This is a genomic window from Saccharothrix isguenensis, from assembly GCF_052936305.1.
On sequence record NZ_CP193626.1, the window covers coordinates 2,800,654 to 2,914,746 of the forward strand.

Genomic DNA, 114,093 nt, shown 5'->3' on the forward strand with positions numbered 1-114,093 from the left:
TGAGCACGCCTTCGGGCAGGCCCGCCTCCAGGGCGATCTCCCCGAACCTGGCCGCGGTCAGGGGGGTCTGCGGTGCGGGCTTGAGCACAGTCGTGTTGCCGAACGCCAGCGCCGGCGCGAGCTTCCACGTCGCCAGCATCAGCGGCGCGTTCCACGGGCTGATCGCGCTCACGACGCCCGCCGGCGGGTGCAGCGTGTAGGACAGCAGTGGCCCGTCCGGGTATGCCGAGTCCGCCGCGAAACTCGCGTAGTCGGCGAAAAAGCGCAGGTTGTGGGCTACGCGCGGCATGTCGGCGCGCCGCGTCACGCGGATGATCTTGCCCGCGTCACGGGTCTCCAGCTCCGCCAGTTCCTCGCTGTGGGCGTCGACCGCGTCCGCGACGGCGTGCAGCACCCGGGCTCGTTCGCGCGGCGTCATCCGGGGCCACGGACCCTCGTCGAACGCCGTGCGGGCCGCCGCCAGGGCCGCCCGCGCGTCCTCCGCCCCACCGCGCGCGACGGTCGCCAGCACCCGGTCGTCGTGCGGGTCGCGGGTCTCGAACGTCTCCCCGCCGGCCGCAGGCACCGAGGCGCCGTTGATCAGGTGTCGCACTTCCGGCGCGACTTGCCCGGTTTGTCCGTCACGTACTGCGGACATAAATCTCCCCAACTCCGTCCGCATTGCGGACACAGGCATCGAGAAATCTTATCGGTGCAGTTCTGGGACTTCGGCCGCGATTGGAGTTCACGGCGTGCGGGAGCATCGCTCCGGGTCGGAGCGATGCTGGTGGGTGAGGGTGGAGGATTAATCCGAAAGGACGCTCCCGTCGGCATCTCCTCGGCCGAACGGCTCAAGGTATGCCACGAAGAACTCGTCCCGCGGTGACCTCGATCCATCTTCCACACAGGACCCCTACCGGTCAAGCAAGTGCGTTCGAAGCCGCACTGTGGAACCCCCTCGGGAGTTGGTTGACCTCGGGTATCCGGCCAGGTAGCGTCGGAGCGGGGGAGGGCGTTCTGGTAACTCGCCAGGCGCCCTTGCAGCCGATCTGGGGACTTTTCTCGGCTGCATTTCACCGCCGGGACATCTCATTCTTCCCATTGACCAGTGGCGCGTTCGCACGCGCCTCCCTTTCGGCTGCCCTCCGAACCCAGGGGGGCAGTCGGTGTGCGCGTGCACGATCCAGGAGGGACTCAGGTGAGCTCGACGCCATGCGTAGCGACAGACGAATAGGGATCGTCGGCGGCGGCGCTTCGACCGTGTGCCTGCTCGACGCACTCGCCCGGTCGGACGTGGGCGGCGGGGCGATCACCGTATTCGACCCCTCACCGCACCTCTGGCGGGGGCGGCCGTACCAACGGGACGTCACCGCGGTCCGGGTGAACATCGCACCCGAGGGCATGACGATTCGCAGCGGGGACAGAGGGCACTTCACGCGGTGGCTCGCGTCCCGGTACCCGAAGGTGCAAGGGGAGGACGACTACACGGATCCGCTGTGCGGCATCAAGTTCATCCCGCGGGGCATGTACGGCGAGTACTTGGAGGACTCAGCCCGCGATGCGCTCGTCAACCTCGCCGAATCCGGTTGGCGGGTGTCCGTCGTGCGCCAGCAGGTCGTGTCAGCGGACACATCGGATGATGGGGTGTTACTCACCACGGCCGACGGTGATGTGTCCGTCGTGGACCGTGTCGTCCTCTGCACGGGCCGCGGCGCACCGCCCGACGACTACGGGCTCAAGGGCACGCCCGGTTACGTGGTCGACCCCTACCCGCTGACGAGGACCCTCGGCCAGGTCGACCCCGACCGGGACGTCGCGGTGCTCGGCAGCGGGCTGACCGGAGTGGACGTCGTGCTCGCGTTGGCCGCCAAGGGACACCGCGGGCGCGTCCACATGCTTTCGCGCAGCGGAGTGCTGCCGACCGTCCGCCAGAAGCCGGTGTCGCACCGGCTGGTCCACTTCCGCCCGGAAGAGCTGCGCGACGCCGCGTTGCGCGGCGAGACCGTGCGGCTCGACCAGCTCGTGGAGACGATGCGAGCCGAGTTGATCTCCGCGGGGGAGGACCCGGCGACCGTCCTCGCGGAACTCGCCTCGCTCGACCGGGAGGACCCGACCACCCGCCTGCGCCGGCACCTGGCCGATGTCGACTCGCCCGACCGGGCACTGCGGATCCTCCAGTACGCGGTGCCGGCGACCGGCCCGGACGTCTGGACGCTCCTTCCCGAGGAGGACAAGTCCGACCTGATCCGGCGCCACTACCGCGCGATGATGAGCATCTGCTGCCCCATGACCGCAGCCGCCGCCCGGAAACTCGTGGGCATGGTCGACAGCGGGCAGCTGGAGATCGTCCCCGGCGTCCGGCACGTCGCCGCCGAGGGGGAGGGCTTCACCTTCACGGCGGCCGACCGGACCACCGCGGTCGACGTCGTCGTCAACGCGGTGAACCCCGCCGTCCGCTCCACCTCGGCGATGGCCAAGCCGCTCGTCGACGGCCTGGTGGCGGCCGGGCTGGCCCAGGCGCACCCGCGCGGCGGGGTGCACGTCGACCGGGCCACCAGCCGGCTGACCGTGGACGGAGTCGCCGACCACCGCTTCCACGCGCTAGGCGATCTCGCCGGGGGCAGCCTCTTCTTCACCTTCGGCATGCCGTCACTGGTGGACCGCGCCAGGGACATCGTCGACGACCTGCTCCTGCTCGAATCCGCGAATGGACTGCCCGCGGCGGGCACCACCCTCCAGACCGCATGACGCCGCGCTTACCCGAGACCGCAGTTCAGGGAAGGAAGCCCATGACCACCGTCGCCCCCAACCCCCAGTCGGCAGGCAGCGCCAACGATGTCCGGCCCATGACCGGAGCGCAGTACCTCGATTCGCTGCGCGACGACCGCGAGGTCTACATCTACGGCGAACGGGTGCGCGACGTCACCGCACACCCCGCGTTCTACAACAGCGCGCGGTCGATCGCCCGCCTCTACGACGCATTGCACGAGCCCGAGGCGGAGGGCGTCCTGCGCGTGCCGACCGAGACGGGCAACGGTGGTTTCACCCACCCCTTCTTCAAGACCGCGCGCACTTCCGAAGACCTGGTGAAGTCGCGCGACGCGATCGTCGCCTGGCAGCGCCTGGTCTACGGGTGGATGGGTCGGACCCCCGATTACAAGGCCGCGTTCCTCGGCACGCTCGGCGTGAACTCTGAGTTCTACGGCGAATACCAGGCGAACGCGCTGCGGTGGTTCAAGGACGCGCAGGAACGGTTGCTGTACTTCAACCACGCGATCGTGCACCCGCCGATCGACCGGCACAAGCCGGCCGACGAGACGGCCGACGTCTGCGTGCACGTGAAGCGGGAGACCGACAGCGGGCTGGTCGTGTCGGGCGCCAAGGTCGTCGCCACGGGATCCGCGCTCACCAACGCGAACTTCATCGCGCACTACGGGCTGCCGTTGCGGGACAAGAAGTTCGGTCTGGTCTTCACCGTTCCGATGGACTCGCCCGGCCTCAAGCTGTTCTGCCGCGCGTCCTACGAGATGGCGGCGAAGGCGATGGGCACGCCGTTCGACTACCCGCTGTCGAGCCGGATGGACGAGAACGACGCCATCATGGTGTTCGACGAGGTCCTCGTGCCGTGGGAGAACGTCTTCATGTACGACGCCGAGTCGGCCAACGCGTTCGCGAACGGCTCCGGCTTCGTCAACCGCTTCACGTTCCACGGCTGCACGCGCCTCGCCGTGAAGCTCGACTTCATCGCCGGCTGCGCGATGAAGGCCGTGGAGATGACCGGCACGTCCGGCTTCCGCGGTGTGCAGGCGCAGATCGGCGAGATCCTCAACTGGCGCGACCTGTTCTGGGGCTTGTCCGACGCGATGGCGAAGTCGCCGGAGGCCTGGGCCGGCGACAGCGTCCAGCCCAACGGCCGCTTCGGCATGGCGTACCGGACGTTCATGGGCGTCGGCTACCCCCGGGTCAAGGAGATCCTCGAGCAGACCCTCGGCAGCAGCCTCATCTACCTCAACTCGCACGCCTCCGACTGGAAGAACGGCGAGATCCGCCCGTACCTGGACCAGTACCTGCGCGGCTCCAACGGGGTCGAGGCCATCGACCGGGTCAAGCTCATGAAGCTGCTGTGGGACTCGGTCGGCACCGAGTTCGGTGGTCGGCACGAGCTCTACGAGCGCAACTACGGCGGCGACCACGAAGCCGTGCGCTTCCAGACCGTGTGGGCTTACGAGGGTTCGGGCATGGCCGACGAGCTGAAGGGTTTCGTCGACAAGTGCATGTCCGAGTACGACCTCGACGGCTGGACCCAGCCGGGTCTCTACGACCCGTCGGACATCTCCGTCGTCGCCCGCGGCTGAACGGGCCGGGCACGTCAAGGGGATGCCGATGACCGAGAGCACGACCGAACGGCTGCTCGACACCGCCGGGGTGGCGCCGGCCGACCTGCGCGGTGCGATGAGCCGCTTCGCCAGCGGAGTGACCGTCATCACCACCGCCACCGGTGGGCCGGCCGGTCCGGAGGCGCACGGGATGACGGCCAACGCCTTCCTGTCCGTGTCCCTGGAGCCGCCGCTGGTGCTGGTGTCGGTGGCGGCGCGGGCGAAGTCGAACCGGCGGATCACCGAAACCGGCCGCTACGGCGTCTCCGTGCTCCACGTGGGGCAGCACGCGGTGTCGCGGCACTTCGCGGGCATCGAGGCGATGGCCGACGCCGTGGACTTCACCTGGACCGACGGCATCCCGCTCATCACCGGGGCGCTCGTCCACCTGGTGTGCACGGTCCGCGCCTCGCACCCGGCCGGCGACCACGTGCTGCACGTGGCCGCCGTCGACCACCTCCGGACGCGTGACGGCGTGCCCCTGCTGCTCTACAACGGAGAACCACGCGCGCTCACACCGGCCTGGCCGGCGGAGGACTGGCGGGCGCACGAGACGAGGAGGGGGAGCGGACAGTGACGACAACACCCGACGCGATCGGGCGACTGCCGTGGGAGCGGATGTTCGCCCGGCACGTCGCCGACGACAGCGGCGACGTGATCACCGCGATCCTGAAGCAGGCGGGCGGGGACGGCACCATCGCGTTCTCCGGCGGGTTCCCGCACCCGGCGACGTTCCCGAAGGACGCCCTGGCGGAGAGCTTCACCCGGATCCTGGGGGACCCGGCGAGCCTCCAGTACGGCCCGACTGCGGGTCTGCCCGGTCTGCGCGACTGGTTCGCGGGCTGGCTGGCCGACCACGACGGCCTGCGTCCCGCCGAGGACGAGCTGATGATCACCAGCGGGGGCATGGAAGGCCTCGGCCTGGTGGTGAAGTGCCTGGTCGACCCCGGTGACCGGGTGGTCGTCGAGGCGCCGACGTTCATGGGCGCGCTGGTCAGCTTCCAGCGTGCTTCGGCCCGCGCCGAAGCCGTGCCGGTGGACTCGGACGGCCTGGACGTCGACGCGCTCGAACGCCTGCTGACCGGTCCGGGGACGCCGCCGAAGCTGATCTACACCATCCCCGACTACCAGAACCCCACCGGCGTGAGCCTGTCGACGGAACGCCGGCACGCCCTCGTCGCGCTCGCCCGGCGGCACGGGGTGCTGATCGTCGAGGACGTCGCCTACCGCGAGCTGGGCTTCGGCGACACCCGCAGGCCCAGCCTGTGGTCCCTCGCCCCGGACGTGGTGGCGCAGGTCGGCACGTTCTCCAAGACGTTCACGCCGGGTATGCGGATCGGGTGGATCTCCGCACCCGCCGACCTGGTGAGCCAGCTCGTCCGGGCCAAGCAGAACACCGACCAGTGCACTTCCGGGCTCGGTCAGCTGCTGCTGGAGGACTACGGCCGCACCGGGCGCTTCGACCAGGGCATCCTCGCGTCCAGGGCGTTCTACCGGGCGCGCTGCCGGATCATGACCGACGCCCTGGCGGAGCACCTGCCCGAAGGGGTCCGCTTCACCCGCGCCGACGGCGGCTTCTTCACCTGGCTGACCGCGCCCGACACGGTCGACCCGGACGCGTTCCAGGAGGCCGCCCGCGCCGCCGGCGTCACCTACGTGCCGGGTGCCGCGTTCTACCCGGACCAGCGCGGCGAGCACGAGCTGCGCCTGTCCTACAGCCGGGTGGACGACGCGACGATCCCGGAGGGCGTGCGGCGGCTGGCCTCGGCGCTGGCCGCTGCGGACCGGCGCTGACCTGGCCTGACGCTGACCTGGCCTGACACCGACCGGACACCCCGGCTGACCTTCCCACGCACGAGAGGCACACCGATGAAAGCCGTCTACAACGATGTGGTCCGCCCGGACAAGGCGCAGGTGGAGGCGTTCAACGACATCCTGCGGCATTACAGCCCCAGCTGCCTGGTCGCCGACGCGTCGCCCGGCGTCGGCGCGATCGGCGGCTGGCAGACGGTCAACCGCGAGCACAAGATCGCCGGGCCCGCGCTCACCGTCGACCTGCCCGCCGACCTGCTGGTCGACATCCTCCCCGTCCTGCCGCGCGCGCAACCGGGCGACGTGGTCGTGCTGGCCTGCCAGGGCCGGGTGGACATGGCGATGTGGGGCGGCCTGATGACCACGTTGTCGCAGATGGCGGGCATCGCGGGCTGCGTGGTCGACGGCGCGGTCCGGGACGTGGACGAGGTGCGGGACCTCGACTTCCCGATGTGGTTCCGGTCCGTCGTGCCGCGCCGCTGCCCGCCCGCGGTGCCCGGTCAGAGCGAGCCCGTCAGGGTGAACGTGCCGATCGAGGTCGGCGGCACCGTGATCAACCCGGGCGACATCGTGGTCGCGGACGAGAACGGCGTCGGCGTGGTGCCCCCGGCGCTGGCCGACACCGTGCTGGCCGAGGTGCACGAGCTCCTGGAGAAGGAGGCCGTGGTGCGCGACCTCATCAACGGCGGCGCGACCCTCGCCGACCTGCTCGCCAGGTTCGGGCACATCTGACCTGGTGGACGGGGTACCGATCAGCCGTACCGCACCCACGCAACGGCACGGCGTGACGGTCGCCGCCAACGCGATAAGCTCGCTGGCGGCGAGACGAGGGCTCGCCCGAGGTGGGGGAACGACGCTCGGCCGGGTGACCAGGACGACCGATTACGCCGTGCACGGCCCTGCCGGAGTTTGTCAGTCAGACGCGACCCGGAGGAGAACTACGTGACGATCCAGCTGACCGCCGACAGTGGGGGCTCGGTGGCCGACTTCAAGGTCGCGGACCTGTCCTTGGCCCCGTTCGGCCGGAAGGAGATCCAGCTCGCCGAGCAGGAGATGCCCGGCCTGATGGCGCTGCGCAGGGAATACGGCCCCCAGCAGCCCCTCGCGGGCAAGAAGATCGCCGGTTCGCTGCACATGACGATCCAGACCGCCGTGCTCATCGAGACGCTCGCCGCCCTCGGCGCCGACGTCCGGTGGGTGAGCTGCAACATCTTCTCGACCCAGGACCACGCCGCCGCGGCGGTCGTCGTCGGCCCCGAGGGCACCGTCGACAACCCCAAGGGCAGCTCCGTGTTCGCCTGGAAGGGCGAGACGCTGGAGGAGTACTGGTGGTGCACCGAGCAGCTGCTGACGTGGCCGGACGGCAGCGGCCCCGACTCGATCGTGGACGACGGCGGTGACGCCACCCTGCTGGTGCACATGGGTGTCGAGTACGAAGCCGCCGGCGTCGTGCCGTCGGCCGCCGAGGACGACCCCGAGGACCACAAGCTGATCCTCGAGTCGCTGCGGCGCTCGCTCGAGACCAGCCCGACCCGGTACACCGACATGGCGAAGTCCATCATCGGTGTGACCGAGGAGACCACGAACGGCGTCAACCGGCTCTACCAGCTGCACAAGGCCGGCAAGCTGCTGTTCGCGGGCATCAACGTCAACGACTCGGTGACGAAGAGCAAGTTCGACAACAAGTACGGCATCCGCCACTCCCTGATCGACGGCATCAACCGCGCCACGGACGTGATGATCGCGGGCAAGCTCGCGGTCGTGTGCGGCTACGGCGACGTCGGCAAGGGCGCGGTCGAGTCCCTGCGCGGTCAGGGCGCCCGCGTCGTGGTCACCGAGATCGACCCGATCTGCGCGCTCCAGGCGGCGATGGACGGCCTCCAGGTCGTCGTGCTGGACGACGTGATCGCCGACGGCGACATCTTCATCACCACCACCGGCAACCGCGACATCATCATGGCCGACGACATGGCCAAGATGAAGCACAACGCGATCGTCGGCAACGTGGGCCACTTCGACAACGAGATCGACATGGCCGGGCTCGCCCGGGTGCCCGGCATCGAGCGCATCGAGATCAAGCCGCAGGTCCACGAGTGGAAGTTCGCGGACGGGCACTCGATCATCGTGCTGTCCGAGGGCCGCCTGCTCAACCTGGGCAACGCCACGGGCCACCCGAGCTTCGTGATGTCCTCGTCGTTCTCGAACCAGACCATCGCGCAGATCGAACTGCACACCAAGCGCGAGGAGTACGGCGTCGGGGTCTACATGCTCCCGAAGCACCTGGACGAGAAGGTCGCGCGGATGCACCTGAGCGCGGTCGGCGCGAAGCTGACGCCGCTCACGAAGGTCCAGGCCGAGTACCTCGGCGTGGACGAGAACGGCCCGTACAAGCCGGACCACTACCGCTACTGAGGCACTGCCGGTGGCGAGCGCTGCCACCGGCGAGCACTGCAACTGACACCACGCCGACCGGCTGTCGCCCCCGTTCTCACCGGGGGCGACAGCCGGTCGTCCTGTGCACCGGAGGAAACGCATGTTCAACCTTTCCGCGGCGGCAGCCACCGGGGACCGGTACCTCCTGGTCCTCGGTGCGGACATCCTGTTACGCGAACGCGCGATCGTCTCCGCGTTGCGCACCTACCCCGGGCCGGTGCTGGGCATGAGCGCGTCGCCGGCGGCCGGCCAGCTGAACCGGTTCTTCGACCACGTCCTCGAAGCCGACTACTACAACGCCGAGCAGGCGCTGGACGCCGTGCGGGAGTTCGAGCAGCGGACCGGCCTGCGGCCCCAGGCCGTCGCGCCGATCATCGAGATGTGCGTGCACGTCTCGGTCGCCATCTCCAAGCACTACGGGCTCCGCAGGCTGTCCGACGAGGCGCTGGCCCGGTCGCGGGACAAGCACACCATGAAGGTGGCGTTCGAGGCCGCCGGCGTGCCGTGCGCGAAGCACCGGTTGTTCTCCACCCTGGACGAGTTGCGGGCCGCCGCGGCCGAACTGACGTTCCCCCTCGTGCTCAAACCGCGTGACTTCGCCGGCAACGTCGGCACGATCAAGGTCGACCACACCGACGAGCTGCCCGCCGCCTTCGACTACTGCCGCGACTCGCTGCTGGAGATCGCGCCGATCTACGACTTCTCCGACGGCCGCTTCCAGGCCGAGGAGTTCGTGGACGCGACCCACGAGGTGTCCGTGGAGGTGGCGAACTGGGACGACCACCGCGCGGTGCTCGCGGTGACCGACAAGTCCAAGGCCGGCCCGCCCTACTTCACCGAGCGGGGCCAGCTCGTGCCCAGCCAGGACAGCGACAACGAAGCGCTGCGGCAGGTCGCCCTGGACGCGTGCGCGGCGCTGGACATCACCCGCGGCCTGGCGCACGTCGAGGTGCTGGTGAACGGCGACCGGCTGAGCGTGGTCGAGGTCGCCGGGCGACCCGGCGGCGACGGGATCATGGACCTGATCGACCGGGTGTACGGGTACAGCCCGTACGACGTGCACTACGCGTCCTACCTGCGGCCGTTCGACGGCTTCCCTGAGTTCCCGCGCACCGCGCGCGGCATCGGCGCCACCGCGTTCCTCAAGGCGCCCGCCGGCACGATCAGCGACGTGCGCCCGGTGGAAGGGCTGACCCGGGACGAGCTGGGCCTCTACCTCACCGCCAAGGTCGGCGACACGTCCCGCCCGGCCACCTCGTACCTCGCGCGCGACGGCGTGCTGGAGGCGTTCAAGGCCGAGCCGACCGAGGACGAGGCCAAGTTGTTCCGGTCGCACGTGGACGACCTGGCGGCGCGGCGCACCGACGAGCTGTTCACGGTGGCTCCCCCGGAGTGACGCCTGCGGAGTGACGCCCGAGGAGTGAGTCCGGGGGTGCGCGGCGGCGGAACCCGCCGCCGCGCACCCGGACGTCAGCGCGGCGAGGTCTCGACCACGAGGGCCCGCCGGACCTCCGCGAGCGCGGCCTCCAGCTCGACCCGGTCGCCGGCGGCCAGCAGCACCTGGCCGACCCGCTGGTTGGAGGAGCGCGCGGGCTCGACCACGGAGTCGACGGCCACGGCGAGGCCCGCCTCCACGACCGCCTTGTGCTCGCGCACCGCTTCCAGACCGCGGATCGCGGTGACGGTGCCGGCGGTGGCCAGCGGCAGGTAGCTCGCCGCGTACCGGATCGGTCCGGTCGGGGCCGCCGGCAGCCCGCGGCCGAGCGCGACGCGCGCCACCAGCTCGAACCAGTCGAGGCCGTAGGTCAGGCCCAGCAGCTCCATCAGGTGGTCGCCGGGGGTGCGCACGGCGACCTCCATCAGCACCGGCCCGACGTCGGTGAGCCGGAACTCCAGGTGCACCAGGCCGCTGCGCATCCCCATCGCGGCCAGCACGTCCGCGCCGAACCGGTCGATCCCGGTCCGCACGTCGTCGGTGACGTCGGCGGCCGACCGGTGGGCGACCTCGATGAAGTTCGGCGGCCCGGTGGTCTCCTTGGCGGTGACGTTGGCGAACCACACCGCGCCGTCGACGACCAGCGCCTCCCAGCTGTACTCGGGGCCCTCGACGGCCCGCTCGACCAGGAGCCGACCTTCGCCCGCCCGGCGCGCGGCCACCTCGGCGAACGCCGCCGCGTCCGGCACCAGTTCGACGCCCATGCTGCCCGCCATGGACAGCGGCTTGACCACCACCGGCAACCGTTCCAGCGCCCACTCGGCGGCGCCGGCCAGGTCGTCGACGACGAGGTGGTCCGGCTGGGCGATGCCCGCCGCCGCGAAACGGCCGCGCTGGAGCGCCTTGTTGCGCGAGATCACGCCCGCGCGCAGCGAAGGTCCCGGAAGGCCCAGTTCCTCCTGCACCATCGACGCGGCCAGGACCTGCGGCTCGCTGAAGGCGATCACGCCGTCCGGCCGTTCGGCGGCGACGGCGGCGAACGCGCCCTCGGCCCACAGTTCGTCGGAACCGCCCCGGGCGACCGTCAGGTGGTCCACGAGCCCCGCGATCGACTCCGCCTTCTGCGCCGTCTCCACGGCCACGACCCTCGCACCCAGCGCACGCCCTGCCGCCAGGTACGGCAGCCCCATGCGCCCGACCCCCACCAACAACAGCGTCTGCACGCCGCCTACCCCCAGTTCTCGGAACGATCCGTCAGTTGTGCGCCATCGCCGGTGCGTCCGCCCGCCGGGAGACCACCGAGACGGCGAAACCCGTCAGCACGAACGCGGCGCCGAGGCCGAGCCAGCCGAACGGCCCGACACCGATCACGGCGAAGGTGATCAGTGCCGGCCCGACCACGCTCGACCCCGTCAGACCCAGGTGGTACACCGACAGGTACGTCGACCGGCGGTGTTCCGGGCTCAGCGCGTACGAGATGCCCCACGCGCCGATGGACTGCCAGATCTCGCCGAGCGTCATGGCGATCACGGCGGCCAGCACGAGCACGACCGCCCACGTCGCGCTGACGTCCGGGGTGAACGCGACGAGCACGCAGCACGCGCCCAGGAGCCACCCGGCCCACAGCTGGCGGCGGGCCGAGGGGCGCAGGCCTTCGACACCGCGGCTCAAGGGCACCTGGAGCAGGATCACCATCACCGTGTTGACCACGACGACCACACCGACCACGGCCAGGGGTGTCGACGTCTGCGTGCTGATCCACAGCGGCAGGCCGACGGTCAGCAGGATCGAGTGCAGGTACAGGATCCCGTTGAGCCCGGTGAGCAGGAGGAACTTCACGTCCCGCACCATGGCGACGGCGGCGGTCGCGGACGTCGTCGCGTCCTCGCCCGCGGGCACCGCGTTGACCGGTGCCACGCCGACGAAGGGCAGTCGCGCGAGCATCACGGCCGCGAGGAGGAACGTCAGCGCGTCGGCCAGGACCAGGGCCGTGTAGAAACGCGGGTCTCCGGCGGCGACGGCTCCGGTGGCCAGGAGCGCGCCGCCGGTGAAGCCGACGTTGCGGACCGAACCGATCACCGCCATCGTCCGCACCCGCCGCTCACCGGTGGAGATCGTGCCGACCAGGGACTGCGTGAGCGGTCCGCTGCTCCACTCGGCGAACCCGACCAGGAACGCGACCCCGTAGAACAACACCGGGGTGTCGGCGAACGGGTAGAGCACGAAGCACGCGCCCCGCCAGCCGTACAGCGCGACCAGGCCCCGCTTGGGTCCGATCCGGTCCGCGAGCCGGCCGATGATCGGCGTGCCGAGCAGGCCCGCGATGCCCGAGATGGTGAGGCCGATGCCGACCTGGCCGGTGCTCAGGCCGAGGACCTTGGTGAAGAACAGCGCCGAACCCGCGATGAACAGCCCGGTGCCGAGCGAGTCGATGAACGACGCGCCGACCAGCCAGCGCGCGCCGCGCCCCTCCGGGAGCAACGCCCGTGCACGGGCACGCAGACCGCGCGCGGGCAAGGGCTCCGCGCCCTTCACGCCCCGTTCTCCGGCATGGCGGGCCCGACCTTGACCGCGGCGAACATCTCGGCCATCAGCCGGGCCATGTCGTCGCTGCCCGCCGGGCCCGTCACACCGGCCAGGGGGACGTGCGCGTCGGCGTAGGTGATCGTCCGCGACACCGGCTCGTCGGCGGCGCGCTGCACCCAGCGCCACACCAGCGGGTGCTCCGCGAACTCCTCGGCGCCGGACACGCGGCAGTGCGTGGTGCCGAGCGTGTGGCCGGGCCAGACGAACCAGCCGTACCGCGCGTCCGGCGCCGGCACGCGGTTCGGGATGTGGGCGCTCGCGCCTTCCACCAGCAGCCGCAACTGGGCCGACGGGAGGCGCACGCCGGTCGCCAACTCGAAGGTGTCCACCACGTCCGCGCCGCCGAACCTCGCGCCGACCTCCAGGAACACCAGGCCGTCCGGGCCTTCGATGGCTTCCAGGTGGAACGGGCCGGTGGCGATGTTCACCGCGGCGAGGCAGCGCAACACCCAGTCCACGACTTCGGGGTCGGTGTCGATCTGCACCGAGCCGAGCGGTTCCCCTTCGGCGTAGGCGAGGCAGGTGTTCACGTACCGGCTCACCACCACGGTGACGGCCGCGCCGTCGGCCACCAGACCGTCCACGTGGATGATCGGGCCCTCGACGAACTCCTCGATCTCGTACTCGTCCGCGTCGACACCCATGCTTCGTGCCGCTTGCAACGCCCCCTTGACACCCGGGTGGCGGGTGACGCCCTCGCTGGACGCGCCGGACAGCGGCTTGAGCACGGTCGCGCCGGACCACGGCACTTCGTCGGGCGCGGCCAGCGCGGTCGTCAGCCCCAGGAAGCGCGGCGTGCGCAGACCCTGCGCGTCGACGGCGGCCTTCATCGCCACCTTGTCCCGGTAGGGCAGCACTTCCGCCTCGGTCGGACCGGGCGCGCCGAGGGCTTCGCGCACCCGGGCGGCGGTCAGCAAGTCGTACTCGGACAGCGCGATCACGACGTCGGGCGCGGGTTCACCGGCGAGCGCGGCGATGATCTCCTCGTGCGCCGGTCCCGTGCCGGGGCGGCTGAGGCGGCGGGCCGGGACGCCGGCCGGCATGGTGTCCGCGCGGTCGGGCACGCCGATGTAGGTGACCTCGTGCGCGTGGTGGTCGATACTCTCCGCATACCGGACCAAGGTGTCCGGAACGCGGTGCAGGACTAAAATTCGCATGGAAATCTTCCGGTCGCCGGTGCAGCACGTGCAATGCCCCGCCGAACCGCGCGGCGAGGCGTGATCGAGGGTAGTCCACAGTCGGATGCGCCACTGTGGGCCAAACGGATCAGCGTGACTCCGAAGCCGTGCGGACTCCCATTGTCTCCTGTTATCCGTGAATTTGTCATCGAATTGCCGGCACTCGCCAAACCATTTCGCCCGGCGCGTCGGCACCCGACGAACGGGAGGTCTCGCGGTAATTCGGCAGCGCGGAGGGGAGGGGGTCGTCCACACTCGACGGCGTGCTGCTCACCTTGACCACGACCCACCGACCGGCCACCGACCTCAGCCACCTCCTGCACAAGCATCCGGAGCGCGCGCAGTCGTTCACCACGTCCTCCGGCACCGCGCACGTCTTCTACCCGCGTGCGGACGAGGAGGAGTGCACGGTCGCGCTGCTGCTGGAGGTCGACCCGATCGCCCTGGTGCGCGGACCCGGCAGCACGCTGACCCAGTACGTCAACGACCGCCCGTACGTCGCCGGCTCGCTGCTGACCGTCGCCCTCGGCTCGGTCTTCCGCACCGCGATGAACGGCCGCAGCAAGACGCACGAGGACGTCGCCGCCACGCCGATCCCGTTGACGGTCCGCGTCCCGGTCCTGCCGCACCGCCTGGTGGAACGCCTGTTCACCCCGCTCGGCTGGACCGCGCACATCACCCCCGTCCCGCTCGGGGAAGGGCTCGGCGACGGCGGCGACTCGCGGTACGCCGACGTGACCCTCACCGGCACGCTGACCCTGTCCGACGCCCTGAAGCACCTCTACGTGCTGCTCCCCGTCCTCGACGGCAACAAGCACTACTGGGTCGCCGAGGACGAGGTGGACAAGCTGCTGCGCGCGGGGGAGGGGTGGCTCGGCGCGCACCCGGACCGGGAGCTGATCACCACCCGCTACCTGATGCGCCGACGTCCGCTGGTGCAGTCCGCGCTGTCCCGCCTGGCCGATGTCGAGGAAATGGACCCGGAGGAGTTGGACAACGCGCTCACCGAACCCGAGGTCTCACTCGCCGCGCAGCGCCGGGAGGCGATCCTCGACCAGCTCCGGCAGTCCGGCGCGCGCAAGGTCCTGGACCTCGGCTGCGGTGACGGCGCGTTGCTGCGCGCCCTCCTCGGGCACCCGGAGTTCGTCGAGATCCAGGGCGTGGACGTGTCCGCACGCGCCCTCGCCACCGCCGCGCGCAAGCTCAAGCTGGACGCGATGTCGGACCGTCAGCGCGCCCGGCTCACGCTGCGCCAGTCGTCGCTGACCTACGCCGACCCGGAGCTGAAGGGCTATGACGCCGCCGTGCTGATGGAGGTCGTGGAACACCTCGACCCGGACCGGCTGCCCGCGTTGGAGCACTCGGTGTTCGTCGTCGCCCGTCCGCGCACGGTCCTGGTCACCACGCCGAACGTCGAGTACAACGCGCTGTTCGAGACGCTGCCGGAAGGTCAGCACCGGCACTCGGATCACCGGTTCGAGTGGACCAGGGCCGAGTTCGAGGAGTGGACGGACGCCGTCGCCGGCAGGCACGGCTACACCGTGCGCCACCTGCCGATCGGGCCGGTGGACGCCGAACGCGGCGCGCCGACGCAGCTCGCGGTCTTCTGCCTGGTCGAGCACAGCAGCTCGGTCGAGCACAGCAGCCTGGGGGACAACTGATGGAGCTCAAGATCCCGGACCTGTGCCTGGTGGTGCTGGTCGGCGCGTCCGGTTCGGGCAAGTCCACGTTCGCGCGCAAGCACTTCCTGCCCACGCAGGTGCTGTCCAGCGACTACTTCCGCGGTCTGGTCGCCGACGACGAGAACGACCAGTCCGCGTCCGCCGCCGCGTTCGAGGTGCTGCACTTCGTGGCGGGCAAGCGCCTGGACGCGGGCCGCACGACCGTCGTCGACGCGACGAACGTGCAGCGGGCCGACCGCGCGCACCTGGTCGAGCTGGCCCGCGAGCACAACGTGCTGCCGGTCGCCATCGTGCTGGACACCCCCGAGGAGGTCTGCCTGGCGCGCAACGCCACCCGACCGGACCGCGACTTCGGCGCCCACGTCGTGCGACGGCACCGGATGGCGTTGCGGAAGTCGCTGAAGTTCCTCGGCAAGGAGGGCTTCAAGCGGGTGCACGTGCTGCGCACCCAGTCCGAGGTGGACGAAGCCGTCATCGTGCCGGAGAAGCTGCTCAACGACCTGCGCCACGAGACCGGTCCGTTCGACGTGATCGGCGACGTGCACGGGTGCCGCGCGGAGCTGGAGGACCTGCTCGTCAAGCTCGGCTACGCGCTGGTGCGCGACGCGGAGGGACGTCCGGTGGACGCCGTCCCGCCCGAGGGCAGGCGCGCGGCGTTCGTCGGCGACCTGGTCGACCGAGGCCCGGACACGCCCGGTGTGCTGCGCCTGGTCATGGGCATGGTCGAGGCCGGCCACGCGTTCGCGGTGTGCGGCAACCACGAGCAGAAGCTGGTGCGCGCGCTGCGCGGCCGCAAGGTGCAGGTCAAGCACGGTCTGGCGGAGTCGCTCGCGCAGCTCGCGGCCGAGTCGGAGGAGTTCCGCGCGAAGGCCGAGCGGTTCTGCGACGGCCTGATCGCGCACTACGTGCTGGACGGCGGCGACCTGGTGATCGCGCACGCGGGACTGCCGGAGCGCTTCCACGGCCGTGCGTCGGCACGGGTCCGCAGCTTCGCGCTCTACGGCGACACCACCGGGGAGACCGACGAGTACGGCCTGCCGGTGCGCTACCCGTGGGCGACCGAGTACCGGGGCAAGGCGACGGTGCTCTACGGGCACACGCCGATGCCGGAGGTGGAGTGGGTCAACAACACCATGTGCCTGGACACGGGCGTGGTGTTCGGCGGCGAGCTGACCGCGTTGCGCTACCCGGAGCGCGAGGTCGTTTCGGTCCACGCGCACCAAATCTGGTACGAGCCGGTGCGCCCGCTGGTCGTGCCGGAGGCGGAACGCGAGCCGGACGTGCTCGCCCTGTCCGACGTCACGGGCAACAGGTTCGTGGAGACGGCCCACCGCGGCCGGGTCGCCGTGCGCCCGGAGCAGGCCGCGTCCGCGTTGGAGGTCATGAGCCGCTTCGCGATCGACCCGCACGCGCTGCTGTACCTGCCGCCGACGATGGCGCCCACGGCGACCTCCCGGCGGCCGGACGTGCTGGAGCACCCGGAGGACGCCTTCGCGGAGTACCGGAACGTGGGCGTGCGCGAGGTGATCTGCGAGGAGAAGCACATGGGCTCGCGGGCCGTGGTCCTGGTGCGGAAGGACTCGGGAGGCGTCGTCCACACGCGCACCGGCCGCGCGTTCTTCGACTCGCCGCTGGGCGACGAGCTGCTGGCGCGCGTCCGCGAGGAGGTGACGAGGGCCGGTCTGTGGGACGAGTTCGACACCGACTGGCTGCTGTTCGACGCCGAGCTGCTGCCGTGGAACGCCAAGGCGGCCGGGCTGATCAAGGAGCAGTACGCCTCGGTCGGCGCGGCGGCGACGGGCGCGCTCGGCGCGGCGGTCGACGTCCTCGCGGTGGCCGCCAAGCGCGGCGTCGACGTCGCGGACCTCTTGCGCCGCACCGAGAGCAGGCTGGTGAACGCCGCCGGCTACCGCGAGGCCTACCGGAGGTACTGCCGGCCGACCGACGGGCTGGAGGGCGTCAGCATCGCGCCGTTCCAGCTTCTCGCCGCACGCGGCCGGACGTTCCACGACCGGGACCACCTGTGGCACCTGGACGTGCTGGGTCGGCTCCGGGGCGACCTGTTCACCCGCACCCGTCACCTGGTGGTCGACACGACCGACGACGAGCGGGTAGCGGCAGGTGTCCGCTGGTGGGAGGACCTGACGGCGGACGGCGGCGAGGGCATGGTCGTCAAGCCGTTGGCGAACCTGGTGCGCGGTGACCGCGGCCTGGTGCAGCCGGGTGTGAAGGTGCGCGGGCGCGAGTACCTGCGGATCATCTACGGCCCGGACTACACCGAGCCGGAGAACCTGGAACGCCTGCGCAGGCGCGGTCTGGGGGCGAAGCGGTCGCTCGCGATCCGCGAGTACGCGCTGGGGCTGGAGGCGTTGGAGCGCGTCGCCCGCGGCGAGCCGCTGTGGCGGGTGCACGAGTGCGTGTTCGCCGTGCTCGCGCTGGAGTCGGAGCCGGTCGACCCCCGGCTCTAGCGGGTGATCAACCGCTCCATCAGCTCGACGGGGAGTGACGGGTTCGCGGCGGCGTGCCCGGCCAGGTCCGGGTCGTCCACGAGGGCGACCAGGACGTCGGTCGGCAGGTTCGGGTGCTCCGCCGCCCACCGTCGCGCGGTGTCGTCCCCGAGGCAGAGCAGCAAGGTCTCCGCGCGGGTGTTCGGGTGTTCGGCGACCGCGCGGTAGGTCCGGCGCGCGGTGGCGTTGCCCGCCATGTGGTGCAGCAGGTCCGGGGTGCAGTGGGGATTCGTCGCGAGCACGCGGAACAGGCCCGGCCCGTGCCGCGCGGCGAGTGCCCGCACCCGGTCCGCCGACAGGGCGGGGTGCGGGGCGATCCCCTTGGCGACGCGGATGTCGTCGTCCGCCACGAGCAGTTCGAAGACGTCCGCCGGCAGCGCGGTGCGCTGGGCCACCAGCATGCGGACCCGTGCGGACGGTGACGCCGCGAGAAGGCGCAGTTCCTCGTCGGTCGCGGTCATCACGCGGGGCACCCGGCTCGGCCCGATCCGGGTCGACTCGGCCAGTCGTGTGAGCACGTCCAGCGGGACGGACGGGTTGTGCGCCACGCCCAGCCGCACGTTCGCGCACTCGTCGTTCGCCAGTTCGCGCAGGATCGACTCCGCCACCACGCAGGGGTTGGCGGCGAGGTCCGCACGGACACCGGGGATGCGATCGACCGCCAGCCGTTCCTGGACGTCGAGGGGCAGGTCCCACCACGCCGGCACGCGGGCCAGGTCGGCGTGTTCGGCCGGTGGCGGGCGGACGCCGGTCAGCACGAGCGCGTCACCGACGAAGCCGAACCCACCACCCCGACCGACCGGACGATCATGAAGGCGCCCAGCGCCCACGTGATCAGGAGCAGCAGCCGACGCGGGATCACCGTACCCCACGGCCGCACGGTGGCCGGCGCGACGACGGCACCGACGACGGCACCGACGACCGCAGCGCCCGCCGGCACCCAGTGGCTCGCCACGAAGAACGGATCGCGGGCGAGCAGCTTGTCGCGCAGGTGTGCGGCAGCGGGTCCTTGTCCGCCAACGCAGTCGCCCCCAACGCCTGGGCAGCTTCATCGACCCGTACGCCGCAGCGCACACAACCGCGCCGCACCCGCCCTGCCGGGGTCCGATCAGGCCGTGACACGTCTCGTCACCACCACGTACGCCCGCACCACCTCCAGGGACAGCGCGCCCACCACGAGCCCGAGGACGCCGTGGTACCACCGCCAGCCCACGCCGAGGCCGATGAACCCGTCCAGCACCATGATCCCCGCGCCGCCGACGGCGGCCACCGTCATCCCGGCCAGCACCACCAGCCCCACCGCCCTCGGCACCTCGCGCCCCAGCGTCGTGACGGTGGCGAGGACGACGCCTGCACCCGCCACGCCGGACGCCGAGGCGAACCACTGCGCGATGGCGGGGTCCAGGAAGTAGCCCTCGGCCTCGGCGGACGACACGGGAGGTCCGCCCGGGAAGCCCAGCCGGGACTGGAGGGCGAAGGCGGCCTTCCCCACGGCATAACCGAGGAACAGCACCGCCAACGCGTACGCCGGCCAGCGGCGCACGCGACCGGGATCAGCCATGGGCGGGACGCTACCCGCCCCGAACTGAGAACCCCTCGGCTTGCCGGAGGCCATCTCCCAGTCCACGAGCGACCCCGCTGGTAGCCGCACCACGTGCGACCACCAGCGGGACGGGGGACTCAGACGCGGCAGGGGCTGCCACCGCGCTCGCCCGGCAACGGCTCCACGTTCGCCTTCGCCTCACCGAGCACCACGTCGGTCAACGGGGTGTCCAAAGCGAACGCCCGCTGCACGATGCTGTTCGGTGTGGTCGTCGTGCTGTTCAACTGCAACGAGCCGATCACCAGCGGGATGGTCAACGGCGCGCTGCCCACGTCCACCGCCAGCCCGTTGATCCGCAGGCTCGCGATCCGCGACTTGCCCGCGAAGTGGGGGTTCATCGCGTCGTCGCACGTGACCGTCGCGCTCGCCTCGATCACACCGACCTCGATGTTCACCAGCAGGCTGGAGATGCGGGTGTACTCGACCCTGGCGGTGGACGACGCGCCGTCGCCCGGTGCCGGCGGCGTGGCGAGCAGGTCGTCCGGTGTCTGGTTCGTCTGCGCGGTCAACGCGTTCGCCCGCACGGTCAGGATGCCCGCGGAGAGGTTGACCGCGGCCACCGCCTTGGCGTCGTCCACGCACGGCACGTCCGGCGGGTTGGCCCGCGCCACGATGATCCCCGCCAGGTTCAGCGCGGTCGCCTGGCACGAGAACACCCCGGTCCGCTCCGACGTCTTGATCCGCAGGTCCGACAGCACCGGTGTGGCGCCGGACGGGCTCGCGGTCAACGTCGCCCGGACCTCGACGTACCGGCCGACCCGGGCGAACCTCACCCCGTTCGAGACCGGCGTGAACGTCTCGCCGGCCAGACCGGCCTCGGTGTCGGACGTGCGCGCCTCCACCGTGATCGACGTGCCCGGCGGCACGCTGCCCTGCGCCTCGGTGTTCCAGGTGACGGTGCCCCAGGTCTGCCCGGCGACACCGCCGTCCTGCACCACCGACCACGTGCCGACCGGCGCGGTGATCTCACCGAGCACCGACCCGGTCATGTCGCTGTAGTTGTACGGGCCGGCGCCCGGACCGAGGTCCACGGTCAGGTCGACCGCGCCGACCGGGAACCCGCCGCCGCCGATCGGGCCGGCGTCCGGGTCGATGCGCTGCGCGTTGTTGGTGTGGATGTTGGTGACCCACACCTTGCCGTTCGAGTCGACCGCGACACCGGTCGGTCCGTTGCCGCCGGGCAGCTCCACGTTGCCGACGTACGTGCCGTCGGTGCGCAGGTGGCCCACGGTGGTCGTGCCGAAGTCGAGCGCGTGGGCGACCCACACGTTGCCCTCTTCGTCGACCGCCACGCCCTGGGACCGCGAGTTGCCGTGCGGGAAGGTGCCCAGGACGGTGCCCGCCGGGTCCATCTTGACCACGACGCCGGCGTTGACCGCCGTGTGCCAGATCTCGCCGGTCCGCGGGTCCATGCCGAGGCCGTAGTCGCCGTGCGACGTGCCGAGGCAGGTGCCCACGCCGGTGTCCGGCTCGTAGCGGAGCAGGTTGTTGCCGTACCGGGCCGACCACAGCGTGCCCGATTTGTCGACCAGGCCGCCGTACCCGCCGCAGCCCAGGCTGAACGGGGCGGTCAGCGCCGTGCCGTCCACGCCGGAGATCAGCTGGTGCTGCATGTTCGCGCCGCCGGTCCACAGGTTGTTGTCGGCGTCCACGGCGACCGTGCGGGTCTGGGTGCCCGCCACCCGGCTGTAGGTGATCAGGCACTCGTCGACCGCGGTGGTGACGCCGCCGTTGCTGTCGGCGCCGCCCGCGTTGGTCCACGCCCGGACGTCGCCCAGGCCGCGCGAGGTGGCGATCAGGCCGTCACCGTCGCGGTCGAGGCAGGTGTTGTAGCCGAACGGCCCCTTCAGGTAGTCGCCGGTCGGGTTGGCCGTGCCGTCGGAGTTCACCCTGGTGCCGCCCCGGATCACGCCGACACGGGTGACCGAGCCCCTGCCACCCGAGGCCTCGTTGCGGTTGGACAGCCAGGTGTTGCCGAGCTTGTCCACGGTCGTGCGGGACGGGTTGCGCCCCTGGCCTTCCGGCGCGGACAGCCACTCGCCGACGATCTCGCCGGTGTCGACGTCGATCCGGATCATCGTGCCGCGCGCGGAGGCGGCGACGTTGACGTACGGGAAGAACACGCTCCGGCGGTTCAGCTGGAGCTGGTCGTTGTTCGGGGCGTCGTGGTTGACGTCCTGGAGCACGCCCTGGTCGAAGTCCTCGTCCGTTGTGTAGAGGACGTTCTCACCGGAGACGGGCGCGGCGGAGGCCGATGGCAGGCCGATGACGAAGGGGAGGAGCAACGCGCCGGCGGTGGCCAGCGCCAGAGATCTTCGTGGGTGACGCATGGATCTGCCCTTCTGGTGGGGTTCGGCGGCATTCGGGGCATTTCCGTCACGTGACAACCCCATGTCGAGGGCGGCTCGGAACGCGTTACCGGCCCCGGAAAGGGGGAGTAGGCCTTCAGGCAGAAATCGGGTCCGCGGTTCATCCTTTTCCGAACGAGGCTCGCCCCATCGGCCCACTCGCGCGATCCGGACGGTGACCGTCGACGGCGCCGCGTGCTGCCGTCGGCCCAGGCTTGTGCGCCGATCCGGCCGATCCGGGCCGAGCCGGTCTGGTCGCCGCCGCCGACCCGCGCGGCGAGCGGGACGACCGAGGTGGAAGCGCGATCCCCGGGCATGACGACGTGGCACCGGCCGATGAGGGGCCGGCGGGCGGACGAGGTCCACCGGTCGGCGACACCGCTGGAGCTGCTGTTCGACCTGTGCTTCGTGGTGGCGGTCGCCTCCGCGGCGGCCCCGTGGCCGCCGCGCTGGTGCTCGCGGTGACGTTCACGCCCGCGCCGGTCCACGCGACGGCCGTGGGTGCTCGCCGCGCTCGTCGCGTTGGCGCTCTCCGGCCGCCGTGGCGCTACGGACGGCGCAGCTTCGCCAGCCTGAGCCGTTCCGACTCGGACAACGCCGAATCCGTCAGCACCCGCACCCCGCGCGCGCCGATCGGCAGGCCGTTCACCGACGTCACCCACCCCGTCGGCACATCGGTGAACAACGTGACCTCCGGCGTGCCCGCGACGTGGCCGTAGCCCAACACCGTCGACCGGCTCACGCTCGGCCCGTTCAGCACCACGTAGTCCTGGTCGGCCAGGGCCGGGTCGGTCACCCACGGCACCTCGTCGCCCAGGGTCCAGCCGCCGACGCCGCCGTAGCGGAGCAGGAACGTGCGCGCGTGCTGGATGGTGACCACGTAGTGGTGGTCGGAGTCCGACTCGACCGGGATCGGCCTCCGGGTGAACGTCAGGCCGTAGGAGACGCCCGTCGTGCGCAGCGTGCGTGAGAACCCCGCCGGGCCACCGCCGCCGGTGCTGATCGCCCGTGACAGCGCGGACCACGCGCCGGTGGCCGTCTGGTTCGGCAGGCGCGCGCCCGGCCACGGATCCCGAATGGTCATACCGCCCCAGATGAGGCGCACGGCCGGAGCCGGCCAGACATTGCCCCGCTCACCCCGGTAGAGGGTCATGTCCGGCATGGAATACTCCTCGCGAGGAATTCGTGAAGAGGAATCGTCCCAGATCCTACGCGGACGGGGTCGTACTGTGGACGAATTCACCGCTAAGGAGTACCGATCCGCGAAAATGCGGTGCCAAAAGGGGGGGATATGCATTGTTCACACATCGCCGTGCGGATGGCGGCGGACGAAGGGGCCCGCCGCTGGTGCGCGGCGGGCCCCTCGTGACGCGTCTGCTCGGCTAGGCCGTGCGGGTCACCTCGGGAACAGGTCCCGGTAGGCGCCCTGGGTCTGCACGTTCAACTCGCCGACGCGGATCGCCTTCGCCGGCGCGGTCCGCGGGTCGCGGATCTCCAGCACGTCGAAGCCCTTGGCCATGTCGGACGAGTAGATGTAGCCGTTGTAGTAGTACGCCGACCACGAGCCGCCGCCCCGACCATCGGGCAGCGGGCCGCGCTCGAACCAGCCGATCTCCTTGGGGTTGCTCGAGTCGGTGAAGTCCCAGATCGAGATGCCGCCCTGGTACCAGGCCTGCACCATGATGTCGCGCCCGTGCACCGGGATCAGCGAACCGTTGTGCGCCACGCAGTTCTCGGTGTCGCCCTGGGTGCGCGAGATCTTGTAGTACGAGCGGAACTCCAGCTCGCGGGCGTCACCTTCGCCGGTGACGTCGTAGATGCCGTCCGCGCCGCGGGTCGGGCCGATCTGCTCGTTGCACGTCGCCGCGCCGCCGCCGCCCAGCTCGTCGGTGAAGACGACCTTGGTGCCGGCGTTGTTGAAGGTCGCCGAGTGCCAGAACGCGAAGTTCACGTCGTCCTGGACGCGGTCGATCTCGCGCGGGTTCTGCCGGTCGGAGATGTCCCACAGCACGCCGTCGCCCATGCAGGCGCCGGCCGCGAGGTCCTTCGCCGGGTACGCGGTGATGTCGTGGCAGCCGGAGGTGGCGCGGACGTAGCCGGTCTCCACCGTGCCGTCACGACCGGGGTTGCCGCCGTCCGGGAACACCACCCGCTCGTCGACCAGCGAGGCCGCCGTCGGGTTGGCCAGCGGCACCTTGACGATCGAGATCAGGTCGTGCGGCGGCTGGCAGTCAGGGAAGGCCGCGTTGGGCCCGTACGACGAGACGTACAGGAAGACGTCCTTGCCCGCCTTGTCCGGCACCAGCGTGTGCGTGTGCGAGCCGCACTTGGTCTCGACCGCGGCGATGTAGCGCGGGTTGACCTTGTCGCTGATGTCGAAGATCTTGATGCCCTCCCACGCGTCCTTGTTCGTCGCGGAGAGCGGCGTGCTGGCGCAGGAGTTGTCCGAGCGGGAGGAGTCGGTCGACAGGAACAGCAGGTTCCCGCTGACCGAGATGTCGTTCTGCGAGCCCGGGCACCACACCGAGGCGGCGATCTTCGGCTTGCGCGGCTTGCTGATGTCGTAGACGACGAACCCGTCGTAGTTGCCGTCGAAGGCGTAGTTGCCCTGGAACGCCAGGTCGGACCACGTCGAGGAGGCGGTGAAGGGTGCCGGCTTCGGCAGGTTCGCCAAGTGCTCGACGTTGCGGCTGTGGCGGATCTCGTCGATGCCGGGGATGCCGGTGGCCGACTGCTCCTGGCTCGACAGTTGGGTCTCGGACAGCCCGGCCAGGTCGGCGTCGTCCGGTGCGGCCGTAGCCTGCGGCCCCCAGGTCAGGACGGACAGGCTGAGCGCGAACGCGCCCAAGGCCGCGACCGACGTTCTGCGCCGTCCGGCCGAATCGCGTGCATCCATTCAGGTTCCCCTTCCAACCCTTGCAGGGACCGCAGTATTACCCGTTCGCAAGGCTAAAGACCAGGGCTGATCGGTGGGAATTTTACGCTTCCGACTCGTCGGGCGGCCGGGTACGTTGGCGGCCGACCGGAGGCACTAGGGGGTAGCGGTATGCGGGTCGTGTTCGTCGCGGTGTTGGTGGCCGTCCTGGCGGGCTGCACGTCCCAGGCGGACGACCAGCCGTCGATCATCGTGCCGCAGGGACCGGGCGAGCAGGCGCAGACGCTGTCGCCCGAGGACTTCGGCACCGACAAGTGGGTCGCGCCGAGCGAGGCGGACCTGACGTACGTGGCCCGCATGATCGTGCACCACAAGCAGGCGTTGGAGATGTCCGCGCTGGCGCCGGAGCGCGCCCAGAACGAGACCGTGCGGGGCCTCGCGTCGCGCATCTACGACACGCAGGGACCGGAGATCGGCGCGATGGAGCAGTGGCAGCGGCAGTACGCCGAGGCCGCGCCGGGGCACGGTCACAACGCCGACCTGCCGGACGTCGACCACGGGTCCATGCCCGGCATGGCGACCCCCGAGCAGATGGCTGCGCTGAAAGCGGCCACCGGTGCGGAGTTCGACCGGCTCTTCCTCCAGCTGATGATCGCCCACCACGAGGGCGCGGTGCGGATGGCGGTCGAGGTGCTGTCCTCGGGCCGGGACGTGCGGGTCGAGGAGATGGCCAACGACGTGGCCGTGTCCCAGACCGACGAGATGGAACGCATGAAGGCGATCACCATCCCCTGACTCGGCGTCGGCCGCTCCCGCCGTTCTCGCTGGTCCCGCCGTCCAGGGCGTCGAACAGGTAGCGGGCTGCCGAGGCGTTCGAGGTCCAGGTCGACGGTCGTCACGGGCGGGCGGCAGTCGGCGGCGAACTCCTCCCAGTTGTCGTAGCCGACGATCGCCACGTCTTCGGGAATCCGCTTGCCCGAGTCGCTGAGGGCGTCCGCGACGCCGGTGGCGATCTGGTCGTTGCCGCAGAAGACCGCGTCCAAGTCGGGATCGGTGGCCGGCCGCGTGCCTGCCCCAGCGCTGCGACCACTCGCCGTACAGCGGGGCGCCGCCGGCCGGCGTCAGGCCGTGCTCCGCCAGCACCCGGTGCAGTGCGGTGACGCGGTCGCGTGCCGCGCGGTAGGTCTGCGGGCCGGTGATGTGGCCGATGCGCTTGCGCTGCAACGACACCAGGTGTTCGACGGCGAGGCGTGCGCCGCCCTCGTCGTCGGCGATCACCGAGAGGTCGGTCGGATCGCTGGACTCGCAGTGGACGTAGACCACCGGCACCGGGATGTCCCGGGTCAGCGACGGCCGGATGTCGTTGTCGTCGCCCAGGGTGATGAACCCGTCGACCTGCCGGGCCGGCAGCGTGCTGATGTGGTGCCGGCGGCGGACGGCGTCACGGCGCGCGTCGCACAGCAGCACCGACATCTGCTCGTTCGCCAACGCGTTCTCCGCGCCCAGCAGGATCGGGATGGCGAAACGGCCGCCGAGTTCGTCGGTGAGCAGCCCGATGGTGCGGGTCCGCCCCGAGATCAGGCCGCGGCCCAGGGCGTTCGGCTGGAACGACAGCTCGTCGGCGGCCCGCGGGGTGCGGCACGCGCTCACGGGTGGCGGGCGCGACGGTCTCGATCGAGGGCGTTACCGGCTACAACAACGCGATCGCGCTGACCCGGCCGATGCACATCGACGACCTCAAGCACCTGCGCGACCCGATCTGCTCGTGCGGGCCGAGGTCCACGGCGGCCAGCCGCCCGTCGCCGGCAACCTGGCCAAGTACGCCGAAGTCGACGCCAAGGGCCAACCCCCCCACCTACGACACGAACAACAACGGCGTCATCGAGTACGACTGGGGCGCCATGACCGGCAACGACGCCGACGCGGTGTCGTCCGACCGGCGGGGCGGGAACCTCGACCGGGCCGAGACCGCGTACGTGTGGAGCGTCGCGGTGGCCGCGCAGCAGGCGTACGCGCTCATCGGCGACACGGCGAAGGCGAACGAGACGCAGGCGCTCGCCGACCGCATCCGCACCGGCGTGGTGACCACGCTGTGGAACCCGTCCCGGCAGCTGCTGGGGAAGTGCGGGTGCCCGCGTCGTGGCGGGTGCAGCAGTGGAACAGCTAGGCCTACGTCGACGTGGTCGGGGCGAGCGGGTACCCGCTGGCGCCCGACCGGTACCACGAGGTGACGTTCACCGGCGTGAGCACGACCCGTCTGCGGGTGGTGCTCCAGAGCGGGGCCGGATCGGTCGGGCTGCTGGAGGTCGAGGCCTTCGCTGAGGCGGATGAGGGGACCGGGTGTGGCGACCGGTCCCCCCACCCCGGCACGACGGCTCAGCAGCCGCCGCAGTTGTAGTAAGTGACGTCCCAGTGGTTGCTCTCCAGGTAGTAGATGTTCCCGGAGCCGGAACGCCACTTGTTGCCGCCGATGTAGGCGAACGTGCCGCGGACGTAGTTGTCGAGGCAGGTGGAGAGCCGGAAGTCGAGCTTGTAGCCGTTCCAGTGGCTGTAGGTGCCGCTGGCGTGGCCGGTCTCGGTGCCGCCGGTGATGTGCAACGCGCAGCCGGTGGCCCGCTTGAGGGTCTCCGCGCCCTGCGCCGAGGTCAGGTTGAGCTGGTCGAACGACGTGCAGGTGGAGTTGTAGCGGTTGCTGCAGTTGCCGCTGGACGACCAGGTGATGCCGGCGGCGTTGAAGCGGGACGCGGCCTGGGCGTGCGTCAACTTCGTGACCAGCGCGGTGATCGGGGTGTCGGCGGCCGGCTGGAAGGCGACGTCCTGGTGGGGCGGGCCGGGCGCGGCGGAGGCGCTGGTGGCGCCCGCGATGGTGAGCAGGGCGGCGGCAGCGGCCACGACGGCGGTGCGGAATCGACCGGTACGCATGGGGACTGTCCTTTCGACGAGCAGCCCTCGTCGACCCGGGGATGACCGGATGTGAGCAAGGGGTGCGGCAGGGGTCGACGGCCAGCTTAAGTCGCGGTCCTGTTAACCACAGCGGCCAAGTGGGAGATTTTCTAACATTGCTATCCGTGGTATGGCCGTCACTCTTCGCGCCTGCTCCTGTCTTCACCTCGGCGGGCGATCCCAGGCGCCTTCCCCGCCGTCGTTGCCGGTGTTCGGCAAGTAACTCGGTGGCAGAGCGGCCGGTGGGCGACGTTGTCCGCAATGCCCGCTGTGGATCATCATTAGTGCAGGTCAGCGAGGGGGTTGGGGAACCGCCCGCAGACCGGAGCAGGTGCGGGGCCGGGGATCGGGGGGCAGGGGGGACAGGGGGAAGAGGGGGAAGGGGTTCCACGTCCGTCGGGGGGCGGGAACTGATTCGGAGCACCGGAGCACGGGCGGCACACCGCCACCGCTCCGGTGCTCCGAGCGTTCGGGGGTTCGTTCGGGGGTTCGGGGTTCCACCGCCGTTCCACGGCGTTCGACCGACCGTCCGGCGAACGTCAGCGGTTCGTAATGGCCCACTTCGCGGTCGCATGGGGGACGATCAAGACCTGTTCCCCTGGAGGTGTGGTCGATGCTGTGGAAGTCCGCGTCCGTTGTCGCCCTGCTGACCCTGGTGGTGAGCTGCGGGTCCGAGCCGATGTCGAGCGGTGGCTCGCCCTCCGAGACCGCGGCGCCGACTACGTCCACCACCGCGACACCCGGTTCGACGGCTCCGACCGACCCGGCTTCGACCGAGCCGGCGTCGAGCGCGCCGGTGGCCGAGGAGCTGAAGTTCACCGCCAAGACGGTGGCCGGCGCCGACTTCTCGGGTGAGAGCCTGGCCGGCAAGCCCGCCGTGCTGTGGTTCTGGGCGCCGTGGTGCCCGAAGTGCCGGCGAGAGGCGCCCGGTGTGGCGGCCACGGCGAAGGACAACGGCGCGGTCACGTTCCTCGGGGTCGCCGCCCTGGACGAGGTCCCGGCCATGGCGACGTTCGTGGACCGGTTCAAGCTCGACGGGTTCACGCACCTCGCCGACGAGGAAGCGGCGGTGTGGAAGCGGTTCGGCGTCACCGCGCAGCCCGCGTACGCGTTCGTCGACCGGGACGGCAAGGTGGACGTCGTGACGACCCAGCTGTCCGAAGAGCAGTTGCGTGAACGGGTCACCGCCCTCGCGGGGTCGTGATGACCGAGATCGTCCTGCTCGCGGCGGTGGCGGGCATGGTGGCGACGGTCAACCCGTGCGGGTTCGCCATGCTGCCCGCCTACCTCGCGCTGGTCGTGCACGGCGACGACGGCCGCGACCGGACGGCGGCGATCGGCCGGGCGTTGGCGGCCGGCGCCGTCATGACGGCCGGGTTCGTGGTGGTGTTCGGGGTCTTCGGCGTGGTGATCGCGCCGGTCGCCGCGTCCGTGCAGCGCTACCTGCCGTTCGTCACGGTCGTGATCGGCGCGGCCCTGATCGTCACCGGCGCCCTGCTGGTGGCCGGGAAGACGCTCGCCCTGCTGCTGCCCAAGCCGACGAAGGGCGCCCCGACCAGGCGGTTGGGATCGATGTTCGGCTACGGCGTCGCCTACGCGATCGCGTCGCTGTCCTGCACGATCGGGCCGTTCCTCGCGGTCGTCGGCACCGCGCTCGGCGGTGCGGACGTGGTCGAGGGCATCGTGGCGTTCCTCGCCTACGCGCTGGGCATGGGGCTGGTGGTCGGCGTGCTCGCCGTCGCCGCGACCATGACCGACAGCACCCTCGCCACCAGGGCCAGGACGTTGCTGCCGCACATCTCGCGGATCGGCGGCGTGCTGCTGGTCCTGGTCGGCGCGTACGTCGCCTACTACGGGGTCTACGAACTCCGGCTGTTCTTCGGCGACGCCGATCCGGCCGACCCGGTGATCGACGCGGCGGCAGCCGTGCAAGGCGCGTTGGTCGAGGCCTTCACCGCTGTCGGCCCGTGGCCGCTGCTCGCGGCGCTGGTGCTGCTGGTCGCGGGTGGCGTCGTGCTCGCCCGCCGCAAGGCGCCGCGCGGCTGAACGAGCGTTGTCCGTGCCCCGCCGGCGAAATTCGCCGGCGGGGTCCTGGCGTTGTCCCTATGGTGGCTCCAGCGATCCCCTGAGGAGGTTCGAGATGCGGCGACTCGTCGGTGTTGTCCGGCCCAGTGCCCCTTCCCACACCTTCGAGGACCGTCATCGCCACTCTCAACCTGGGCGTGCTCGCACACGTCGACGCGGGTAAGACCAGCCTCACCGAACGGCTGCTGTTCGACCACGGCGCCATCCCGAAGCTCGGCAGCGTCGACTCCGGCGACACCCGGACCGACTCCGGGGACCTGGAACGGCGTCGCGGCATCACCATCCGTTCCGCCGTGGCGTCGTTCGCGCTGCCTGATCCGCTGCCTGATCCGCTGCTGCGTGATGCCACGCCGGGTGAGCCCCTTCGGGTGAACCTGGTGGACACGCCGGGGCACCCGGACTTCATCGCCGAGGTGGAACGCGCCCTGTCCGTGCTCGACGGCGCCGTCCTGGTGGTCTCGGCGGTCGAGGGCGTGCAGGCGCAGACCAGGGTGCTGATGAGGTCCCTGCGGCGGCTGCGGCTGCCGACGCTGGTCTTCGTCAACAAGATCGACCGGATGGGCGCCCGGCAGGACGACCTGCTGGCCGAGATCCGGCGGAGGCTGACCCCGGCCGTCGTGCCGGTGGCGCGCGTCGACCGGCTCGGCACACGTGACGCGGGTGTCGTCGCCCGGTCGTTCGACGATCAGGCGTTCTCGCTTGAGGTGGCCGAACTCCTGGCTGACAACGACCTCTCGCTGCTGGCCCGTGTGGTGGACGGTGACGTGCCCGCGGACCTGCTAGCACCGCTCCGGGACCAGACGTCCCGAGGGCTGGTGCACCCGGTCTTCTTCGGCTCGGCGATGTCGGGTGCGGGGATGGCCGAGCTGGCGCACGGGCTGCGGAACTTCCTGGCGCCGCGCCCGGCGTCGTCCGACGACCTCTGCGGCACGGTGTTCGCCGTCGAACGCACCGACAACGGCGAGAAGGTCGCCTACCTGCGCCTCTTCTCCGGGACCTTGCACCGGCGGCAGCAGGTCACCTTCCACCGGCGGAACGCGTCCGGCGCCGCCGAGCAGTACCGGGGCCGCGTCGCCGCGTTCGAGGTCGTGGGCGACGCGTCGTCCCGGCAGCTCACCGCGGGCGACATCGGCAAGCTGCGCGGTCTGCCGCAGGTGCGCGTCGGCGACCGGCTGGGCCCGGACGACGCGACGCCGGAGGCGCAATTCTCGCCGCCGATCCTGGAGTCGGTCGTCCGGCCCGCGTGCCACGGCCGGGAAGTCGAGCTCCACGCCGCGCTCACCCGGTTGGCGGACGAGGACCCGCTGATCCGGACCCGCGCGGCAGGCGGCGGTGCGACGTCGGTGCTGCTCTACGGGGCGGTGCAGCGGGAGGTGATCGCCGAACGGCTCCAGCGCGAGTACGGGATCGACGCGGTGTTCGAGCAGGTCCGGCCGGTGTACTTCGAACGGCCGTCGCATCGGGGCGAGGCCGTCCACGAGTACGACCAGCGCGGCCCGAACGAGTTCTGGCAGACGGTGGGCCTGCGCGTGGAGCCGTTGCCCCCGGGCACCGGCAACACCCTGGCCAGGGAAGCCGAATCGGGCCTGCTGCCGAAGGCGTACCACCGCGCCATCGAGGAAGCCGTGGTGACGACGCTCCAGCAGGGCCTGCACGGCTGGGAGGTGACCGACTGCGCGGTGACCGTCACGCACGTCGGCTACCTGGCCCCGGCGACCGTCGCCGCCGACTTCCGCAACCTGACCCCGGTGGTGCTGATGCGGGCGTTCGAACGGGCGCGCAACGCCGTCTACGAGCCGGGTTGTGCGGTCGAGGTGGAGGCGCCGGACGACGCGCTGAGCGCGGTGACCGGCCTGCTGCTGTCGCTCGGGGCCGACCTCGGGGCGGCGGTGGAGTCCGGCTCGACGTGGCTCGTGCCGGGCGCGATACCGGCCAGGGCGCTGCAGGACCTGGCCGCGGCCCTGCCCGGCCTGACCCACGGCGAGGGCGCGGTCCGGCACGAACCCGGCCCTGCCCGTCGGGTCCGCGGCACCCCGCCGACCCGTGCCAGGACGGACGGCAACCCGCTCGACCACGACCAGTACATGCGGTTCGTCTCCAACCGGAACCTCGGCAGCGGCGCCTCGTCCGCCGGTCGCCGGTGACCCGCCCGGGGTCAGGCCGGTCGTTCGAAGATCAGTTCCAGCCCGTCCTCGTCGTCCCACTGCTCGCCGACCTCCACGAACCCGAAGCCCGCGATCGTGGCGAGGGACGCGGTGTTGTCCGGGCCGATGGTCGCTCGCACGGTCCGGACGTCCGGCTCGGCGGCGGCCCGGCGCAGCAACTCGACCAGCGCCGCCCTGGCGTAGCCGCGACGGCGGAAGGCGGGGTCGACGGCGTAACCGATCTCGACCGTGCCGGACTCGTCGGGCGGCCCGTGGAAGCCGGCGTGCCCGACCACCGCGCCGCTGTCCGCCGTGCCGCCGTCCACGACGGTGTCGTCCACGATGGCGAGCCGCCCCGTCCACCGGGCGTTGCCGGGGTCGGCGGACATCTGGTCCAGCCGGTACCGCCACAGCCACCGCGCCCGGTCGGTGAGGAAGTAGTCGGTCAACGGGACTTCGGCCGCGGTCAGGTCACCGTCGAGCAGGGCGGCCATGACGCGGCCGTCCAGCTCGACGAAACGCACGTCGTCTGCTGTCACCGTGCGCATGGTCGTTGCCCGTCGTCGCGGAGTCCACCGGGTTTCACACCGGCCAGATTGACAGGTACTTGTCAATCTGCCAGATTGCCCCCGTGACCGCTCTTTCCGATCACGGCCTCGAGTTCTCCTCGCTGCTGGTCGAGGTGTTCCGGGTGAACGGCCTGCTCCTCGCCGCCGGTGACCGGCTCGCCGAGCCCGCCGGCCTGACCAGCGCCCGCTGGCAGGTGCTGGGCGTGGTGGACCACGGCCCGTGCACGGTCGCGCAGGTGGCCAGGGCCATGGGTCTGACCCGGCAGGCCGTGCGTCAGACGGCGACCAGCCTGGTCCGTGACGGCATGGTCGTGTTCCAGGACAACCCGCAAGACCTCCGCGCCAAGCTCCTGGTGCTCACCCCACGCGGCCGGTCGGCGTTGCGCCAGGTCGAACGCCGCCAGGCGGACTGGGCGAACGACGTGGCCGCCCGCATCCCCCTCGCCGAACTCCGCGCCGTCACCGGCACGCTGCGCGACGTCGGCGACCTGTTGGAGGACTGATGACCGTCATCCCGCTCCTGCCCTGCGCGTCGATCGACGACGTGGAGGCGTTCTACTCGGCGTTGGGCTTCGAGCGCACGTACCGGCAGACCAAGCCCAACCCGTACCTGGGCATGCGCCGCGAGGCCGTCGAACTGCACTTCAGCGGCATTCCGGCCTTCGACCCGGCCGACTCCTACGGCAGCTGCGTCGTGCTGGTCCCGGACACGGGCGTCCTGCACAGCGCGTTCGCCGAAGGGCTGCGCGCGGCGTACGGCAAGGTCCCGCTGGCGGGGATCCCCCGGATGACCAGGCCGCGTCCCCGCAAGAACGTCGACGGCCTGGCCGGCTTCACCGTGATCGACCCGGGCGGCAACTGGATCCGCATCTTCCCGGCGCCTGGCCCGGACACCGCCACCCCCGTTGCGGCGTCGGGGAAACTCGCCAAGGCGGTGGAGAACGCCGTCGTGCAGTCCGACGGCCGGGGTGACGTGGCGCAGGCCGCCAAGATCCTCGACGGCGCGCTCGCGCGGGCCGAGGACGCCACTGCGGTGGAGCGGGTCGAAGCCCTGGCCTACCGAGCCGAACTGGCGTTCGTCCAGGAGGACCGGACCCGCGCGGAGGAGGTGCTGGCCGAGCTGGGCGCCATCCCGTTGACCGCCGAGGAACGCGAGCGCCTCGCGGAGACGCTGGCGAACGTCGAGGAGTTGCGCCGGTAGCCCAGGGGCAGTGGCTGCTCGTCGGTGCACGCCGTCGAGCAGCCGCTGACCGCGGACAGCACGGTCGGAGCGTCACTTCCGGTCCTTCCCGACGGTGTCGGCGAGCCGCTTGTCCAGCGTCACCCGGACCAGACCGGCCGCCAGCGCCCCCAGTTCGCCGTCCGGCACCAGGCCGGCCAGTGCGCGAGGGTCGTCGGGCAGGCCGATGCGGCGGGCTCCGGTCAAGGCCTTGTCGTCCAGGAACGGTCGCAGTTCCGGCCACGCCCGCTGGGCCTCCCGGCAGAAGATGGCCGACCCCACCGGTCCCAGGCGCGGCGTCTTCTCCAACCCCGCCCGGAGCTTCGACACGTCACCGCCCGCTTCCTCCCGGAGTCGGCGCAGGTCGCCCCGGTAGTCGTCCAGGAGCAGTCGGGCGCCGTCGCCCAGAGCGGTCGAGGTGCTCTCGTCATAGCGGACGTAGTGGGCGCGACCGAGCGCGTCGACGCGTTGCTGCCACGTCGTCTCCAGCGTGCCGCGCGGTGTGGTGCAGCCCGCGTCGGCCAACTCCCGCGCCGCCGCCACCGCGATGTCCGCACGGATGCGAGTGGACAGCAGCACGCTGAGGACGAGCAGCCGGTACAGCGGTGACGGCTTGTCCGCGAGCCGGATGCCGGCCTGCTCGGCGTACGTCTGCCCGGCCTCGTCCAGCAGGCGTCGGGCGATGTCGTCGTGCTCGCTCATGACTCCCGGCTACCCCGCCGCGTCCAAGGCCACGTCATCAACGCCCACACGACCAGCACGGCCGCGCTCTCGGGCACGAGGTACCACGGCCAGTCGCCGAGGAGGTCCAGCACGGACCCGGTCGGCGGCTTCCGGTTGAGGAAGCCGTAGTTGGAGCCGAGCACCAGGTTGAGCGCGAACACCGCCGCCGCCCACACCACCGTGATCAGCACGGCCAGCCGGTAGCCGCGCCAGTCCGGCCGGAGGCCGAGCCCCCACGTCAGGTAGACGGCCGCCCAGACGACGAACAGGTGCGTGGCCCAGAACAGCAGGAACCCGGGGTCGGGGAAGTCCACCTGCAACACCGGTGTGACCAGGGCCTGGACGCTCAGCGTCAGCCCCCAGTAGTAGGTGAGCGAGAACGCCCACCGGCGCTGCGACCACAGCGCGTACGCGGCGACCGGACCGGCCAAGTCGGACAGTTGCAGCGGCAGCGAGTGCTGGACGTCCCAGCGCGGCGGCAGCATCAGGTACGCGTGGATGGCCACTTCGAGGACCAGGACGACCGCCGCGAACCAGCGCGAGAACCGACGTGACCGCCGCGTCCGCCCCGCCGCCACCACGGCCGCGACGCCTACCGCGAACACCGCCAGCACGATCCAGTGCGAGGTGCCGTACGCGGTGAACCCGTGGTCGATCGCTGACGACGCCACACGCCCGGGTTACCCCGGTGCCGCCCGGTTACGCGGTGGGGTCGGCCCAGGCGGTCGTCACCACGTCGTCCAGCGTCGGAACTACTCCGAGCAACCGGTCCACCTCGGTCAGCCGGAGCGGGCGGGCCACCGAACGGCGGTCCGCCACGACCGTGAACGCCACGCCCGCCGCCACCGCGCGGTGGTGGGTGTCGAGGACCGCGATGCCCAGCGACCCCGGCACCGTCACCCCGGACAGGTCCACGGCCGGCCCCGGAGGACGTCGGTCCAGCTGGGCGTCCAGCTCGGCGCGGATCAGGTCGACGCCCACCACGTCGACCTCGCCGGTGACCGGGTGACGGACAGGCCGCGCACCTCGGTCGTCTCGACGGCGAGGTCCTCTCCGGACGTGGGCGGCACGGTCATGGGCAACGCTCCTCCGCGGACCCGGCGGTGTGACGGTGGCGTCGTGCCGGTCGTGTCCCGTGTTACGTCCGGGCCGGGACCGGTTACCCGCCGCGCCCGGCGGGGTACTACTGCGGTTCCCGGCGAACGTGGAGGTGGTGGATGTCGAGCCCCGGGCACGTGGATGCGCGCGGCGCGGTGGTGGTCGGCTTCGACGGTTCGGATCCGTCCCGGCTGGCCGCGTTCTGGGCGGCCCGTGAGGCGGTCAGCCGGCAGCGACGCCTGCTGGTCGTGGACGTGCTGCGCGGGCCGATGCCGGAGCTGACGATGTCACCGATGGCCGTGCCGCTGCCCGACGCGGTGACGGACGAGGCCGTGCGCGGGTACGCCGAGAAGGAACTGGCCGAGGTCGTCGCCGAGTGTGAACGGCTCTGTCCCGGGCTGGACGTGCGCCCCGCGCTGGTGGACGGCTACCCGGGCGAAGCGCTGAGCCGGGTCTCCGAGGGCGCGGAACTGCTCGCCATGGGGTCGTCGGGGCGTTCGGGGCTGTCCCGGGCGCTGCTCGGCTCGACCACCGCCGACCTGGTGCACGCCCACTCCGGCCCGATCGTGGTGGTGCGCGGTGACGGCGCCGAGGACGGTCGGGTGGTCGTCGGGGTCGACGGCTCGGACACCAGCGACCGGGCGGTCGCCTTCGCGTTCGAGTACGCCTCCCGCCGTGGCGGGGACCTGCTCGCCGTGCACGCGTGGGCCGACCTGCCGCTGGAGACGCTGGCGCCGCTGCGCGAGCAGGACGCCAACCGGCAGGAGGTGCAGGAGCAGGCGGAGGCGCTGATCGACCGGAGCCTGGCGCCCCACCGGGAGCGGTTCCCGGAGGTGCGGGTGACCCGGGAGGTGGCGTTCGACGGTCCCGCGCACGCGCTGCTGGAGAACGCCCGGACCGCGGCACTGCTCGTCGTGGGCAGCCACGGCCGTGGTGCGGTGCGACGCGCGCTGCTCGGCTCGGTCAGCCATGCGGTGCTCTACCACGCACCGTGCTCGGTGGCGGTGGTGCACCGCGACCAGGTGACATCAGGAGGGACGTCGTGAACACCCTGACCGAACGCACGCACTCGTCGGGCGCGCACCCGTGGGCCCACGAGCCGGACGCGCCGGACCCGCTGACCCCGTCCGACCCGGTGCCGCGTCGGCCCCAGCCTTCCGGACCCGACCCGGTGCCACCCGAGCCGATGCCCCGGCCGGTGCCCCCGACGCCCGCCCGCTGACGCCGTGCTGACCATCAGCGGACTCACCTGGGCCCTCACGATCGGCCTGGTCCTCCTGCTCCTCGCGGTCGACATGGTGCAGGCCGTCCTGCGCCCGCACCGGGTCGGGATCGGTGAGGCGACGGCCTGGTCGGTGTTCTACGTCGTCGTCGCGCTCCTGTTCGGCGTGTGGTTCACGCTGGAGTACGGCGGGCAGCTGGGCACCGAGTACTTCGTCGGCTACCTGGTGGAGAAGAGCCTCTCGGTCGACAACCTGTTCGTGTTCGTGATCATCATGGCCACGTTCGCGGTGCCCGAGGAGCACCAGCACAAGGTGCTCACGTTCGGCATCGTGATGGCGCTGGTCCTGCGCGCGGTGTTCATCGCGATCGGCGCGACGTTGTTGTCGTTGTTCTCGTTCGTGTTCCTGCTGTTCGGGCTGCTGCTGGTCTACACGGCCGTGCAGCTGTTCCGGCACCGCGACGAGCACCCGGACGTCGAGGACAACGTGGTGGTCAAGACCGCCCGCCGGGTGCTGCCGATCGCCGACGACTACGTGCGCGGGAAGCTGTTCACCCGCATCGACGGCAGGTTCATGGCGACACCGCTGTTCGTGGTGCTGCTGGCGATCGGCAGCATCGACCTGTTGTTCGCGCTGGACTCCATCCCGGCGGTGTTCGGCATCACCCAGGAGCCCTACATCGTGTTCGTGGCCAACGCGTTCGCGCTGCTCGGGTTGCGGGCGTTGTTCTTCCTGGTGAAGGGGCTGCTGGACCGGCTGGTGTACCTGTCGACCGGGTTGTCGCTGATCCTGGCGTTCATCGGGGTCAAGCTGATCCTCCACTGGGCGCACGTCGACATCGACCCGCGCGTGCCCGAGGTGCCGACGGTCGTCAGCCTGATCGTGATCGTCGTGGTGCTGCTGATCGTGACCGTGGCGAGCCTGATCAAGACCCGGCACGACCCGACGGCGAAGGCGCACCCCGGTTCTCTGCGAGCGCACCCCAAGAGCACCAGGACGGGGTCGGGCGACCGCTCGGAATCACCGCCCCAGGACTCCACCTGACCCCGTGAGTCCTACGTCCGGAATGCGTGAGTCCTACGTGCGGGACACCCGAGTTCAACGCGCGCGCACTACCGGGCGAGGAGGTCGCGCAGCGCTTTCACGACGTCGGCGGGCGCTTCTTCGGCCATGAAGTGCCCGCACGACACGGTCCGGTGCTCCAGGTCGGGCGCCCAGGCACGCCACCGGGCGGCGGCGTCGAACCCGAGCGCCGCGCCCCAGTCCTGCTGCAGGACGGCGACCGGCATCCGCAGCCGGTTTCCGGTCGACTGGTCGGCCCGGTCGTGCTCGACGTCCGCGGTGGCCGAGGCCCGGTAGTCCGCGACGATCGACGGGACGGCCTCGCGGGACGCCTTCAGGTACGCGGCACGGACGTCGGCCGGGATCGAGGCCGGGTCGTTCGCCCAACGGTCGAGGAAGTGGCCGAAGAACGCGTCCGCCGAGGCCGCGATCATGGCCTCGGGCAGACCGGGCGGCTGGGCCATGAGGTACAGGTGGAAGCCGACCGCGGCCGTGGTGCCGTGCATGACATCCCACATGTCGAGGGTCGGCAGGACGTCCAACGACGCCAGGTGGGTGACCACGTCCGGGTGGTCGAGGCCTGCGCGGAACGCGACCAGCGCGCCCCGGTCGTGACCGGCCAACGCGAACCGGTCGTGCCCGAGAGCACGGGCGAGCGCGACCACGTCGGCGGCCATGGTCCGCTTCGAGTAGGTCTGACCGTCGTCGGCAGGCTTGTCGCTGTCACCGTAACCGCGCAGGTCAGGGCAGATGACGGTGTGGTCGGCGGCCAGGTCGGCGGCGACGTGCCGCCACATCAGGTGGGTCTGCGGGAAGCCGTGGAGCAGGACGATCGGGCGGCCCGAGCCGCCCACGGCGACGTTCAGCGACACACCGTCGGCGACGGGCACGCGCTGCCGGGTGAACAAGGTGATCTTCGGGGTCATTCTCCGCTCCCTGTGTGAGGTCTGCGGACCACTCTGCGGTGTCCCGATCAGCGCCTGATCAGCGACGGATCAGCGGTGCCCGAACGCCTGAACGCCTGAACGCCTGAACGCCCGAACGGCCGGACGGTCGGACGGTCGGACGGTCGGACGGTCGGACGGAGGGGCAAGTCGGAGGGCAGGTCGGATACGTTGTCGGCGATGGTGAATTTCGGCGTGTTGGGACCGCTGGAGGCCGAGGACGGGCGCGGGTCGGTCGACCTCAAGGGCCTGCGGCACCGCGCCGTGCTGGCACGGCTGCTGGTAGCCAGGGGACGGGTCGTGCCGGTCACCCGGCTGATCGACGACCTCTGGGACGCAGCTCCGGACGGGGCGCTCGGCGCCGTGCAGACGTTCGTCGGCGCCCTGCGGAAGGCCCTGGAACCGGACCGTCCACCCCGTACACCCGCCCGACTGCTGGTCACCGTTCCGCCCGGGTACGCGTTGCGGGCGGAGGAGGTGGACGCGTGGCGGTTCGAGGCCGAGGTGGCGGAGTCGGCCCGGTTGCTCGCCGATGGCCGCCCCGGAGAAGCCCACGCGCTGCTGGACGGGGCACTGGCCCTCTGGCGCGGACCCGCCTACGCCGAGTTCGCCGACCACGACTGGGCACGCGGTGAGGCCGCCCGGTTGGACGAAGTGCGGCTGCTGGCCGTGGAACGGCGGGCCGAGGCGGCGTTGGCGCTCGGGAAGGCAGCCGAGACGGTGCCGGACCTGCGCGCCCACGTGGCGGGGCACCCGCTGCGCGAGGACGGTCGACGGCTGCTCGCGCTCGCGCTGTACCGGACGGGCCGGCAGGGCGACGCGTTGGCGACCCTCCGCCAGGCCCGAGAGGTGCTGCGGACTGAACTGGGCGTGGACCCGGGCGAAGCCTTGCGGCAGCTGGAGGCGGACGTCCTCGCCCAAGCACCGCACCTCGCGGTCCAACCCCCACCGCCACCCCTCGAACACCCGTTCGTCGGGCGCACCGAAGAGCTGGCCGCCTTGGAGCGGACGGCGCGCCTGGCCCTGATCTCGGGAACCGCCGGCGCGGGCAAGACCGCGTTGGCCCGGACCCTGACCGAACGCCTGGCCGCCGCCGGCTGGACCACCGCCTGGGGCACGTGCCCGGAACTCCCCGCACCCGCCGCCTGGCCGTGGACGCAGATGAGCGAGACCCTCGCGGAGCCGGATCACGCCGACCCCGTCGCCGCGAGGTTCCACCGGCACCGGGCGATCGCCGCCCACCTGGCCACGATCGCCGCGAACAACCCGGTCCTGCTGGTCTTCGACGACCTGCACTGGGCCGACGAGGAAACCCTCGCCCTGTTCACCGCGCTGGCCGAGGCCGACACCGGACCCGTGCTGATCGTCGGCACGTACCGCTCGACCGACCTCTCCGCCGGGCTCGCCGAAGCCCTGGGCCGGGCCGCCCGCACCGAACCGACCCGGATCCACCTCGGCGGCCTGACCGAACCCCAAGTCCGGGAACTGGTCGACGCCATCACCGACCACGGCATGACGGCGGCCGACGCACGCGCGGTCCACGCCCGCAGCGCCGGCAACCCGTTCTTCGTCCGCGAACTCACCCGCCTCTGGCAGAGCGAGGGCGACGAAGCCCTCCGCACCGTCCCCGCCGGCGTCCGCGACGTGATCCGCCACCGCCTGGCCAAGCTCACCGGCACGGCCCGGACCCACCTGCGCCAAGCGTCGGTGCTGGGCCAGGACGTCGACCTGGACGTCTTGATCCCGCTCATCGGCGACGAGGACGCGGTGCTGGACTCCGTCGAGTCCGGTCTCCTCGCGGGTTTCCTGGTCGAGCACACCGCCGACCGGCTCGGCTTCGCCCACGCACTCGTGCGGGAAACGCTGTACGAGGACGTCCCGCGCGCCCGCCGCGCCAGGTGGCACGCCGCGACCGCCGACGTCATCGAGCAGACCCGACCGGACGACGTGGAGGCCATCGCCCACCACCTCCTGCGAGCCGGGAACCGCGCCACCGCCGCACGCACCGCGCACTACACCCGTGCGGCGGCCGAACGTGCGGAACGCCGATTCGCACCGCACCAAGCCGCGGCGCTGTGGCGGGAGACGCTGGAGCGCTCGGGCCCGGGGGAGGGCCGCCTGGCAGCGCTGATGGGCTTGGTGCGGGCGCTGGCCGTGACCGGTGACCTGGGGCAGGCACGCCGGTACCGCGCGGAGGCCGTCGCCCAGGCAGGCGCAGACCCGGTGTCGGCGGCCCGCACGATCGGCTCGTTCGACGTGCCCGCGATCTGGACGACCAACGACGACGAGGACCTGTCCGCCGACCTCGTCACGGCCGCCGAACGCACGCTCGCCGTCCTGCCACCCGGACACGAAGACGAACGCGTCCGGCTCCTGATCACCATCGCCATGGAACGACGTGCCGACGCCGGGCAGCGCGGACTGGCGGCGGCCCGGGAAGCGGAGGCGGCAGCCCGCGACCTGGACGACCCGTCGTTGCTCGCGTTGGCGCTCAACGGCCGCTTCCTCCAGACCTTCCACCGAGCCGGTCTGGCGCCCGACCGGGCCCGGATCGGCGAAGAACTGCTCTCCCTGGCCCGCCGCCACGACCTGGTGACGTTCGAGGTGCTGGCACACCTGATCCTCATCCAGTCCCATGCCGCACTGGCCGACTTCCCGTCCGCCGACCACCACGCCACCGCCGCCGACCGGGTGGCCGAACGCCACGACCTGCCGCTGGTAGGCGTGTTCACCGCCTGGTACGCCGCACTCCGCCTGGCCGCGACCGGCCGGCAGCCCGAAGCCCGAACCGCGTACCGCGCCGCCGCGACGAGGCTCACCGGCACCGGGATGTCCGGTCTGGAGCAGGGGATCCTGCCACTGGCGTTGTTCGGCGTGGGCGAGGTCCAGGACACCGGCTGGGGTCCTTACGAGCCGTGGGCGCGCCCGCTGATCCTGCTGGCACAGGGGAAGCGGGACGAAGCCCTCACCGCCGACGTCCCGGACTCCCCGCACGACCTGCTGTTCGAAGCCAGGACCTGCCTGCACGCCATGATCGCCGTCGAAGCCGACGACCGACCCACGATGGAACGCCTCTACACCAGGCTGCTCCCGGCCGCCGGCGAACTGGCCGGGGCCGGGAGCGGCCTGCTCACCCTCGGCCCCACCGCCCACCACCTCGGCAACCTGGCCACCGCGCTAGGACGGCACGCCGAAGCCGCAGAGCACCACCGTCAGGCTGAGGCGATCACCGCGGCCACACGAGTCGCACGACGGTCCACGGGGCAGGGTCGATGACGCCCAGTGCGTCACGGGGTCGGGAAGAAGGAGCGCACGAACTTGTCGAAGAGCCGGTCGCCGATCAGCCACCGCATGTGCGGCAGCATCTGCGCCGGCAACCCGATCCGGTACCGGATGCGCGGGTTGCCGCAGGTCACCGCCCGTTCGATCACCTTCGCCACCGTGTCCGCCCGCACGCCCAGCTTCCCCGTTCCCTTGGGGGAGTCGGTTTCCCGGTACGAGCCGTGCCACTTGACGAAGTTCTCCCAGAACTCGTCGTAGACGCCCGTCCGCTCGTGCAGCGGCATGTTCAGCTCCCCGACCGTCGTCGGGATGAAGCCGCCCAGGATCGGCGAGGGTTCGACCACCACCACGCGGATGCCGAACTTGGAGACCTCGTGGCGCAGGGAGTCCCCGAGCGCCTCCAACCCGTGCTTGGTCGCCTGGTAGTAGCCCCGCCCCGAGGTGCCGAACAGGCCGAAGACCGACGACATGATGACAATTCGGCCGGACTCCTGCGCGCGCATTCCGGGCAGTACGAGCTGGGTCAGGCGCGACAATCCGAAGAAATTCGTCTCGAATTGCTGCCGCACCGCTTCGATCGGCGTTTCCTCGATCGTGCCGATAAGCGTGTAGGCCGCGTTGTTGATGAGCACGCCGACCGCGCCGCACTCTTCGGTGATCTGCTCGACGACGGAAATCATCGACTTCTCGTCGGTCATGTCGAGCGGTAGCACCTTGATGCCCTCGTCGGCCAGGTCGCTCAGCGCGTCGCAATTCCGGCCGGTCGCGTACACCGGCCAGCCTGCCCGGTGCAGGCGCAGGGCCGTGGCCCGCCCGGTGCCGGACGAGAGCCCGGTCGCGGACGAGGCGCCCGTGAGCAGTACTGCACGTGAAGCGGTCATCGGTGTTCCCCCCTGTGGTGGAATTCAGCGGAGCAAGGCGCGCAGGGCGCGGCGCAGGTGGTCGGCCTTCACGTCGCCCAACAGGCTCTGCAACATGAAGCCGAGGACGATGGAGAAGAACGTCCGGCCCACGTCCTCGGGGTCCGCGCCGTCCGGGAGTCGGCCCTCCGCGGCCATGCGCGTGGCCAGTTCGACCCACACTTCGCGGAGTTCGGTGAACACCTCTCGCATGATGGCGTTGACCTCGGCGTCGTAGATCGCGACGCCCCAGGCCTGGGGCGCGATGCCGACCGGGTCCCCGTTCCGCACGCTCGTCTCGAAGAAGACGGCGACCCGGTTCACCACCTCGTCGGCGGGCGGGAGCGTGGTCTCCCGGAGGATCTCCCTGAGCACACCGGACGCCGCGGCCTTGTTCATGGCGCCGAGCGCCCGGAGGATGTCGTTCTTGCCGGCGAAGTGGCTGTGCACCACATCGCCCGGTAGGCCGGATTCCGTGACGATGTCCTCCATGGAGGCCACCGGGACGCCCTGCGCGATAAAACAGGTGACGGCCGCCTGGATGATTTTCTGCCGGTCGAGCTGCGTGTCCTCGCTGATTGTTGGCATGGGCTGAAACTAAGGGATTGTGTGTGGAGTCCTCTACTTCCAGCTTGCTCTAACCGTCGTTCGCGTCATTAGGTCCCGTACTCGCGAATGGTCGAACGTTAATGGCAACCGTTCTGTTGCTTCACGATTTCGGCCTGGTCACCGGCGTGGTCGGGAATTGGGGATGCTCGCGACCGGTCGTCAGGCGATCACATTCAGTGCGAGTGTCGTGGCACGACGTGACAACGGGGGGCGAGGGCGAGCGCCGGCACCAGCAGTAGCGGGACGATCAGCAGCGCCCGCAGGACACCCACCTGGTCGCCGAGCAACCCGACCACCGGCGGTCCGGCCAGGAACGCCGTGTAGCCGATGACCGCCACCACGCTCACCCGCGCGGCCGCGCGACCTTCCTCGTCGGCGGCTGCGCTCATCCCCACCGGGAACCCCAGCGACGTGCCGAGACCCCACAGCGCCACCCCGGCCACCGCCACCACCGGCGACCCGCCGAATACCGCCATCACCACACCGCAGATCGCCAGCAGCATGGTCGTGGTCAGCACCGGCACCCGTCCCCAGCGATCGAGCGCGACCGTGCCCGCCAGGCGACCGAACGTCATCGTGGCCACGAACACGCCGAACACGACCGCGCCCGCCGCCGGCCCGAACGAGTAGCCGTCCACGAACGCCACCGCGACCCAGTCGTTCGCGGTGCCCTCGGTGAACGCCAGCACCAGAACCAGCAAGCCGATCAACAACGTCCGGGGCTCGCGCCACGCCGCCGACACACCGCTCTTCCTACCGACCGCGTTGCCGCCGTACCGGAACGAACGCGCCGCTACCAGCGTGCCGCCCAGCACCACCGCCGCGACGCCCACCAAGTGCACCGTCACCGGCAGCCCCGCCCATGCTGCCAACGCGGTCAGCCCGGCGGCGGCCACCGTGCCGAGGCTCCAGGTCGCGTGGAACCGGGGCATCACCGTCCGACCCATGACCCGCTCGACCGCCGCCGCCTCCACGTTCATCGCCACGTTGCAGGTGCCCGACCCGTAGCCGAGGACGAACAACCCGACCGCCGCCGCGACCGCAGAAGGCCGGACGCCGATCCCGACACCGGCGACCACCAGCCCGAGCGAGACCCCCACCGTGGACGCGAACACCGTCCGCCGCGCGCCGAGCCGGTGCGTCACCTCGCCCGCCGTGAGCATCGCCAGCGTGGCGCCGGCCGACATGGCGAGCAGCAACAGCCCGAGCGCGCCCGCGCCGAGCGCCAACGCGTCCCGGGCGGCGGGGACGCGGGCGAACCACGACGCCACGGCCACACCGTTGAGCCCGAACGTCACCGCCACACCGATCGCGGTCACCCGGACGTCGGGACCGGACGTCACCTCGGTCATGCGCGCTCCTCTTCTCGCGGTGCGTCGACCCCACCCGTGCAAGCGCTTCCACCACAAGGGCCGGCAGACTCGGGGCCGTGGTCGGGAAGCAGTCGACGTTGGCGGACGTGGCCCGCGTCGCGGGAGTGTCGTCGGCGACGGCCTCGCGGGTGCTGAGCGGTCGTGGGCCGGCCTCGGACGCGGCACGTCGGCGGGTCGCCTCGGCGGCCACCGAACTGGGCTACGTCCCGCACGCCGCCGCACGGGCCCTGGCCACCCGCAGCGGCACGCGTGTCGCGGTCGTCGTCGGCGGCGAGACCGCGCACGTGCTGAACGACCCGTACGTCGGACGCGTGCTCACCGCGACCGCCGAAGTGGCCGCCGCCCGCGAGGTCGGCGTGTCCCTGCACTGGCTGCCGCTGCACGACCCGGCCTACCTCGGGCGGCTGGTGGAGAACCAGGGCATCGGCGGCGTCGTGCTGATCAACCCCACCGGACCGGCGCTCGACGCCGTGCCCGTTTCCGTTCGCGGCCGGTCGGTTCGCGGCCGGATCGCCGCCATCGGCATCGGCTCGCGCGCCGTCCCGTCCTTCGACGTGGACAACGCCGCCGGCACCGCCAACGTGGTCGAACACCTCCTCGTCGGCGGCCGGCGCGGAATCGCCATGGTCACCGGCCCGCCGTGGCTGCCCTGCACCGAACGTGCCGTCACCGCCTACCGCCGGGCGGTCGACGCGGCAGGTGCGCCACCCCGACTGGTCCGGGGCGACTTCACCGCCGCACGGGGAGAAGCCGCCGCAGCCGAGATCATGGCCCGCTGGCCGGACACCGACGCGGTCTTCGCGCTGGGCGACCTGGCCGCCCTGGGAGCCCTGGCCGCACTCCGCCGCGCGGGCGTGGACGTGCCGGGCGACGTCGCGGTCGCGGGCTTCGACGACATCGAGTTCGCCGCCCTGGGCCGCCTGACCACGACCACCCACCCGGTCGAGGAGATCGCCGCCGGAGCCGCCACGGCCGTGCTGGACCGCCGCAACACCGGTCCGCTCACCCGCTACCCCTCCACGCTGGTCCTCCGCGAAAGCGCGTGACCCGTGCTGCCGGGCGTCCACGAACGGGTGGGCGAACTCCTCGGTGACCGGTTGGGTCGGCCGGTGGCCGTCCGGTCCACGGCTCCCGTGACGGAGGGGTGGTCCGCCCGCCACGGCGGCTACCCGTGGGTGCTGAGGTGCGCGGTCGACGGAGTCGGCTCGGTCGTCGTGAAGACCGGGCGTCCGGACGACCACTTGCGGGCAGGCCACGCGACCAGCCGCGAGTCGGCGGGGCTGGTGTTCCTGGAGGAGGTCGGGTCCGACGCGGGACCGCGTCTGCTGGCGCACGAGGACGGACTGGTGGTGCTGGAGGACCTGGGCAGCGGCGGCGCGCTGGAGGTCGTGCTCGTCGGCGGTGACCCGGGGGCGGCCACCCGCGCGTTCGTCGCGCCGGCCCGTGCGGTCGGGCGGATGCAGGCAGCGACGCGCGGGCGGCAGGAGCAGTTCTACGCGTGCCTCCCGGACGTGGACCCGCTGCGGGACCGGGTGAGCCTGGCGACCGTGCCGCTGGACCGGCGTTGGGCCACCCTGTGCGCCGTGGTCGCGGAGTGCGGTCTGCCCGCGCCGACTGCGTCCGCCGTGGACGACGTCGCCGAGGTGGTCGAGTGGATGGCCGAGCCGGGTGACCTCCTGGTGTTGACCAACGGTGACCTGGCCCCGCAGAACTGCCGCCTCGACGGCGACCTCGCCCGGTTGCTCGATTTCGAGGGTGCTCAATTCCGGCATGCCCTCATCGACGCGGCCCAGTTGCGCCTGCCGTTCCACGGTGCCCCGTGCTGGTCTCTGATCCCTCCCGAGGCCGGTGACCAGGTCGAATCCGCCTACCGCGAGGAAGTGTGCGCGGCCTTGCTCGACGATGTGGCCTACGGCTCGGGCATGGCCGCGGCGACGGCCGCGTGGACGGTGACGAGGCTCGTGCGGCTGCCCGAGCTGACCCGCACCCGCTGGGTTTCTCCCGCCGGGGCAGCTGCTCGACACCCTCGGGACGGCCCTGGACGCCTCGGCCGCGTCCGGCTCCCTGCCTGGTCTACGCGGCTGGTTCCGGCAGACCGCTACCGACTTCAAGACCGGTGGCCGCACCTGCCGCCGACCCAGGACGTGTACCCGGCCTACCGGTGAGCATCCCCCGCGTTTGTATGGTCATTCATAACCGTGCATAATCAGCGCCGTGTCCAAGGTGCTCACTTCCCTGCCCGCCGGCGAGCGCGTCGGCATTGCCTTCTCCGGTGGACTCGACACCTCGGTGGCGGTCGCGTGGATGCGTGAGAAGGGCGCGGTGCCGTGCACGTACACGGCAGACATCGGCCAGTACGACGAACCCGACATCGCCTCCGTCCCCGAGCGCGCCCACGTCTACGGCGCGGAGATCGCCCGGCTGGTCGACTGCCGGGCGGCGCTGGTCGAGGAAGGGCTCGCGGCGCTGGCCTGCGGCGCGTTCCACATCCGGTCGGGCAGCCGTGCATACTTCAACACCACCCCGCTCGGGCGGGCCGTGACCGGCACCATGCTGGTCCGGGCCATGCTCGAAGACGACGTGCAGATCTGGGGCGACGGCTCCACCTACAAGGGCAACGACATCGAGCGGTTCTACCGCTACGGCCTGCTGGCGAACCCCTCCCTGCGGATCTACAAGCCGTGGCTGGACGCCGACTTCGTGAACGAGCTCGGTGGCCGCACCGAGATGTCCGAGTGGCTGGTCGCCCGCGACCTGCCGTACCGGGCCAGCACCGAGAAGGCGTACTCCACCGACGCCAACATCTGGGGCGCGACGCACGAGGCCAAGGCGCTGGAGAGCCTCGACGTGGGCATCGAGCTGGTCGAACCGATCATGGGCGTGCGGTTCTGGGACCCCGAGGTCGAGATCTCCGCCGAGGACGTCTCGATCGGCTTCGAGCAGGGCCGTCCGGTGACGATCAACGGCAAGGAGTTCGGCTCCTCCGTCGACCTGGTGCTGGAGGCGAACGCCATCGGCGGCCGGCACGGCATGGGGATGTCCGACCAGATCGAGAACCGGATCATCGAGGCCAAGAGCCGGGGCGTCTACGAGGCGCCGGGCATGGCGCTGCTGCACGCCGCCTACGAGCGCCTGGTCAACGCCATCCACAACGAGGACACGCTGGCCGCCTACCACAACGACGGGCGCAAGCTGGGCCGGCTGCTGTACGAGGGCCGCTGGCTGGACCCGCAGGCGCTGATGATCCGCGAGTCGCTCCAGCGCTGGGTCGGCACGGCGGTGACCGGCGAGGTGACGCTGCGCCTGCGTCGCGGTGACGACTACTCCGTCATGGACACCACGGGGCCCGCGTTCAGCTACCACCCGGACAAGCTGTCGATGGAGCGGACCGAGGACTCGGCGTTCGGCCCGGTCGACCGCATCGGCCAGCTGACCATGCGCAACCTCGACATCGCCGACTCCCGCGCCAAGCTGGAGCTCTACGCCGGGTTCGGCATGGTCGGCACCCGCCAGTCGGCGCTGATCAGCGCCGCGCAGGTCACCTCGACCGAGCTGATCGGCGCGATGCCCGAGGGCGGCGCCGAGGTCATCGCCTCGCGCGGTGAGGTCGCGGACGACGAACTGCTCGACCACGTCGCCCTGGAGTCCGGCAACGACTGACCCACCGCGAAGGAGCCCGCCGACCTGGTGCGAACGCCAGGTCAGCGGGCTTCTTCAGGCTGGCGCCCGGCGCGGCGGCGATCCACCGCGACGGACGCCATCAGCACGCACCCGACCATCGGCAGCAGCAGGGGAGGCAGCTGCCAGGTCACGATCAGCAGCACGCCGAAGGACATCACCAGCAGCAGCGACCCGCCCAGGTCCGCGACCGCACGACGCGGCGCCTCCCGCACCAGGTCCGCCCACCGCACGCCCGGCGACCAGGCCGCCGCCGCGCGCAGCACGACCACCGCGAGCCCGATCCCCGCCACCACGCACACGACGGCCACGAACCCGCCGCCGGCGACCCGGGACCGCAGGAACACCACGTCGACCGCCAGCACCGCGAACCCGACGAGCACCCCGATCGACACGGGCCAGCTGCCGGGGAGCGCGGCCCGCACCCGTTCGAAGAACGCCCGGACCGCCGTGGTCTCGCCGTCGACGTGCGCCTTGATGTGCGCGCACCCGGCGGCCAGCGCCGGCAGCAGCGTCACCACCGGCAGCGCCACGAGCAGCACCAGCAGCCCCGCGGTCAGGCATTCCCCGAACAAGGCGAACCGCTTCACCCCGTCACCCCTTCAACCCGGACGTCGACACGCCCTCCACCAGGAAGCGCTGGAAGAACAGGAAGAACAGGATCACCGGCACCAGCGCCAGCATCGACATCGCCATCAACGCGCCGAAGTCCGAGCCGCTCGTCTCGTCGATGAACAGCTGCAACGCCAGCGGCAGCGGGTACTTGTCCGGCGTGCTGAGGTAGATCAGCGGCCCGAAGAAGTCGTTCCAGCTCCAGATGAACGTGAAGATCGCCGTGGTGATGAGCGCCGGGCGGCACAGCGGCAGGATGATGTCCCAGAACACCCGCCAGTGGTTCGCGCCGTCGATCTTCGCCGACTCGTCCAGCTCACGCGGCAGGTTCCGGATGAACTGCACGATCAGGAAGATGAAGAACGCCTCCGACGCCAGGAACTTGCCCGCCAGCAGCGGCACGTAGGTGTCGACCAGGTCGAGGTTCTGGAACACGATGTACTGCGGGATGATCAACACGTGGAACGGCAGCAGCAGCGTGCTGATCATGATGCCGAACATCAGCGTCCGCCCGCGGAACCGCAGCCGGCCGAACGCGTAGGCGGCCAAGGCCGACGACGCGACCGTGCCCACGACGGACAGCACCGCCAGCACGGCCGAGTTCCAGAAGAACTGGCCGATGCCGACGCCCATGACGTCGTCGAACAAGCGGTCGTAGTTCGCCGTCGTCACCTCGCTCGGCAGCAGTTGCAGGCTGCCGACGATGTCCTCGGACGGCTTGAACGTCGCCGCCAGGACCCACACGATCGGGTACAGCACCACCGCGAGCAGCAGCAGGACGCCGACGTGCCACGCCACGCTGCGCGCCTTGCCGGTCCCGCCCGCACTCGTCTTGCCGGTCCCGCCGGCCTTGCCGGGAGCAGCCACTCGTTGCGTCATCGCTTGTCCCCCGAGTCCCCGGAGTAGAAGACCCACCCGCGCGCGGTCCGGAACAGGAACACGGTGACCAGGCCGACGCCGAGCAGCAGCATCCACGCCATCGCCGACGCGTAGCCCATGCGGTAGTCGCCGAAGCCACGGTCGAACAGGTAGATCGTGTAGAACAGCGTGCTCCCGGCCGGCTGCCCGTTCGGCCCACCGACGATGTACGCCGACGTGAACACCTGGAACGAGTTGATCGTCTCCAGCAGCAGGTTGAAGAACACCACCGACGAGATCATCGGCAGGGTGATCGACCGGAACCGCCGCCACCGGCCCGCGCCGTCGACCTCGGCCGCCTCGTACAGCTCGCGCGGAACCTGCTTGAGCCCCGCCAGGAAGATCACCATCGGCGCGCCGAGCTGCCACACGGCCAGCAGCACCAGCATCATCACCGAGTAGTCGGGGTTGCCCGCCCAGCCGCCGGTGTCGATACCGACCCCGAGCAGCAGCTTGTCGACCACCGAGTCGTCGCTGAACATCATCTTCCACACGATCGCGACGCTGACGCTGCCGCCGATCAGCGACGGGCCGTAGAACGCCGCCCGGTAGAAGCCCTGCCCGCGCCGCTTGCTGTTGAGCAGCATCGCCACGGCGAGCGCGGCGGCCAGTTTGATCGGCACCGCGAGCGCCACGTACAGCGCCGTCACCTGCACCGACCTGAGCCAGCGCGGATCGGAGAACATCTTCTCGTAGTTCTCCAGACCGATCCACGTCGGGCTGTTGAACAGGTCGTAGTCGGTGAACGACAGGTACAGCGAGGTCACCATCGGCCCGAGGGTCAGCAGGAGGATCCCGATGAGCCAGGGGGAGAGGAACAGGTAGCCCGCCATGCCGTCGCCGGGCAGACGGGCCCGCTTGCGCGGACCCGTCGACCCCGTCGTGCGGACCTCCGCGTCGAGTTCCGCCGTCATCGTCGCCTTGCTCACGACCCGAGGGTTTCCTCAGCCTCGGTGAAGAACTGGTTGACGGCTTCATCCACCGGGATGCGGCCGTACTGGAGTTCTTCGGCGATCCGGATGAACGCCTGTTCAAGCGTGCCGGCGCCCTTCGGCGGCGCGGGCGGCGTCTTGCCGAACTTGTCCTTCAGGCCTTCCTCGTACGCCGCCACCGCGGCGAGCGGGCCTTCGAGCTGCGCCGCGGCGCGCTGGGCGTTCGTCGGCGGCAGGCCCCGGTTCGCACCGAAGATCTTGCCGACCTCCGGGTCGTTCACCATGAACGAGACCAGCTTGGCCGCCGCCGCCGGGTGCTCGGTCTTCTGCGACACGCTGAGCAGCATGGACGGCTTCAGGTACTGGCCCTGCTCGTCCGGGTGGTCGCTCGGCACCGGACCGAGCTTCAAGTCCGCCTTGGCGCCCTTGTCGTACCGGGCCATGAAGTTGTCCCAGGAGAGGTCGCCGGCGACCAGGTCCATCTCGAGCGGGTGCCCGGGCTTGATCTGCACGCCCTTCTCGACCGGCAGCGCCGACTTCGCGTCGACCAGCTGCTTGCCCTCGGTGAAGAACTTGGCCAGCCGGGCCTTGTCGAAGCCGAGCTTGCCGTCCTCCGTGTAGAGCAGGCCGCCTTCCTGGCGCAGCTGGAGCTCCAGGTTGTAGTAGCTGCCGACGTAGTTGCCGCCGCCGTGCACGCCGGTCTTCTCCGCGATCGTGGCCATGGCCTTGCGGTAGTCGTCCCAGGTCCACCCTTCCTCGGGCTCCGCCACACCCGCCTGCGCGAACAGCGCCGGGTTGTAGATGTAGCCCCAGGTGTTGCCGCCGACCGGCACGCCGTACAGCTTGCCGTCGATCTCGCCCGCGCCCTTGAGGCCCGGCAGCAGGTCCCCGAGGTCGAGGTTCTTGCCTTCCTGCTTCTTCAGGTCGTACAGGGCCTTGCGGTCCGAGTACTCCCGGATGTAGGCGAAGTCCATCTGGAGCACGTCCGGCGCGTTGCCGCCGGCGGTCTCGGTGGCCATCTTCTGCCAGTACGCCTCGAACTCCTGGAAGCTCGGCGTGACCTTGATTTCCGGGTTCTTCTGCTGGAACAGGTCGATCGCCTTCTGCATCAGCTCCGCGCGCTCGGCGTTCCCCCACCACGAGAACCGCAGGGTGGCGGGACCGGCCTGCGTCTCGTCACCGCTGCCACTACCGCCATCTCCGCACGCCGCGGCAGTGGTGACGGCCAGCGCCGCGACCAGGGTGGCCGCCACGCGCTTGAAACGTTTCAGTGAACCCATTCGTGATTCCTCCGGTTATGACCGCTGGGGAACGTGCCGCCCGATGCGAAGGGGAAAGCGCTTTCCGGGAGGCTACGAGCACATTGCGCCAACGTCAATGCCCACTTTGGCAGCCGGATGGGGGCTGAACGGGGGTTCGGGCGTGCCGTCCGCGGTCCGCCGCCGCCGGACCACCGCTGTTCGCGGTGGTCCGGGGCGGGGACCGGGGTCGTCGTCATCGGAGGTAGGGCCAGCCCGCCGAGTCGTAGGAGAGCAGGTTGATGCCGAGCAGTGACGCGCCGTTGTTCGCGTAGTAGTGGTAGACGATGACGTCGCTGTCGCTGTCGCTGAACACGTCCTGGTGGCCGGGGCCGTGAATGCTGCCCTGGCCGGCCAGGATCTCCGTGCCGCCGCCGGACGTCATGGCGGCGCCGTTGCGGTCGTGGTACGGCCCGGTGACGCTGGTGGAGCGGCCGACCATCACCCGGTACGTGCTGGACGCGCCCTGGCAGCACCGGTCGAACGAGACGAACAGGTAGTAGTACGAGCCGCGCTTGACGATGTTCGGCGCCTCGATCGCGCCGCCGTTGCGCCCGGCGATGGACCGGATCGTGCTGTCGGACCTCTTGCCCGTCGACGGGTTGAGGGCGACCATCTTGATGCCGGACCAGAACGAGCCGAAGCTCAGCCACCAGCGGCCCTGGTCGTCCACGACCAGGTCGGGGTCGATGGCGTTGAAGTTGTCCGACGTCCGCGACTCGACGACCAGGCCCTGGTTCGTCCACGTGCCGGAGTTTCCGCTCGAACTGGTGGCGAGGAAGATGGCCGACCGGTTCGAGCCGAACGTCGAGGCGGAGTAGTAGAGGTAGTACTGACCGTTCCGGTAGGACAGGTCCGGTGCCCACAGGTTCCGGCTGCCACCGGTGTAGGTCGTGGTCCAGGGTGCGCCGTTCGGGAACGCCGAGCCCGCGTTGCGGAACGCGGTCCGGTCGGTGGAGGTCTTGAGCGCGACGTTGTCGCCGGTGTGCGCGACCAGGTAGCCGCCGTTGGGGCGTTTGACGACCGTCGGGTCGTGCACGCCGATGTCGCCGGTCACCAGGCCGGGGCCCGGGTAGGCGGACGCCTGCGGCACGACCGTGACGGACACGGCGGTCATGGCGAGCGCGGCGATCAGGGTCAGGGCGCGTTTCCTCAGTGCAGCCACGGTTTCCTCGATGTCTCGGGGGAGCGGGTGCGGCGGCGTGGGGTGTCCGAAGTGGACGGAGGCGGCAGCGGACTCGTGCGTCGCCTCCTTGCGAGCAGGAATCGTGTCGCGCCTCCGGTGCTTCTACCGGGGGTCGCCCTTGACCGGGAGCGCTTCCGGGCACCGTAACGCAGCCCGGCCGGGACGGGCAAGGCTGGCTGTTATCGCTAACACGCCAACCTGCCCGTCCCGGCCCCGTCTTACTGGTCGAATGTGTTGTTAACGCTGCCATCAGTGGTTGAGGACCCGCCCGAGGAAACCCCGGATGTACCCGGCGATGGTGTCCAGGCTGTCCTCCAAGGCGAAGTGGCCGGCGTCCAAGAGGTGGATCTCGGCGTCGGGCAGGTCGCGCCGGAACGCCCGCGCGCCGTCCGGGCCGAAGATCTCGTCGTGCTGTCCCCAGACGGCCAGCAGCGGCACCTGGCTGTCGCGGAAGTACCGCTGGAACGCCGGGTACGCGTCGAGGTTGTGGCGGTAGTCCCGGAACAGGGCGAGCTGGACCTCGGCGTTGCCGGGGCGGTCGAGCAGGGCCTGGTCGTGCGCCCAGGTGTCGGGGCTGATCCGGCTCACGTCCTTCACGCCGTGGGTGTACTGCCACTGCGTGGCGTCGAGCGTGAGCAGGGCGCGGACGGCCGGCTCGGTGTCGGGGCCGGGGTTCGTGGCGTACGCGAACAGCGGTTCCCAGAACGGCGTGAAGCCCTCGGTGTAGGCGTTGCCGGACTGCGTGATGATCGCGGTGACCCGGTCCGGGTGGCGTGACGCGATCTTGAGCCCGATGGGTGCGCCGTAGTCCTGGATGTAGAGCGCGTGCTGCTGGATGCCGAGCTGGTCGAGCAGGGCCACCGTGATGCCGGTGAGCGCGTCGAAGGTGTAGTCGAACTCGTCCGCGGGCGGCGCCGAGCTGCGGCCGAAGCCGATGTGGTCGGGGGCGATCACGCGGTAGCGGTCGGCCAGCTTCGGGATCAGCTCGCGGAACATGTGCGAGCTGGTGGGGAACCCGTGCAGCAGCACCAGGACGGGGGCGTCGGCGGGGCCCGCCTCCCGGTAGAACACGCGCTGCCCGTTGACGTCGGCGTGGCGGTACGAGGTCATCGACTTCTCCTGACTCGAACGATCTAACCTTTGAACCTGTTTTGAACGGTTAGGCAACGCGGGTCAGGTTAGGCACGTGCGTGTTAACCTGTCAAGTGAGTCTCAACGGTTAGGCAGGAGGGTGATCGCCGTGCTGGGAGCCGACGACGCGTTGACCGCCGCCCTCCTGGCCAGGTCCTGGCCCGCCCGTCCGCTCGTGGACCAGCCCCTGGGTATCGACCTGCTGAACACGCGCTGGGTCCTGGGCGGTGTGGCGTACGACCTGCTGGACCACGAGGACCTGGCCGAGGCGTGGATGGCGGACCGGGAGCTCGACTCGGCGCAGCCCGTTCCCCGTCGAGAGCTTCGCGAGGCACGCGATGCGCTCGCGGCGGTGATCGCGGACCCGGCCGATACCGCCGCCCTGAACTCCCTGCTCGACCACGGCAGGGTGCGGTTGACGGTGGACGAGCGGGGTCGGGTCGAGCACGACGACGTGGCCGATCCGCGGTGGCGTGCGGCGTGGGCCTGCCTGCACGACTACGTCAGGTTGCGGTCGGCGACGCCGGACCGGCTCAGGAAGTGCGCGAACCCGGACTGCGTGCTGCACTTCCAGGACACCTCGCGCACCGGTCGCCGCCTGTGGTGCTCGATGACCGGCTGCGGCAACCGGCTCAAGGCCCGTCGCCACCACAGCCGCGCCCGCGCCCACCCCTGATCCGACCCCTGGACGCGCGCCGCGTGGCGTCGAATCGCCGCCCGGTGGGTATTGGAAGCACATGACGGACCAGGAACCGCTCGACCTCGGCACGACGGAACTGTCGGCGGACGAGGAGGCACGGGTCAGGCGTGCGCACGACCTCGACCGGCCGCGGGTGTTCGACGAGCGCAACGACGTCGACCGCCGGGCGCGGACGCGGGCGACCCTGCTCCCGGAGGAACTCGGCGCGGGCAGCGCCGACCCGGAGGCACAGGCGCGCGAGGTGTTGCGCGACTCCGACGTGCGCACCGAGATCCAGGAGTCCGCGCCAGACACCGTGGTGGAGCGGCGCGAATCCGGCGCCTGACCCGACCTGGGTGACGAGCGTGGCGGGCGGCAGAGCCGTCCGCCACGCTCGTCGTCACCCGAAGCCCGGAATGTCGACGTCGTGAACCCGCTTCGCCTCCCCGCTGGTCCGACCCAGGTCGGACACCGAGTGACAAAGTGCTCACTCGGTGAGCACTTTGCCTCCGCACGATGGAGTCCTGTCGTTACCGGACCCGGGAGGATCGGATGGATGCGCTTGACGAGGGCGTCGACTTCGCGGACGCCGCCGAGTGGGAGTCCTGGCTGGCCGGCCACCACGACCGCGCGGCCGACGTCTGGATCAGGATCGCCAAGAAGGGGTCGGACCTGACGTCGGTCACGATCTCCGAAGCGCTCGACGTCGCGCTCTGCCACGGCTGGGTCGACAGTCAGCGCAAGGCGCTGGACGCGGACTGCTACCTGCAGCGGTACTCGCCGCGCCGGCCGACCAGCTCGTGGTCGCGGATCAACGTCGGCAAGGTCGAAGCGCTGATCGCCGCGGGGCGGATGCGGGAGCCGGGGCTGGCCGCCTTCCGCCCCTGAGCCGTCCACAGAGGACCGAGTTGGACGCCGGGTGGGCGGACGGGGGAGAGTCGCGTCCACCCACCTGGCAAGTCGGTCGCCGTCGGTGCGACGGGGGAGTGGTTCCGGCGAAGGTAGCGCACGCTTTTCGTGGGTGGCAAGTACCTGGGCCGATAATCTTGTTATCGCTAACAGGGCAACCGGCGGACCCGATCGGATCGTCGTGAACCGCTTCAGAGGACGGGCGTGACCACGGTCGGAAGCCCTGATCTGGTGCGAGTGCCGAAAGCCCGTGCCATACAGGACCAATGAGCGGATGTCTGCACCATCTGAGCCGCAACTGTCTGGTAACGGGGTATTGAGGTGAGGCAAGCCACGCTGTTAGCGTTAACAGAGGTTTTGACCCGACCCACGATGGAGTGGAACCGATGAACAGTGCTGTTCCCCGGTGGCTCGCCCGCAAGCTGGTCGTGGTGGCGATGGCCGTCGCCACCGCTCTCACCGGTCTGGTGGTGGTGACACCCGCCGCACACGCGTCCCCCGCGGTGCAGTACACGAACCCGCTGGCCAACCAGCGGGCCGACCCGCACATCTTCAAGCACACCGACGGCTACTACTACTTCACCGCGACCGTCCCGGAGTACGACCGGCTCGTGCTGCGGCGTGCCACCACCATCCAGGGCCTGACGAGCGCGCCGGAGTCGGTGATCTGGCGGCGGCACACCAGCGGTGAGATGGGCGCGCACATCTGGGCGCCGGAGATCCACTTCATCAACGGCAAGTGGTACATCTACTTCGCCGCCGGCCGCACCGACGACGTGTGGCGCATCCGGCCCTACGTGCTGGAGAACAGCAGCGCCAACCCGCTCACCGGCACCTGGACCGAGCGTGGCCGCGTGAACGTCCCGTGGGACACCTTCTCCCTGGACATGTCCACCTTCGTGGTCAACGGCGTGCGGTACCTGACGTGGGCACAGGCCGAACCGGGCATCGCCACCAACTCCAACGTCTACCTCGCCCGGATGGGCGCCAACCCGTGGACCATCACCGGGCCGACGACCCGGCTGACCGTGCCGACGCTGGCTTGGGAGACGCGCGGCGGCGTCAAGGTGGCCGAGGGGCCGACGGTGATCCAGCGCAACGGTCGGGTCTTCATGACCTACTCGGCCAGCGCCACCGACGCGAACTACTGCCTCGGCATGCTGACCGCCTCCGCGTCGGCGGACCTGCTCAACGCGTCGTCGTGGACCAAGAGCCCCAACCCGGTGTTCGAGAGCAACGCCGCCACGGGGCAGTACGGGCCGGGCCACAACTCGTTCACCGTGTCCGAGGACGGGCAGAGCGACATCCTCGTCTACCACGACCGCAACTACCGCGACATCAGCGGCGACCCGCTGCGCGACCCGAACCGCCGCACCCGCGTGCAGAAGGTCTACTGGAACGCCGACGGCACGCCGAACTTCGGCATCCCGGTCGCGGACGGCGTCACACCGGTCCGGCTCAAGTCGCACAACTTCCCGGACCGGTTCGTCCGGCACTGGGAGTACCGGGCCCGGGTCGAGGCGAACGTCAACCCGCTGGCCGACTCGCAGTTCCGGGTCGTGCCGGGGCTGAACGGTTCCGGCACGGTGTCGTTGGAGTCGACCAACTTCCCGGGTTACTACCTGCGGCACCGCAACTACGAGTTCTGGGTGGAGCGCAACGACGGCTCGGCCACGTTCCGCGCGGACGCCAGCTTCTTCCGCCGGTCGGGGCTCGCGTCCAGCTCCGGGGTGTCGTTCGAGTCGCAGAACTTCCCCGGCCAGTACCTGCGCCACAACGGCACGAACGTCAACCTGACCACGGCGTCGGACACCGTGGCCCGCGCCGACGCCACGTTCGTCCTGGAATGACGTCCGCTTCACGAGGCGCCACCGGGAGGGCGTCATGAGGTCGACCGAGTGGAGGCCCCGCGCGCGCCGAAGGTGGGCGGGCGTCGCCATCGCGGCGGTCATCGGACTGGTCGGGGCGGCCGGTTGCGGCGCGGACGACGCGTCGGGCCGGGTGATCCGGCTGTCGTTCTGGAGCGGCTACGCCGGACCCGTCCCGACCGCGATGGAAGCGGTCGTCGCCGAGTTCAACGCGGCCAACCCGGACGTCCGGGTCGAGCTGAACTTCATGCCGTGGGACGTCTTCTTCGGCAAGCTGCTGCCCGCGTACGGGACGGCGGCCGGTCCGGACCTGGCGGCCTTCGACAGCACGCACGTCGCGCAGTACGCGAAGAAGGGCGTGCTGGCGCCGGTGGACGACTGGTTCGAGGCGGACCCGGCGTCGAACGTCCTCGTCACGGTGGCCACGGAGGCCGTGACCTACGACGGCGTGAAGTACGCCGTGCCGATGACGTTCAGCAGCCTCAAGCTGTTCTACCACCGCCCCATGTTCGAGGCGGCCGGGCTCGACCCGGACCGGCCGCCGACGACGTGGGACGAGTGGCGCGACGCCATGGTGGAGCTGACGGAGGACCACGACGGCGACGGCACGCCGGAGCAGTACGGCATGGCGTTGCCCGACCACGACGCGATCCCGGTGTGGCCGATCCTGCTGTGGGGCCACGGCGGTGACGTGCTGGAGCCGGACGGCTCGAAGTCGGCGCTCACCCGGCCCGAGACGGTCGCCGCCGTGCGGACGTGGGCGGACCTGCTGCACCGGAAGAAGGTGTCGCCGGTCGGTCTCGCGGGCGCGGAGGCGGAACAGCTGTTCCAGATCGGCGACGCCGCGATGACGGTCGCCGGCCCGTGGCTGACCGCCGGCCTGGACGGCGTCGACTACGACGTGGCGCCGGTCCCGTCCGGCCCGGTCCGGCAGGCGACCCTGGGTTCGACCACGTCGGTCGCGCTCAACGCCAAGGTCAGCCCCGAGAAGAAGCAGGCCGCGCACCGGTTCCTGTCCTACTGGGTCAGCGAGCAGGCGCAGGAGTCGTGGATGAAGGGCTCCGGCTACCCGTCGATTCGGGTCGACCAGAACGCGTTGGCGGACAACCCGTTCGTCGCCGAGTTCGCCGCCGACGCCCGCATCGCCCAACCGCTCATGCCCGGCGTGGTGGAGTTCGACAAGCTCTACAACGACGTGTTCGAGCAGGCGATCCGGGACATCGGCGACGGCGACGTCACCGTGGAGGAGGGCCTGGCCGGCGCGGCGGCACGGATGGACGAGATCCTGGCCGGGTCACCCTAGGCAGCCCACGACGTGGGTCACACCGCAATCACATCGAGAGGTCGTCGGAAAGTGCTGCGCTACCCCCTGTTGCACCCGCCGTTGTTGCACGCCCTGGCCACGGCGGGCCACGGGTCGAAGGTCCTGCTCGCGGATTCCAACTACGCGCACCGGACCAACGTCCACCACCGGGCCACGCTGATCCACCTGAACCTGCGGCCCGGTCTCGTCTCCGTGGACGAGGTGCTGGAACCGGTGCTGTCGGCCGTTCCGGTGGAGGCCGTGCACACCATGCGGCCGGACGACCTGAGCACGCCGCCGGCATGGACGGACTACGAACGGCTCCTCGGCCCCGACCTGCCGTTGCAGCCGTTGGCGCGGCAGGACTTCTACGACGTGTGCCGCTCGCCGGAGCTGGCGGTCTGCGTGGCCACCGGCGACGGCAGGCTCTACGCGAACCTGCTGCTGACGATCGGTTTCGTCGCCTGATCCAACGACTTCCGGCCCGCACGCGTCGTCACGCGTGCGGGCCGGAAGTCTGCGGGTCGGCCGAGTACGAGGGGCTCAGCGGGGCTCGTCGATGCCGGGCGCGGTCACGTCGTCATCCGCCGGCGGCTCGGGGTCTCGCCATTCCTCCGCCCGGCTGGGGCGGTTGCCGCGCAAGGTGCCTTCCAGCTCGTGCTTGAGCTCGTCGTCCTTGATGGGGCCGTGCTTGTTGCTCTCGCGGTGCATGGGCGGGTCCTCCTCCATGCCCTTGGGGCTGTTGTCGCGTGCGCGTTCGGAGTACCCCTCCCGCGTTCGGCCGAATCACCCGCGCCGGCGTGCCAGTGCCCCGTCTTCACCCGTTCGTCAGAGCGTGAACACGGGCCGACCTGGGTATTTCCCGATCAGACGTCGGGGTAAACGGGAAGGTGACGTCGTGGTCGAGCGGCTGACGGTCCGGCGGCGGAATCCCTGCGCGGGAGCGGAGTCCGGTCTGTGGCCGGACCCGATGGGCGAGATGGACGTGTGGTGGGACCAGGTCGGCCGGAACCTGGGCCTGGACTGGGACGTGAGCATCGCCGACGAACGACCCCGGCCCGTGGACGTGGCGGTGACCGAACAGGCCTACTTCTTCGCCACGCTGCTCGAAGACGTGCACCGCGAGGACGTGCGGGTGGAGGTCCGCGACCACGACCTGCGCGCGGACGGCACGCACGTGCGGCGTGACCGGGTCGGCATCACGGTCCGCCCGACCCGCCCCAGGCGCGCGTTCTACTACTGCGCGACCGTTCCGGCCGTGGTGGACGTGGAGCGGATCGACGCGTGGCTGTTCGACGGCATGGTCGTGGTGCGGGTACCCATCAGGTAGACCCGAGTTTCAGGGCCGGGGGCGCGGGTATCGCACGGGACAGCCGAGAGAACGGGAGGAGCCATGGCGGCAACGCTGACCCGGGACCACCTGAAGGACTGCCTGAACGAGATCGACTTCCCGGCGACCAAGGACGACCTGCTGGACGCGGCGATCCGCAAGGGCGACGCCACCGCGGTCCAGGCGCTCAGGGCGATCCCGCCGGCTGACTACGCCAACCTCAAAGAAGTGTTCGGCGCGGTCGAGTTCGCCGACGACAACAAGCCGGGGTAGTCGGCGAGACGAACAGCCGAGCTGTCGGTCCCGGCCGCCCTGCTTCGTCGAGGGCGACCGGAACCGCGCGGTGGGGCGTTCAGGCGGGGTTGTCGAAGTCCCCGGCCTTGACCGCGTGGACGAACGCGGTGAGCTCGCCGCGGGTGAAGGTCAGGACCGGGCTGGTCCGGCCCGGTTTGCTGTCCCGCACGGCCACGCCGCCGTCCGGCAGGGTCGCCAGCTCGACGCACTCGTTGCCGCCACCGTCTCCGGTGCTGAACGAAGACTTGCGCCACGTCAGGTATTCGGTCATCACGTCAACTCGCTAGGTCGCAGGGCTGCTGTCGCTTCGGCCCCGAATCGGGCCGCTACGTTCAGTATCAACGCCTTCGACGCCTGCAGGTCCAGCGCTGCTACCTTCCTGCGGTCCCACGCGACCCTGTACGGCGCGGTTGCGGTCTCCCGATCGCGGTAGAACGATTCCGCGTGCCCGTGCACCTGCACGACGTCGCCGGCCGGCCCATTGGCGAAGCGCAGCAGGTAGAACGTGGAATCCATCGCCGGGTACGCGCCACTGGAGGTGGGCTGGACCTGGATCTCGACGTTGGGCAGGTCGCAGGCGGCAGCGAGCCGCACCAGCTGGTCGTGCATCAACGCAGGACCGCCGACCGGCAGGTGGAGGGCGAATTCGTGCATGACCACGCGGATCATCGGTGGGTTCGGCTTGCCGGCCACCTGCTGGCGGGCCTTGCGGAGGCGGACCAGCTCCTCGACGTGCCCGGTGGACAGGAGGTCGCCGCTGCGCCGCCACAACTCGCGCATGTACGCCTCGGTCTGGAAGTACGGCGGGACCAGGCTCAAGGTCACCACCAGGATCTCGACCGCGTCGTTGCGCTCCAGCTCCAGGAACGCCCGCGACTTCACCGGCACGAACATCGGGAACTCGCCGCGCTTGGTGCTGGCGCGGACCTCGCGCGCCAGCTCGACCAGCATGGCCACCTCGTCGTCGTCCACGCCGTAGGCCTTGGCCAGCGTCTCGACCTCCTGCCGGCGGAACTTGAACTGGCCCTTCTCCTTGCGCGTCAGCGTCGGACCGGTGACGTCGATCAGCTCGGCGGCGGCGTCGCGGTCGATGTCGGCCTCCTTGCGGAAGCTGCGCATCGCGGCGCCGAGTTGACGGCGCTGGCTGATCGCGCTGTCGTCGCTGTTCATCGCCAAGGCGGCACTCCTCTTCGTGATCACCCCGCGCGGGGTGCCAGTACGTGCTTACCGTACGTACACCCGATCGAGTAGCGACTTCACTCGAAAGAAACGCGCCCAAAAAGGTACGTACGTGTTTAACTCTCACCCCAGAACCGCTGATCGCAACGCAGGCTCTCACGCTTGCGGTTGACACGATCGAGACACCCGCAGGCGACCAGCACGTGCCATTTGGCCGGTGGTCCACGAGGAACAAGGGGAACGAAGGTGCGCATGTGCGAACGAGGAACGGCGTCGTGAGCGACAACCAGCTGGTGACCAGCCTGGGCGTGCACTTGGACGAGCACGTGTCGATCGACCTGCGCGGACGCCTGGGCGCGACGGCGTTCCTGGTGATCGGCGACAGCATCGAGATCACCCTCGGCGAGGGTCACGTGCGCTCGCTGCGCGACCAGGCCACGGCGGCGTTGGGCGACATGGCGCAGGTCCGACGTGCGGAGACGGCCGTGGGGCACGCCGGCCACGCGGCGGCGCAGGCGCGGACCGCCGCGGAACTCGCGCGCGAGAAGGCGGACGCCGCCAGGCGGGCCGGCGCACGGGAACAGGCTGAGCTGACGGCCGAGGCCGCCGGGCGCGCGGCCGACGCCGCCGAACGGGCGCAGGTGGCCGTGCGGGCGGCCGTCGACGCGATGGACTTGGCCGACGAGGCGGCGGGGGTGGCCAGGGTGGCGGCGCTCAAGGCAGTGGAGGCAGTCGACCGGATCCGGTCGGACGAGGAGCACAACGGCGCGGTGTGAGGGCCGCGGCATCCGTGCGTCGACGAGTGGGGCAAGGCGGCCGGCCGTTGACACTCAAGGGAATCCGGAGTCGGGTTCGGGGTGCTCCCAGGGCTTCACCTGATCATCCGCGCGACCCTGCGGGGAAGTTCCTCCAGGCATGACGAGACGGACGACTTCCGCCGTGGCTCCGTGGCGGCACTGGTGTGCCCGGCAGCGATCGGGTTGGCTTCAGTGGTGACGCAGCAGGACTCCGTCGACCCGGCGCCCGCGAACGAGCCGGTGCCCACCTTCGACTTCGCCGACTGCCCACCGATCCCGGCCGGCGCGGACCCGGGGCTGTGGCGCTGTGAGGTGCTGGTGTCCAGTGGCGCGTTCAGGTTCGGCAGCCTTCCCGAGCAGCCGACCGGATCAATGCGGCTCACGTTCGCCGAAGGGCGGCTGGACGGGGAGTACGCCCAGGTCTTCGGCGCGCTGCGGGCCGAGCCGACCCCGGTGCCGGGCGGACTGCTCGGCGTTCCCGGCACGGACGCGCACAACCCGAGGCTCCGCTTGGATGTGCGCATCGAGTACGCGGGCTACTCCGACTTCCTCTCCGTCGGCGACCGGATGGGGGAGCAGCACCTGAAGCTCCGGGTGATCTCACCGCTGCTGCCGGGCGCCTGCACCATCGGCAGCGACGAGGACCCGATCAGGTTCAGGCCCATCAGGATCGGCAAGCACGAGGTGATCTCCACCGACCCGCAGGTGCTCGGGTTCACCATCGAGGACAACGAGTTCGCGGTGCCGGCAGCACGGGGTTGCGGCGGTCTGGACCGGTTGGTGAACCGGAGGTTCGGCCTGCCCGCGCCCGCCGGCGCGAACCGGATGACGTTCACGACGCTCGTCGGGTTGAGGAGCTACACGTCCCTGTGATCCGCCGAGGCGTCCACGGTGAACGCGGGGAGTCCTGGGGTGCTCAGCCGGTCCACGCCGCCAGGCCCGACCTGGTCGGGGTGACGCCCGGAAAGGCCGACGACAGCACCCGCGCGTACCGGTGGGCCTCGGGCGTCGTCAGCTCCGGCGGCGTCAGCCACGGTGCCAGGTGGTGACGGCCCGGAGGGGGATCACCGCCCAGCACCAGGACGTCCGGCGCGCCGGGGACGATGGCGTGGCCGAGGCGCGCGGCCTCCTCGTGCACGAGCTTCGACGCTTCCACCGCACGGGCGGACGTGTCCGCCGCGACCGCGAACGGCCCACCGATCGACGCGACCCGTGCGCGGAGCGCCGCCGCGTCGGCGTCGGTCAGGCGGGGCCACGGCAGGTCACCGCGCTTGCCCGTCAGCTTCGCCGCCAGCACCGCCGACGCGTAGTCCGGCCCCTCCGGCCCGCGCACGTCCGGGCCGGTCCACGCCACCCGGCCCGGGTTCACCGGGACGGTGGTCCGCGCGTCGTCCCGATCGAGCCACAGCTCACCGCGGCCCTCGGGCAGCCACACCAACGCCCACCGCCCGCTCGTCCCCGGCCGGGCCAGCGCGGGCACCAGGGCGGACGGGGCGTTGCCCACCGACAACGGGACGTCCGTGGTGTGGACGAGGTTCCAGCCGGGCATGTGCGGCACCACCAGCACGTTCACCGCCCGATCGCCGAGCACCACGCGCGTGAGCAGCGGATCGCCCGCGGGTGGTGTGGCGAGGTGACCGGCGATGGTGACCTGGCCGAGGCCCGCCAGCATCGCCACGCCCAGCAGGGCGCCGACGACCCGCACCACCACCGTCGGCGGGCACAGCGCGAGCCAGGCCACCCCGACGAACGCCGCCATCATCACGATGTAGGCGAACGACGACGGCGGTCCGGAGAACCACGCGCCGGCGGCCACTGTGGTCAGCACGGCGGTGGCCACCACGAACCGACCCAGCACCGGCCGTGCGCGACGCAACGCGGGGGGAACCGCGAGCAGACCGACCAACGCCACCGCCGCGATCCCCGGCAACCACGACGCTTCCGCTATGAGCAGCGTGACGACGCCCCCGAAACCGGCGGCACCGGTGAGCACCCGCCGGGTCACCACACCCGACGCGGCGGGGACGAACGGCCGGACCATGGCCCAGCACGCGACCACGGTCACCGAACCGAGCAGGATCAGCCGGAGGAGGGTGAAGCCGAGCGGCAGGCCGACCGCGCCGTGGTTGTGCACGGGATCAGGCCGACGCCCCGACCGGGACGGCACACGTGCAGTGCATCTCCGACCGTTCTTCCGGTGTCGGCTTCCGGTGCATCAGCATCGCGACCACCATCGGCACGAACACGATGAAGTTGTAGAACAGGTGCAGCTCCACTCGCGGGATGATCAGCTGGATGATGCTGGTCGGGATCGGCTTGTCGAGCAGGTTGGTGCCCGTGGACGACTGGATGATCAGCAGCAGGTGCTCGATGTGGTGCCAGAACTGCAGGCCCAGCGAGATGGCCCACCACTTCTTCGCGCGACCGGTGAAACCCTTGCGCAGCACGAAGAGGAACACGAGCATGACCAGCGCGAAGCCGTAGTGCATGACCTCGGACGTGACCAGCCACGGGAACCACAGGCCCAGCACGCCCTGGGAGGCCGGCAGCGGCCAGCCCAGGACGTAGATCTGGACCGCTTGGGCGATGTGCTCCGCCCAGTGCGCCAGGACGACCACCATGAAGGCGTAGAGCGTCATCTTGTGCCAACGCGTGTTGAGCGAACCCCCGGCGTGGGCCTGGGGGTGTAAGTCGACCATGGTTCCTCCTGCTGCGATCGCCCCGCTCGGGTCGATTCCATTACAACGTTATCGTAGCGAGCGTCCTGACTCTATAAGGCTTTCCGGTGTCGTATCCTCTTCTCCCGTGCTGTTTCTTGTCCGAATGGACGCGTCCGGTCGGGTGACCCGCGCCCGGCCCGTACGCACTCACGGTGGTGCCGCTGCGGCAACTTGGTTGCTTGTCAGGACTAACCCCTAGTAGGGTTCCGGCTCACGGTGTCGAAGCGGAGGGAAATCGCCCGAGACCGCGTTTCGGCTCCGCTGTGGGACCCCCAGCCCGCAGGAGTCGTGCGCACGGGTGGCGTGCATGTCCATTGAGGACTGAACGGCCGCCCCACCGCGCGGATGGGCTGGTACCGGCCTGTCCGCGCGGTCCCGTGCTGTTGATCGCACGCCTTCCGCTCCGGTGCGGTTCCGGGCCGGTGGATGCGCCTCTCGGCATCGTGGGACTGTCACGAAAGTGGTCCAGACATCGCGCCCCCATATCCGCACTTGCGCGCTGTCTCGCGCGTTCGTGCGGTGTTCTTGAGCGGTCCTCGACCAGGTTGTCGTCCGGAATTGAGTGCGGCGCACCTTCCTGCTTGCCTTCCGCGCGGGCGGAAACGGACATGCCGCTGCCGAGGTCGGTGTCGGCGCGTCACAACCGATCACCCGAAAGGCGCAACAATCTGATTCGCCGACTTGCCGGAATATGTGGCGGGTGACTGTCTGAAATGCCCTCCGGAACGTTCACAAGATCATCACAGGGGCGGGGACGACCGCCGTGGCCTGCGTTTGCCTACCTTGTCGGCTCTCCTTGCGCGGGCTGTTGAGGCCCTGGTAGCTTGCAAAAATCGGGCTAATTGGTCCTTACTGGGGGATCGAAAGGGGCTTCCGGGGGTTTGTGGCGCCCTGTGTCGAAATCAATCATGTGCGAATGATTATTGGGGTCGTCGTGGAGGAAGTAATAGAACGGGCGGTATGCCGGGTCATCGACTTCATGCACAAGAACCTCGGTGAGCAGTTCACCGTGGACGACATGGCGCGGACCGCCATGTACAGCAAGTTCCACTTCTCCAGGGCCTTCCAACGCGTCACCGGGGTGTCACCGGGGAGATTCCTGGCGGCGATCCGATTACAGGAGGCCAAACGGCTGTTGGTGTGCACCTCGTTGGCGGTGACCGACATCGGCCATCGGGTGGGATACACGAGTGTCGGCACGTTCAGCTCACGTTTCCGCAGCAGTGTCGGTGTCTCGCCGACGACGTACCGCCAGAGCGGAGGTATGACATCGCCCATGGCGATGCCGGCGGCGTGGCGTGGTTCGGACGCGCGCACGTCGATCGTGCAGGGCGAGGTGTACGCGCCGCTCGACGGTGCGCCCGGACTGATTTCCTTGGGCCTGTTCCGGGATCGCATTCCCCAGGGTGCGCCGATCCGTTGTTCGGTGCTCCACCGACCCGGCCCGTACGTCCTCACCGACGTGCCGGCCGGCACCTGGCACGTGATGGCGCACTCCGTGGCACCGGGCCGCCGCGACGCGCAGTACGGAAGTGGTCCGTTCGGCAAGGACCAGGCGCTGAACGTGGCGTCGTACGGACCGATGACCGTCCGGTCGGGCGTCCCGGTCAGGCAGGTGAACCTGAACCTCCGTCCGATCGGCACGCTCGACCCGCCGGTCCTGCTGGCACTGCCCTACTTCCGCGCCGACATCATGGGTGCGGACGCGGCGAGCTGACCGCCGCCGCGACTCTCCTGCGAAGGCCTGCCGCCCTTCCGGACGGTGGGCCTTCTGCCGTTCAGGGCGTCCGCCGTTCCCGCTTCCGCCGTTCGGGGCTTCCGCGATGCAGGCCTCTGCCGCTCGGGCTGCTGTCGTACGGGTCTGCTGTCGCACTGACCATCGGTCGCGTCGAGCGTGAAGTCCCGCCGTTGCATAGCGTTCCTATCCGATCGCGCCGAGCCCGCACCGCGGCCTGCGGTTCTCCGAAGCCGGTCCCCGGCGGCTTGCACTACTCTTCCCCCACGCGCTGTCGCGCAACGACGACAGCCCGCCGCCGGAAGGGCGACGGGCTGTCCAGTCGGGCGCCAGGTCAGGTGCGCACGGCCTCGCTCTCCTTCGGCGCGCCGTTGGTCAACGGGTCCACCGAGGACGGTTCCAGGACGAGCGCCTTCTCGGCCGCCGCATTCTTCAGCTTCTCCAGCTCGGCCCGGTTCTTGTCGACGAAGTGCAGCGCCCACAGGAACCCGCCGCGGATCAGGCACACGATCGCCGTGGCGAAGAACAGCCCGTACGGGATGCTCATGCCCATCAGGATGCCGTAGACGGCCGCCACGCCGCCGCCGAAGGCGATCTGCGAGGCCGGTTTCGACGGTGATGTGCCCGGGTCGGTCACCATGTAGTTGGTGAACAGCACGAACGCGATGCCCGTCATCATGCCCAGCCCCGCCGGGATCGACACGTCCAGCAGGATGCCGCGGATGACGGCCTGGAGCGCGAACCCGATCAGCCACGCCATGATCAGCCACAGCCGGCCGGTGAGCATGCCGTTGAGCATGGTGCCCGCGGTGATGATGACGGCCGGGATCACCCAGTCCCAGAACGTGCCGACGTGCTCGCTGAAGTGGTACGGCGGCGCGACCGACGCCCACGGGAACACCAGCAGCACGATCGCGATGCCGAAGTTCGACGGGTTCATGTAGTGCCGCAGCCGACCGCGCACCGGCGCCCGCAGCACCCACTTCGCGCCGACCGCGACGACGACACCGAAGACCATCACCCAGATCTGGTCGTTGACGTAGGTCAGCATGTTCACCGCCAGGGCGGTGATGTGCGCGGGGTACAGGAACTCGACGAATCCCCTCACCCCGTTGGTCGAGTAGCGGGGTGGGCGGCCCTCCTGCCGTGCGGAGATCCACTCCAGCCCGATCTCGACCGCGTAGGCGGTGGCCAGGGCGATGAACGGCCACAGCCAGGCCTGCTCGAAGCCGAGGACCGTGTAGCCGAGGATGTTGAAGATGCTGATGGAGATCGCAAAGCGCCTGAGCGCGGTGATGACCTTGGGGTCGTGCCGCGGCGGGCTGGGCGCCGTCGTGGTCTCGGCCATGTCCGTCACTTCTCCTTGGCCTGGTCGCCGAGCCGGAGGTCGTGCCAGCCCGGGGTCAGTGTCATGTCCTGCTCGTGGATGTCGCCGTCGCGGTCGCGCCACTTGATCTGCGCCCGGACGGGTCGGTCGTCGGAGCCGAGGCCGAAGTGCACCTCGTGGCTGCGCTTGCCGGAGTGGCCGCTGCCGCCGTCGACCCGGTTGATCAGCTTGTCGCCCGAAGCGGTGGTGATGGTGACCTGCGCGCCGATGACCGCCGACCCGGCGCCGGGGAAGGAGCCCTCGGTGTCGTCGCCGTCGTGCGTCAGGCGCAGCCCGAGGAACCCGTTGCCGGTGGTGCCGGTGTTGCGGTAGAGGACCGGGTCGGCCCACTGCCGGGAGACCGCCATCTCCAGCAGGCCGTCGCCGTCGACGTCGCCGGTCGCGATGCCGCGGGTCGGCACCGGGATGTTCATGCCCAGGGCGGCGGACGTGTCGGTGTAGTAGCCCTGCCGGTTCTTGGCGAACAGGTGCAGGTGCTGACTGCCGCCGAGGTCGTCACCCGGGCCCACGATCGGCCACCACGCCGGGTTGGACAGCAGCGCGTCGTTGGCCGTGGCCAGCTCCTGGAGCTGGGGCCAGCGGTTCACGTCGCCCTTGACGAAGCCGGTCGCCTGGGCGACCTCCAGGTCGCTGTTGTTGTCGAAGTCGGCGAGCTTCACGTCCCAGCCCCAACCGGACCACGCCAGCTGGAGCGGTGCGCTCTCGTCCTCCCACACCGCGTCGCCCTCCTTGAGGTCGGAGGTGACCACGTCCAGGTCGTCCTCCGTGCTGAGGAAGGCGAAGTGCGACTCCTCGATGCCGAACGACGTGGTGATGTTGCTGACGTACATGTCGTACACGCCGTCGCGGTTGAGGTCGCCGAAGTCGACGCCCATGCCCTTGAACGAGTCGATGCCGACGTTCTTGGACTTCGGCTCCATCGGACCGCGCGAGCCCTCCACCAGTCGGAACTTGAACTCGCCGGGCGTGGACTCGTTGAACAGCATGCGGTCCGGGCCGAAGTCGTTGCCGACGTACAGCTCGGGCAGCAGGTCGCCGTTGACGTCGTTGGCGCTCGATGCCAGGGCCCAGCCCTTGGAGACGTCCACGGCGAACATGTCGTCGTGCAGCTCGAACGTGGCGGACGGCTCGTCACCGGCGGTGCCGCCCGTCCAGCGGAACAGGTAGTCCTCGCCGCCGTTGTAGCCGGCCGACATCGTGTGGTTCATCTCCACGCCGGTCGACTTCGACGGGTCCAGCACCGGGCCTTCGGGGAAGTAGTTCCCGATGAAGATGTCGTCGTGGCCGTCGCCGTCGAAGTCCGCCACGGTCGCGGAGTTCGAGTTCCACTGCGGGCCGTCGTAGACGCCGGACGCCTTGCCGGGAACAAGTTCGGTCGGCTCGTAGGTGTCGGCGTTCATGCCGGTGGCGTCGGACTTGGCCAGGTGCAGGATCGGCGTGCGGCCCCAGAGGTAGATCAGCAGGTCGACCCGGCCGTCCTCGTTGTAGTCGCCCGGCACGCAGCCCATCGGCGCCATCACGTCGTTGACCGGCAGCGAGCCGGACGTCAGCGCGAACGGCTCGTAGCGCGCGGCCTTCCCCGACTCCGGTGCGGGCGTGATGATCACCTGGTCGATGCGCACGTCGACGTAGCAGAGGTCGTTGGACAGGCCGTCGCCGTCGAGGTCGTTCAGCGCGATCGCCGAGCCGACCGAGGAGATCCACGCGTTGATGTGCTGGTAGCGCTGGTTCACCTGGCGGATGGACTGTTGGGTGTAGCCGCCGGGCAGGGCGATCGTCTCCGGCTGGAACCCGAACTGGGCGGCGACGTCCTGCTTCTCCTCGGCCGACACCTGCGGCAGTCGGGCGACCAAGAACGTGGCCGCGACGAGCACGAGTGCCATGACGCCGGGTAGTTGCCTGCGCAGCCAACTGGCTGTCGAGGTCACGGGCAGACTCCTTCCTGGTGGGCGAATTCCTCGGCGATGCGTCGCCGCCACGTCTCGAACGCGGGCCCGGCGCCGACCGCTGTCGGCCGATCGCCGGGCGCGCCTCGCAATGTGCGCCGGTCGGCGCGTGGTGAACTCAACCTCGTCCCCCAAACTCGGGCCCGACGCCCGGACAAGCGAACGGGAAAAGCGTTGCAGAGCGCTCGGGGGGTCAGCTACTCCAGGCTTGCTCATAGAACCGGTGCGGCCCGGTGATAATTTGCCCGCCCGTTGGTTGTATTTAGCTACTCGCTCGCCGGTGTCTTGCCCGAACGACGGGTCCGGGCAAGGCAGGAGTAACTCGGGCATCGATTAGTCGTGGTTCCCGGCGGTGGTTCCGATCGGCACTCAGTCTCGTCGTTTCCGCAGGTAGGGCGTCATCTGTGGCGGTGCCGGCCGAAGGTGGGCCGACATCTTCCGGCCGCCGGACTGCCCTGCCTGGTGCACCGGCGGGCTCGTGCCGGTCGCCGAGCTAAGCAACCTGAAGGAAGCCTCCCGGTGGTGGATCAGTGATGCTCATACCGTCCTCGTTGCACGCCGGTGAAGGCGTGTCCGCGGTAGGTCGGAGTCCTTTGGTCAAGCGGTCGCCAGCCGTGTGAGTGTGTACTTCGTCTATGAGGAAAGAAGGTCGGGCATGATCACGCTGAAAACTGTGAACCTCGAAATCGACGGGCCGAAGGCGACGATTTACCTGAACCGGCCGGACAAGAAGAACGCGATGAACCCGCAGATGCACCGGGACATGAACGCGGTGCTGGACGAGATCGAGGAAGCGGGCACCGTCAAGGTGGTCGTGGTGACCGGCTGCGGTGACAGCTTCAGCTCCGGCATGGACCTCGAAGAGTGCTTCCTGGAGCCGTTCGAGGACCCGCAGCGGTTCTACAAGACGAACCTGGTGGCCCTCAAGTGGTTCCAGCGGCTGAAGGCGTTCCCGGCGGTGACCATCGCCAAGGTGAACGGGTTCGCGTTCGGCGGCGGGTTCCTGGTGACCGGTCTCTGCGACCTGGCGATCGCCGACGAGACCGCGCTGTTCGGCCTCTCCGAGATCAACTTCGGGATCTTCCCGGCGGGCGGCGCCACCTGGGCGGCGGCGCACAACCTGCCGCGCAAGCAGGCGCTGTACTACATCCTCACCGGTGACACGATGACCGGCGCCGAGGCGGCGAAGCACGGGCTGGTCAACAAGGCCGTGCCGGCCGCCGACCTGGACGCGGAGACCGACCGCCTGGTCCGCAAGATCGTCAAGAAGAACCCGGTCACGCTGGCGCTGGCGAAGCAGGTCTACGAGAAGAACAGCGCACAGGAGCTGCCCGCCGCGATCGACTACGACCAGGCGAAGCTCTGGGAGCTCTCCCGCCTCAGCGGCAACGAGTGGATCAACGTGGCGTTGAAGCAGTTCGAGAAGCGCGCCTACCAGCCCGGTCTGAGCACCTACAGCCGGGAGGGCGTGAAGTCATGATCTTCACCGGCCCCGCGGTCGAGATCCCCGACACCTCGCTGACGGACTTCGTGCTGAGCCGGGCCGCGCAGTACGGCGACGCGGTGGCGGCCGTCGACTTCCTGGGCGGCGGCGGGTACACGTTCGCGGAACTCGCGTCCGCGGTGCGCCGCGCCGCCGCCGGGCTGCACGCCCGCGGCTTGCGCAAGGGCGACGTGCTGGCCATGCTCGCCCCGAACGTCCCGGAGTACCCGATCGCCTTCCACGCCGCCGCGCTCGCGGGCGGCGCGGTGGTGGCGCTCAACCCCCTGGACACCGAGGACGAGCTGGCCGACCGCCTGAACGAGACCGGCGCGCGCCTGCTCGTGACCGCGCCCTCCGACGCCGCCAAGGCGACGGCGCTGATCGGCCGCACGAAGGTCGAGGAGGTCTTCGTGTTCGGCGAGGCGGACGGTGCGACGCCGTTCTCCGCGCTCTACAGCGACGACGCGCCACCCGACCCGTCCGTCGAGCCGGCGCTGGACGTGGTCACCGTGCTGCATTCGAGCGGCAGCACCGGTCACCCCAAGGGCGTGCTGCTGACGCACCGCAACATGATCGCCAAGGCGCTCCTGACGAGCCTGGTCGCCCCCACCGCCGGCGAGGAGGAGAAGGCGCTGGCCATCGCGCCCTTCCACCACGCCTTCGGCCTGTCCATGATGATGAACGCCAGCCTGCTCCAGGGCACGACGCTCGTCACGATGCCGCGGTTCGAGCCCGAGGCGTACCTGAAAGCCATCCAGGACCACCGCATCACGCGGCTGTACGTCGTGCCGACGATAGCCGTGCTGCTCGCGCGGAGCCCGCTGGTCGACCGGTACGACCTCTCGTCGCTCCGCTCGATCGTCTCCGGCGGCGCGCCGCTCGACCCGGAGATCGCCCGCCTGGTCCGGGAGCGCATCGGCTGCCGGATCGGCCAGGGGTACGGCCTCACCGAGGCGATGGTGTCGTTCATGCAGGACGACGAACCCGGATCGGCGGCGTCGGTCGGGCGCACGGCGCCGGGCGTGGAGTGCAAGATCGTCGACACGACCACGGGCGCGGAGCTGGGGCCCGACCAGGACGGCGAGATCCTGATCCGCGGCCCGCACGTGATGAAGGGCTACCTCAACGCCGACGAGGCCACGGCGGAGGTGCTGGAGCCGGACGGCTTCCTGCACACCGGCGACCTCGGGCACGTCGACGGCGGCGGCGAGCTGTTCATCGTCGACCGCATCAAGGAGCTCATCAAGTACAACGGGCAGCAGGTGTCTCCGGTCGAACTGGAGGCGGTCCTCATGACGCACCCGAAGATCGCCGACGCGGCGGTGGTCGGCGTGCCGGACGAGGCCAACGGCGAACTGCCCAAGGCCTTCGTGGTGGTGAAGGAACCGGTCACGGCCGAGGACGTCACGGCCTTCGTCACCGCACGGGTCGCGCCCTACAAGAAGATCCGGCTGGTCGAGTTCATCGACCAGATCCCGCGCACGCCCATCGGCAAGATCGAACGCCGCAGTTTGAAGGAACGGGCGCGGGCAGCCCGACACCCCGAGGAGATCCGATGAACCGTCCGAGTGTCGTCTCCAGAGAAGAGTGGCTGGAGGCTCGCAAAGCGCTGCTGGAGAAGGAGAAAGAGGTCACGCACGCCCGTGACATGATCGCGGAGGAACGTCGCCGGCTGCCGATGGTGAAGGTGGAGAAGGACTACCGCTTCGAAGGGCCCGACGGCCCCGGGCTCTCGTTGCTCGACCTGTTCGAAGGTCGCCGGCAGCTCATCGTGCGGCACTACATGTACAGCCCCGGCGCGACGGAGGGCTGCCCCGGCTGCTCGATGCAGGCGGACAGCGTCGGCGAACTCGCGCACATGTGGGCGCGGGACACCACCTTCGCGATGGTCTCCCGTGCGCCGGTGGCGGATTTCGCGCCGTTCAAGGCCCGCATGGGCTGGACGATCCCGTGGTACTCGTCGTTCGGCAGCGACTTCAACTACGACTACGAAGTCTCGACCGAGATGGGCGAGTCGCCCGGGGTGAGCGCGTTCTACCGCGAGGGCGAGGATGTCTTCTTCACCTACTCGATCTTCGATCGTGGCGGGGACATCTTCAAGAGCTTCTACAACTACCTGGACATCACGCACCTCGGGCGCCAGGAGGAGCAGCTCGAACACCCGTGGGACTGGTGGCGCTTCAAGGACCAGTACGACGTCGCGGACATCTCCGGTCCGGGCGAGAACTGGTGGAACGGCACCAGGTACAAGTCGTAGGCGACCGCGAGGCGTGCTGTCCGCGGACGACCGGCCCGGTGTGACCGACCGTGCCGCCGCGTGGTCCGCGGCGACGCCGCTCCGGCTCCGGCACCTGGCGCACCCTCGCGCCAGGTGCCGGTCCCGGAGCCTCGCGGTGAACCCGTACCCGATCGGCGGAAGCCTCGCCGTGGGCGGGCCGGCTGCCGGCAGACTGGGAACCGCGCTGCGGATCCGAGGCTTCCGCGATCGCGCGGAGTCCGGACATGATCCCCACCGATCGACCTCGACCCGGAAGACATCCACGAGTTGGAGGACACCCATGAGCGACCTGTCCGGCAGGACCACGATCGTCGTCGGTGCGAGCCGCGGCCTGGGCCACGGGATCGCGACGGCCTTCGCCGAGGCCGGCGCACCAGTGGTCGCCGTGTCCCGCACCGCGGCCGAGTTCGCCGAGCCGGCCAACGGGTCCGGCACGATCCAGCAGGAGCTCGCGGACGCCGGTGACGCCGACGCGGCGGCCACCCTCATCGACCGCCACGAGCCGGACAACATCGTCCTGGTGGCCGGGGCGACCCCGCACATGCGCTCGTTGCAGGAGCACACCTGGGAGTCGTTCTCGGTCAACTGGGAGACCGACGTCCGGATCACGTTCCACTGGCTGCGCGAGATCCTGCTCAAGCCGTTGTCGCCGGGCAGCCGGGTGGTGGTGGTCAGCAGCGGCGCCGCGTTGAACGGGTCGCCGCTCAGCGGTGGGTACGCGGGTGCGAAGGGCACCCAGCGCTTCATCGCCGGGTACGCCCAGGGCGAGGCGCTGCGCGCCGGTCTGGACATCACGTTCACCACGGTGATGCCCCGGTTCGCGCCCATGACCGGTGTCGGTGGTCCGGCGGTCGAGGCGTACGCGGCCAGTGCGGGTGTGCCCGTCGAGCAGTTCCTCAAGCGCGTCGGCCCCCTGGTCACCCCGGAGATCGCCGGCAACGCGATGGTGGAGCTGGTGCGGTCGGAACCTTCCTCCCTCGCCTCCGCCTACGAGCTGACCGGTGCGGGGCTGAAGCAGTTGCCCTGATCCGACCGGCACACCCACACGGGGGCAGGACCGCGACGTGGTCCTGCCCCCGTTCCCATGCCGGTGGGATCCGCTGTGGACAGTGGGCAGCAGCGAACCGGCCGTCGCGAGGGCAGTTCGCGACGCCGGAGCCGGAGCCGGGCAGGGCAGGGCAGGGCAAAGCAAGGCAGGGCGGGGCGCGGCAGTGCGGTGCGAGGCAGGGTAGGGAGGGCAGGGGCGAGTGGTGGCGGTCAGGACTTCCGGACTGCCGGCGGTCAGCTTCGGCTGGTGACCGCGTCCAGGTCCGCCTCCACCTCGCGACGGCGGCGCTTCTTCGAGGTGGACAACGACGTCGCGGCGGACTTGCCGTCGTCGCCGACGCCGACGAGGAGGCTGCTCAGCATCGCCTCGTAGCAGCGGTCCGCGCCGACCGGGTCGATCAGGTAGCCGCCCAGCTCCAGGTTGACCAGGCCGTGCGTCGTGATCCACATCTCGTGGGCGATCAGCAACGGCTGGGCGTCGCGGAACCGGCCCGCCTCGATGCAGCGGGTGGCGCACTCGACCACGGTGGCCAGGGTGTACCGGCCGTACTGGCGGTCCTCTTCGGTGAGCGAGAAGCCTGCGAGCGACTGGCCGCCGAACATCACCGCGTACAGGTGGGCGTTCGTCTTGGCGTTGTGCCGGTAGGCGTGGCCGAGCACCGCCATGTCGGCCACCGGGTCCTCGGTCCGGCGCACCCTGGCGAACTGGCGTTCCAGCCGGGCGAAGCCTTCGTGCACCATCTCGCGGACCAGGCCGCTCATGCTGCCGAAGTACGTGTAGACGGCCATGGTGGAGGTGCCCGCCTCGGCGGCGATCTTCCGGGTCGACAGCGCCTCGGCGCCCTGCTCGGCCAACAGCCTCGCCGCGATGTCGACGAGTGCGGTCCGTGTCGCCGGGTCGAGTTTTCGTGGACTCACCCACACAGTGTTGCACAACGCCGTTATTTTGCCCTCACGCCGTTATGCGAAAATATCGGGTGTCCACACAGGTCCGGTGCGACGACCCGCCTGGCGTGCCGGTGAATCCGCGGCACGCCAGGCGGTGCGCTCGTCGGGCACCGTCCGATCAGGCGTGGACCGGCTCGTCCTCGCCGGTGGCGACGAGGTCCTTCAGGCTGCCGGCGATCAGGGAACCCCAGGCGTTGGAGCACATGTCGTAGCACTCGTAGGCGGGCACCAGGCCCTGGTGCGTGAAGGACAGCTCGGTCCGTCCGGCCTTCTCCCCGATGTCGAACGTCATCGTGGTGCCGGTCCACTCCGTCTCGTCCTTGGTGAACGAGAAGTAGTTCTCCACCACGAGCCACGAGACCTTCTTGCCCGGGACTGCCTCGGTGACCCGGATCTTGCAGCGCTGCATGTCCCCGTAGCGGTGGATGAACTCGTCGCCGGCCTTGGCGGTGCCGCCCTCGATGTCCTCGGCCCACCACCCGCGGACGTTGATGACGGCGTCGAAGACTTGCTGCGGCGTCGCGTCGACGGTGAAGCCGGTCGCGTAGCTGGTGTCGCCCATGGGTGATCTCCCTTGTTGTCCGGTCAGGGTGTTGAGGTGGTCCGCCAGTGCGTACAGGGGGCCGTCCCAGTCACGGGCCAGCGCTGCCAGGAACTGCTGCGCCACCCGCATCGGGGCCGAGCGGAGCCGGAAGCGCACCCGGCGCCGCGTCCCCCGTTCCGCCGTCACCAGCCCCGCGTCGGCGAGCAGGGCCAGGTGCTTGGCGATCGCCTGCCGGGTGACCGGCAGGCGGCCCGCCAGGTCCGTGGCGGTGGCCGGCCCGTTGGACGCGAGCGCGGCGAGGATGCCGCGTCGCGTGGGGTCGGCCAGTGCGACGAAGACCTGTTCGGCGATCGCCTCGGCATCAGCCGTCATCGAGCTGGTCGACCAGGTCGATCCGGTCTGGCAACCCCATGTCCGGCCTCCGACGAGTAGCGACTGGGTGGTTGCCATACTCCCGCAACCGCTAGGTTGCGTCAAACCTGGACCGGGTGACGGCGCGGTACCCGTTCGAGGGACCGCGGCCGGGTGCCGCCCCGTCGGTCCGGGCGTCCGCGCCTGAATGCGGAAAATCGCTGCCCGCGTCGATCGGAGCAAGCACCCGCGCACATGAAGCAACGCGGGAGAAGTGTTGTCGCCCCGTCCCCGCAACACTCCGTAGTGGGTATTCCGGAAGACTGCAAAAACTCCAGTTAGGAGAGGGCATTGTCAACTGTCGTCCCGTCCCGGGAAGAGTTGGTTCGGCGGGTGTCCGAGATCGCGCCCGTACTGCGGGCCAACGTCGAGTGGTCCATGGAACACCGCCGGCTGCACGAGGAAACGGTCAAGGCCCTGACGGACACGGGGGTCTTCCGCATGAGGATCCCGAAGCGCTACGGCGGATATGAGAGCGACGCCAGGACGATGGTCGCGGTGGCCGACCGGCTCGCCCAGGTCGACGGGTCCGCCGCCTGGGTGGTGGCCTGCTCGTGGATCTCCACGTGGGCCGTCGGCCTGTTCCCCGACAAGGTCCAGGACGACGTCTTCGAGACCCCGGACGTCCAGGCCTGCGCCACGCTGGGACCGGGCTCCGCGACGGCCGTGCCGGTCGAGGGCGGCATCCTCGTCAACGGCACGTGGCCGTCCATCAGCGGCGCCCTGAGCAGCCAGTGGCAGCAGATCTCGGCCATCTTCCTCAACCCGGACGGCGAGCCCTACCCGGTGATGGCGCCGGCCCCGCTCGCCGACCTGGAGATCGTCGACGACTGGCACACCACCGGCCTGCGCGGCTCCGGCAGCGTCACCACGATCGCGAAGGACCTGTTCGTCCCGCAGGAGCGCGTCGTCCCGGTGCCGGCCATCATCAACGCCCAGTCGTCCTCCACGCGGAACGCCGACATCCCGATGTACCGGTCCCCGTTCATCACCGTGGGCACGGCGGCCACCGTCGGCGTGGTCATCGGTATGGCCAAGTCGATCCGCGACTCGTTCTTCGAGCGGCTGCCGGGCCGCCAGGCCACCTACACGCTCGGCCCGAGCCTGGCCGAGTCCCCGGTGACCCACCTGCGGGTCGCCGAGGCGGTCAACAAGATCGACGAGGCGGAGTTCCACGCCGATCGGCTGGCCGGTTTGGTGGACGCCAAGTGCGCCTCCGGCGAGCCCTTCGACCTGGTCGAGCGAGCCCGCGTCCGCGGTGACGACGGCGCGGCGGTCAAGCTGGCCAACGAGGCGGTCGACATCCTGTCGGCGGGCGGCGGCGGCTCGTCCGCCTACACGAAGGTGCCGGTCCAGCGCGTGGTCAACGACCTGCGGACGCTCAGCCTGCACGCGATCATGATCCCGGACGTCAACGCCGAGCTCTACGGCCGGATCCTCTGCGGCCAGGAGCCGAACACCTACTACATCTGACCGGCGCGCGGCCTGTCCGGGCCGGCGGCGCCCCTCGGCGCCGGCCCGGACCACCGAATACTCCGTCCGCGATTGTTCCGCGATTCACCGCACAGCCTGACGCGAATTCCGCATCCACCTGCGTTTATCGAAGAGGAGCGACACAGTGACGACGAACAGCGAGACGGCCGCGGCCGTCCCGACCGACGCCGAACTCGCGGAATCGTTGGACGGAGATTTCCGCAGCGACTTCGCGACCGTGGACGGACTGCGCATCCACTACGTCGCCGGCGGTGAGGGCAGGCCCCTCGTCCTGCTGCCCGGCTGGCCGCAGACCTGGTGGGAGTACCGCAAGGTGATGCCCGCGCTGGCCGCGGCCGGTCGCCGGGTCATCGCGGTGGACCTGCCCGGCATGGGCGGCTCGGACAAGCCCGCCTCCGGGTACGACAAGAAGACCACGGCGGGGGTCGTGCACGGGCTCATCCGCGAACTCGGCTACGAGCAGGTGGACGTCGCGGGCCACGACGTCGGCTCGCAGGTCGCGTTCAGCTTGGCGGTCAACCACCCGGAGTCCGTCCGCAAGATCGCCATGCTGGACATCCTCCACCCGGACCCGTCGCTCTACGAGATCCGCATGCTCCCCACACCGGGCTTCCCCTTCTACCCGTGGTGGTTCGCCTTCAACCAGGTCTCCGGTCTGCCGGAGAAGCTGCTGGAAGGCCGCTCCCGGCACCTCATCGACTGGGTCTTCGACAACTTCCTGGTGGACCAGGGCGCGCTGACCGAGCAGGACCGGGCCGTCTTCGCGCACGCCTACAGCACGCCGGACGCGATCCGCGGCGGCAACGGCTGGTACCAGACGTTCGGCCAGGACATCGAGGACCTCGCCTCCTACGGCAAGGTGACCGCGCCGCTGCTCGGCCTGGTCTCCAACCTCGGCGACGGCATCTACGCCGCGATGATGCAGGGGACGCTCCCCTCGCAGGCGACCGACGTGAAGATCGTCGTCGTCCAGGACGCGGGCCACTACTTCGTGGACGAGGCGCCGCAGACCGTGATCGAGGAGCTCGACCGGTTCTTCGACTGACCCGCCGGACCGGTCCCGGCTCCCCGCCGATCGACGCCGGGAGCCGGGACCGCGCACGGAGGGGCGCACCACGACCGACCCACCGGGAACCGCCGTCCCGAATCCACCGCACCACCACCGAAACGGAGAGCGCAATGCGTGCAGTCGCCGTGAACCGGCAGGGCAGTCCCGAGGTGCTGACGCCGACCGAGTGGGACGAACCGGTCCCCGGCCCCGGCGAGGTCCTGATCGACGTCGCCGCGATCGGCGTCAACTACCACGACCTCTACGAGCGCAGCGGCCTCTACCCGCGCGAGGTGCCCTACGTGCCCGGCCTGGAGTGCGCCGGCACGGTGTCGGCCGTGGGCGCCGACGTGATCGGGGTCGAGGTCGGCGACCTGGTCGCCACGATGCAGATCTCGGGCCCCGGCGGCTACGCCGAGAAGGTCGTCGCGCCCGCCGGCGGCGTCGTGCCGGTGCCCGCCGGTGTGACCGCCGAGCAGGCCGCCGCGGTGTTCCTCCAGGGCATGACGGTCCACTACCTGACCCGTGACGCCCACACCGCGAGTGCCGGTGAGACGGTCCTGGTGCACGCCGCGGGCGGCGGGGTGGGCCTGCTGCTCGTCCAGGTGCTGCGGTCGCTGGGTGCCCGGGTCATCGGCACGGTGTCCAACGCCGCCAAGGAGGAGGCGGCACGGGGAGCGGGCGCGGAGGACGTGATCCGCTACACGGAGGTCGACTTCGTCGAGGAGGTCCGGAAGCTCACCGGCGGCAAGGGCGTCGACGTCGTCTACGACGGGGTCGGCCAGGCCACCTTCGCCGGGAGCGTCTCCTGCCTGCGCACGGCCGGCACGGTCGTCCTCTTCGGACAGCCCAGCGGCATGGTGCCGCCCATGGACATGAGCGTGGGCCCGTCCCCGTCGTTCAAGGTGATCCGACCCACCCTCCCGGACTTCATCGCCTCCCGCGAGGCGTTGACCGCCCGTGCCGCGGACGTGTTCGCCTGGGTGAGCACCGGCGGTGTCACCGTCCCGATCGGACAGACGTACAAGCTGGAGGACGCGGCCGAGGCGCACGCGGCACTCGAAGAGCGCCGCTCGGTCGGCAAGCAGCTGCTGCTGCCCTGAACGATCACACCCCGAGTGACCACGCGCTGAACGACCACACGGCGAACGCCCTTCCGCGAGTGCGGCGGAAGGGCGTCTCGCGTCGTGGCCGGTCGACTCGGGTCAGTCCTGGCGCGTCAACGTGAACAGCGGGATGCGCCGCGGCGTCCTGGCCGGGAACTCGGCGATGTGCGGGAACTCCTCGACCAGGTCCCGCCACAGCTCGTCGTACCCGGCGCCGTCCACCTCCTCGGCGAGGACGGTGAACGTCTCGGCGCCCAGTTCGACCGTGATCCTCGGCTGGGCCTTGAGGTTGTGGTACCAGCCCGGGTTGCCGCGGGAGCCGCCGTTGGCCGCGATGACCGCGAACCGGCCGTCACCCCGGTCGGAGCACCCCACCGGAGTGACGCGCTCGACGCCGGACCTGGCGCCGACGTGGTGCAGCAGGATCAGCGTGAAGTCGGCGAACGGCCCGCCCACACGACCTCCGCCGGCCCGGAACTCCTCGATGACGCGCCCGTTGAAGTCCGACACGGCCGGCTACCGGAACTTCCCGAAGCCCATGGTGATGTCGTGCAGCTCCATGGTGGTGGGGAACATGTGCGTGGGCTTCTGCGGCCAGCCGGGAGGGGAGTCCTCCCACTCCTCGCGCCTGCCGTACGGGGTCAGGTCGAGGATGCCGGTGACGAACACGTGCTGCTCGATGCCGCGGCCGGTGGTGTTGTAGGTCCGGTGGACCCGGTCGCCGTCGCGCAGGAACACGTTGATCATGAAACCGCCGCCGGCGCCCGTGTCGCGGGAGAAGGACGTCCCGTGCGACGAGGCCATCGGAAGCGTCCAGCCCATGCGCGACCAGTACGCCTCGATCTGGTCGAGCGGCATGTCCGACACCGTCAGGTACGTGATGCCCTGGTCCGCCAGCAACTCCGGCGCGTTCGGGGGCACGTTGTTCGTGAACCACGCGCAGCCGGGGCAGTAGTGGTCCGGCCCGTTGTTCATGTACTGGTAGAGGACCAGCTCGTCGCGGCCCAGGAACAGGTCGAGCAGCGTCTTGGGCCCTTCGGGCGTCTCGAAGACGTACCCGCTGTCGAACTCGACCATCGGAAGACGCCGTCGGCGTGCGGCCAGCGCGTCGAGCACTTGGGTGGCTTCCTTCTCCGCCACCAGGAGTTCATCCCGGGCTCGCTGCCACTCCGCGGCCGAGACGACTTCCGGTTTCGCCATGGATCGAGTGTAGGGCGATGTCACCTGGTGACCCTCCGTTCGGCGTGATCGGGCAATCTGGGAGAAAGCCGGAGTGCGCCGTGCCCCACCGCGATCGGATCGCCCGGTTGCGGTGGGGCACGGTGGTCCGACTAGGCCTCGTTCGCCACCGGCACGGCCGGGGCGTCCGCGCTCGGCTCCTCGCGCGACCGGAGCCCGAACCAGACGAACGCGGCGCTGAGGACCGTCACGGCGACGCCGACGCCCACCGCGAGGTGGATGCCGTCCAGCTGCGACGCCTGGGTGGCGGCTATCGCGCTCAGGATCGGGATGCCGATGGTGATGGCGACCTGCTGGGTCATCATCGTGAGGCCGCTGGCCAGCCCCTGCTCGTCGTTCGGCAGGCCGGACGTGCCGGTCACGGTGTAGGCCACGATGGCTGTCACGTGCCCGAAGAAGCTGATGAGCAGCGCCGGGATGACGACGGCCAGCCCGATGCGGTCGGTGCCGAGGAAGATCAGCGGGATCGCCGCCAGGGTCTGGACGAGCATGCCCGCCGGGAGCACCTTGCGGTAGCCGTAGCGGCTGAGCATGCGACCGGCGATCGGACCCGCGAACACCGCGGCGAGACCGGGCACGCCGAAGATCAGGCCGGTGGCGACGGGGCTGAAGTCCAGCACGTTCTGGAGGTACAGCGTCATCATGAAGATCGTGGCCGTCTCCATGCTGAAGACCACGAGACCCGCGTAGTTGGCCCACTTGACGTTCGGGCGCTTGAGGATGCGCGGCGGGGTGAGCGGCGCGGCGGCGCTGCGCTCGATCATCCAGAACACGGCCAGCAGCACGACACCGACGACCGCCGCGATGAGGCTGGCTTCGATGATCGCGTAGACGACGGCCAGCAGACCACCGGTCACGGTGATCGCGCCGCGCACGTCCAGCTTGACCCGCTCGGGCATCTTGCTCTCGGGGATCAGGAACGGCGTGAGCACGATGATGGTCAACGTGACGGGCACGTTGATGAAGAACGTCGCCCGCCAGCTGAGCAGGCTCACCAGGGCGCCGCCGACGAGCGCGCCGATGGTGAAGCCACCGGACAGCAGGGCGCCGTTGAGGCCGAGGACGCGGTCCCGGATCGGGCCCTCCTCGAACGTCGTGGTGAGCAGCGACAACGCCGCCGGGAGCGCCATCGCGGTGGCCAGGCCCTGCAACGCGCGGGCGGTCAGCAGCATCTCGGGGTCGTTGGCGAAACCGCCGAGCAGCGAGGCGACGGTCAGCAGCACCATGCCGAGGACGAACAGCCGGCGACGGCCGAACAGGTCGGCGAACCGTCCGAAGAGGAGGGTGAAGCCCGCCGAGGGCAGCGCGTAGGCCGATGCGATCCACGGCAGCGCCGTCACGTCCAGCCCGACGCCCTCGCCCACCTCCGGCAGCGCCACGTTCAGGATGGAGAAGTCGACGGACACCATGAACCCGGCGCCGAGCAGGACCAGCAGGATCAGTCGCTGCCTGCCGGTGAAGCGCGGGGGCGAGGTAGTGTCGGTAGCCAAGGCGATTTCCTTTCCCAAGAATCCGGTGTGGGTCAACAACTGCACGTCGTCGGGTCGGGGGTCGCAGGTCGGCGACGCGTCCCGGTGCGTCGTCGCGGATGTCTCCTCGTCGCCCGCCCGGTTGCGGTCGACGAGGCCTTCGCGGTGCGGCGGGCGGGCAGCCGCCTCGCTTCACCCGGTTCCAGGGCACGCCAGGGACACCGCTGCAGGCGGTGTGCCTCGAACTTCTTCCCGGACTTGCCTCCGGGCTCACGTGTGGCAGTGGTCGCCGTGCCCGGCCTGCGCCGGGCGCCGGGACCGGTGTGCTAGTCCTGTTCCCGTTCCGCCGCTTCGGCGACGCGCTTGATCGCCGCCAGCCTCCCGTCCCAGTCCGCCGCGAGTGAGGTCATCCACCGCGCCGTCTCGTCGAGCTGGGCGGGCTGCAACGCGTACCGCACCTCGCGCCCGACGCGGTTGCCGCACACGAGCCCGGCGGCGTCGAGCACGGCGAGGTGCTTGGCCACCGCCTGCCGTGAGACGGGGAGTTCCTCTGCCAGCGTCGTCGCCGTGACCTCGCCCCGGGCCGCGAGCAGGTCGAGCAGTTGGCGTCGCGTCGGGTCGGCCAGTGCGATGAGGACGCTGCCGACCGTCTCGGCGCCGCGGCGACGCTTGTCCGTCACACGACCTGTTCGGCGCGCGCCTTGAACGCGTCGAACACCTGGTGCCACCCGGTGGTGTTGTTCTTCAGCGCGTCGGCGCGGACGTCGTCGGCCGCGGACAGCGCCGCGAACCCGCTCTCGACGACGCGCAGGCGGGTCTTGTCTCCTTCCGCCGTCAAGGTGAACTCCACCAGGGTGCTGTTGCCCTCGCGCAGCTCCTGGCCGGGGAACGCGCTGGCCCAGCGGTAGGCCACGTACGTCGGCGGCTCCACCTTCTCCACGCGCACCGGGAAGTCGCCGAACTCCTGGTTCCGCGCCACCACCGACTCGCCCTCCTTGGCGACGGTGCCGGCGATGCTCCCCTGGTCGGCCACCCAGAAGCCGGGTTCGGCCACGAGCGACCAGACCCGCTCCAGCGGAGCCGCGATCAGCGTGTCGCGTTCGATCCGGTCGTCGATCATCGGGAACCCCTCGCTGCCGCCGTCAGGTGCAACGGCATGGTTGCACGCCGCCGACTCCAGGCGCAACCCATCAGTTGCACACCGATCGGGTGGTGCGGGGGCCCGCCTGTCGCAGTGCGCCGGGTGGTGGCGAGGGACTGCGCGGAACGACGGAAAGCCGTCTCGCAGGATGCCGTCCCGGCTCGCGGAGGGCCGGCGCGGACCGCGAGTCGGCGGTTCCCGCAGGGGTGACGTCATTCACAAGAATGTTGTTCCGCAAGCGTGAAGTAGCCCTCGACGGGCCGTGTGTCGCATTCTCGGGCGACATGCCACCGGCCTCCCGGACGTCGACGGGGAATGCGTGTGGCGGGCCGGAGATCGCGCGGTGTCGATTGACGGTCGTGCGGTCGGCACGACGTGGTCCGTTATCACGTGCCGCTTTCTCCGACCTCCCGTCTGGTACGGCTTCCGGGAGATGTCGTCCGGCCCTGCGGGAAGTCGCCCGCTCACCGGCGAAGCACGCGATCCGGCGCGCCGCTACCACCGCCCACGGGCGGCGTCAACCGCACCTTTGAAGAAGGCCGTCGCCGGTCGCGGTCGTAGCCTCCATGTATCTCCGACGCGGCAAGGGGGCGGACATGGGCGGCCAGGTGCTCGCACGTGGGTCGACCCCGCCCCGCGCCCCGGTCGCCGGTGTCACGGCCCGCGCGGTGACCGGTCCGCTGACGACCGGCCTGCTGATCCCGCCGACCTCCTGGCCGCAGCACGACCGCGCCGCGGACCCCTTGCCCGGCGTCCCGACACCGTCCGCGTGATCGCGCGGTGGACCGGCCGGCACGTGGTGCCGGCCGGTTCTTCCTTTTCCCAGGAGGCCTCAGGTGTTCGACCCCGAAACCGCCAACATCGCCCGCATCTACGACTACTACCTGGGCGGGACGTTCAACCTGCCCTCCGACCGCGCCCGCGCGGAGCGCATCAAGTCCAACCTGCCCAGCATCGACATGCTCGCCCGGTTCAACCGGGGATTCCTCCGCCGGTCCGTCGAGTTCATGCTGGACCAGGGCATCACGCAGTTCCTCGACCTGGGCTCCGGCCTGCCCACGGCCGGCAACACGCACGAGGTCGCCCAGGCCCGCTTACCCGAGGCCAAGGTCGTCTACGTCGACTACGAGCCGGTCGCGGCCCACCACGGCGAGCTGCTGCTGGCGGACAACCCGAACGCGGCGATGGTGTGCGCCGACGCCCGCCAACCCGACGAACTGCTCGCGGACCCGCGCGTGCTCGACCTGATCGACCTCGACCGGCCGGTGGGGCTCGTGATGACCGGCGTGATCGTGTTCGTGGGCGACCACGAGGACCCGTTGAGCATGATGAAGGGCTACCGCGACGGCGTCGCGCCAGGCAGCTTCACGGCCCTGTCCCACCTCACCGACGAGCAGGCCGAAGGGGAGGCGAAGGTCCAGATCCACGACATGATCAGGGCGTACAAGGGCGTCATCGAGCAGCTCTACGTCCGCGACCGCAGCGCGATCGAGGCACTGTTCGAGGGGATGACGCTGGTCGCGCCCGGCGTGGTCCTGATGCCCGAGTGGCGCGCCCGCCCCGCCGCCGACGTCGCCACGGGAAGCCCGGCGCACCACCTCGGCTACGGGGCCGTGGGTCTGGTCCGCTGACGCCGAGATCCGTCGACCGCCGTACCCGGCCGCGCCGTGCGCGCGGCCGGGCTGCTCGGTTCCGGCACGCGTCGGGCTCAACGCGGGCAGCGGGACTCGCGCCTGGCCGATGCCCCGCGCCGATGCCCGCACCGATGCCCCGCACCGGGGGCATGTCGCCTTGTGGCCGCAAGTCGTCCGCCGTCCGCTGCCGCCGGGTGGCGGTGTGGACTACCCGGAACGCAGGCGTGCCGTCTCGCAGGTTGCGGTCCTCGTTCGCGGGTCGCCTCCGCGGACCGCGATCCTGCTAGCGTCCACCGCGGTGCGCGTTCTCGTCGGCTGCGCACGAATACTCGCGTCGTGGTTCGGCGCTTCCGGCATGGGTGACTTCATTCACGGGAAATAGCGTTCCGCAAGCGTGGAGTAGACCCTGGCCGGCTTTGCGGAGCAGTCTCGGGTGAAACCGCCGCTCGCGTCCGGATATCGACGGGAATACGTGTTGTCGGCGAGAGATCGCACGGGGTCGATCGACGGTCGTGCGGTGCACGACGTGGTCGCCGGAACGAGCGGAATGGGGGACGGTTGTGCGGGATGCGATAGGGCGTGCGATCGACACGATGTGGAACCGGTACCACGAGCCGCTGTCGCTGGCCGACATGGCCGGTGCCGCGATACTGAGCAAGTTCTACTTCTCCAGGGTCTTCCGGTCGCTCACCGGAACCTCGCCCGGACGGTTCCTCACCGCGATCCGGCTGACCAAGGCCAAGCACCTGCTGCTGGAGACGAGGTTGAGCGTCACCGAGATCTCGTACATGGTCGGCTACAACAGCCTCGGCACGTTCACCAGCCGCTTCACCCGCAGCGTCGGCGTCCCGCCGGCCCGTTACCGCGCGCTCTCGTACGAAGGGGTCCTGTCGCTGTCGACGTACCCCGGGTCCACGGGCGGGCGTGTCGGCGCGGTGTGCGGCTGGGTCGGCGTGCCCGCGACCACGACGCCCGTGCGGGTGTACGTGGCCGCGTTCAAAGACCCGATCGCACAGGGGGTTCCGAGCGCGTGCGACATCCGCGACGGTTCCGGACCGTACCGGCTGGAGGTGCCGGAGGGGGAGTGCTTCATCCGGGCCGCCGTGGTGGCCGTCGACGACCCCGACCCGTACCCGTGGAAGCGCCGGCCGCTGTTCATCGGGGCCACCGAGCGGGTCTCGGTGCGGGCGGGCAAGACCGTGGAGGCGGACGTCGAGACGAGGCCGGCGTGCCTGCTCGACCTGCCGATCCTGCTGGCCCTGCCGGAACTCGACAGCCGCACCACGCCCGATGTGGTGACCGCTGCCGCCGGCGCACAGCCGGCCGGGCACAACCAACCGGGCACCGCCTGAGGTCGAGGAGGCCGGCACGTGCGGACGTGGCTGACCAAGCCCACGGCGATCGCCGGGTTCCTCCTGCTCGTCGTCGCGGGCGCGGCGATCGGCGGGCTGGTGGGCGGCCCGGCCGCCACCGTTGTCGGGGCCGGAGCCGGTCTGCTGACGGCCGTGCTCCTGGCGGTCGCGGTGGACCGGCTCGCTTCCGCGTTGGTGGCGCCTTCAGCGCGCGACTCGGCGAACGGGCCGCCGCCCGACCAGAGCACGCGGTGACTCCCGTCCTGAACAAGCAGAACGCCGGCAGCCCCGATCGGAGCTGCCGGCGAAGTCGTCCGTGCGGTCAGGTGGAAGGCACGGTCGGTGGAAGTGGACCTGTGTCGGTAGCCTCGGTGCGAATCCTCATCCAGCTGCCCACCCGCCGTGCCGCGGCCAGGCTCGCCCACGACGTCAGGTCGATCAACGCACCGTCTTCGGGCTGCCCGGCGCGGAAGCGGTCGATCACCGACTGGTCGATCTGATAGGACGCCAGGGCGGTGAGCAATGCCAGCCGTGCGGCCGGGTGGTGTGCCGCGGGAAGGGCTTCCACCGCGTCCTCGACCCACGCGCGGCTCACTCCCACGGGCCTGCCGTCCCACCGCGAGAGGTGTTCCGACACCAGGTCACGCACGTCTGCCGGGACCGAGCGGCGACCGGCTTCCCCGATGGTGGCGGCGGCCCGCGCGAACGCCTCGGCGATGACCGGATTCCCCGCCGCCCAACGCAGATCGGCCGGTAGCGGCGCCGTCGCCAACAAGTCGAGTGAGGCGCCCGGCCGCGGGCCACGGCGTTCGGCGGACTTGATCAGCCGGACCAGCACCCGGCGCACCACGCCCATCGCCGCGACCGGCGCACCGGGCGGCAACGGCAGCTCGCCCAGGAAGATGTTCACCATCCGGTTGAGGTACTGGAGGACCACCGCCGTGCCGACCATCTCCGGCGCCTGGTCGACCGGGAACGGCACCGGGTGCGCGGCTCCCGTGTCCGGGAACGCGTTCGCGGTGGCCCACTCGGCGGCGGCCCGAGCGGCCCGGTCGGGGATGGTGCCGTCCCGGTAGCCGACCAGGTCGTTCAGCATCGACGAGTGCATCGAGATGCAGAACGGGCACTCGTTGCCCAGGGAGACCGCGGTCGACACCGCTTCCTTCCACGCCCGCGGCACCGTCCCCGGCACCAGCAACGTCTCCCGCAGCATCAGCCAACCGGCCGCCATCACGTCGGGAGAGGGCGAGTGGAGCGCGATCGGCGGCGCCAGCACGCCGAAATCCCGTTCGAGCTCCCGGTAGACCCGAGCCACATCGCCACCGGCCGCGCCGTACCGGACCGCGCGCACCTGCCGCACCTGCGCGGTGGACAGGCCGCGCAGGCCGGCCTGGATCACTGTTCCTCGCATCGGAATCGTTCCTCCGCCGGACGATCGGGACGACAAGGGTCTGGAAGACGCGCGAGCCGGTGCTCAGGCCGTCGACCGCACCGCGGACCGCACCGTCATCGGCAGCCCACCGCGCACGCGCAGCGTCAACATCGGCTCGCCCCTGACGTCGTACCCCGGCACGGTGGCGAGGCGCAACTCCCTCACCACGCTCGCCACCACGATCGTCGCCTCCATCATGCCGAGGCCGCTGCCGACGCAGACCCGTGGCCCCGCCCCGAAAGGGATGTAGGCGTAGCGGGATCGCCCGGATGCGCGGCCCGGTTCGAACCGGCGCGGGTCGAACGCGTCCGGGTCGTCCCAGAAGTCGGGATGGCGGTGCAGGGTGTAGGGGCAGATCAGCACGTCCGCCCCGGCCGGCACGTGGTACCCGCCGATCTCGTCCTCCTCGCGGCTCAGCCGCGGCAGGATCCACACCGGCGGGTACAGCCGCATGACCTCCTGGATCACCATCGTCGTGTACTTCAGCCGGTGGATGTCCTGGAACGTGGGCAGCCGGTCGCCCAGCACCTCGACCACCTCGGCGTGCACCCGTTCCCACACCTCGGGGTGCTGGTCGAGCATGTAGAACGTCCAGCTCAACGTGCTGGCGGTGGTGTCGTGCCCGGCCAGCAGCAACGTGACCAGCTCGTCCCGCATCCGCTGGTGCCCGGCCTGGGCGTCCGGCTCGCGCCGCGTCACCTCGACCAGCCGGGACAGCACGTCGTCCCCGCCCGGGGTGGGGTTCGCGGCACGGTCGGCTGCGAGCCGGGCGACGATGCGGTCCAGGTCCGCGCGGGCGCGGCGGAACCGCCGCTGGTTCGGCAGCGGCACCCAGGTGGGCACCGCGCTCAACGACATCATCTCGAAGATCGCCTGGTTCTGGACCGCGTCGAACGACTCCCCGAGGGACTCGAACGCGCCGAGGTCGGCGTCGAGCAGCGCGCGCCCGAGGACGCCGAGCGTCAGCCCGGTCATCTCCTCGCTGATGTCGATCGGCCCGCTGCCCTGGTGCCGGCGCAGCCGCTTCACCAGACCCGCCGCCTCCCGCGCGATCACCTCGGCCTTGCCGGCGATGCGCTTGGCCTGGAAGACCGGCTGGATCGTCTTGCGCTGCGCCTTCCACAGCTCGCCCTCGCTGGTCAGCAGGCCGTCACCGAGCGCACGACGGGCGTGGACCAGGCCGATGCCCTTCAGGTAGTTGCCGGGGTTGTCCGCCAGCACGTGCTTGGCGTGGTCGGGGTGGTTGAAGAAGTACATCGACTTGGGGCCCAGGCGCAGCCGGACCGCGTCGCCGTACTGCCGCGACACCGACGTCATCACGTCGAGGCGGTCGCGCGCCATCCTGGCCAGCAGGCTCAGCGTTTCGCTGCGCGGCGGTCCGGGCAGCGACCGGCGCGGGCTCGGCAGGTCGGTCGTGGTCACGTCGTCACGTCCGCATCGGTGGTGAAGGCCGAGGTGATGCGCCTGCGCCACACCTCGAAGGAGGGAATCCCGGGCTGTCCGGGCACTTCGGCGCTCGGCGCGGGCCGCGTCTCGCCGCAGAGGGCCGTCGCTTCCTCGGGTGTCATGTCGCAGAAGACCCGGGTGGCGAGGGAAGTGTGCTCGATGGCCAGGTCCGCTTCCACCCGTGCGGTGGCGGCGAACGCGCTGCCCTGCGCGAGGTTCGGTCGGTAGGCGCCGGCGCGGGACCGGAACGCCCGCAGCTCGTCCTCGTCGCCGCCGCCCGCGTACGTGGCTGCCAGCCCGGCGCCGCTGTACAGGTCGGCCCGGCGGCTCTCGGCGAACGAGTCGATCAGGTCCGCCACGACCCGAGGGTCGGTTCCGCCGACGAACCACAGCGCACGGCCGATGCCCTGGTCGATGACGTGGTCGCAGTACGAGGACGCGCCGTGCGCCTCGTACGGGAAGTCGGGCTCGCGGAACTGGCCGTGCACGTACTTGGCGGTGTGGAAGTACGCCTGGTGGAAGCCGTAGCCGTCCAGGGCGAGCCAGCGCAGCACCGGGTCACCGAGTTCGAGCCTGGACCAGCGGGACCTCGGCACCCGTGCCATGGCCCAGCCGACCCCGACGTAGACCATGTAGCTGTGCTTGGCGGCGAGCCCTTCGAGGAACCGGACGTTCCGCCCGCCCCGGCCGAACGGGAGCGCGTCGAGCACCGCGAAACCCATTCCGGCGCCTTCGTAGGCGAAGCCGCGGAACCGGCGCGGCACCTGTTCGAGTCGTCGCTCGGCCTCGTCGGGCGTGCGCGCCTCGACGGCGTGCCCGTAACCCTGGAGGAAGGAACGGCCGACGGTTTCCAACAGGTCGACCGCGGCGGGGCCCTTGTCGTGGAAACCGCGCACCGCGATCGTCGTGTTGGAAACGCCGGGAGTCAGGATGCGTCGTCGCAACGCCCGCCACGTGCTGGACAAAGTTCGCTCCCCTCGTCCTGCCGCGGGTGGCCGCGGCGATTCGGACTTGGGGAAAGGGTCGGTGGCCGGAACAGGTGTTTCCTACTCCCAGCGTGCTCACCGGCGTTGTGCGCGGTCTTGTTGCGCGACAAGGGCATGATGGGAGAAGCCGGGCAATGGGGTGCCGCCGGAATCGCGGGGGCGGACCGGCGGCGGGGATCGCGGGCAACGCGCGAGTAGCAAGGTCATCGCGGTCGGTGCGAGGCTCGGCGGGCGGGTTCGCAGAGCCCTGCGCCCGAAGCCCTCACAACCTTCGAGGACAGCTTATGACGGCTCACTATGACGACATCATCGTCGGCGCCGGATCCGCCGGGGCGGTGCTCGCGGCGCGGCTGACCGAGGATCCCGCCCGGCGTGTGCTGCTCTTGGAAGGCGGCCCGGACTACGCCGAGCCGGAGCAGATGCCGGAAGACATCTTCTACGGCCGCGCGATGTCGTTCCTGACCCACGACTGGACCTTCCGCGCCGACGTCCACGACGGCCGCCGGATCCGGTACCCGCGCGGCAAGACCACCGGCGGTTCGTCGGCCGTCGGTGCGACGGTCGGGCTGCGCGGAGTGCCGGAGGACTACGACGACTGGGCCGCCGCCGGCAACCCGGCCTGGTCCTACGACGAGGTGCTGCCGTACTTCCGCAAGCTGGAGACCGACGTCGACTTCGGCGACGGCGAGTTCCACGGCGGCGGCGGGCCGATCCCGATCCGGCGGTGGCGGCCGGAGGAGCTGACGCCGGGTCAGACGGCGTTCGTGGAATCGTGCGTGGACGCCGGTTTCGCGGAGGTCGCCGACCACAACCACCCCGAGGCCACCGGTGTCGGGTCGATCCCGTCGACACGGTCGGACGCGGTGCACCGGGCCACGACCGGCACGACGTACCTCAACCTGGTCCGGCACCGGCCGAACCTGGAGATCAGGGCGAACACGATGGTCGACCGGGTGGTGTTCGACGGTGCCAAGGCCGTCGGCGTCATGGCGGCGGCGCAAGGCGGCTCCTATGAGCTCGTGGAGGGCCGCAGGGTCGTCCTGGCCGCCGGCGCGGTCGCCTCACCCGCGATCCTGCTGCGCTCCGGCGTCGGCCCGGCCGAGGACCTGCGCCGGCTCGGCATCGACGTCCGCGCGGACCTCGCCGGCGTCGGCGGGAACCTGGTCGACCACCAGCGCACCGGCGCGTTCCTGGTGCCGGAGCCCGGTGTCATCGACCCGACCGACGCGTTCCTCCAGCAGATCCTGCGGACCACGTCACCGGTGTCGGGGGAGTTCAACGACCTCCAGTACTACATGGTCAACCACTTCGACCTGGCGCCGTTCCCGGAGCTCCAGATGTTGGCCGGCACCACGGAGATCCTGGGTGTGATGGTGGTGGCGCAGCGGCCGGGCTCGCGGGGCCGGATCACCCTGCCCTCGGCCGACCCGGCGGCCTCGCCGTCGATCGTGCTGAACTTCCTGGACGACGAGCGGGAGATGGACGTCCTCGTGGACGGTGTCCGCACCGCGTGGCGCCTGGCGCACCACCCCGACATCATGAAGCTGGGCCAGGGTTTCGTGGTGCTGCGCGACGCGATGATCGACAACGACGACATGGTGCGGCAGTACGTCAAGACCAGTTTGGACAGCGCCTACCACCCGGTCGGCACGGTTCGGATGGGCCCTGCCTCGGACCCGGACGCGGTGGTGGACGAGCGGGGTGCGGTGCACGGCACCGAATCCCTGTACGTCTGCGACTCGTCCATCATGCCGAGCACGGTGCGCGCCAACACCAACCTGACCTCGATCATGATCGGGGAGCGGACGGCGGACTGGCTGCGCGAAGCCTGAAGACCCGGCACGGCGAAGCGGCTCCGGAACCCGAGTGGTCCGGAGCCGCTTCACCGTGCCGGTCCTTCAGGTGGGCGGTCAGGGTTGCGGGAAGAACCTGGTCACGAACACCTCCCACGCACGATCGCCGAAGATGGCCCGCTGCGGCTTCAGCAGCCTGGTCGGCAGGCCGAGCCGGTAGCGGATGCGCGGGTTGCGCGCCGTGATCGCCTTCTCGACAGTCTCGGCCACCTGGCCCGACCGCACCGCCGTCCGGCCCCGGCCCTTGGGGTGGTCGACCTCGCGGTAGGCGCCGTGCCACACCACGAAGCGCTCCCAGAAGTCGGCGTACAGGTCGCTGTCCGAGGCCAGGTCCAGGTCACCGACCGTGGTGGGCACGAACGACCCGAGGATCGGCGACGGCTCGATGATCGACACCTTGATGCCCCACGGGGCCACCTCCAACCGTAGCGAGTCGCTGATGGCCTCCAAGGCGTGCTTCGTGGCCTGGTAGTAGCCGCGGCCGGGGGTGGCGAACAGGCCGAAGATCGAGGACATCATGACGACCCGGCCGGACCGCTGCTCGCGCATACCGGGCAGCACGAGCTGCGTCATCCGGGACAGGCCGAAGAAGTTCGTCTCGAACTGCCGGCGCACCTGGTCCAGCGGCGTCTCGCCGATCGTGCCGTTGAGGCTGTACGCGGCGTTGTTGACCAACACCCCGACCGCGCCGTGGTCGTCGGTGATCCGCTTCACCGCGGCGCGCATCGACTCCTCGTCGGTGACGTCCAGGTGCAGCGTCGTGATGCCCTCGTCGGCCAGGTCCCGCAGGCCTTCCACGACCCGCCCGCCGGCGTAGACGGGCCAGCCGGCGCGGTGCAGCCGCAGGGCGGTGGCCCGGCCGGTGCCCGACGACGGCCCACCCGACGAGTTGACTCCGGTGATCAGGACTGCGCGCGACGCGCTCACCCCTCACCTCCAGCGGGGACCTCCTGCTGCGAGACCCTGCTCGCCGCCACCGAGAAGCCCAGACCGAGGCCGTCCACCATGCGGTTGATGAAGTTGAACATGGAGGCGATGAAGAAGCCCTCCAGCAGCTCCTCGGAGGTCCAGCCGGCGTCCAGGGCCACCTTCCAGTCCACGTCGGTGATCTTGTACGCCTCCCGGCTCACCTTGGCCAGCAGGCGCAGCAGCACCTTCGTGCGCTCGTCCACCGGCAGGTCGTCGGCGGTCTGCGCGGACTCGACGGCCTTCGCGATGTCCTCGGGGCCGCCGAACGCCTGGAAGAAGAAGTTGTGCGTGCCCACGCAGTAGGGGCACTGGTTGACCTTCGACGTCCAGGCGGAGATCAGCTCCCGCGTCTGGCGGGGCAGGACACCGTCCAGGAACATCCCCTTGTACCCGGCGACCACCGCTTCGAGCAGGTCCGGCCGGGTCGACACCAGGCGGAACATGTCCGGCACGAACGGCAGGTTGGTCGCCTTCTTGATCTCGTCGTACAGCTCGGCCACGCGGCCGTCGGCCTGGCTCTCGTCCACCAGCGGAACCCGGACGTGGGTGGTTGCGTCCATGCTCGACTCACCTTTCGACTGCGGATGGGGTGTCACGAGGGGTGTTGCGGCGGCGCAGGACCGGGATCGCCTCGGCCTGGAAGTCGACGTCGGAATCGAAACCCTTGATCATGCCCTCGATGACCAGCAGCGAGAGCAGGGGGAAGGCGAACTCGGGCGCGGGGAACAGGCCGAACCGGCGTTGCAGGTCGAACAGTCGCCCGGCGAAGCGGGCCAGGTCGAACTCACCGGACTTCGCGCCCGACGTCTCCGCCACCAACGCGCTGAGCCCGGCGCGGAAGCCGTCCAAATCGGAGTCCTCGGCGATCTGCGCGGCGCTGTCGATCACGATCTGCGCGCACATCCAGCCGTCGCCCATGGCCATGTTGATGAAGAAGTCGGCGAACGAGCGGCGCACCGGGTCGGGCAGCCGGATCACGAAGCCGGCGTCCAGCATCACCAGGTCGCCGCGGTCGAAGTACAGGTTGCCGGGGTGCAGGTCGCAGTGCACCACGCCGTCGACGAAGAGCATCTCGTAGATCGCGGCGAGCATCGACCGCACGACCACGCGCCGGGTGTCGGCGTCCAGGTCGCCGGGCTCGAACCGGGTCAGGTCGCTGATGTACTCCATGACGACGGTCTCGGCGGTGCACAGGTCCGGCAGCGGGGCGGGGATGCGCACGGTGTCGAACCCCGCGAGGTTGGCCCGCAGCGCGGTCAGCGCCTCGGCTTCCGCCTCGAAGTCCAGCTGGCGCAGGATCGCGCCGCCGACCTGGGCGTGCATCAGCTTGAACGGCATCTTGCGGAGCCTGGGCAGCACGCCGAGCAGGCTCATCGCCGACGCGGTCAGGGTGAAGTCACGCCACATCACCCGCTCGATACCGGGACGCCGCACCTTGACCGCGACGTGGTGCCCGTCCAGGGTCACCGCTGCGTGCACGGTCGCGATGCTCCCGCACGCCACCGGTTCCCAACGGAACTCCCGGAACGGCCACGGTCGGTCGCGGTAGGCGTGGCGGACGGCGCGCTCGATGCGTCGCCTGCCCGGTGGCGCCGCTCCGTCGGTGAGCCGGGCGAGCGGGGTCGTCACCTCTTCCGGCAGCAGGTCGCGCCGGGTGCTGAGCAGTTGGCCGATCTTGATGTAGGAGGGTCCGAGGCGGGTCAGCATCCGGACCAGCCGATCGCCGTCCCGCAACCCGCGCCCGTCCTTCGAACGTCGGAAGCGGGCGCCCGCCGCGGAACCGGCGATGAGGACGCCGTAGCCGAGCACGATCGCGCCGACCCACAGGCAGCGCAGCACCAGACCGGGTAGCCGGACCAGGCGACCGGTGATCTTCTTCAAGATCGCCCCCTGTCGGGTTGACCAGGGCGACGGGGGTGCCGCCCGCCCTGATCGTCCCGACCTGGTCGGCGCGCCGCCTACTCCCTCCGTGCCGAGCGGGCGTGGTCGGCGGTGCCGGTGCCGATCAGGGTCGTGGCTTCGAGTTCGGCCACGCCGTCCGCGCTGAGCGAGTCGAGGTACTGCCGGCGCACGGCTTCGACGGTGTCGGCGTCGAGCCCGGCGAGACCGCGGCGGTAGCCGGACCCCGTGATCACCAGCCACGCCACCTCGGGCGTCATGGTCAGTCGCAACTCGTGCTCCGCGACCTCCACGTCGACCAGGCCGCGCTCCGTCAGCCACTCGGCGTAGCTGTCGGCCTGGTTGATCCGGTCGACGGGGCGAGGCTCGCGTTCCTCGGCCGGGGTGCCGGTGACCGTCGCGACCGCGCGGCCGAGGTGCTCGCCGGCGGTGTGCATCGACCCGCCGCGCCAGATGGTGAGCACGACCCGACCACCGGGGCGGGCCCGGGAGATCAGCCGGTCGGTGTCGGCCGTCATGTCGGGGAGGAAGAAGATGCCGAGCGCGCACAGGACGGCGTCGTAGGCGTCGGCGTCCCACTTCGTCACGTCGGCCGCGTGGGCGTGCAGCTGCGGCAGGTCGGCCGCGAGCCGGCGGAGCTCCGCGACCATCGGGCCGGACAGGTCGACGGCGTCCACCACACCGCCCGCGCCGACCTGGCGTGCCGCCGGGATCGCGGAAGCGCCGGTGCCGCAACAGGCGTCGAGGACGCGGTCGCCCGGTCGGAGCCGTGCTGCCGCCGCGGTCGCCGTACCGATCGGGTTCCACAGGTGGAGCCCGAGTGCGGTGAAATCGGCCGCGGCGGCGTCGAAGGCGCGCAGGGTCTTCTCTCGCCCGGTGTCAGACATGTCGCGATGGTATTCGCCGCCTAGCGGCAGGCGGCGGCCTTCGGCGGCGTCAGGACCACGGTGCCATCGGGTACCACGGGATGATCTCCCGCCGGGCCAGCAACCTGACGTCCCAGTACAGGAACGTGAAGACGCCCGCCACGATCAGCGCGGCGGCCGTGATCGTGGCGACCCGGGACGGCTTCGCCGTGAGCCACCGCTGCAACCGGCCGCCGGTGAAGTAGGCCAGCGCGAGGAAGATCAGGGCGATGATCACGATGTTGCCCACCGACTGGAGGGTGAACGCGGCGGCGCCGTACAGCGGGTTGTGGCTCTCCGCCGCGTCCCGGAACATCTGCCGGAACAGGGCGAACGGGCGGCCGATCAGGAACGCGGCGATCAGCACGCCCATGAACACCATCGGCGCGTTCGGGAACCGCTGGGAGATCCGGCGGAACGGGTCGCGCACGAGGCCGAGCGCGGCGAGTCCCATGTAGATCATCACGAGCCCGATCACGCCGAACACGATCAGGGTCTGGATGCTGCGGCTGTTCAGCGTGCCGGGCACCGACGCCGCGGTGGAGAACTGCGGCATGCGCGTGCCGACGATCCCGACCAGCACCCCGTACAGCGCGGACACCGGGATGATGCCGACCGCCAGCCACCCGATCGGCTTGAGCGCGCCGCGCAGCCGGGCCCAGCGGGTCTCCGCGGCGCCGAGCATGGGCGCGACGGCGCCGAAGGCGGCGATGTTGCACGCGGTGAACGTGCCCGCGATGCCGCTGACGAACGCGAACGCGACGCCCGACAGGATGCCCTCGATCGGGGTCCCCTTGGCGTCGTGACCGAGGAGCGTGTTGGCGACGTTGTCGCCGATCGTCGAGTCGACGAAGTGCGCCGACCAGACCACGGTCAGCAGGAAGCCGGCCAGCGAGCTCAGCGCGACGACGAGCCAGCGCCGGTTCGGGAAGTGGCCGTTGACGAACGAGGACGTGCCGGTGATCGCCGTTGCGGACAACCTCGGGTCGATCTTGTCGGTTCCGGTGCGTGCCATCTGGTCCCTCTCCGGAGCATGCCGTTGAACCCTGTTTTCGGCGGGGCGCACTAGGGGCTGGTCCAGCATCCCAGGGTGAAAGGCATAGTGCCTTCTTCAGAAGTGCGCAGTTGATCGGCCGAACGGTCGCGGACCGTTAGGACCGCAGGCAGGAGGCGTGCACGGGCCAGTCGCGAGTAGTTGTGCGACTTCTTCGACAATTCAAATCACGCTGTTATGGAATACCGCAGGTCAGAGGGCAAAATTGGAGAAGCAATGTACTGGGGGTGTCCGTCAGTCTTACGTTGCGACATTGTCAGAAGCGCCGTTCGTGTTAACGGTATAGCGACGCGACGGCATTATCCGGACTGACCCCCCCGATGTCCTCAAAGACGGTGAAAGCATGAGCAGTGAGCGGATCGCAATCGTCGGCATCGGCCTGCGCTACCCCGATGCCGGTTCCACTGGGGAACTGTGGGAAAACGTCCTGGCCGGTCGACGGGCCTTCCGCAGGCTGCCCGACGAGCGGATGAACCAGGCGGACTACTACTCTCCCGACCCCGAGACGCCGGACCGCTTTTACTCCACCAAGGCGGCCGTGCTGCGCGACTTCGAGTTCGACCGGGTCCGCTACCGCGTGGCCGGCAGCACGTTCCGGTCCACGGACCTGACGCACTGGTTGGCGCTGGACGTGGCCGCGCGGGCGTTGGCCGACGCGGGTTTCCCGGACGGCGAGGGGCTGCCGAGGCGGACCACCGGCGTGGTGCTGGGCAACAGCCTCACCGGCGAGTTCTCCCGCGCCAACATCATGCGTCTGCGCTGGCCGTACGTGCGGCGCACGGTCGCCGCGGCGCTGACCGCGAAGGGCTGGCCCGAGGACGAGACCGCGGGCTTCCTGCGCGAGCTGGAAGTGCAGTACAAGGCGCCGTTCCCGGCGATCGACGAGGACTCCCTCGCGGGCGGCCTGGCGAACACCATCGCGGGCCGCATCTGCAACTACTTCGACCTGCACGGCGGCGGCTACACCGTCGACGGCGCGTGCTCCTCGTCGCTGCTGTCCGTCGCCACGGCCGCCAAGGCGCTGTCCGACGGCGACATGGACGTGGCCATCGCGGGCGGTGTCGACCTGTCGATCGACCCGTTCGAGGTCATCGGCTTCGCCAAGACCGGCGCGCTCGCCAAGGGCGACATGAAGGTCTACGACAAGGACTCCAACGGCTTCTGGCCCGGTGAAGGCGCCGGTTCCCTCGTGCTGATGCGCGAGGAGGACGCGCTGGCCAAGGGCGCCCGCATCTACGCCACGATCGCGGGTTGGGGCATCTCCTCGGACGGCAAGGGCGGCATGACCCGTCCCGAGGCGGAGGGCCACCGCCTCGCCCTGTACCGGGCCTACGGCCGGGCCGGCTACGGCCTGGAGACCGTGTCCTACTTCGAGGGCCACGGCACGGGCACCGCGCTCGGCGACGAGACGGAGATCGAGGCGCTGTCCTCGGCCCGCCGGATGGCCGACCCGAACGCCCGGCCCGCCGCGCTGAGCACCGTGAAGGGCAACTTCGGGCACACCAAGGCAGCGGCGGGGGTCGCCGGGCTGATCAAAGCGGCCCTCGCCGTGCACCACCAGGTCATCCCGCCGGGCACCGGCCAGGTCGACCCGCACCCGAAGCTGACCGCCGACGACGCGGTGATGTACGTGCCGCGCGACGCCGAGCTGTGGCCGGAGGACCGACCGGTGCGCGCCGGCGTGTCGGCCATGGGCTTCGGCGGCATCAACACGCACATCGCGCTGGAGGCCGCGCCCGACGCGTCCCGGCGCGGCGAGATCGACAGCCGCACGAAGGCGCTGGTCGCCGGCCGCCAGGACGCCGAGGTGCTGCTGTTCGACGCCACGGACCGCGCGTCGCTGAAGGCACGGCTGGTGGAGGTGGCCGCGCTGGCGCCGAAGCTGGCGTTCGCCGAACTGGGCGACCTCGCGTCGACGTTGGCCGCCCGACTCACCGGCGCGTCGCTGCGTGCCGCGGTGGTGGCCCGCACGCCGGACGAGGCCGAGCGCAAGGTGACGAGACTGATCGCCGCCGTGGACCAGGGCGAGACCGTGTTCGACTCCGCTGACGGCGTGTTCCTGGACGACCGGCCCACGGCGCCGCGCCTGGCGTTCCTGTTCCCCGGCCAGGGTTCCGGCCGGGGCGCGGTCGGCGCCCTCCGCCGCCGGTTCACCGTCGCGGAGGAGGTCTTCCGGACCGCGGGTCTGCCGACCAACGGCGACCAGGTGGCCACGGAGGTCGCGCAGCCGCGCATCGTCGCCGGGTCGCTCGCCGCGCTGAACGTGCTGCGGGAGCTGGGCATCGAGGCGAACACCGCCGTGGGCCACAGCCTCGGTGAGCTGACCGCCGTGCACTGGGGCGGCTCGCTCAACGCCCGCCGGGTGCTGACGCTCGCCACCGAACGCGGGCGGGTCATGGCCGCCGCCAGCAAGGGCGGCGGCGCGATGGCCGGTCTGGCGGCGGGTCCCGAGCGTGCGCTGGAGCTGGCGGCCGGCGAGGACGTGGTGATCGCCGGCTACAACAGCCCGGGGCAGACCGTGCTGTCCGGCCCGGCCGAGGCCGTGGACCGGGTGTGCGCGGTGGCGCGGGCCGCGGGCGTGCACGCCACCCGCATCAACGTGTCCCACGCCTTCCACTCGCGGCTGGTCGCACCGGCGGCGGAGGCCATGGCGGAACGGCTGGTCGACTTCGACTTCGGCCGGCTGATCCGCCCGGTGCACTCCACCGTGACGGGTGACGTGCTGGAGGCGGGCACCGACCTGCGCGAGCTGCTGCGCGACCAGGTCCTGTTCCCGGTCCGGTTCCACGAGGCCGCGGCCAAGGCCGCCGCGGTCAGCGACCTGGTCGTGGAGGTCGGCCCCGGCCGAGTCCTCGCCGGCCTGCTGGAGGAGATCGCACCGGGCAAGCCGGTGCTGTCCGTGGACAGCGACAGCGCGTCCCTCTCGCCGCTGCTGACCGTCGTCGGCGCGGCGCACGTCCTGGGCGCGCCGATCCGCACGGACGTCCTGTTCGGCGACCGCGTGGCACGCGACCTGCCGTTGGACGGCTCGATGACGTTCCTGGCGAGCCCCTGCGAGACGGCTCCCGCCCTCGACACCGGTCTCCTCGCGGCCGAGCCGACCGGCGACCCGGTCGTGTCCGCCGAGGTGTCCCGACCGGCGGCGGACGCGGGCGGCGAGTCCACGCTGGACCTGCTGTGCCGCCTCGCCGCGCAACGCGTGGAACTGCCGCTGGAGGCGGTCTCCCCGTCCACCCACCCGTTGGACGACCTGCACCTGAGCTCCATCACGGTCGGCCAGCTCGTCAACGAGGTCACCCGCACCCTGGGCCGCCCCACCCTGGAGTCCACGCCGAACTTCGCCACCGTGCGCCTGGGCGAACTCGCCGACCTCATCGACGAGCTGGCCACCACCGCGCACACCGACGAACGCGACAGCGGCGAGGTTCCGGGCGTCGCACCGTGGGTGCGTCCGTTCCTGGTGTCGCACGTCGAGCGCGAACTCGTGCTCACGCAGGCGGCGCCGGTGGGGGAGTGGACGGTCCACGCCCCCGCGGGCCACCCGCTGGCCGAGCCGCTGAAGGCCGGGCTGCCGGGTGACGGCGTGCTCCTGCTGCTGCCACCCGAAGGCGGTGACGCGCACGTCGGCCTGTTCCTGGAGGCCGCGCGCGACGCGCTGGCGTCCGGTCGGCAGCTCGCGGTCGTGCAGCACCGGCTCGGCGCGTCGGGCATGGCCCGCACGCTGCACCTGGAGGCGCCGCACATCCCCGTGACGCTGATCGACCTCGCCCCCGAGCAGACCGGCCCCGAGAGCGACCCGGTGCGTCGGATCGCCGCCGAGGTCGCGACCAACACCGGCTTCACCCAGGTGCGCTACGACGCCGACGGCGTGCGGACCGTGCCCGTGCTGCGGGCGGTGTCGGGCCAAGCCCAAGGCAGTCCGCTGGACTCCGGCGACGTGCTGCTGGTGACCGGCGGCGGCAAGGGCATCACGGCCGAGTGCGCCATCGCGATGGCGACCGACTCGGGCGCGTCCCTGGCCCTGATCGGCCGCGCGGACCCCGCCGAAGACGCGGAACTGGCCGCCAACCTGGCCCGGATGACGGCGGCCGGCATCACCCACCGGTACCAGCGGGCGGACGTGACGTCCGCCGACCAGATCGCCGCCGTCGTGGCCCGGTTCCGCGCCGAGCTGGGCGAGGTCACGGCCGTGCTGCACGGCGCGGGCCGCAACGAGCCGAAGGCGTTGACCGGACTGTCCGAAGAGGACTTCCACGCCACGCTGGCGCCCAAGGTCACCGGCCTGGGCGCGGTGCTGGACGCGGTGGACGCGGACCGGATCAAGCTGCTGGTCACGTTCGGCAGCATCATCGGCCGGGCCGGGCTGCGCGGTGAGGCGCACTACGCCACCGCCAACGACTGGATGTCCGAGCTGACCGTCGACTTCGGCGTGAAGCACCCGCGGGCGAGGGTGCTGGCGCTGGAGTGGTCCGTCTGGTCCGGCGCGGGCATGGGGGAGCGGCTGGGCGTGGTCGAGGCGCTGATGCGCGACGGCATCACCCCGATCTCCACCGATGCCGGCATCGCGGTGCTCCGCGAAGTGCTGGCGGACCCGACCGTGGGCCCCGTCCTGGTGGTCTCCGGCCGCGCCGCGGGCCTGCCGACGGTGGAGCTGGAGCGCACCGAACTGCCGCTGGCCCGGTTCGTGGACCGGGTCCTGGTCCACTACCCGGCGGTGGAGCTGGTCACCGAGGCCGACCTGTCCAACGGCAGCGACCCGTACCTGGGCGACCACCTGCTCGAAGGCGACCTGCTGTTCCCGGCCGTCATCGGGATGGAGGCGATGACCCAGGTGGCGTCCGCGCTCACCGGGCACGACGGACCGCCGATGTTGGAGGACGTGGAGTTCCTGCGGCCGGTGGTCGTGCGGCCGGCGGGCTCGCTGACCGTGCGGCTCGCGGCGCTGGTCCGCGACGCCGGGACCGTGGACGTGGTGATCCGCGCCGAGGACACGGGCTTCTCCGCCGACCACTTCCGGGCCAGGCTGCGGTTCCCGCGGCCGGAGATCCCCGGCGAGCCGGTCGACGGCGCGGCCGTGCTGCCGCTCGTGCCGGTCGACCCGGTCACCGAGCTGTACGGCAGCGTCCTGTTCCAGGGCAAGCGGTTCCAACGCCTCCAGGCCTACCGGAAGGCGAGCGCCCGGCGCGCCGTGGCCGAGGTCGCCACGACGTCCGTCGCCTCCTGGTTCGCCCCGTTCCTGCCGCAGGAACGGCTGCTGGCCGATCCCGGCACGCGGGACGTGATGATGCACGCCATCCAGTGCTGCGTCCCCGACGCGACGTTGCTGCCGCAGAGCGTGGAACGGCTCTACCTGGCCTCGCAGGTCGACCAGTTCGCCGAGTACGTGGTGCTCGACGCGCGGGAACGGTCGCAGGACGGCGACAGCTACACCTACGACCTGGACGTCCGCGACCCCGACGGGCGGCTCGTCGAGCGGTGGGAGGGCCTGGTGCTGCGGGCCGTGCGCAAGCGTGACGGCGCCGGGCCGTGGACGCCGACCATGCTCGGCTCGTACCTGGAGCGCTCGCTGGAACGCGTCCTGGGCGGCAGCCGCGCGGTGGTGGTCGAGCCCGACCCGACCGACGCCGCACCCGGACGCCGGGCGCAGACCGCGCTCGCGCTCGGCCGGGTGCTCGACCGACCCGTCGAGGTGCGCTACCGGCCGGACGGCAAGCCCGAGGTGGACGGCGTCGAGGTGTCCGCCTCGCACGGCGCCGGTGTCACGTTCGCCGCGGCGGCCTCGGGCGGCACGCTCGGCGTGGACGTCGAGCCGGCCGTGATGCGGACGGAGGAGGACTGGACCGGTCTGCTGGGCGGCGACCTGCTCGCCGTCCGCGACCTGCTCGCCGCCGAGGTGGGCGAGACGGCGGCGATCGCCGGGACCCGGGTGTGGAGCGCGCTGGAGTGCCTGCGCAAGACCGGGTCCACCACGCAGGCACTGACGGTCGACCGGGTCCACCCGGACGGCTGGGCCGTGCTGTCGACCGGCGACGCGAAAGTCGCCACCTGGGTGACCACCGTCAGCGACCGGCCGGAGCCGGTGGTGTTCGCGGTGCTCGTGGGCAAGGAGGACTGACGTGTCGGGCTACTACGAGATCCGCCACACCGTCGGCTTCGAGGAGACGAACCTCGTCGGCAACGTGTACTACGTGAACTACCTGCGGTGGCAGGGGCGGTGCCGGGAGATGTTCCTCAAGGAGAACGCGCCGAGCGTGCTGGAGGACCTGCGCGACGACCTCAAGCTGTTCACCCTCAAGGTGGAGTGCGAGTTCTTCGCCGAGATCACCCTCTTCGACGACCTGTCGGTGCGGATGCGGCTGGAGGAGCTGACCCAGACGCAGATCCAGTTCAGCTTCGACTACGTCAAGGTCACCGGCGGCCAGGAGGTCCTGGTCGCCAAGGGCAGGCAGCGGATCGCGTGCATGCGCGGCCCGAACACCGACACCGTGCCCTCCCGGGTCCCCGAGGACCTGCGCAAGGCGCTCGCGCCCTACGCCGAGACCCCGGTGCTGACCCGCGCCGGACTGGGGGGGTGAGGGACGTGTACGAGATGGCCCCCACGATGGAGGAGACCTCGCTTCGGGACGCCATGTCCCTGTTCGCGACCGGCGTCACGGTGCTGACGGTCGGTGGCGAGCGCGCGCACGGCATGACGGCGAACGCCTTCACGTCCGTCTCGCTGGACCCGCCGCTGGTGCTGTGCTGCATCTCCCGCTCGGCGGTGATGCACGACGCGATCGCCGACACCAAGCGGTTCGGCGTGTCGATCCTGGGCGCCGCCCAGCGCTCGTCGGCGAAGTACTTCGCGGACAAGCGCCGGCCGCTCGGCCAGGAGCAGTTCGACGCGGTCGACTGGCAGGAGGGTCCGGTCAGCGGCGCGCCGCTGCTGACCGGGTCGCTGGCGTGGCTGGAGTGCGAACTCGTGCAGTGGCACGACGGCGGGGATCACACGATCTTCCTCGGTCAGGTGCTCAGCTGCAGCCGGGGCGCGGGCACGAACGCGCTGTTGTTCTACGGCAGCGCGTTCCACGAGCTCTGACCCGTTCGCCCGGGATCCGGGTCGGGGTCGGTTCCGCTCGGTCCTGTGCTCCGGCTCGGTTCGCTTCGGTTTTGCCCGGTTCGGTTCGTGGAGGGAGTCGCAGATGCTGGTGACCGTCACCGGAGGTACCGGGTTCGTCGGCGCGCACACGGTGGCGGAGCTGGTCCGTGCCGGCCACCGGGTCCGCCTGCTGGTCCGCGACGCCGACGCGGTGAGCGTGGCCCTGCGTCCGCTGGAGGTGCCGTCCGACGCGCTGGACGTCGTGGTCGGCGACGTGACCGGGGACCACGCGGTCGCCGAGGCGGTGCGGGGCGCGGACGCCGTGGTCCACGCCGCCTCGGTGTACTCGTTCGACCGGCGCAGGCGTGCGGAGATGGTGCGCACCAACGCCAGGGGCACGGAGGTGGTGCTCAACGCCGCCCGCCGTGCCGGAGTGGGCCGGATCGTCCACGTGTCCAGCATCGCGGCGCTGTTCGGACCCGGCGTGCGGGTGATCCACGAGCAGTCGCCGGTGGGCACGACCAGTGAGCCGTACGCGGCGACCAAGGCCGCGTCGGAGGCCATCGCGCGGCGGCACCAGGAGGAGGGGGCGCCGGTGGTCGTCAGCTACCCGCCGGCGCTCCTCGGGCCGCACGACCCGAAGCTCGGCGACCAGACCGGGCGGCTGCGCGACACGTTGCGCGGGATCATGCCGATGTGGCCCGAGGGCGGCCTCCAGATCGGCGACGTCAGGGACACGGCGGCGCTGCACCTGGCGCTGCTGTCCCCGGCCGTGACCGGGCGGCACTTCGCTCCTGGTCGCTACCTGACCACGCGGGACTACCTCGACGGCGTCAGGGAGGCCACCGGGCGGTCGTTGCCCGCGGTCTTCCTGCCGCCCGCGATGATGACGCCCGTCGGTCGGCTCGTCGACCTGGTGCAGCCCGCGTGGCCGTGGCACATCCCCGCCGAGCACGGGGCGATAGCCACGGTCGGCGCGGCGGTCCGGGTCGACCCGGCGGCGAGCACGCTCGACCTGAAGCCCCGTCCGTTCACCGACACGGTCGCCGAGACCGCGCGGTGGCTCGCCGACACGGGAGCGTTGAGCTCAAGGCAGGCAGGCCTGCGATGACGACTTCGGAACGGCTCAACGGGCGCTCGGACTTCCGGCCGGAGCTGCCCGTGCGGACGATGGAACTGCTCAGGGAGCGCAATGACGACCTGCGCGACCGCGCGGTGTCGAACGCCGAGACGGTGCGCAGGCAGAGCGCGCTCGGCAAGCACACCGCACGTGAACGCCTGGAGATGTTGCTCGACAAGGGTTCGTTCACCGAGATCGAGCTGTACCGGCGGCACCAGGCGCACGGCCTGAAGGTGTCCGAGCACCGTCCGCACACCGATGGCGTGGTGGCGGGCTCGGGCACGATCGACGGGCGGCGGGTGTTCGTCTACGCGCAGGACTTCACCATCTTCGGCGGGTCGCTCGGCCAGGCGCACGCGGCGAAGATCCACAAGGTGCTGGACATGGCGCTCGACACCGGGTCGCCGGTCATCGCGTTGAACGACAGCGGTGGTGCGCGCATCCAGGAGGGCGTGATGGCGCTGGACGGCTACGGCGGCATCTTCCTCCGGCAGGTGCGGGCGTCCGGCATCATCCCGCAGATCGCCGTGGTGCTGGGGCCGTGCGCGGGCGGCGCCGCGTACTCGCCGGCGCTGGCCGACTTCACGTTCATGGTCCGTGACACGGCGAAGATGTACCTGACCGGGCCGGACGTGGTGGCCTCGGTCAGCGGCGAGCAGGTGAGCCACGAGGCCCTGGGCGGCGCGTCGGTGCACGGGGAGCTGTCGGGTGTGGCGTCGTTCGTCCACGACGACGAGGAGTCGTGCCTGGAGGACGTCCGGTACCTGGTGTCGTTGCTGCCGTCGAACAACCTGGAGCCGCCGCCTGCCTACGAAGCGGTCGGGGCGGTGGACGACGAGCGCCCGGCGTTGGCCTCGATCGTGCCGGTGGAGCCGAACAAGCCCTACGACATGCGCAGGGTGATCGAGGAACTGGTGGACGACGGGGAGTTCCTCGAAGTCCACGAGGGTTGGGCGCGGAACGTGGTGGTGGCGTTCGGCCGGGTCGACGGCGAGGTCGTGGGTCTGGTCGGCAACCAGCCGATCGTGCTGGCGGGCGTGCTCGACATCGAGGCGTCCCAGAAAGCGGCGCGGTTCGTCCGCTTCTGCGACGCGTTCGGCATCCCCTTGGTGTCCCTCGTGGACGTCCCGGGGTTCCTGCCGGGTACGGCGCAGGAGCACGCGGGCGTCATCCGGCACGGGGCGAAGCTGCTGTACGCGTACTGCGAGGCCTCCGTTCCGCGCATCCAGGTGATCCTGCGGAAGGCGTACGGGGGCGCGTACATCGTGATGGATTCGAGGTCCATCGGCACGGACCTGTCACTGGCGTGGCCCACGAACGAGATCGCCGTCATGGGCGCGGAGGGAGCGGTGAACGTCATCTTCCGCAAGGAGCTGACGGCCGCCGCCGACCCGGACACCCTGCGCGCCGAACTGCTGACCGAGTACTCGGAGCAACTGGTGCACCCCTACTACGCCGCCGAGCGCGGCTTGGTGGACGACGTGATCGACCCGTCCCACACCCGTTCCGCCGTGGCCCGGGGTCTGGCCATGCTGCGGAACAAGCGCCGCCCCGCCCCGGCGCGCAAACACGGCAACGTCCCCTTGTAGAACCGCCTCCCCAAGGCGACAACGGCACCCGGCCCCCGAGGCCGGGTGCCGTTGTCGTGGCCGACCCACCCCAACCACGCCTGAACGCGCCGCTGCACCCGCTGGGCCACCGGGCCCGCTCGGGGACGGTGCGGAACTTCGTCGTGGTGACTTGACGGGGTTCCATAACACCGCTATAAATGTAGTAAGACGGTGTTATGGAATGCCTGGACGGGGTGGTGGGCGTGGTCGCACAGGTGCGGGAAGTCGCGGAAGCGCTGGTGGTGCGCGGGGCTCTGCCGGCCGGGCTGGACGGGGCGCTCGTCTGGGCCGGCAAGTACGGCGTGTCGGGCGTCCGGCTCGGGTCCGGTGGCGCGCAGTGGTACCGGGGGCCTCGGCCGACCGCGCTCGCGCCTGCCGACCAAGCTGCCGGCGCCACCATGGCACCGCCGGTTTTCGACGGCAAGACCTGGCACACCGCGATGTCGCACCCCGACCTGGGCTACGCCGAGCACATCACGCTCGCCGCCGACGGCGAAGCGCTGCACGCCGAGCCCTTCCCGCTGGACGGCGCGCCCCGCATGCGGGCGGTCGGTGTCACGGAGCGGTTCGTGGTGCTCTTCGACTCGCCGCCCTACTTCAGCCGGGCCGCCCAGCTCGTCGGCCTGCGCGACCCGTACTCCGGCCGTGCCACCGGCCCCACGCGGCTTGGTCTGCTCGACTGCGGCCACCCGCGCTGGTTCGACGTCGGCGACGGCGAGGTGCTGTCCGTCGTCAACGCCTACGAAGACCTCGACCGCGTGGTCGTGGACGCGATCTGGGCGCCCGGCGTCCTGCGCCGCCACACGCTCGACCTCGCCACCGGCGCCGTGCGGAGCGTCGACCTGCCCGAGCTGGACGTCGCCGTCGTCGACGACCGGATGACCGGCCGCCACCACCGCTACGTGTTCGGCGCGTCCGGCACCGCGCTCGTCCGCCACGACATCGCCCTCGGCTGCACGTGGCGCCGCGAGCTGGACGTCACGCCCTGTCAGCCGGTGTTCGTGGCGCGCGGCGAGGACGAGGGCGACGGGTGGGTGGTGGCCGTCGTCGGTGACGAGGTCCTGGTGCTGGACGCGTCCGACCTGGCCGGTCCGCCGGTAGCGGTGGTGCGGCTGCCGTTCCGGGTCGAGTCGGCCCCGCGCGCCACGTGGCTCCCGGCACGTCCGGCCTGAACCACGCCCCGCTCGAACACGTCCCGCCTGGACAGCATCCGGCCTGAACACAGTTGGGGAACCGATGGCTCAGAGCACGGCCGCGGCAAGCCGGATCACGCCCGGGAAGTGGCAGGCCGCCCGCACCGCCGTCCGCGAAGCCGGTGAGCGGTTCGCGGACCTGGTCCTGTCCGTGCCGGACCCCTCCGTCCTCGCCACCGAGGACTGGTCGGTGGCGGTCACCGCGGCGCACGTGACCGGCATCGCCTGGAACAACACCGCGATGGTCGCCGAGACGGAGCAGGAGTTGCCGATCCCCGGCGTCACCCCGCACGTGGCGACGACCACGGTCGACAACATCCACACCGGGCTGAACCCCGGCCAGCTGCGCAGCTTCACCGAACGCGACCCGGTGCGACTGGTCGAACGGCTGCGCGCCTCGATCGACGGGATGCTGGACGCGACCGCCGACACCGACCCGCGGCGCACCGTCGGCTGGCTCGGCGGCTCGCAGGTCCCGGTGGCCGGCGTGTTCGCCCACATGGTCAACGAACTGCTCGTCCACGGCCGGGACGTCGCGCGGGCGGTCAAGGTGCCGTGGCCGGTCGCCGACGAGCAGGCGGCGTTGTTCTTCGAGCTCTTCCTGGTCGAGATCATCCGGCACGGCTACGGCTGCCTGTTGGACGACGACCGCCCGGTGCGGCCGGGGCGCATCGCGGTGGAGTTCCGCTCCGACCACACGACCCCCGTGGTGCTCGTCCTGAACGAGGGCGTGGTCACCGTGGAGGAGCCGGACGGGGACTCCGACGTGCGGCTCCGCTTCCGGCCCGCCGGGCTGAACCTGGCGCTGTTCCACCGGATGACCTACGCCCGCGCGGCGCTCACCGGGGCCGTCGTGGTGCGGGGGAGACGGCCCTGGCTGCTGCCGGCGTTCCTGCGGAAGGTCCGGCTGCCCTGACGCGGTAGCCGCTATCGGACGACTCGACTCGCGGTCGAGTCGTTTTGTCGTTGTCAGTCGGGCCCGAGAGGACAGGGGTGGCTCAGTGAACCGCTTCGACCGATTCCGCAGGGTTGTGATCGTCGGCGCCGGGTTGGCCGGCACCGCGACCGCCATACGCCTGCTCCGATTCGCCCGGGAGCCATTACAGGTGGTACTGGTCGAGCGGAAGCCCGAATACCGCAACTCGGGAGTGGCGTACCAGCGGGACGGCAACCACTGGTGCCACGTCTTCAACATCCAAGCCGGTCGCATGTCGGCTTTCCGGGAGGACGTCGACGACTTCGTGCGCTGGGCCAACCAGGAGGCGGACCGGGCCGACTGGCCCGCCGAGTGGAGCGGCTTCACGTTCACCGAATCCGGTCCCGCACCCCGTCGGATCTACTCCGACTACCTCGCCGAACGCCTCGCCGAAGCCGCCCGGGAAGCGCAGCACGGCGTGACCCTGGTCGAGCAGGACGGGGAAGCGGTCGACCTGGAGGTGCGGGCCGACCGCGTCCACGTGGTCATCGACGGTTCGAGCGGCGCGGAGGCAGGTCGGGACGTCATCGAAGCCGATCACGTCATTCTCGCGACCGGGCTCGAGGTGAAGTACCCCGCTTTCGCCGCCGAGGTGCTGGACCACCCGTCATTCGTGCGGAACCCGTACACGGAATCCGGGATCGAACGGCTCCTCGGCGTCCGGAAGGACGGTGCGGTGGCCATCATCGGCACGTTGCTCACCGCGTACGACTCGGCCACGCTGCTCCTGCGCCAGGGGCACACGGGCGAGATCCACATGATCTCGGGCTCCGGCCTGACACCCCGGTCCTACCCGCCGGCCCACCGGCACGACGTCCTCAGCCTGCCGCCCCCTCGGCTCGACGCCGAGACCTACGAAGGACGCGAAGCCTTCGTCCGCCGCTTCACCGCGGAGTGGAAGCAGGCCTGCGCCGACGTCGTCCGCGATCACCCGGACGTGTCGCCGGTGGTGGTGGCGGAACGGGTCGCCAAGTCGTGGGAGCCGTACCTCCCGGCGATCCTGGCGCGCATACCGTCGACCGAACTCCGCGCCCTCCTCGACAGCTACGGGAGCCTGTTGGCGGTGCTGCGGGTCAGCGCCATGCGGTACACCACCGGGATAGTCGACGCCGCCGTGGTCGGAGGGCAGGTCGTGCTCACCGCCGGCCGGGTCCAGGGGATCCGCCGCACCGACAACGGCACGCTGGCCCTGACCGTCTCGGGGCGAGGGGGAGCGCGGACCGTCGCAGCGGATCTGGTGATCTCGAACTTCGGCCGTGAGTCGGACTACGAGAGGGTCGAGTCGAGGCTCTGGGCGAACCTCCTGCGGAAGGGGGTCGCCCTCTCGCACCAGCGCACCGGGCGGGGAGTCGAGGTGGACGGTCGCGGCAACCTCCTCGGCGCGGAAGGCACCCCGTCAGGGCCGATCTCGGTGGTGGGCAGTCCGCGTGAGGGCGACGAGATCGTCCGGAACGGGCGGACCGGCGCGTTCACGTTCAACCTCGCGGCGATCAAGAACCACTCGGTGGAGGTCGCGGCCACCGTGCTGCACCGGCTCGAATCGTGCTACGACGCGGAAGGTCCCGACGCCGCCGCGACACCGGCCGACGTGCCGGACCGGGAATTCGACGACGCCGTCGCGTATTCGATCATGCTCGACGTGCGGCGGATGGCCGCTCGGCGTCGCGGCGACCGCGAGGCGCTGGCCGCTCGGTTGGAAGAAGGTATCCGAACTATTCGGGAAATCGCCAACCGGAATGGAATGGAGTTGACCGCCGATCGCGCGTTGCGCTTCACCGTGAGTGTTGCCGCCACGAAAAGATTGACCGATCTGTCGGTGACACCGAGGGACCTTCGTGCCATTCTGGAACTCGACGGAGCGGAGGAGCGGGTCGGCTGAGCACACCTCGAACGTAATACGTTTCCGCAGCCCGCGCCTACTCCGCGATTGCCCGCCCGGTGAGTCCGCGGTAATCCGACCGCCTCGCATTCGAGAAGATGCGTGACGAGTCGGGCGACTGTAACGCTCTCCAGGGTGGTGTCGGGGCCGGCTTGCTCGCCAAGTCCAGGCCGACCGTATTCGGTAGGAGGACCAACGTGAGCTATCGCGAAATCCCGGGGGTGTTGCTCGTCGGCTCGCCGTCGACGAGCGTTCGGGGTACCGGAAACCACACGCGCACACCGCGCACCGGTTCCGTCCTGGTGGTGGAGAAGCTCGGGCCCGAACTCTACGACGCCATCGTCGTGTCCGGCGCGGTGATCTGCTCCGGGGGTGGCCGGACCGGTCACATGGAATCCCTCTGCCGTTCGCGCGGAATCCCGGTCCTCCGGATTCCGCGGGCGGAACTGGGCAACATCGTCGGTGAGGTCACCGTCCGAACCGATCGGCAGTCCGTGGTGCTCGGCGAGGCCGGGGTGGCGGCGCGATCCACGGCATCGCCGACCGCCACCCCCGATGACCTCGGCTCGATCTGCGTGGTCATCGCCGACGCGACGGACATCCAGTCGACGAACGCGCTCAGCCCCCGCGTCGAGCAGGTGACGTCGTTCTTCATCCGCGAGGAGTTCGTCTGCCTCTCGTCCGGCCTGAGCCCGCTCGACTCGCTCCGGGCGGGCCCCCGGGAGGCCGAGCGCTACGGCGCCGCCATCGGGGCGGAGCTGTGCGCGATCGTCAAGGAACTCCTCCCCGGTCAACGTCTCGTCATGCGACTGCTCGACCTCCGGTCGGACGACGCCCTCCAGATCACCAACGACGTCGACGTGGACCAGGAGCCCAACCCCGAACTGGGCCTGCACGGCGCGCGGTGGCTGTTGCAGGAGGACCACTACCCGCGGGCGTTCCGAGCCCTCCGGAACCACGTGCGGGAACGGCTCGGCCCGGACGCGGAGCGGTTGAGCTTCGCGGTGCCGTTCATCAACGACCGGGACGAGTTCGTGCGCCTGCGGCTGCGTCTCGACCTGCCCGACGACCTGCCGCTCTCGGTCTTCGTCGAGACGCCCGCCGCGGTGCACTCCACGGCCGAGTTCTGCGCGGCCGGAGCGAGCGAGATCTTCGTCGGGACGAAGGACCTGACCCAGTTCTACCTCGCCGCGGACCGGGGCAGCCACCTGGTGGCGTCCTCCTACCAGACCCGGCACCCGGCGGTCATGGACGGACTGGGCCAGGCGGTCGAGGCGGGCCGTGACGCGGGCACCCCGGTGCACGTGTTCGCGCTCGGCGCGGACGTGGACCACTACCTGGCGCACCTCACGGCGGACCGGTTCATGATGTGCACCGCGGAACTCAAGCACCTCGCGCGGCTGACGAACGGCGCGCGGTGACCTGTTCCGCGCAGAGGGCCCGGCGGCCCCACCCCGGCCCCCGACCGGGACTCCCCGGTTCAGCGGTTCAGCGGCTCAGAACGTGAGCACGGCCTGGAGCACGTGCGTCCGGCGCGCGGCGAGGTCGGCGGGCAGGGCGGCTGCGTCCTCGAACGGCACGCGGCCGGTGACGAGGTGCCGGGTGACGGT

At 70.7% G+C, this 114,093-nt stretch carries 105 protein-coding genes and 3 pseudogenes (2 of these 108 cut by a window edge); 57 read left to right on the forward strand and 51 right to left on the reverse strand.

What is annotated here, in order from left to right; translation table 11 throughout:
• On the reverse strand, positions 1-676 hold the 5' end (the start) of the coding sequence (locus ACRAKI_RS13230) for an aldehyde dehydrogenase (RefSeq protein ID WP_447007364.1). 848 nt of this gene lie to the left of the window's left edge; the window shows 676 of its 1,524 coding nt (coding positions 1-676); it begins with the start codon at positions 674-676; its stop codon lies off the left edge, out of view.
• Between the two features lie 515 nt (positions 677-1,191).
• Between ACRAKI_RS13230 and ACRAKI_RS13235 the strand changes: the two genes are divergently transcribed.
• The 7 genes from ACRAKI_RS13235 to ACRAKI_RS13265 all read left to right on the forward strand — a co-directional run bounded on the left by ACRAKI_RS13235 (position 1,192) and on the right by ACRAKI_RS13265 (position 9,996).
• Positions 1,192-2,727 (forward strand): FAD/NAD(P)-binding protein, encoded by a 1,536-nt coding sequence (locus ACRAKI_RS13235; protein WP_447007365.1) that lies wholly within the window; start codon positions 1,192-1,194, stop codon positions 2,725-2,727.
• Between the two features lie 41 nt (positions 2,728-2,768).
• Positions 2,769-4,334, forward strand: coding sequence for a 4-hydroxyphenylacetate 3-hydroxylase family protein (locus tag ACRAKI_RS13240; RefSeq protein ID WP_447007366.1), 1,566 nt, complete (start codon positions 2,769-2,771; stop codon positions 4,332-4,334).
• Positions 4,335-4,362: 28 nt separating this feature from the next.
• Positions 4,363-4,932: a flavin reductase family protein gene (locus tag ACRAKI_RS13245; protein WP_447007367.1), complete on the forward strand. Its 570-nt coding sequence runs from the start codon at positions 4,363-4,365 to the stop codon at positions 4,930-4,932.
• The gene (locus ACRAKI_RS13250; protein WP_447007368.1) at positions 4,929-6,149 is read left to right on the forward strand and encodes an aminotransferase-like domain-containing protein; all 1,221 of its coding nucleotides are present in this window, start codon (positions 4,929-4,931) and stop codon (positions 6,147-6,149) included. Before ACRAKI_RS13245 ends, ACRAKI_RS13250 begins: the two co-directional genes overlap by 4 nt.
• A 75-nt stretch (positions 6,150-6,224) precedes the next feature.
• A complete protein-coding gene (locus ACRAKI_RS13255) occupies positions 6,225-6,899 on the forward strand; it encodes an RraA family protein (protein ID WP_447007369.1) in 675 nt (224 codons plus the stop codon).
• Positions 6,900-7,115: 216 nt separating this feature from the next.
• Positions 7,116-8,579 carry an adenosylhomocysteinase gene (gene ahcY, locus ACRAKI_RS13260; RefSeq protein ID WP_447008410.1) on the forward strand — a complete coding sequence of 488 codons (1,464 nt, stop codon included), beginning with the start codon at positions 7,116-7,118 and terminating at the stop codon, positions 8,577-8,579.
• 121 nt (positions 8,580-8,700) lie between these two features.
• Entirely contained in the window at positions 8,701-9,996 is a 1,296-nt protein-coding gene (locus ACRAKI_RS13265) for an ATP-grasp domain-containing protein (protein WP_447007370.1), read from the forward strand.
• A 74-nt stretch (positions 9,997-10,070) separates the two neighbouring features.
• Here ACRAKI_RS13265 and ACRAKI_RS13270 read toward each other — a convergent pair whose 3' ends face one another.
• Genes ACRAKI_RS13270 through ACRAKI_RS13280 form a run of 3 tightly spaced genes read right to left on the reverse strand, consistent with a single transcriptional unit; the run spans position 10,071 to position 13,778 of the window.
• Positions 10,071-11,258 carry an ATP-grasp domain-containing protein gene (locus ACRAKI_RS13270; protein ID WP_447007371.1) on the reverse strand — a complete coding sequence of 396 codons (1,188 nt, stop codon included), beginning with the start codon at positions 11,256-11,258 and terminating at the stop codon, positions 10,071-10,073.
• A 31-nt stretch (positions 11,259-11,289) separates the two neighbouring features.
• A complete protein-coding gene (locus ACRAKI_RS13275) occupies positions 11,290-12,570 on the reverse strand; it encodes an MFS transporter (RefSeq protein ID WP_447007372.1) in 1,281 nt (426 codons plus the stop codon).
• Entirely contained in the window at positions 12,567-13,778 is a 1,212-nt protein-coding gene (locus tag ACRAKI_RS13280; protein WP_447007373.1) for an ATP-grasp domain-containing protein, read from the reverse strand. Before ACRAKI_RS13280 ends, ACRAKI_RS13275 begins: the two co-directional genes overlap by 4 nt.
• Before the next feature lie 284 nt (positions 13,779-14,062).
• Between ACRAKI_RS13280 and ACRAKI_RS13285 the strand changes: the two genes are divergently transcribed.
• Together ACRAKI_RS13285 and ACRAKI_RS13290 are read left to right on the forward strand one after the other, a co-directional pair.
• Positions 14,063-15,460 (forward strand): 3' terminal RNA ribose 2'-O-methyltransferase Hen1, encoded by a 1,398-nt coding sequence (locus ACRAKI_RS13285; RefSeq protein WP_447007374.1) that lies wholly within the window; start codon positions 14,063-14,065, stop codon positions 15,458-15,460.
• Positions 15,460-17,949: a polynucleotide kinase-phosphatase gene (locus ACRAKI_RS13290; RefSeq protein ID WP_447007375.1), complete on the forward strand. Its 2,490-nt coding sequence runs from the start codon at positions 15,460-15,462 to the stop codon at positions 17,947-17,949. Before ACRAKI_RS13285 ends, ACRAKI_RS13290 begins: the two co-directional genes overlap by 1 nt.
• Here ACRAKI_RS13290 and ACRAKI_RS13295 read toward each other — a convergent pair.
• The 4 genes from ACRAKI_RS13295 to ACRAKI_RS13310 form a co-directional block, all read right to left on the reverse strand.
• The gene (locus ACRAKI_RS13295; RefSeq protein ID WP_447007376.1) at positions 17,946-18,746 is read right to left on the reverse strand and encodes a hypothetical protein; all 801 of its coding nucleotides are present in this window, start codon (positions 18,744-18,746) and stop codon (positions 17,946-17,948) included. The genes ACRAKI_RS13290 and ACRAKI_RS13295 overlap by 4 nt on opposite strands.
• Positions 18,740-18,943: a hypothetical protein gene (locus ACRAKI_RS13300; protein ID WP_447007377.1), complete on the reverse strand. Its 204-nt coding sequence runs from the start codon at positions 18,941-18,943 to the stop codon at positions 18,740-18,742. The genes ACRAKI_RS13295 and ACRAKI_RS13300 overlap by 7 nt, the downstream gene beginning before the upstream one ends.
• Before the next feature lie 153 nt (positions 18,944-19,096).
• Positions 19,097-19,549 (reverse strand): hypothetical protein, encoded by a 453-nt coding sequence (locus ACRAKI_RS13305; protein WP_447007378.1) that lies wholly within the window; start codon positions 19,547-19,549, stop codon positions 19,097-19,099.
• 119 nt (positions 19,550-19,668) lie between these two features.
• On the reverse strand, positions 19,669-21,921 hold the full coding sequence (locus tag ACRAKI_RS13310; RefSeq protein ID WP_447007379.1) for a Vgb family protein: 2,253 nt from the start codon (positions 21,919-21,921) through the stop codon (positions 19,669-19,671).
• Between the two features lie 333 nt (positions 21,922-22,254).
• Here ACRAKI_RS13310 and ACRAKI_RS13315 point away from each other — a divergent pair, with 333 nt between their 5' ends.
• A complete protein-coding gene (locus ACRAKI_RS13315) occupies positions 22,255-22,404 on the forward strand; it encodes a hypothetical protein (protein WP_447008629.1) in 150 nt (49 codons plus the stop codon).
• An 82-nt stretch (positions 22,405-22,486) separates the two neighbouring features.
• Here the strand turns inward: ACRAKI_RS13315 and ACRAKI_RS13320 are convergent, their stop codons facing one another.
• Positions 22,487-23,101, reverse strand: coding sequence for a hypothetical protein (locus ACRAKI_RS13320; RefSeq protein ID WP_447007380.1), 615 nt, complete (start codon positions 23,099-23,101; stop codon positions 22,487-22,489).
• Between the two features lie 234 nt (positions 23,102-23,335).
• A complete protein-coding gene (locus ACRAKI_RS13325) occupies positions 23,336-24,835 on the reverse strand; it encodes an LVIVD repeat-containing protein (protein WP_447007381.1) in 1,500 nt (499 codons plus the stop codon).
• Between the two features lie 150 nt (positions 24,836-24,985).
• On the opposite strand from ACRAKI_RS13325, the gene ACRAKI_RS13330 reads away from it, so the two are divergent.
• Complete coding sequence (locus tag ACRAKI_RS13330) at positions 24,986-25,609, forward strand: DUF305 domain-containing protein (RefSeq protein ID WP_447007382.1); 624 nt, start codon at positions 24,986-24,988, stop codon at positions 25,607-25,609.
• A gap of 125 nt (positions 25,610-25,734) precedes the next feature.
• Here ACRAKI_RS13330 and ACRAKI_RS13335 read toward each other — a convergent pair.
• Positions 25,735-25,857: pseudogene (locus tag ACRAKI_RS13335) on the reverse strand (substrate-binding domain-containing protein); the annotation flags it as partial.
• A gap of 139 nt (positions 25,858-25,996) precedes the next feature.
• Positions 25,997-26,464: pseudogene (locus ACRAKI_RS13340) on the reverse strand (LacI family transcriptional regulator); the annotation flags it as partial.
• 2 nt (positions 26,465-26,466) lie between these two features.
• Here ACRAKI_RS13340 and ACRAKI_RS13345 point away from each other — a divergent pair.
• Together ACRAKI_RS13345 and ACRAKI_RS13350 are read left to right on the forward strand one after the other, a co-directional pair.
• Positions 26,467-27,045: a hypothetical protein gene (locus ACRAKI_RS13345; RefSeq protein ID WP_447007383.1), complete on the forward strand. Its 579-nt coding sequence runs from the start codon at positions 26,467-26,469 to the stop codon at positions 27,043-27,045.
• An 11-nt stretch (positions 27,046-27,056) separates the two neighbouring features.
• Positions 27,057-27,212 (forward strand): hypothetical protein, encoded by a 156-nt coding sequence (locus tag ACRAKI_RS13350; protein ID WP_447007384.1) that lies wholly within the window; start codon positions 27,057-27,059, stop codon positions 27,210-27,212.
• On the opposite strand, the gene ACRAKI_RS13355 is transcribed toward ACRAKI_RS13350, so the two are convergent.
• Positions 27,191-27,736, reverse strand: a complete 546-nt coding sequence (locus tag ACRAKI_RS13355) for a hypothetical protein (RefSeq protein ID WP_447007385.1) — start codon at positions 27,734-27,736, stop codon at positions 27,191-27,193. The genes ACRAKI_RS13350 and ACRAKI_RS13355 overlap by 22 nt on opposite strands.
• Positions 27,737-28,370: 634 nt before the next feature.
• On the opposite strand from ACRAKI_RS13355, the gene ACRAKI_RS13360 reads away from it, so the two are divergent.
• From ACRAKI_RS13360 to ACRAKI_RS13370, 3 genes are all read left to right on the forward strand, one after another.
• Positions 28,371-28,961: a protein disulfide oxidoreductase gene (locus ACRAKI_RS13360; protein ID WP_447007386.1), complete on the forward strand. Its 591-nt coding sequence runs from the start codon at positions 28,371-28,373 to the stop codon at positions 28,959-28,961.
• Positions 28,961-29,803, forward strand: coding sequence for a cytochrome c biogenesis CcdA family protein (locus ACRAKI_RS13365; protein WP_447007387.1), 843 nt, complete (start codon positions 28,961-28,963; stop codon positions 29,801-29,803). The genes ACRAKI_RS13360 and ACRAKI_RS13365 overlap by 1 nt, the downstream gene beginning before the upstream one ends.
• Before the next feature lie 176 nt (positions 29,804-29,979).
• Positions 29,980-31,986, forward strand: coding sequence for a GTP-binding protein (locus ACRAKI_RS13370; protein ID WP_447007388.1), 2,007 nt, complete (start codon positions 29,980-29,982; stop codon positions 31,984-31,986).
• Positions 31,987-31,997: 11 nt separating this feature from the next.
• Here ACRAKI_RS13370 and ACRAKI_RS13375 read toward each other — a convergent pair whose 3' ends face one another.
• Positions 31,998-32,534, reverse strand: coding sequence for a GNAT family N-acetyltransferase (locus tag ACRAKI_RS13375; RefSeq protein WP_447007389.1), 537 nt, complete (start codon positions 32,532-32,534; stop codon positions 31,998-32,000).
• 83 nt (positions 32,535-32,617) lie between these two features.
• Here ACRAKI_RS13375 and ACRAKI_RS13380 point away from each other — a divergent pair, with 83 nt between their 5' ends.
• Positions 32,618-33,058, forward strand: coding sequence for a MarR family winged helix-turn-helix transcriptional regulator (locus ACRAKI_RS13380; protein WP_447007390.1), 441 nt, complete (start codon positions 32,618-32,620; stop codon positions 33,056-33,058).
• Positions 33,058-33,756 (forward strand): hypothetical protein, encoded by a 699-nt coding sequence (locus ACRAKI_RS13385; RefSeq protein ID WP_447007391.1) that lies wholly within the window; start codon positions 33,058-33,060, stop codon positions 33,754-33,756. Before ACRAKI_RS13380 ends, ACRAKI_RS13385 begins: the two co-directional genes overlap by 1 nt.
• Before the next feature lie 72 nt (positions 33,757-33,828).
• Here ACRAKI_RS13385 and ACRAKI_RS13390 read toward each other — a convergent pair whose 3' ends face one another.
• The 3 genes from ACRAKI_RS13390 to ACRAKI_RS13400 are packed head-to-tail and all read right to left on the reverse strand — an operon-like array spanning position 33,829 to position 35,478.
• Complete coding sequence (locus ACRAKI_RS13390) at positions 33,829-34,476, reverse strand: endonuclease (protein ID WP_447007392.1); 648 nt, start codon at positions 34,474-34,476, stop codon at positions 33,829-33,831.
• Positions 34,473-35,168 carry a YwaF family protein gene (locus ACRAKI_RS13395; protein WP_447007393.1) on the reverse strand — a complete coding sequence of 232 codons (696 nt, stop codon included), beginning with the start codon at positions 35,166-35,168 and terminating at the stop codon, positions 34,473-34,475. Before ACRAKI_RS13395 ends, ACRAKI_RS13390 begins: the two co-directional genes overlap by 4 nt.
• A gap of 28 nt (positions 35,169-35,196) precedes the next feature.
• The gene (locus ACRAKI_RS13400; RefSeq protein WP_447007394.1) at positions 35,197-35,478 is read right to left on the reverse strand and encodes an STAS domain-containing protein; all 282 of its coding nucleotides are present in this window, start codon (positions 35,476-35,478) and stop codon (positions 35,197-35,199) included.
• Between the two features lie 236 nt (positions 35,479-35,714).
• Here ACRAKI_RS13400 and ACRAKI_RS13405 point away from each other — a divergent pair, with 236 nt between their 5' ends.
• Genes ACRAKI_RS13405 through ACRAKI_RS13415 form a run of 3 tightly spaced genes read left to right on the forward strand, consistent with a single transcriptional unit; the run spans position 35,715 to position 37,862 of the window.
• Positions 35,715-36,641, forward strand: coding sequence for a universal stress protein (locus tag ACRAKI_RS13405; protein WP_447007395.1), 927 nt, complete (start codon positions 35,715-35,717; stop codon positions 36,639-36,641).
• Positions 36,638-36,817 (forward strand): hypothetical protein, encoded by a 180-nt coding sequence (locus ACRAKI_RS13410; protein ID WP_447007396.1) that lies wholly within the window; start codon positions 36,638-36,640, stop codon positions 36,815-36,817. The genes ACRAKI_RS13405 and ACRAKI_RS13410 overlap by 4 nt, the downstream gene beginning before the upstream one ends.
• A gap of 4 nt (positions 36,818-36,821) precedes the next feature.
• Entirely contained in the window at positions 36,822-37,862 is a 1,041-nt protein-coding gene (locus tag ACRAKI_RS13415; protein ID WP_447007397.1) for a TerC/Alx family metal homeostasis membrane protein, read from the forward strand.
• 68 nt (positions 37,863-37,930) lie between these two features.
• On the opposite strand, the gene ACRAKI_RS13420 is transcribed toward ACRAKI_RS13415, so the two are convergent.
• Positions 37,931-38,806, reverse strand: coding sequence for an alpha/beta fold hydrolase (locus ACRAKI_RS13420; RefSeq protein WP_447007398.1), 876 nt, complete (start codon positions 38,804-38,806; stop codon positions 37,931-37,933).
• A gap of 198 nt (positions 38,807-39,004) precedes the next feature.
• Here ACRAKI_RS13420 and ACRAKI_RS13425 point away from each other — a divergent pair, with 198 nt between their 5' ends.
• A complete protein-coding gene (locus tag ACRAKI_RS13425; protein ID WP_447007399.1) occupies positions 39,005-42,100 on the forward strand; it encodes a BTAD domain-containing putative transcriptional regulator in 3,096 nt (1,031 codons plus the stop codon).
• A gap of 11 nt (positions 42,101-42,111) precedes the next feature.
• Here the strand turns inward: ACRAKI_RS13425 and ACRAKI_RS13430 are convergent, their stop codons facing one another.
• From ACRAKI_RS13430 to ACRAKI_RS13440, 3 genes are all read right to left on the reverse strand, one after another.
• Positions 42,112-42,987, reverse strand: a complete 876-nt coding sequence (locus ACRAKI_RS13430) for an SDR family NAD(P)-dependent oxidoreductase (protein ID WP_447007400.1) — start codon at positions 42,985-42,987, stop codon at positions 42,112-42,114.
• A gap of 24 nt (positions 42,988-43,011) precedes the next feature.
• Complete coding sequence (locus ACRAKI_RS13435; protein WP_447007401.1) at positions 43,012-43,593, reverse strand: TetR/AcrR family transcriptional regulator; 582 nt, start codon at positions 43,591-43,593, stop codon at positions 43,012-43,014.
• A gap of 194 nt (positions 43,594-43,787) precedes the next feature.
• Positions 43,788-44,966 (reverse strand): MFS transporter, encoded by a 1,179-nt coding sequence (locus tag ACRAKI_RS13440; protein ID WP_447007402.1) that lies wholly within the window; start codon positions 44,964-44,966, stop codon positions 43,788-43,790.
• 77 nt (positions 44,967-45,043) lie between these two features.
• Here ACRAKI_RS13440 and ACRAKI_RS13445 point away from each other — a divergent pair, with 77 nt between their 5' ends.
• The 3 genes from ACRAKI_RS13445 to argG are packed head-to-tail and all read left to right on the forward strand — an operon-like array spanning position 45,044 to position 48,647.
• On the forward strand, positions 45,044-46,033 hold the full coding sequence (locus tag ACRAKI_RS13445) for a LacI family DNA-binding transcriptional regulator (protein WP_447007403.1): 990 nt from the start codon (positions 45,044-45,046) through the stop codon (positions 46,031-46,033).
• A 3-nt stretch (positions 46,034-46,036) separates the two neighbouring features.
• The gene (locus tag ACRAKI_RS13450; protein ID WP_447007404.1) at positions 46,037-47,152 is read left to right on the forward strand and encodes a hypothetical protein; all 1,116 of its coding nucleotides are present in this window, start codon (positions 46,037-46,039) and stop codon (positions 47,150-47,152) included.
• 49 nt (positions 47,153-47,201) lie between these two features.
• The gene (gene argG, locus ACRAKI_RS13455; protein WP_447007405.1) at positions 47,202-48,647 is read left to right on the forward strand and encodes an argininosuccinate synthase; all 1,446 of its coding nucleotides are present in this window, start codon (positions 47,202-47,204) and stop codon (positions 48,645-48,647) included.
• Positions 48,648-48,688: 41 nt separating this feature from the next.
• Here argG and ACRAKI_RS13460 read toward each other — a convergent pair whose 3' ends face one another.
• The 6 genes from ACRAKI_RS13460 to ACRAKI_RS13485 form a co-directional block, all read right to left on the reverse strand.
• The gene (locus tag ACRAKI_RS13460) at positions 48,689-49,255 is read right to left on the reverse strand and encodes a hypothetical protein (protein WP_447007406.1); all 567 of its coding nucleotides are present in this window, start codon (positions 49,253-49,255) and stop codon (positions 48,689-48,691) included.
• A gap of 4 nt (positions 49,256-49,259) precedes the next feature.
• Positions 49,260-50,156 carry a carbohydrate ABC transporter permease gene (locus ACRAKI_RS13465; RefSeq protein ID WP_447007407.1) on the reverse strand — a complete coding sequence of 299 codons (897 nt, stop codon included), beginning with the start codon at positions 50,154-50,156 and terminating at the stop codon, positions 49,260-49,262.
• Positions 50,153-51,124 (reverse strand): carbohydrate ABC transporter permease, encoded by a 972-nt coding sequence (locus tag ACRAKI_RS13470; RefSeq protein ID WP_447007408.1) that lies wholly within the window; start codon positions 51,122-51,124, stop codon positions 50,153-50,155. Before ACRAKI_RS13470 ends, ACRAKI_RS13465 begins: the two co-directional genes overlap by 4 nt.
• Positions 51,121-52,407: an ABC transporter substrate-binding protein gene (locus tag ACRAKI_RS13475; RefSeq protein ID WP_447007409.1), complete on the reverse strand. Its 1,287-nt coding sequence runs from the start codon at positions 52,405-52,407 to the stop codon at positions 51,121-51,123. The genes ACRAKI_RS13470 and ACRAKI_RS13475 overlap by 4 nt, the downstream gene beginning before the upstream one ends.
• 214 nt (positions 52,408-52,621) lie before the next feature.
• Entirely contained in the window at positions 52,622-53,542 is a 921-nt protein-coding gene (locus ACRAKI_RS13480; protein ID WP_447008411.1) for an arabinan endo-1,5-alpha-L-arabinosidase, read from the reverse strand.
• A 318-nt stretch (positions 53,543-53,860) separates the two neighbouring features.
• Positions 53,861-54,721, reverse strand: a complete 861-nt coding sequence (locus ACRAKI_RS13485; RefSeq protein ID WP_447007410.1) for an alpha/beta fold hydrolase — start codon at positions 54,719-54,721, stop codon at positions 53,861-53,863.
• A gap of 130 nt (positions 54,722-54,851) precedes the next feature.
• On the opposite strand from ACRAKI_RS13485, the gene ACRAKI_RS13490 reads away from it, so the two are divergent.
• The 6 genes from ACRAKI_RS13490 to ACRAKI_RS13515 all read left to right on the forward strand — a co-directional run bounded on the left by ACRAKI_RS13490 (position 54,852) and on the right by ACRAKI_RS13515 (position 59,969).
• Positions 54,852-55,418, forward strand: coding sequence for a CGNR zinc finger domain-containing protein (locus tag ACRAKI_RS13490; protein WP_447007411.1), 567 nt, complete (start codon positions 54,852-54,854; stop codon positions 55,416-55,418).
• Between the two features lie 61 nt (positions 55,419-55,479).
• Complete coding sequence (locus tag ACRAKI_RS13495; protein WP_447007412.1) at positions 55,480-55,767, forward strand: hypothetical protein; 288 nt, start codon at positions 55,480-55,482, stop codon at positions 55,765-55,767.
• A 206-nt stretch (positions 55,768-55,973) separates the two neighbouring features.
• Complete coding sequence (locus tag ACRAKI_RS13500; RefSeq protein ID WP_447007413.1) at positions 55,974-56,309, forward strand: YdeI/OmpD-associated family protein; 336 nt, start codon at positions 55,974-55,976, stop codon at positions 56,307-56,309.
• A gap of 407 nt (positions 56,310-56,716) precedes the next feature.
• Positions 56,717-58,180 (forward strand): family 43 glycosylhydrolase, encoded by a 1,464-nt coding sequence (locus ACRAKI_RS13505; protein WP_447007414.1) that lies wholly within the window; start codon positions 56,717-56,719, stop codon positions 58,178-58,180.
• Positions 58,181-58,214: 34 nt separating this feature from the next.
• Positions 58,215-59,501 carry an ABC transporter substrate-binding protein gene (locus tag ACRAKI_RS13510; RefSeq protein ID WP_447007415.1) on the forward strand — a complete coding sequence of 429 codons (1,287 nt, stop codon included), beginning with the start codon at positions 58,215-58,217 and terminating at the stop codon, positions 59,499-59,501.
• Positions 59,502-59,552: 51 nt separating this feature from the next.
• The gene (locus ACRAKI_RS13515; protein WP_447007416.1) at positions 59,553-59,969 is read left to right on the forward strand and encodes an RbsD/FucU domain-containing protein; all 417 of its coding nucleotides are present in this window, start codon (positions 59,553-59,555) and stop codon (positions 59,967-59,969) included.
• Between the two features lie 75 nt (positions 59,970-60,044).
• Here the strand turns inward: ACRAKI_RS13515 and ACRAKI_RS13520 are convergent, their stop codons facing one another.
• Positions 60,045-60,212, reverse strand: a complete 168-nt coding sequence (locus ACRAKI_RS13520; RefSeq protein WP_447007417.1) for a hypothetical protein — start codon at positions 60,210-60,212, stop codon at positions 60,045-60,047.
• A gap of 187 nt (positions 60,213-60,399) precedes the next feature.
• Between ACRAKI_RS13520 and ACRAKI_RS13525 the strand changes: the two genes are divergently transcribed.
• Entirely contained in the window at positions 60,400-60,831 is a 432-nt protein-coding gene (locus ACRAKI_RS13525; RefSeq protein ID WP_447007418.1) for an Hsp20/alpha crystallin family protein, read from the forward strand.
• Positions 60,832-60,894: 63 nt separating this feature from the next.
• Positions 60,895-61,104, forward strand: coding sequence for a DUF2795 domain-containing protein (locus ACRAKI_RS13530; RefSeq protein ID WP_447007419.1), 210 nt, complete (start codon positions 60,895-60,897; stop codon positions 61,102-61,104).
• A 79-nt stretch (positions 61,105-61,183) separates the two neighbouring features.
• On the opposite strand, the gene ACRAKI_RS13535 is transcribed toward ACRAKI_RS13530, so the two are convergent.
• Positions 61,184-61,396 carry a DUF397 domain-containing protein gene (locus ACRAKI_RS13535; RefSeq protein ID WP_447007420.1) on the reverse strand — a complete coding sequence of 71 codons (213 nt, stop codon included), beginning with the start codon at positions 61,394-61,396 and terminating at the stop codon, positions 61,184-61,186.
• Entirely contained in the window at positions 61,396-62,295 is a 900-nt protein-coding gene (locus ACRAKI_RS13540; protein WP_447008412.1) for a helix-turn-helix domain-containing protein, read from the reverse strand. The genes ACRAKI_RS13535 and ACRAKI_RS13540 overlap by 1 nt, the downstream gene beginning before the upstream one ends.
• Before the next feature lie 284 nt (positions 62,296-62,579).
• Between ACRAKI_RS13540 and ACRAKI_RS13545 the strand changes: the two genes are divergently transcribed.
• Both ACRAKI_RS13545 and ACRAKI_RS13550 read left to right on the forward strand, forming a co-directional pair.
• Positions 62,580-63,080: a hypothetical protein gene (locus tag ACRAKI_RS13545; protein ID WP_447007421.1), complete on the forward strand. Its 501-nt coding sequence runs from the start codon at positions 62,580-62,582 to the stop codon at positions 63,078-63,080.
• Positions 63,081-63,296: 216 nt separating this feature from the next.
• The gene (locus ACRAKI_RS13550) at positions 63,297-63,974 is read left to right on the forward strand and encodes a hypothetical protein (protein WP_447007422.1); all 678 of its coding nucleotides are present in this window, start codon (positions 63,297-63,299) and stop codon (positions 63,972-63,974) included.
• 43 nt (positions 63,975-64,017) lie between these two features.
• Here the strand turns inward: ACRAKI_RS13550 and ACRAKI_RS13555 are convergent, their stop codons facing one another.
• Together ACRAKI_RS13555 and ACRAKI_RS13560 are read right to left on the reverse strand one after the other, a co-directional pair.
• On the reverse strand, positions 64,018-65,235 hold the full coding sequence (locus ACRAKI_RS13555; protein WP_447007423.1) for a DUF6239 family natural product biosynthesis protein: 1,218 nt from the start codon (positions 65,233-65,235) through the stop codon (positions 64,018-64,020).
• Positions 65,236-65,239: 4 nt separating this feature from the next.
• Entirely contained in the window at positions 65,240-65,800 is a 561-nt protein-coding gene (locus tag ACRAKI_RS13560; RefSeq protein ID WP_447007424.1) for a hypothetical protein, read from the reverse strand.
• A 904-nt stretch (positions 65,801-66,704) separates the two neighbouring features.
• On the opposite strand from ACRAKI_RS13560, the gene ACRAKI_RS13565 reads away from it, so the two are divergent.
• Positions 66,705-67,538: a helix-turn-helix domain-containing protein gene (locus ACRAKI_RS13565; RefSeq protein ID WP_447007425.1), complete on the forward strand. Its 834-nt coding sequence runs from the start codon at positions 66,705-66,707 to the stop codon at positions 67,536-67,538.
• 352 nt (positions 67,539-67,890) lie between these two features.
• On the opposite strand, the gene ACRAKI_RS13570 is transcribed toward ACRAKI_RS13565, so the two are convergent.
• On the reverse strand, positions 67,891-68,904 hold the full coding sequence (locus tag ACRAKI_RS13570) for an enediyne biosynthesis protein (protein WP_447007426.1): 1,014 nt from the start codon (positions 68,902-68,904) through the stop codon (positions 67,891-67,893).
• Positions 68,905-68,909: 5 nt separating this feature from the next.
• The gene (locus ACRAKI_RS13575) at positions 68,910-70,871 is read right to left on the reverse strand and encodes a CRTAC1 family protein (protein WP_447007427.1); all 1,962 of its coding nucleotides are present in this window, start codon (positions 70,869-70,871) and stop codon (positions 68,910-68,912) included.
• A gap of 691 nt (positions 70,872-71,562) precedes the next feature.
• On the opposite strand from ACRAKI_RS13575, the gene ACRAKI_RS13580 reads away from it, so the two are divergent.
• The 4 genes from ACRAKI_RS13580 to ACRAKI_RS13595 all read left to right on the forward strand — a co-directional run bounded on the left by ACRAKI_RS13580 (position 71,563) and on the right by ACRAKI_RS13595 (position 75,677).
• Positions 71,563-72,369, forward strand: coding sequence for a p-hydroxycinnamoyl CoA hydratase/lyase (locus ACRAKI_RS13580; protein ID WP_447007428.1), 807 nt, complete (start codon positions 71,563-71,565; stop codon positions 72,367-72,369).
• Entirely contained in the window at positions 72,366-73,931 is a 1,566-nt protein-coding gene (locus tag ACRAKI_RS13585) for an AMP-binding protein (RefSeq protein ID WP_447007429.1), read from the forward strand. The genes ACRAKI_RS13580 and ACRAKI_RS13585 overlap by 4 nt, the downstream gene beginning before the upstream one ends.
• Positions 73,928-74,629 (forward strand): DUF899 domain-containing protein, encoded by a 702-nt coding sequence (locus ACRAKI_RS13590; RefSeq protein WP_447007430.1) that lies wholly within the window; start codon positions 73,928-73,930, stop codon positions 74,627-74,629. The genes ACRAKI_RS13585 and ACRAKI_RS13590 overlap by 4 nt, the downstream gene beginning before the upstream one ends.
• A gap of 301 nt (positions 74,630-74,930) precedes the next feature.
• Positions 74,931-75,677: an SDR family NAD(P)-dependent oxidoreductase gene (locus ACRAKI_RS13595; RefSeq protein WP_447007431.1), complete on the forward strand. Its 747-nt coding sequence runs from the start codon at positions 74,931-74,933 to the stop codon at positions 75,675-75,677.
• 254 nt (positions 75,678-75,931) lie between these two features.
• Here the strand turns inward: ACRAKI_RS13595 and ACRAKI_RS13600 are convergent, their stop codons facing one another.
• From ACRAKI_RS13600 to ACRAKI_RS13610, 3 genes and pseudogenes are all read right to left on the reverse strand, one after another.
• On the reverse strand, positions 75,932-76,615 hold the full coding sequence (locus ACRAKI_RS13600; RefSeq protein ID WP_447007432.1) for a TetR/AcrR family transcriptional regulator: 684 nt from the start codon (positions 76,613-76,615) through the stop codon (positions 75,932-75,934).
• A 148-nt stretch (positions 76,616-76,763) separates the two neighbouring features.
• Positions 76,764-77,207, reverse strand: a complete 444-nt coding sequence (locus ACRAKI_RS13605) for an SRPBCC family protein (protein WP_447008413.1) — start codon at positions 77,205-77,207, stop codon at positions 76,764-76,766.
• 33 nt (positions 77,208-77,240) lie between these two features.
• A pseudogene (locus ACRAKI_RS13610) lies at positions 77,241-77,561 on the reverse strand (ArsR/SmtB family transcription factor); the annotation flags it as partial.
• 372 nt (positions 77,562-77,933) lie between these two features.
• Between ACRAKI_RS13610 and ACRAKI_RS13615 the strand changes: the two are divergent.
• The 3 genes from ACRAKI_RS13615 (at position 77,934) to ACRAKI_RS13625 (ending at position 81,245) form a co-directional block, all read left to right on the forward strand.
• Positions 77,934-79,073, forward strand: coding sequence for an acyl-CoA dehydrogenase family protein (locus ACRAKI_RS13615; RefSeq protein WP_447007433.1), 1,140 nt, complete (start codon positions 77,934-77,936; stop codon positions 79,071-79,073).
• Between the two features lie 145 nt (positions 79,074-79,218).
• Positions 79,219-80,139: an alpha/beta fold hydrolase gene (locus tag ACRAKI_RS13620; protein WP_447007434.1), complete on the forward strand. Its 921-nt coding sequence runs from the start codon at positions 79,219-79,221 to the stop codon at positions 80,137-80,139.
• A 134-nt stretch (positions 80,140-80,273) separates the two neighbouring features.
• Complete coding sequence (locus ACRAKI_RS13625) at positions 80,274-81,245, forward strand: quinone oxidoreductase family protein (protein ID WP_447007435.1); 972 nt, start codon at positions 80,274-80,276, stop codon at positions 81,243-81,245.
• A gap of 102 nt (positions 81,246-81,347) precedes the next feature.
• Here the strand turns inward: ACRAKI_RS13625 and ACRAKI_RS13630 are convergent, their stop codons facing one another.
• The 5 genes from ACRAKI_RS13630 to ACRAKI_RS13650 form a co-directional block, all read right to left on the reverse strand.
• On the reverse strand, positions 81,348-81,758 hold the full coding sequence (locus ACRAKI_RS13630) for a nitroreductase/quinone reductase family protein (protein WP_447007436.1): 411 nt from the start codon (positions 81,756-81,758) through the stop codon (positions 81,348-81,350).
• A gap of 6 nt (positions 81,759-81,764) precedes the next feature.
• Entirely contained in the window at positions 81,765-82,448 is a 684-nt protein-coding gene (locus tag ACRAKI_RS13635) for a DUF899 family protein (protein ID WP_447007437.1), read from the reverse strand.
• 131 nt (positions 82,449-82,579) lie between these two features.
• Positions 82,580-83,977 carry an MFS transporter gene (locus tag ACRAKI_RS13640; protein ID WP_447007438.1) on the reverse strand — a complete coding sequence of 466 codons (1,398 nt, stop codon included), beginning with the start codon at positions 83,975-83,977 and terminating at the stop codon, positions 82,580-82,582.
• A 305-nt stretch (positions 83,978-84,282) separates the two neighbouring features.
• Entirely contained in the window at positions 84,283-84,636 is a 354-nt protein-coding gene (locus ACRAKI_RS13645) for an ArsR/SmtB family transcription factor (protein ID WP_447007439.1), read from the reverse strand.
• Complete coding sequence (locus tag ACRAKI_RS13650; protein ID WP_447007440.1) at positions 84,633-85,076, reverse strand: SRPBCC domain-containing protein; 444 nt, start codon at positions 85,074-85,076, stop codon at positions 84,633-84,635. Before ACRAKI_RS13650 ends, ACRAKI_RS13645 begins: the two co-directional genes overlap by 4 nt.
• Positions 85,077-85,663: 587 nt before the next feature.
• Here ACRAKI_RS13650 and ACRAKI_RS13655 point away from each other — a divergent pair.
• The 4 genes from ACRAKI_RS13655 to ACRAKI_RS13670 all read left to right on the forward strand — a co-directional run bounded on the left by ACRAKI_RS13655 (position 85,664) and on the right by ACRAKI_RS13670 (position 88,338).
• Positions 85,664-85,870 carry a hypothetical protein gene (locus ACRAKI_RS13655; RefSeq protein ID WP_447007441.1) on the forward strand — a complete coding sequence of 69 codons (207 nt, stop codon included), beginning with the start codon at positions 85,664-85,666 and terminating at the stop codon, positions 85,868-85,870.
• A 63-nt stretch (positions 85,871-85,933) separates the two neighbouring features.
• Positions 85,934-86,728: an SAM-dependent methyltransferase gene (locus tag ACRAKI_RS13660; protein ID WP_447007442.1), complete on the forward strand. Its 795-nt coding sequence runs from the start codon at positions 85,934-85,936 to the stop codon at positions 86,726-86,728.
• 596 nt (positions 86,729-87,324) lie between these two features.
• Positions 87,325-88,083 carry a helix-turn-helix transcriptional regulator gene (locus ACRAKI_RS13665; RefSeq protein WP_447007443.1) on the forward strand — a complete coding sequence of 253 codons (759 nt, stop codon included), beginning with the start codon at positions 87,325-87,327 and terminating at the stop codon, positions 88,081-88,083.
• Positions 88,084-88,101: 18 nt separating this feature from the next.
• Positions 88,102-88,338 (forward strand): hypothetical protein, encoded by a 237-nt coding sequence (locus ACRAKI_RS13670; RefSeq protein WP_447007444.1) that lies wholly within the window; start codon positions 88,102-88,104, stop codon positions 88,336-88,338.
• 67 nt (positions 88,339-88,405) lie between these two features.
• On the opposite strand, the gene ACRAKI_RS13675 is transcribed toward ACRAKI_RS13670, so the two are convergent.
• The 3 genes from ACRAKI_RS13675 to ACRAKI_RS13685 form a co-directional block, all read right to left on the reverse strand.
• A complete protein-coding gene (locus tag ACRAKI_RS13675) occupies positions 88,406-89,494 on the reverse strand; it encodes a carboxymuconolactone decarboxylase family protein (protein ID WP_447007445.1) in 1,089 nt (362 codons plus the stop codon).
• 63 nt (positions 89,495-89,557) lie between these two features.
• Entirely contained in the window at positions 89,558-90,856 is a 1,299-nt protein-coding gene (locus ACRAKI_RS13680) for a cytochrome P450 (protein WP_447008414.1), read from the reverse strand.
• Positions 90,857-90,933: 77 nt separating this feature from the next.
• Positions 90,934-91,926 (reverse strand): DUF1702 family protein, encoded by a 993-nt coding sequence (locus ACRAKI_RS13685; protein WP_447007446.1) that lies wholly within the window; start codon positions 91,924-91,926, stop codon positions 90,934-90,936.
• Positions 91,927-92,231: 305 nt separating this feature from the next.
• Between ACRAKI_RS13685 and ACRAKI_RS13690 the strand changes: the two genes are divergently transcribed.
• Positions 92,232-93,779: a GMC family oxidoreductase gene (locus ACRAKI_RS13690; protein ID WP_447007447.1), complete on the forward strand. Its 1,548-nt coding sequence runs from the start codon at positions 92,232-92,234 to the stop codon at positions 93,777-93,779.
• 78 nt (positions 93,780-93,857) lie between these two features.
• On the opposite strand, the gene ACRAKI_RS13695 is transcribed toward ACRAKI_RS13690, so the two are convergent.
• The 5 genes from ACRAKI_RS13695 to ACRAKI_RS13715 form a co-directional block, all read right to left on the reverse strand.
• The gene (locus ACRAKI_RS13695; RefSeq protein ID WP_447007448.1) at positions 93,858-94,727 is read right to left on the reverse strand and encodes an SDR family NAD(P)-dependent oxidoreductase; all 870 of its coding nucleotides are present in this window, start codon (positions 94,725-94,727) and stop codon (positions 93,858-93,860) included.
• Positions 94,724-95,329: a carboxymuconolactone decarboxylase family protein gene (locus ACRAKI_RS13700; protein WP_447007449.1), complete on the reverse strand. Its 606-nt coding sequence runs from the start codon at positions 95,327-95,329 to the stop codon at positions 94,724-94,726. The genes ACRAKI_RS13695 and ACRAKI_RS13700 overlap by 4 nt, the downstream gene beginning before the upstream one ends.
• A gap of 7 nt (positions 95,330-95,336) precedes the next feature.
• Entirely contained in the window at positions 95,337-96,650 is a 1,314-nt protein-coding gene (locus ACRAKI_RS13705) for an ABC1 kinase family protein (protein ID WP_447007450.1), read from the reverse strand.
• Between the two features lie 77 nt (positions 96,651-96,727).
• Complete coding sequence (locus tag ACRAKI_RS13710) at positions 96,728-97,555, reverse strand: class I SAM-dependent methyltransferase (protein ID WP_447007451.1); 828 nt, start codon at positions 97,553-97,555, stop codon at positions 96,728-96,730.
• A gap of 49 nt (positions 97,556-97,604) precedes the next feature.
• Complete coding sequence (locus tag ACRAKI_RS13715) at positions 97,605-98,588, reverse strand: hypothetical protein (RefSeq protein WP_447007452.1); 984 nt, start codon at positions 98,586-98,588, stop codon at positions 97,605-97,607.
• Between the two features lie 382 nt (positions 98,589-98,970).
• On the opposite strand from ACRAKI_RS13715, the gene ACRAKI_RS13720 reads away from it, so the two are divergent.
• The 9 genes from ACRAKI_RS13720 to ACRAKI_RS13760 all read left to right on the forward strand — a co-directional run bounded on the left by ACRAKI_RS13720 (position 98,971) and on the right by ACRAKI_RS13760 (position 113,904).
• Positions 98,971-104,742 (forward strand): SDR family NAD(P)-dependent oxidoreductase, encoded by a 5,772-nt coding sequence (locus ACRAKI_RS13720; RefSeq protein ID WP_447007453.1) that lies wholly within the window; start codon positions 98,971-98,973, stop codon positions 104,740-104,742.
• A gap of 1 nt (position 104,743) precedes the next feature.
• Positions 104,744-105,202 (forward strand): acyl-CoA thioesterase, encoded by a 459-nt coding sequence (locus ACRAKI_RS13725; protein ID WP_447007454.1) that lies wholly within the window; start codon positions 104,744-104,746, stop codon positions 105,200-105,202.
• A gap of 14 nt (positions 105,203-105,216) precedes the next feature.
• The gene (locus tag ACRAKI_RS13730) at positions 105,217-105,705 is read left to right on the forward strand and encodes a flavin reductase family protein (protein WP_447008415.1); all 489 of its coding nucleotides are present in this window, start codon (positions 105,217-105,219) and stop codon (positions 105,703-105,705) included.
• 103 nt (positions 105,706-105,808) lie between these two features.
• The gene (locus ACRAKI_RS13735; protein WP_447007455.1) at positions 105,809-106,816 is read left to right on the forward strand and encodes an SDR family NAD(P)-dependent oxidoreductase; all 1,008 of its coding nucleotides are present in this window, start codon (positions 105,809-105,811) and stop codon (positions 106,814-106,816) included.
• Positions 106,817-106,875: 59 nt separating this feature from the next.
• Positions 106,876-108,414: an acyl-CoA carboxylase subunit beta gene (locus ACRAKI_RS13740; protein ID WP_447008416.1), complete on the forward strand. Its 1,539-nt coding sequence runs from the start codon at positions 106,876-106,878 to the stop codon at positions 108,412-108,414.
• A 197-nt stretch (positions 108,415-108,611) separates the two neighbouring features.
• Positions 108,612-109,607 (forward strand): carotenoid oxygenase family protein, encoded by a 996-nt coding sequence (locus ACRAKI_RS13745; RefSeq protein WP_447007456.1) that lies wholly within the window; start codon positions 108,612-108,614, stop codon positions 109,605-109,607.
• 64 nt (positions 109,608-109,671) lie between these two features.
• A complete protein-coding gene (locus ACRAKI_RS13750) occupies positions 109,672-110,544 on the forward strand; it encodes a maleylpyruvate isomerase N-terminal domain-containing protein (RefSeq protein ID WP_447007457.1) in 873 nt (290 codons plus the stop codon).
• Between the two features lie 85 nt (positions 110,545-110,629).
• A complete protein-coding gene (locus tag ACRAKI_RS13755) occupies positions 110,630-112,483 on the forward strand; it encodes an FAD/NAD(P)-binding protein (protein ID WP_447007458.1) in 1,854 nt (617 codons plus the stop codon).
• Positions 112,484-112,680: 197 nt separating this feature from the next.
• On the forward strand, positions 112,681-113,904 hold the full coding sequence (locus ACRAKI_RS13760; protein ID WP_447007459.1) for a putative PEP-binding protein: 1,224 nt from the start codon (positions 112,681-112,683) through the stop codon (positions 113,902-113,904).
• A 67-nt stretch (positions 113,905-113,971) separates the two neighbouring features.
• Here ACRAKI_RS13760 and ACRAKI_RS13765 read toward each other — a convergent pair whose 3' ends face one another.
• Positions 113,972-114,093 carry the 3' portion of a zinc-binding dehydrogenase gene (locus ACRAKI_RS13765; protein ID WP_447008417.1) on the reverse strand. The gene runs 427 nt beyond the window's last position, so the window shows 122 of its 549 coding nt (coding positions 428-549); the start codon falls outside the window, past its right edge — the gene reads right to left on this strand; it ends in the stop codon at positions 113,972-113,974.

What these genes read in the sequence shown, in the direction of transcription:
- ACRAKI_RS13355 (WP_447007385.1), bottom strand. Translation starts at nt 27,736, where the DNA reads ATGCGTACCGGTCGATTCCGCACCGCCGTCGTGGCCGCTGCCGCCGCC.
- ACRAKI_RS13310 (WP_447007379.1), bottom strand. Translation starts at nt 21,921, where the DNA reads ATGCGTCACCCACGAAGATCTCTGGCGCTGGCCACCGCCGGCGCGTTG.
- ACRAKI_RS13700 (WP_447007449.1), bottom strand. Translation starts at nt 95,329, where the DNA reads ATGGACGCAACCACCCACGTCCGGGTTCCGCTGGTGGACGAGAGCCAG.
- ACRAKI_RS13505 (WP_447007414.1), top strand. Translation starts at nt 56,717, where the DNA reads ATGAACAGTGCTGTTCCCCGGTGGCTCGCCCGCAAGCTGGTCGTGGTG.
- ACRAKI_RS13375 (WP_447007389.1), bottom strand. Translation starts at nt 32,534, where the DNA reads ATGCGCACGGTGACAGCAGACGACGTGCGTTTCGTCGAGCTGGACGGC.
- ACRAKI_RS13330 (WP_447007382.1), top strand. Translation starts at nt 24,986, where the DNA reads ATGCGGGTCGTGTTCGTCGCGGTGTTGGTGGCCGTCCTGGCGGGCTGC.
- ACRAKI_RS13510 (WP_447007415.1), top strand. Translation starts at nt 58,215, where the DNA reads ATGAGGTCGACCGAGTGGAGGCCCCGCGCGCGCCGAAGGTGGGCGGGC.
- ACRAKI_RS13540 (WP_447008412.1), bottom strand. Translation starts at nt 62,295, where the DNA reads ATGAACAGCGACGACAGCGCGATCAGCCAGCGCCGTCAACTCGGCGCC.
- ACRAKI_RS13730 (WP_447008415.1), top strand. Translation starts at nt 105,217, where the DNA reads ATGGCCCCCACGATGGAGGAGACCTCGCTTCGGGACGCCATGTCCCTG.
- ACRAKI_RS13315 (WP_447008629.1), top strand. Translation starts at nt 22,255, where the DNA reads ATGACGACGTGGCACCGGCCGATGAGGGGCCGGCGGGCGGACGAGGTC.
- ACRAKI_RS13520 (WP_447007417.1), bottom strand. Translation starts at nt 60,212, where the DNA reads ATGCACCGCGAGAGCAACAAGCACGGCCCCATCAAGGACGACGAGCTC.
- ACRAKI_RS13690 (WP_447007447.1), top strand. Translation starts at nt 92,232, where the DNA reads ATGACGGCTCACTATGACGACATCATCGTCGGCGCCGGATCCGCCGGG.
- ACRAKI_RS13305 (WP_447007378.1), bottom strand. Translation starts at nt 19,549, where the DNA reads ATGGCTGATCCCGGTCGCGTGCGCCGCTGGCCGGCGTACGCGTTGGCG.
- ACRAKI_RS13235 (WP_447007365.1), top strand. Translation starts at nt 1,192, where the DNA reads ATGCGTAGCGACAGACGAATAGGGATCGTCGGCGGCGGCGCTTCGACC.
- ACRAKI_RS13740 (WP_447008416.1), top strand. Translation starts at nt 106,876, where the DNA reads ATGGAACTGCTCAGGGAGCGCAATGACGACCTGCGCGACCGCGCGGTG.
- ACRAKI_RS13365 (WP_447007387.1), top strand. Translation starts at nt 28,961, where the DNA reads ATGACCGAGATCGTCCTGCTCGCGGCGGTGGCGGGCATGGTGGCGACG.
- ACRAKI_RS13320 (WP_447007380.1), bottom strand. Translation starts at nt 23,101, where the DNA reads ATGCCGGACATGACCCTCTACCGGGGTGAGCGGGGCAATGTCTGGCCG.
- ACRAKI_RS13245 (WP_447007367.1), top strand. Translation starts at nt 4,363, where the DNA reads ATGACCGAGAGCACGACCGAACGGCTGCTCGACACCGCCGGGGTGGCG.
- ACRAKI_RS13325 (WP_447007381.1), bottom strand. Translation starts at nt 24,835, where the DNA reads ATGGATGCACGCGATTCGGCCGGACGGCGCAGAACGTCGGTCGCGGCC.
- ACRAKI_RS13255 (WP_447007369.1), top strand. Translation starts at nt 6,225, where the DNA reads ATGAAAGCCGTCTACAACGATGTGGTCCGCCCGGACAAGGCGCAGGTG.
- ACRAKI_RS13405 (WP_447007395.1), top strand. Translation starts at nt 35,715, where the DNA reads ATGTCGAGCCCCGGGCACGTGGATGCGCGCGGCGCGGTGGTGGTCGGC.
- ACRAKI_RS13385 (WP_447007391.1), top strand. Translation starts at nt 33,058, where the DNA reads ATGACCGTCATCCCGCTCCTGCCCTGCGCGTCGATCGACGACGTGGAG.
- ACRAKI_RS13590 (WP_447007430.1), top strand. Translation starts at nt 73,928, where the DNA reads ATGAACCGTCCGAGTGTCGTCTCCAGAGAAGAGTGGCTGGAGGCTCGC.
- ACRAKI_RS13720 (WP_447007453.1), top strand. Translation starts at nt 98,971, where the DNA reads ATGAGCAGTGAGCGGATCGCAATCGTCGGCATCGGCCTGCGCTACCCC.
- ACRAKI_RS13280 (WP_447007373.1), bottom strand. Translation starts at nt 13,778, where the DNA reads ATGCGAATTTTAGTCCTGCACCGCGTTCCGGACACCTTGGTCCGGTAT.
- ACRAKI_RS13625 (WP_447007435.1), top strand. Translation starts at nt 80,274, where the DNA reads ATGCGTGCAGTCGCCGTGAACCGGCAGGGCAGTCCCGAGGTGCTGACG.
- ACRAKI_RS13480 (WP_447008411.1), bottom strand. Translation starts at nt 53,542, where the DNA reads ATGACCGCCGTGTCCGTCACGGTCGTGCCGCAGGCGTCCGCCTACCCG.
- ACRAKI_RS13560 (WP_447007424.1), bottom strand. Translation starts at nt 65,800, where the DNA reads ATGGTCGACTTACACCCCCAGGCCCACGCCGGGGGTTCGCTCAACACG.
- ACRAKI_RS13485 (WP_447007410.1), bottom strand. Translation starts at nt 54,721, where the DNA reads ATGACCTCGTACCGCCACGCCGACGTCAACGGGCAGCGCGTGTTCTAC.
- ACRAKI_RS13585 (WP_447007429.1), top strand. Translation starts at nt 72,366, where the DNA reads ATGATCTTCACCGGCCCCGCGGTCGAGATCCCCGACACCTCGCTGACG.
- ACRAKI_RS13440 (WP_447007402.1), bottom strand. Translation starts at nt 44,966, where the DNA reads ATGACCGAGGTGACGTCCGGTCCCGACGTCCGGGTGACCGCGATCGGT.
- ACRAKI_RS13535 (WP_447007420.1), bottom strand. Translation starts at nt 61,396, where the DNA reads ATGACCGAATACCTGACGTGGCGCAAGTCTTCGTTCAGCACCGGAGAC.
- ACRAKI_RS13495 (WP_447007412.1), top strand. Translation starts at nt 55,480, where the DNA reads ATGACGGACCAGGAACCGCTCGACCTCGGCACGACGGAACTGTCGGCG.
- ACRAKI_RS13265 (WP_447007370.1), top strand. Translation starts at nt 8,701, where the DNA reads ATGTTCAACCTTTCCGCGGCGGCAGCCACCGGGGACCGGTACCTCCTG.
- ACRAKI_RS13665 (WP_447007443.1), top strand. Translation starts at nt 87,325, where the DNA reads ATGTGGAACCGGTACCACGAGCCGCTGTCGCTGGCCGACATGGCCGGT.
- ACRAKI_RS13360 (WP_447007386.1), top strand. Translation starts at nt 28,371, where the DNA reads ATGCTGTGGAAGTCCGCGTCCGTTGTCGCCCTGCTGACCCTGGTGGTG.
- ACRAKI_RS13500 (WP_447007413.1), top strand. Translation starts at nt 55,974, where the DNA reads ATGGATGCGCTTGACGAGGGCGTCGACTTCGCGGACGCCGCCGAGTGG.
- ACRAKI_RS13425 (WP_447007399.1), top strand. Translation starts at nt 39,005, where the DNA reads ATGGTGAATTTCGGCGTGTTGGGACCGCTGGAGGCCGAGGACGGGCGC.
- ACRAKI_RS13655 (WP_447007441.1), top strand. Translation starts at nt 85,664, where the DNA reads ATGTATCTCCGACGCGGCAAGGGGGCGGACATGGGCGGCCAGGTGCTC.
- ACRAKI_RS13435 (WP_447007401.1), bottom strand. Translation starts at nt 43,593, where the DNA reads ATGCCAACAATCAGCGAGGACACGCAGCTCGACCGGCAGAAAATCATC.
- ACRAKI_RS13745 (WP_447007456.1), top strand. Translation starts at nt 108,612, where the DNA reads ATGGAATGCCTGGACGGGGTGGTGGGCGTGGTCGCACAGGTGCGGGAA.
- ACRAKI_RS13420 (WP_447007398.1), bottom strand. Translation starts at nt 38,806, where the DNA reads ATGACCCCGAAGATCACCTTGTTCACCCGGCAGCGCGTGCCCGTCGCC.
- ACRAKI_RS13605 (WP_447008413.1), bottom strand. Translation starts at nt 77,207, where the DNA reads ATGGGCGACACCAGCTACGCGACCGGCTTCACCGTCGACGCGACGCCG.
- ACRAKI_RS13595 (WP_447007431.1), top strand. Translation starts at nt 74,931, where the DNA reads ATGAGCGACCTGTCCGGCAGGACCACGATCGTCGTCGGTGCGAGCCGC.
- ACRAKI_RS13715 (WP_447007452.1), bottom strand. Translation starts at nt 98,588, where the DNA reads ATGGCACGCACCGGAACCGACAAGATCGACCCGAGGTTGTCCGCAACG.
- ACRAKI_RS13710 (WP_447007451.1), bottom strand. Translation starts at nt 97,555, where the DNA reads ATGTCTGACACCGGGCGAGAGAAGACCCTGCGCGCCTTCGACGCCGCC.
- ACRAKI_RS13735 (WP_447007455.1), top strand. Translation starts at nt 105,809, where the DNA reads ATGCTGGTGACCGTCACCGGAGGTACCGGGTTCGTCGGCGCGCACACG.
- ACRAKI_RS13465 (WP_447007407.1), bottom strand. Translation starts at nt 50,156, where the DNA reads ATGACGCAACGAGTGGCTGCTCCCGGCAAGGCCGGCGGGACCGGCAAG.
- ACRAKI_RS13430 (WP_447007400.1), bottom strand. Translation starts at nt 42,987, where the DNA reads ATGACCGCTTCACGTGCAGTACTGCTCACGGGCGCCTCGTCCGCGACC.
- ACRAKI_RS13390 (WP_447007392.1), bottom strand. Translation starts at nt 34,476, where the DNA reads ATGAGCGAGCACGACGACATCGCCCGACGCCTGCTGGACGAGGCCGGG.
- ACRAKI_RS13475 (WP_447007409.1), bottom strand. Translation starts at nt 52,407, where the DNA reads ATGGGTTCACTGAAACGTTTCAAGCGCGTGGCGGCCACCCTGGTCGCG.
- ACRAKI_RS13650 (WP_447007440.1), bottom strand. Translation starts at nt 85,076, where the DNA reads ATGATCGACGACCGGATCGAACGCGACACGCTGATCGCGGCTCCGCTG.
- ACRAKI_RS13290 (WP_447007375.1), top strand. Translation starts at nt 15,460, where the DNA reads ATGGAGCTCAAGATCCCGGACCTGTGCCTGGTGGTGCTGGTCGGCGCG.
- ACRAKI_RS13680 (WP_447008414.1), bottom strand. Translation starts at nt 90,856, where the DNA reads ATGGCGCGCGACCGCCTCGACGTGATGACGTCGGTGTCGCGGCAGTAC.
- ACRAKI_RS13570 (WP_447007426.1), bottom strand. Translation starts at nt 68,904, where the DNA reads ATGGCCGAGACCACGACGGCGCCCAGCCCGCCGCGGCACGACCCCAAG.
- ACRAKI_RS13750 (WP_447007457.1), top strand. Translation starts at nt 109,672, where the DNA reads ATGGCTCAGAGCACGGCCGCGGCAAGCCGGATCACGCCCGGGAAGTGG.
- ACRAKI_RS13675 (WP_447007445.1), bottom strand. Translation starts at nt 89,494, where the DNA reads ATGCGAGGAACAGTGATCCAGGCCGGCCTGCGCGGCCTGTCCACCGCG.
- ACRAKI_RS13530 (WP_447007419.1), top strand. Translation starts at nt 60,895, where the DNA reads ATGGCGGCAACGCTGACCCGGGACCACCTGAAGGACTGCCTGAACGAG.
- ACRAKI_RS13635 (WP_447007437.1), bottom strand. Translation starts at nt 82,448, where the DNA reads ATGGCGAAACCGGAAGTCGTCTCGGCCGCGGAGTGGCAGCGAGCCCGG.
- ACRAKI_RS13240 (WP_447007366.1), top strand. Translation starts at nt 2,769, where the DNA reads ATGACCACCGTCGCCCCCAACCCCCAGTCGGCAGGCAGCGCCAACGAT.